This window comes from Curtobacterium sp. MCBA15_004, from assembly GCF_001865055.2.
Lineage (GTDB): Bacteria > Actinomycetota > Actinomycetes > Actinomycetales > Microbacteriaceae > Curtobacterium.
Genome location: NZ_CP126266.1, coordinates 454129 through 567405, shown reverse-complemented (window position 1 = coordinate 567405; position 113277 = coordinate 454129). Strand labels below are relative to the sequence as shown.

111 protein-coding genes, 1 tRNA gene and 1 pseudogene (1 of these 113 only partly in view) are annotated in these 113277 nt (G+C 72.5%); 50 read left to right on the top strand and 63 right to left on the bottom strand.

What is annotated here, in order from left to right:
• On the top strand, positions 1-115 hold the 3' end of the coding sequence (locus tag QOL16_RS02760) for an ankyrin repeat domain-containing protein (protein ID WP_139197564.1). 791 nt of this gene lie to the left of the window's left edge; the window shows 115 of its 906 coding nt (coding positions 792-906); its start codon lies off the left edge, out of view; its stop codon occupies positions 113-115.
• A 362-nt stretch (positions 116-477) separates the two neighbouring features.
• Here the strand turns inward: QOL16_RS02760 and QOL16_RS02755 are convergent, their stop codons facing one another.
• From QOL16_RS02755 to QOL16_RS02725, 7 genes are all read right to left on the bottom strand, one after another.
• A complete protein-coding gene (locus QOL16_RS02755; RefSeq protein ID WP_139197565.1) occupies positions 478-1674 on the bottom strand; it encodes a family 1 glycosylhydrolase in 1197 nt (398 codons plus the stop codon).
• A gap of 22 nt (positions 1675-1696) precedes the next feature.
• Complete coding sequence (locus QOL16_RS02750; protein WP_071285274.1) at positions 1697-2569, bottom strand: alpha/beta fold hydrolase; 873 nt, start codon at positions 2567-2569, stop codon at positions 1697-1699.
• Positions 2566-4353 carry an ABC transporter ATP-binding protein gene (locus tag QOL16_RS02745; protein ID WP_083395158.1) on the bottom strand — a complete coding sequence of 596 codons (1788 nt, stop codon included), beginning with the start codon at positions 4351-4353 and terminating at the stop codon, positions 2566-2568. The genes QOL16_RS02750 and QOL16_RS02745 overlap by 4 nt, the downstream gene beginning before the upstream one ends.
• Positions 4350-5321, bottom strand: coding sequence for an ABC transporter permease (locus QOL16_RS02740; protein ID WP_071285272.1), 972 nt, complete (start codon positions 5319-5321; stop codon positions 4350-4352). The genes QOL16_RS02745 and QOL16_RS02740 overlap by 4 nt, the downstream gene beginning before the upstream one ends.
• 58 nt (positions 5322-5379) lie before the next feature.
• Positions 5380-6360 (bottom strand): ABC transporter permease, encoded by a 981-nt coding sequence (locus QOL16_RS02735; RefSeq protein WP_065962774.1) that lies wholly within the window; start codon positions 6358-6360, stop codon positions 5380-5382.
• The gene (locus tag QOL16_RS02730) at positions 6357-8081 is read right to left on the bottom strand and encodes an ABC transporter substrate-binding protein (protein WP_175473137.1); all 1725 of its coding nucleotides are present in this window, start codon (positions 8079-8081) and stop codon (positions 6357-6359) included. The genes QOL16_RS02735 and QOL16_RS02730 overlap by 4 nt, the downstream gene beginning before the upstream one ends.
• A gap of 117 nt (positions 8082-8198) precedes the next feature.
• On the bottom strand, positions 8199-9302 hold the full coding sequence (locus QOL16_RS02725; RefSeq protein ID WP_065962776.1) for a LacI family DNA-binding transcriptional regulator: 1104 nt from the start codon (positions 9300-9302) through the stop codon (positions 8199-8201).
• A gap of 247 nt (positions 9303-9549) precedes the next feature.
• Between QOL16_RS02725 and QOL16_RS02720 the strand changes: the two genes are divergently transcribed.
• Entirely contained in the window at positions 9550-9702 is a 153-nt protein-coding gene (locus QOL16_RS02720) for a hypothetical protein (protein ID WP_175473136.1), read from the top strand.
• Here the strand turns inward: QOL16_RS02720 and QOL16_RS02715 are convergent.
• Positions 9689-10477: a GntR family transcriptional regulator gene (locus tag QOL16_RS02715; protein ID WP_217637644.1), complete on the bottom strand. Its 789-nt coding sequence runs from the start codon at positions 10475-10477 to the stop codon at positions 9689-9691. The genes QOL16_RS02720 and QOL16_RS02715 overlap by 14 nt on opposite strands.
• Positions 10478-10564: 87 nt before the next feature.
• Here QOL16_RS02715 and QOL16_RS02710 point away from each other — a divergent pair, with 87 nt between their 5' ends.
• A complete protein-coding gene (locus QOL16_RS02710) occupies positions 10565-11794 on the top strand; it encodes an MFS transporter (protein WP_071285270.1) in 1230 nt (409 codons plus the stop codon).
• Positions 11795-12018: 224 nt separating this feature from the next.
• Here QOL16_RS02710 and QOL16_RS02705 read toward each other — a convergent pair whose 3' ends face one another.
• The gene (locus QOL16_RS02705; protein ID WP_065962780.1) at positions 12019-13176 is read right to left on the bottom strand and encodes a hypothetical protein; all 1158 of its coding nucleotides are present in this window, start codon (positions 13174-13176) and stop codon (positions 12019-12021) included.
• 379 nt (positions 13177-13555) lie between these two features.
• On the opposite strand from QOL16_RS02705, the gene QOL16_RS02700 reads away from it, so the two are divergent.
• The 4 genes and pseudogenes from QOL16_RS02700 to QOL16_RS02685 all read left to right on the top strand — a co-directional run bounded on the left by QOL16_RS02700 (position 13556) and on the right by QOL16_RS02685 (position 20083).
• The gene (locus QOL16_RS02700) at positions 13556-14920 is read left to right on the top strand and encodes a sugar ABC transporter substrate-binding protein (RefSeq protein ID WP_071285268.1); all 1365 of its coding nucleotides are present in this window, start codon (positions 13556-13558) and stop codon (positions 14918-14920) included.
• Positions 14917-15834, top strand: a pseudogene (locus QOL16_RS02695) (carbohydrate ABC transporter permease); the annotation flags it as partial. The gene QOL16_RS02700 and the pseudogene QOL16_RS02695, both read left to right, overlap by 4 nt.
• A 182-nt stretch (positions 15835-16016) precedes the next feature.
• A complete protein-coding gene (locus QOL16_RS02690; RefSeq protein WP_254780321.1) occupies positions 16017-16952 on the top strand; it encodes a carbohydrate ABC transporter permease in 936 nt (311 codons plus the stop codon).
• A gap of 2 nt (positions 16953-16954) precedes the next feature.
• The gene (locus QOL16_RS02685; RefSeq protein ID WP_083395159.1) at positions 16955-20083 is read left to right on the top strand and encodes a glycoside hydrolase family 2 TIM barrel-domain containing protein; all 3129 of its coding nucleotides are present in this window, start codon (positions 16955-16957) and stop codon (positions 20081-20083) included.
• A 268-nt stretch (positions 20084-20351) separates the two neighbouring features.
• Here QOL16_RS02685 and QOL16_RS02680 read toward each other — a convergent pair whose 3' ends face one another.
• On the bottom strand, positions 20352-20777 hold the full coding sequence (locus tag QOL16_RS02680; protein ID WP_065964751.1) for a DUF3151 domain-containing protein: 426 nt from the start codon (positions 20775-20777) through the stop codon (positions 20352-20354).
• Positions 20778-21065: 288 nt separating this feature from the next.
• Between QOL16_RS02680 and QOL16_RS02675 the strand changes: the two genes are divergently transcribed.
• On the top strand, positions 21066-22646 hold the full coding sequence (locus QOL16_RS02675; RefSeq protein ID WP_071283853.1) for an ABC-F family ATP-binding cassette domain-containing protein: 1581 nt from the start codon (positions 21066-21068) through the stop codon (positions 22644-22646).
• A gap of 13 nt (positions 22647-22659) precedes the next feature.
• On the opposite strand, the gene QOL16_RS02670 is transcribed toward QOL16_RS02675, so the two are convergent.
• The 3 genes from QOL16_RS02670 to QOL16_RS02660 form a co-directional block, all read right to left on the bottom strand.
• Positions 22660-23358, bottom strand: coding sequence for an SDR family oxidoreductase (locus QOL16_RS02670; protein ID WP_065964754.1), 699 nt, complete (start codon positions 23356-23358; stop codon positions 22660-22662).
• A gap of 212 nt (positions 23359-23570) precedes the next feature.
• Positions 23571-24629 (bottom strand): YihY/virulence factor BrkB family protein, encoded by a 1059-nt coding sequence (locus tag QOL16_RS02665; protein ID WP_065964758.1) that lies wholly within the window; start codon positions 24627-24629, stop codon positions 23571-23573.
• Positions 24630-24633: 4 nt separating this feature from the next.
• On the bottom strand, positions 24634-25155 hold the full coding sequence (locus QOL16_RS02660; RefSeq protein ID WP_071283850.1) for a hypothetical protein: 522 nt from the start codon (positions 25153-25155) through the stop codon (positions 24634-24636).
• A 63-nt stretch (positions 25156-25218) separates the two neighbouring features.
• Between QOL16_RS02660 and QOL16_RS02655 the strand changes: the two genes are divergently transcribed.
• On the top strand, positions 25219-25959 hold the full coding sequence (locus QOL16_RS02655; protein WP_071283878.1) for an MBL fold metallo-hydrolase: 741 nt from the start codon (positions 25219-25221) through the stop codon (positions 25957-25959).
• Between the two features lie 358 nt (positions 25960-26317).
• Here the strand turns inward: QOL16_RS02655 and QOL16_RS02650 are convergent, their stop codons facing one another.
• From QOL16_RS02650 to QOL16_RS02620, 7 genes are all read right to left on the bottom strand, one after another.
• Complete coding sequence (locus tag QOL16_RS02650; protein WP_071283846.1) at positions 26318-27361, bottom strand: Gfo/Idh/MocA family protein; 1044 nt, start codon at positions 27359-27361, stop codon at positions 26318-26320.
• Positions 27362-27582: 221 nt separating this feature from the next.
• Positions 27583-28509 (bottom strand): prenyltransferase, encoded by a 927-nt coding sequence (locus QOL16_RS02645; RefSeq protein ID WP_071249003.1) that lies wholly within the window; start codon positions 28507-28509, stop codon positions 27583-27585.
• Positions 28506-28964, bottom strand: a complete 459-nt coding sequence (locus QOL16_RS02640; protein ID WP_071283843.1) for a hypothetical protein — start codon at positions 28962-28964, stop codon at positions 28506-28508. The genes QOL16_RS02645 and QOL16_RS02640 overlap by 4 nt, the downstream gene beginning before the upstream one ends.
• Complete coding sequence (locus QOL16_RS02635; protein WP_071283839.1) at positions 28961-29347, bottom strand: lycopene cyclase domain-containing protein; 387 nt, start codon at positions 29345-29347, stop codon at positions 28961-28963. The genes QOL16_RS02640 and QOL16_RS02635 overlap by 4 nt, the downstream gene beginning before the upstream one ends.
• A complete protein-coding gene (gene crtI, locus QOL16_RS02630; protein WP_083394977.1) occupies positions 29347-30984 on the bottom strand; it encodes a phytoene desaturase family protein in 1638 nt (545 codons plus the stop codon). The genes QOL16_RS02635 and crtI overlap by 1 nt, the downstream gene beginning before the upstream one ends.
• Positions 30981-31898, bottom strand: coding sequence for a phytoene/squalene synthase family protein (locus tag QOL16_RS02625; protein WP_065964203.1), 918 nt, complete (start codon positions 31896-31898; stop codon positions 30981-30983). The genes crtI and QOL16_RS02625 overlap by 4 nt, the downstream gene beginning before the upstream one ends.
• Positions 31895-32953 (bottom strand): polyprenyl synthetase family protein, encoded by a 1059-nt coding sequence (locus QOL16_RS02620; protein ID WP_071249013.1) that lies wholly within the window; start codon positions 32951-32953, stop codon positions 31895-31897. The genes QOL16_RS02625 and QOL16_RS02620 overlap by 4 nt, the downstream gene beginning before the upstream one ends.
• Positions 32954-32974: 21 nt before the next feature.
• Between QOL16_RS02620 and idi the strand changes: the two genes are divergently transcribed.
• The 5 genes from idi (at position 32975) to QOL16_RS02595 (ending at position 39193) form a co-directional block, all read left to right on the top strand.
• Complete coding sequence (gene idi / locus QOL16_RS02615; RefSeq protein WP_065964218.1) at positions 32975-33517, top strand: isopentenyl-diphosphate Delta-isomerase; 543 nt, start codon at positions 32975-32977, stop codon at positions 33515-33517.
• 189 nt (positions 33518-33706) lie between these two features.
• On the top strand, positions 33707-34726 hold the full coding sequence (locus tag QOL16_RS02610; protein ID WP_065964205.1) for a LacI family DNA-binding transcriptional regulator: 1020 nt from the start codon (positions 33707-33709) through the stop codon (positions 34724-34726).
• 457 nt (positions 34727-35183) lie between these two features.
• The gene (gene mmsA / locus QOL16_RS02605; RefSeq protein WP_065964207.1) at positions 35184-36707 is read left to right on the top strand and encodes a multiple monosaccharide ABC transporter ATP-binding protein; all 1524 of its coding nucleotides are present in this window, start codon (positions 35184-35186) and stop codon (positions 36705-36707) included.
• Positions 36704-37996 carry a multiple monosaccharide ABC transporter permease gene (gene mmsB / locus QOL16_RS02600; protein WP_065964209.1) on the top strand — a complete coding sequence of 431 codons (1293 nt, stop codon included), beginning with the start codon at positions 36704-36706 and terminating at the stop codon, positions 37994-37996. The genes mmsA and mmsB overlap by 4 nt, the downstream gene beginning before the upstream one ends.
• Positions 37997-38080: 84 nt before the next feature.
• On the top strand, positions 38081-39193 hold the full coding sequence (locus tag QOL16_RS02595) for a sugar-binding protein (RefSeq protein ID WP_071283827.1): 1113 nt from the start codon (positions 38081-38083) through the stop codon (positions 39191-39193).
• 216 nt (positions 39194-39409) lie between these two features.
• On the opposite strand, the gene QOL16_RS02590 is transcribed toward QOL16_RS02595, so the two are convergent.
• From QOL16_RS02590 to dcd, 3 genes are all read right to left on the bottom strand, one after another.
• Positions 39410-39802 (bottom strand): DUF86 domain-containing protein, encoded by a 393-nt coding sequence (locus tag QOL16_RS02590; RefSeq protein ID WP_065964213.1) that lies wholly within the window; start codon positions 39800-39802, stop codon positions 39410-39412.
• Positions 39799-40308, bottom strand: coding sequence for a helix-turn-helix domain-containing protein (locus QOL16_RS02585; RefSeq protein ID WP_217637621.1), 510 nt, complete (start codon positions 40306-40308; stop codon positions 39799-39801). The genes QOL16_RS02590 and QOL16_RS02585 overlap by 4 nt, the downstream gene beginning before the upstream one ends.
• A gap of 107 nt (positions 40309-40415) precedes the next feature.
• Positions 40416-41006, bottom strand: coding sequence for a dCTP deaminase (gene dcd / locus QOL16_RS02580; RefSeq protein WP_065964215.1), 591 nt, complete (start codon positions 41004-41006; stop codon positions 40416-40418).
• A gap of 101 nt (positions 41007-41107) precedes the next feature.
• On the opposite strand from dcd, the gene QOL16_RS02575 reads away from it, so the two are divergent.
• On the top strand, positions 41108-42205 hold the full coding sequence (locus QOL16_RS02575) for a GNAT family N-acetyltransferase (RefSeq protein ID WP_071283824.1): 1098 nt from the start codon (positions 41108-41110) through the stop codon (positions 42203-42205).
• A gap of 112 nt (positions 42206-42317) precedes the next feature.
• The gene (locus QOL16_RS02570) at positions 42318-44363 is read left to right on the top strand and encodes a cytochrome c oxidase assembly protein (RefSeq protein ID WP_071283821.1); all 2046 of its coding nucleotides are present in this window, start codon (positions 42318-42320) and stop codon (positions 44361-44363) included.
• Positions 44364-44378: 15 nt separating this feature from the next.
• On the opposite strand, the gene QOL16_RS02565 is transcribed toward QOL16_RS02570, so the two are convergent.
• On the bottom strand, positions 44379-44714 hold the full coding sequence (locus QOL16_RS02565) for a hypothetical protein (protein ID WP_139197570.1): 336 nt from the start codon (positions 44712-44714) through the stop codon (positions 44379-44381).
• 1 nt (position 44715) lies between these two features.
• Positions 44716-45807: a DUF6177 family protein gene (locus tag QOL16_RS02560; RefSeq protein WP_065964468.1), complete on the bottom strand. Its 1092-nt coding sequence runs from the start codon at positions 45805-45807 to the stop codon at positions 44716-44718.
• 249 nt (positions 45808-46056) lie between these two features.
• Between QOL16_RS02560 and QOL16_RS02555 the strand changes: the two genes are divergently transcribed.
• Positions 46057-46127 (top strand) — tRNA-Gly (locus QOL16_RS02555).
• A 354-nt stretch (positions 46128-46481) separates the two neighbouring features.
• Here the strand turns inward: QOL16_RS02555 and QOL16_RS02550 are convergent.
• Positions 46482-46886, bottom strand: coding sequence for a hypothetical protein (locus QOL16_RS02550; RefSeq protein ID WP_071283818.1), 405 nt, complete (start codon positions 46884-46886; stop codon positions 46482-46484).
• 378 nt (positions 46887-47264) lie between these two features.
• On the opposite strand from QOL16_RS02550, the gene QOL16_RS17245 reads away from it, so the two are divergent.
• A complete protein-coding gene (locus QOL16_RS17245; RefSeq protein ID WP_083394976.1) occupies positions 47265-47648 on the top strand; it encodes a cold shock domain-containing protein in 384 nt (127 codons plus the stop codon).
• A gap of 43 nt (positions 47649-47691) precedes the next feature.
• Here the strand turns inward: QOL16_RS17245 and QOL16_RS02540 are convergent, their stop codons facing one another.
• Both QOL16_RS02540 and QOL16_RS02535 read right to left on the bottom strand, forming a co-directional pair.
• Positions 47692-48063, bottom strand: coding sequence for a hypothetical protein (locus QOL16_RS02540; protein ID WP_071283815.1), 372 nt, complete (start codon positions 48061-48063; stop codon positions 47692-47694).
• Between the two features lie 168 nt (positions 48064-48231).
• The gene (locus tag QOL16_RS02535; protein ID WP_071283811.1) at positions 48232-48690 is read right to left on the bottom strand and encodes a hypothetical protein; all 459 of its coding nucleotides are present in this window, start codon (positions 48688-48690) and stop codon (positions 48232-48234) included.
• 332 nt (positions 48691-49022) lie between these two features.
• Between QOL16_RS02535 and QOL16_RS02530 the strand changes: the two genes are divergently transcribed.
• From QOL16_RS02530 to QOL16_RS02490, 9 genes are all read left to right on the top strand, one after another.
• Entirely contained in the window at positions 49023-49700 is a 678-nt protein-coding gene (locus QOL16_RS02530) for a DUF2625 family protein (RefSeq protein WP_071283870.1), read from the top strand.
• Between the two features lie 98 nt (positions 49701-49798).
• On the top strand, positions 49799-50230 hold the full coding sequence (locus tag QOL16_RS02525) for a VOC family protein (RefSeq protein WP_071283808.1): 432 nt from the start codon (positions 49799-49801) through the stop codon (positions 50228-50230).
• Positions 50231-50344: 114 nt separating this feature from the next.
• Positions 50345-51013: an MFS transporter gene (locus QOL16_RS02520; protein ID WP_217637620.1), complete on the top strand. Its 669-nt coding sequence runs from the start codon at positions 50345-50347 to the stop codon at positions 51011-51013.
• The gene (locus QOL16_RS02515) at positions 50950-51525 is read left to right on the top strand and encodes an MFS transporter (RefSeq protein ID WP_083394973.1); all 576 of its coding nucleotides are present in this window, start codon (positions 50950-50952) and stop codon (positions 51523-51525) included. The genes QOL16_RS02520 and QOL16_RS02515 overlap by 64 nt, the downstream gene beginning before the upstream one ends.
• A gap of 302 nt (positions 51526-51827) precedes the next feature.
• Positions 51828-52466 (top strand): hypothetical protein, encoded by a 639-nt coding sequence (locus QOL16_RS02510; protein WP_139266361.1) that lies wholly within the window; start codon positions 51828-51830, stop codon positions 52464-52466.
• A 96-nt stretch (positions 52467-52562) separates the two neighbouring features.
• Positions 52563-53687, top strand: a complete 1125-nt coding sequence (locus QOL16_RS02505; RefSeq protein ID WP_071283805.1) for an FAD-dependent oxidoreductase — start codon at positions 52563-52565, stop codon at positions 53685-53687.
• Between the two features lie 9 nt (positions 53688-53696).
• Complete coding sequence (locus QOL16_RS02500) at positions 53697-54749, top strand: glycerate kinase (protein ID WP_071283802.1); 1053 nt, start codon at positions 53697-53699, stop codon at positions 54747-54749.
• 400 nt (positions 54750-55149) lie between these two features.
• Entirely contained in the window at positions 55150-56196 is a 1047-nt protein-coding gene (locus QOL16_RS02495) for an NAD(P)-dependent alcohol dehydrogenase (protein ID WP_065962516.1), read from the top strand.
• A gap of 298 nt (positions 56197-56494) precedes the next feature.
• Positions 56495-57466: an AraC family transcriptional regulator gene (locus QOL16_RS02490; protein ID WP_071283799.1), complete on the top strand. Its 972-nt coding sequence runs from the start codon at positions 56495-56497 to the stop codon at positions 57464-57466.
• A gap of 90 nt (positions 57467-57556) precedes the next feature.
• Here the strand turns inward: QOL16_RS02490 and QOL16_RS02485 are convergent, their stop codons facing one another.
• The 4 genes from QOL16_RS02485 to QOL16_RS02470 form a co-directional block, all read right to left on the bottom strand.
• Positions 57557-58972 carry a hypothetical protein gene (locus tag QOL16_RS02485; RefSeq protein ID WP_071283796.1) on the bottom strand — a complete coding sequence of 472 codons (1416 nt, stop codon included), beginning with the start codon at positions 58970-58972 and terminating at the stop codon, positions 57557-57559.
• Complete coding sequence (locus QOL16_RS02480) at positions 58962-59876, bottom strand: TIGR03943 family protein (RefSeq protein ID WP_083394970.1); 915 nt, start codon at positions 59874-59876, stop codon at positions 58962-58964. The genes QOL16_RS02485 and QOL16_RS02480 overlap by 11 nt, the downstream gene beginning before the upstream one ends.
• Positions 59863-60876, bottom strand: coding sequence for a permease (locus QOL16_RS02475; RefSeq protein WP_065962507.1), 1014 nt, complete (start codon positions 60874-60876; stop codon positions 59863-59865). Before QOL16_RS02475 ends, QOL16_RS02480 begins: the two co-directional genes overlap by 14 nt.
• Positions 60877-61032: 156 nt before the next feature.
• Entirely contained in the window at positions 61033-61611 is a 579-nt protein-coding gene (locus QOL16_RS02470) for a TetR/AcrR family transcriptional regulator (RefSeq protein WP_065962504.1), read from the bottom strand.
• Positions 61612-61722: 111 nt separating this feature from the next.
• Between QOL16_RS02470 and QOL16_RS02465 the strand changes: the two genes are divergently transcribed.
• Positions 61723-62037 carry a multidrug efflux SMR transporter gene (locus QOL16_RS02465; protein WP_071283792.1) on the top strand — a complete coding sequence of 105 codons (315 nt, stop codon included), beginning with the start codon at positions 61723-61725 and terminating at the stop codon, positions 62035-62037.
• A 1-nt stretch (position 62038) separates the two neighbouring features.
• On the top strand, positions 62039-62413 hold the full coding sequence (locus QOL16_RS02460; RefSeq protein WP_071283789.1) for a multidrug efflux SMR transporter: 375 nt from the start codon (positions 62039-62041) through the stop codon (positions 62411-62413).
• Between the two features lie 197 nt (positions 62414-62610).
• Here the strand turns inward: QOL16_RS02460 and QOL16_RS02455 are convergent, their stop codons facing one another.
• Both QOL16_RS02455 and QOL16_RS02450 read right to left on the bottom strand, forming a co-directional pair.
• The gene (locus QOL16_RS02455; protein ID WP_065962499.1) at positions 62611-63750 is read right to left on the bottom strand and encodes an LLM class flavin-dependent oxidoreductase; all 1140 of its coding nucleotides are present in this window, start codon (positions 63748-63750) and stop codon (positions 62611-62613) included.
• Positions 63751-64009: 259 nt separating this feature from the next.
• Positions 64010-64807 (bottom strand): phosphatase PAP2 family protein, encoded by a 798-nt coding sequence (locus QOL16_RS02450; protein ID WP_305411296.1) that lies wholly within the window; start codon positions 64805-64807, stop codon positions 64010-64012.
• Positions 64808-65144: 337 nt separating this feature from the next.
• On the opposite strand from QOL16_RS02450, the gene QOL16_RS02445 reads away from it, so the two are divergent.
• The gene (locus QOL16_RS02445) at positions 65145-65603 is read left to right on the top strand and encodes a DUF4383 domain-containing protein (protein WP_175473063.1); all 459 of its coding nucleotides are present in this window, start codon (positions 65145-65147) and stop codon (positions 65601-65603) included.
• Between the two features lie 83 nt (positions 65604-65686).
• On the opposite strand, the gene QOL16_RS02440 is transcribed toward QOL16_RS02445, so the two are convergent.
• The 12 genes from QOL16_RS02440 to QOL16_RS02385 form a co-directional block, all read right to left on the bottom strand.
• Entirely contained in the window at positions 65687-66994 is a 1308-nt protein-coding gene (locus QOL16_RS02440) for an ATP-dependent RecD-like DNA helicase (RefSeq protein WP_071249064.1), read from the bottom strand.
• The gene (locus QOL16_RS02435; RefSeq protein WP_065962492.1) at positions 66991-68940 is read right to left on the bottom strand and encodes a cytochrome c oxidase assembly protein; all 1950 of its coding nucleotides are present in this window, start codon (positions 68938-68940) and stop codon (positions 66991-66993) included. Before QOL16_RS02435 ends, QOL16_RS02440 begins: the two co-directional genes overlap by 4 nt.
• A gap of 210 nt (positions 68941-69150) precedes the next feature.
• Positions 69151-69438 carry an HU family DNA-binding protein gene (locus QOL16_RS02430; RefSeq protein WP_058727660.1) on the bottom strand — a complete coding sequence of 96 codons (288 nt, stop codon included), beginning with the start codon at positions 69436-69438 and terminating at the stop codon, positions 69151-69153.
• A 324-nt stretch (positions 69439-69762) separates the two neighbouring features.
• The gene (gene rpsN, locus QOL16_RS02425; protein WP_065962491.1) at positions 69763-70068 is read right to left on the bottom strand and encodes a 30S ribosomal protein S14; all 306 of its coding nucleotides are present in this window, start codon (positions 70066-70068) and stop codon (positions 69763-69765) included.
• 2 nt (positions 70069-70070) lie between these two features.
• Complete coding sequence (rpmG, locus tag QOL16_RS02420; RefSeq protein ID WP_022908193.1) at positions 70071-70241, bottom strand: 50S ribosomal protein L33; 171 nt, start codon at positions 70239-70241, stop codon at positions 70071-70073.
• Positions 70241-70477 (bottom strand): 50S ribosomal protein L28, encoded by a 237-nt coding sequence (gene rpmB / locus QOL16_RS02415; protein WP_022903747.1) that lies wholly within the window; start codon positions 70475-70477, stop codon positions 70241-70243. The genes rpmG and rpmB overlap by 1 nt, the downstream gene beginning before the upstream one ends.
• Before the next feature lie 587 nt (positions 70478-71064).
• Entirely contained in the window at positions 71065-71760 is a 696-nt protein-coding gene (locus QOL16_RS02410) for an alpha/beta fold hydrolase (RefSeq protein ID WP_065962489.1), read from the bottom strand.
• A 10-nt stretch (positions 71761-71770) separates the two neighbouring features.
• Positions 71771-72184, bottom strand: coding sequence for a Fur family transcriptional regulator (locus tag QOL16_RS02405; protein ID WP_083230239.1), 414 nt, complete (start codon positions 72182-72184; stop codon positions 71771-71773).
• Positions 72181-73101: a metal ABC transporter permease gene (locus tag QOL16_RS02400; RefSeq protein WP_071249070.1), complete on the bottom strand. Its 921-nt coding sequence runs from the start codon at positions 73099-73101 to the stop codon at positions 72181-72183. The genes QOL16_RS02405 and QOL16_RS02400 overlap by 4 nt, the downstream gene beginning before the upstream one ends.
• Complete coding sequence (locus QOL16_RS02395; RefSeq protein ID WP_171898775.1) at positions 73101-73988, bottom strand: metal ABC transporter ATP-binding protein; 888 nt, start codon at positions 73986-73988, stop codon at positions 73101-73103. Before QOL16_RS02395 ends, QOL16_RS02400 begins: the two co-directional genes overlap by 1 nt.
• Entirely contained in the window at positions 73985-74890 is a 906-nt protein-coding gene (locus tag QOL16_RS02390; RefSeq protein ID WP_071249072.1) for a metal ABC transporter solute-binding protein, Zn/Mn family, read from the bottom strand. Before QOL16_RS02390 ends, QOL16_RS02395 begins: the two co-directional genes overlap by 4 nt.
• A 179-nt stretch (positions 74891-75069) precedes the next feature.
• Positions 75070-76335 (bottom strand): PTS transporter subunit EIIC, encoded by a 1266-nt coding sequence (locus QOL16_RS02385; RefSeq protein ID WP_065962484.1) that lies wholly within the window; start codon positions 76333-76335, stop codon positions 75070-75072.
• Positions 76336-76509: 174 nt separating this feature from the next.
• Between QOL16_RS02385 and QOL16_RS02380 the strand changes: the two genes are divergently transcribed.
• Both QOL16_RS02380 and QOL16_RS02375 read left to right on the top strand, forming a co-directional pair.
• Positions 76510-76746 carry a PTS transporter subunit EIIB gene (locus QOL16_RS02380; RefSeq protein ID WP_065962481.1) on the top strand — a complete coding sequence of 79 codons (237 nt, stop codon included), beginning with the start codon at positions 76510-76512 and terminating at the stop codon, positions 76744-76746.
• Entirely contained in the window at positions 76743-77195 is a 453-nt protein-coding gene (locus tag QOL16_RS02375; RefSeq protein WP_071249074.1) for a PTS glucose transporter subunit IIA, read from the top strand. The genes QOL16_RS02380 and QOL16_RS02375 overlap by 4 nt, the downstream gene beginning before the upstream one ends.
• A gap of 25 nt (positions 77196-77220) precedes the next feature.
• On the opposite strand, the gene QOL16_RS02370 is transcribed toward QOL16_RS02375, so the two are convergent.
• A complete protein-coding gene (locus tag QOL16_RS02370) occupies positions 77221-77949 on the bottom strand; it encodes a GntR family transcriptional regulator (protein ID WP_305411293.1) in 729 nt (242 codons plus the stop codon).
• Positions 77950-78064: 115 nt separating this feature from the next.
• Between QOL16_RS02370 and QOL16_RS02365 the strand changes: the two genes are divergently transcribed.
• The 7 genes from QOL16_RS02365 (at position 78065) to QOL16_RS02335 (ending at position 86598) form a co-directional block, all read left to right on the top strand.
• Positions 78065-78700, top strand: coding sequence for a response regulator transcription factor (locus tag QOL16_RS02365; protein ID WP_071249078.1), 636 nt, complete (start codon positions 78065-78067; stop codon positions 78698-78700).
• Complete coding sequence (locus QOL16_RS02360) at positions 78693-79892, top strand: sensor histidine kinase (RefSeq protein ID WP_083230238.1); 1200 nt, start codon at positions 78693-78695, stop codon at positions 79890-79892. The genes QOL16_RS02365 and QOL16_RS02360 overlap by 8 nt, the downstream gene beginning before the upstream one ends.
• Before the next feature lie 123 nt (positions 79893-80015).
• Positions 80016-82058: a bifunctional lysylphosphatidylglycerol flippase/synthetase MprF gene (locus tag QOL16_RS02355; RefSeq protein ID WP_175473062.1), complete on the top strand. Its 2043-nt coding sequence runs from the start codon at positions 80016-80018 to the stop codon at positions 82056-82058.
• Positions 82055-83386, top strand: coding sequence for an esterase family protein (locus QOL16_RS02350; protein ID WP_071283774.1), 1332 nt, complete (start codon positions 82055-82057; stop codon positions 83384-83386). The genes QOL16_RS02355 and QOL16_RS02350 overlap by 4 nt, the downstream gene beginning before the upstream one ends.
• 93 nt (positions 83387-83479) lie before the next feature.
• The gene (locus tag QOL16_RS02345) at positions 83480-83869 is read left to right on the top strand and encodes a lactococcin 972 family bacteriocin (RefSeq protein WP_083230237.1); all 390 of its coding nucleotides are present in this window, start codon (positions 83480-83482) and stop codon (positions 83867-83869) included.
• A 57-nt stretch (positions 83870-83926) separates the two neighbouring features.
• Positions 83927-85948 carry a hypothetical protein gene (locus tag QOL16_RS02340; protein ID WP_065962468.1) on the top strand — a complete coding sequence of 674 codons (2022 nt, stop codon included), beginning with the start codon at positions 83927-83929 and terminating at the stop codon, positions 85946-85948.
• Positions 85945-86598 carry an ABC transporter ATP-binding protein gene (locus tag QOL16_RS02335; RefSeq protein WP_065962467.1) on the top strand — a complete coding sequence of 218 codons (654 nt, stop codon included), beginning with the start codon at positions 85945-85947 and terminating at the stop codon, positions 86596-86598. The genes QOL16_RS02340 and QOL16_RS02335 overlap by 4 nt, the downstream gene beginning before the upstream one ends.
• Positions 86599-86715: 117 nt before the next feature.
• On the opposite strand, the gene QOL16_RS02330 is transcribed toward QOL16_RS02335, so the two are convergent.
• From QOL16_RS02330 to QOL16_RS02310, 5 genes are all read right to left on the bottom strand, one after another.
• On the bottom strand, positions 86716-87288 hold the full coding sequence (locus QOL16_RS02330; protein WP_071283771.1) for a GNAT family N-acetyltransferase: 573 nt from the start codon (positions 87286-87288) through the stop codon (positions 86716-86718).
• A gap of 109 nt (positions 87289-87397) precedes the next feature.
• Complete coding sequence (locus QOL16_RS02325) at positions 87398-88984, bottom strand: dihydrolipoamide acetyltransferase family protein (RefSeq protein ID WP_071283768.1); 1587 nt, start codon at positions 88982-88984, stop codon at positions 87398-87400.
• Positions 88985-89016: 32 nt separating this feature from the next.
• On the bottom strand, positions 89017-89976 hold the full coding sequence (locus QOL16_RS02320; RefSeq protein ID WP_071283863.1) for an alpha-ketoacid dehydrogenase subunit beta: 960 nt from the start codon (positions 89974-89976) through the stop codon (positions 89017-89019).
• A gap of 89 nt (positions 89977-90065) precedes the next feature.
• Positions 90066-91199 carry a thiamine pyrophosphate-dependent enzyme gene (locus QOL16_RS02315; RefSeq protein ID WP_071249089.1) on the bottom strand — a complete coding sequence of 378 codons (1134 nt, stop codon included), beginning with the start codon at positions 91197-91199 and terminating at the stop codon, positions 90066-90068.
• Between the two features lie 23 nt (positions 91200-91222).
• Positions 91223-92302 carry a histidinol-phosphate transaminase gene (locus QOL16_RS02310; RefSeq protein ID WP_065964669.1) on the bottom strand — a complete coding sequence of 360 codons (1080 nt, stop codon included), beginning with the start codon at positions 92300-92302 and terminating at the stop codon, positions 91223-91225.
• A gap of 160 nt (positions 92303-92462) precedes the next feature.
• Between QOL16_RS02310 and QOL16_RS02305 the strand changes: the two genes are divergently transcribed.
• The 3 genes from QOL16_RS02305 (at position 92463) to purB (ending at position 94896) form a co-directional block, all read left to right on the top strand.
• The gene (locus QOL16_RS02305) at positions 92463-92861 is read left to right on the top strand and encodes a phage holin family protein (protein WP_065964667.1); all 399 of its coding nucleotides are present in this window, start codon (positions 92463-92465) and stop codon (positions 92859-92861) included.
• A 140-nt stretch (positions 92862-93001) separates the two neighbouring features.
• Positions 93002-93514 (top strand): low molecular weight protein-tyrosine-phosphatase, encoded by a 513-nt coding sequence (locus QOL16_RS02300; RefSeq protein ID WP_065964671.1) that lies wholly within the window; start codon positions 93002-93004, stop codon positions 93512-93514.
• On the top strand, positions 93511-94896 hold the full coding sequence (gene purB, locus QOL16_RS02295) for an adenylosuccinate lyase (RefSeq protein WP_071283765.1): 1386 nt from the start codon (positions 93511-93513) through the stop codon (positions 94894-94896). Before QOL16_RS02300 ends, purB begins: the two co-directional genes overlap by 4 nt.
• A 92-nt stretch (positions 94897-94988) precedes the next feature.
• Here purB and QOL16_RS02290 read toward each other — a convergent pair whose 3' ends face one another.
• Positions 94989-95903 carry a LysR family transcriptional regulator gene (locus QOL16_RS02290; protein ID WP_071283761.1) on the bottom strand — a complete coding sequence of 305 codons (915 nt, stop codon included), beginning with the start codon at positions 95901-95903 and terminating at the stop codon, positions 94989-94991.
• 71 nt (positions 95904-95974) lie between these two features.
• Here QOL16_RS02290 and QOL16_RS02285 point away from each other — a divergent pair, with 71 nt between their 5' ends.
• On the top strand, positions 95975-97000 hold the full coding sequence (locus tag QOL16_RS02285; protein ID WP_071283757.1) for an EamA family transporter: 1026 nt from the start codon (positions 95975-95977) through the stop codon (positions 96998-97000).
• Here QOL16_RS02285 and QOL16_RS02280 read toward each other — a convergent pair.
• Together QOL16_RS02280 and QOL16_RS02275 are read right to left on the bottom strand one after the other, a co-directional pair.
• Entirely contained in the window at positions 96969-97946 is a 978-nt protein-coding gene (locus tag QOL16_RS02280) for an epimerase (protein WP_071283754.1), read from the bottom strand. The genes QOL16_RS02285 and QOL16_RS02280 overlap by 32 nt on opposite strands.
• A complete protein-coding gene (locus tag QOL16_RS02275; protein ID WP_071283750.1) occupies positions 97919-98635 on the bottom strand; it encodes a DUF4166 domain-containing protein in 717 nt (238 codons plus the stop codon). The genes QOL16_RS02280 and QOL16_RS02275 overlap by 28 nt, the downstream gene beginning before the upstream one ends.
• A gap of 66 nt (positions 98636-98701) precedes the next feature.
• On the opposite strand from QOL16_RS02275, the gene QOL16_RS02270 reads away from it, so the two are divergent.
• The gene (locus QOL16_RS02270) at positions 98702-99616 is read left to right on the top strand and encodes a cation diffusion facilitator family transporter (RefSeq protein WP_065964656.1); all 915 of its coding nucleotides are present in this window, start codon (positions 98702-98704) and stop codon (positions 99614-99616) included.
• A gap of 59 nt (positions 99617-99675) precedes the next feature.
• Here QOL16_RS02270 and QOL16_RS02265 read toward each other — a convergent pair whose 3' ends face one another.
• The gene (locus tag QOL16_RS02265; RefSeq protein ID WP_065964655.1) at positions 99676-100356 is read right to left on the bottom strand and encodes a hypothetical protein; all 681 of its coding nucleotides are present in this window, start codon (positions 100354-100356) and stop codon (positions 99676-99678) included.
• Positions 100357-100533: 177 nt separating this feature from the next.
• Positions 100534-101820 (bottom strand): MFS transporter, encoded by a 1287-nt coding sequence (locus tag QOL16_RS02260; protein WP_083394967.1) that lies wholly within the window; start codon positions 101818-101820, stop codon positions 100534-100536.
• A gap of 48 nt (positions 101821-101868) precedes the next feature.
• Here QOL16_RS02260 and QOL16_RS02255 point away from each other — a divergent pair, with 48 nt between their 5' ends.
• Positions 101869-102780, top strand: coding sequence for a LysR family transcriptional regulator (locus tag QOL16_RS02255; RefSeq protein ID WP_171898808.1), 912 nt, complete (start codon positions 101869-101871; stop codon positions 102778-102780).
• 139 nt (positions 102781-102919) lie between these two features.
• Here QOL16_RS02255 and QOL16_RS02250 read toward each other — a convergent pair whose 3' ends face one another.
• From QOL16_RS02250 to QOL16_RS02225, 6 genes are all read right to left on the bottom strand, one after another.
• A complete protein-coding gene (locus tag QOL16_RS02250) occupies positions 102920-103684 on the bottom strand; it encodes a hypothetical protein (RefSeq protein WP_139197573.1) in 765 nt (254 codons plus the stop codon).
• A complete protein-coding gene (locus QOL16_RS02245; RefSeq protein ID WP_254780214.1) occupies positions 103674-104207 on the bottom strand; it encodes an RNA polymerase sigma factor in 534 nt (177 codons plus the stop codon). The genes QOL16_RS02250 and QOL16_RS02245 overlap by 11 nt, the downstream gene beginning before the upstream one ends.
• 186 nt (positions 104208-104393) lie before the next feature.
• Positions 104394-104660 carry a hypothetical protein gene (locus QOL16_RS02240; RefSeq protein WP_065963824.1) on the bottom strand — a complete coding sequence of 89 codons (267 nt, stop codon included), beginning with the start codon at positions 104658-104660 and terminating at the stop codon, positions 104394-104396.
• Positions 104657-105298, bottom strand: coding sequence for a DUF308 domain-containing protein (locus QOL16_RS02235; RefSeq protein WP_083394966.1), 642 nt, complete (start codon positions 105296-105298; stop codon positions 104657-104659). The genes QOL16_RS02240 and QOL16_RS02235 overlap by 4 nt, the downstream gene beginning before the upstream one ends.
• A gap of 174 nt (positions 105299-105472) precedes the next feature.
• Positions 105473-107473, bottom strand: coding sequence for a DUF11 domain-containing protein (locus QOL16_RS02230; protein WP_071283736.1), 2001 nt, complete (start codon positions 107471-107473; stop codon positions 105473-105475).
• Positions 107474-107586: 113 nt separating this feature from the next.
• On the bottom strand, positions 107587-109230 hold the full coding sequence (locus QOL16_RS02225) for a glycoside hydrolase family 13 protein (protein ID WP_071283729.1): 1644 nt from the start codon (positions 109228-109230) through the stop codon (positions 107587-107589).
• A gap of 137 nt (positions 109231-109367) precedes the next feature.
• Here QOL16_RS02225 and QOL16_RS02220 point away from each other — a divergent pair, with 137 nt between their 5' ends.
• The 5 genes from QOL16_RS02220 to QOL16_RS02200 all read left to right on the top strand — a co-directional run bounded on the left by QOL16_RS02220 (position 109368) and on the right by QOL16_RS02200 (position 113271).
• Positions 109368-109925 (top strand): NADPH-dependent FMN reductase, encoded by a 558-nt coding sequence (locus QOL16_RS02220; protein ID WP_071249115.1) that lies wholly within the window; start codon positions 109368-109370, stop codon positions 109923-109925.
• Positions 109926-110100: 175 nt separating this feature from the next.
• On the top strand, positions 110101-110613 hold the full coding sequence (locus tag QOL16_RS02215) for a MarR family transcriptional regulator (protein ID WP_083230340.1): 513 nt from the start codon (positions 110101-110103) through the stop codon (positions 110611-110613).
• 130 nt (positions 110614-110743) lie between these two features.
• The gene (locus QOL16_RS02210; RefSeq protein WP_065963833.1) at positions 110744-111250 is read left to right on the top strand and encodes a Dps family protein; all 507 of its coding nucleotides are present in this window, start codon (positions 110744-110746) and stop codon (positions 111248-111250) included.
• A 2-nt stretch (positions 111251-111252) separates the two neighbouring features.
• Positions 111253-112053 (top strand): SDR family NAD(P)-dependent oxidoreductase, encoded by an 801-nt coding sequence (locus QOL16_RS02205; protein ID WP_071283725.1) that lies wholly within the window; start codon positions 111253-111255, stop codon positions 112051-112053.
• Positions 112054-112077: 24 nt separating this feature from the next.
• On the top strand, positions 112078-113271 hold the full coding sequence (locus QOL16_RS02200; RefSeq protein WP_071283722.1) for an NAD(P)/FAD-dependent oxidoreductase: 1194 nt from the start codon (positions 112078-112080) through the stop codon (positions 113269-113271).
• Positions 113272-113277 lie beyond the last annotated feature (6 nt).

Below are 113277 nucleotides of genomic sequence, written 5' to 3'. Positions count from 1 at the left end.
GGACGCCGAGGGCCGCACGGCGCTCGACCTCGCGCGCGAGCGCGGTGCGCGCCGGGCCGAGGAGGCGCTGCTCGCCTGGTACGACCGGCCCGCCACCGACGACCCCGCCGTCTGACACCCGGCTCGCGACCCGCGGGGCCGACGGGCGGAACGCGACACGGCCCGCGATGGAGCAGTCGTCGTCGGGTCACGCCGGCGGACCCGACGACGACTGCTCCATCGGGGGCGGGGTCGGGTCCGGGACCGGACGACGGACGGGAGGCGCGGTGCCAGCTGACACCGTCCTCCCTCGCAGGCTCGGTCGGCGCGCCCCGCGCAACGCTCCGCGTCGCCGCAGAGCGGGGCGCGCCCGTCCGTCAGCGGGTCCGCTCGGCGGACCCCCGCGCCGCCGAGCGGGGCGCGCCCGTCCGTCAGCGGGTCCGCTCGGCGGACCCCCGCGCCGCCGAGCGGGGCGCGCCCGTCCGTCACCGGGTCGCGTCAGTCGCGACGCGTCTCGAGCGCGTTCGCCTGCGCGACCTTCCCGTACCAGCGCGCCGAGTCCTTCGGCGTGCGCGCGAAGGTCTCGCGGTCCCACGCCACGAGCCCGAAGGTCGGCCGGTAGCCGGAGGCCCACTCGTAGTTGTCGAGCAGGGACCAGTGCTGGTAGCCGAGGACCTCGATGCCGTCCTCGATGCAGCGGTGGATCCCCTCGAGGGCGCCCTGGGTGTAGGCGACCCGGCGGGAGTCGTCGGCGGTGGCGATGCCGTTCTCGGTGATCATCAGCGGCACGTGGCCGGAGAGCTCCCACGCGCTGCGGAGTCCGTCGGCCGAGGCCTCGGGGTAGAACTCCCACCCGGTCAGGGTCGTCTCGACGTCCTCCGCGACCGGGACCGGCCCGGAGGCGCCGATGAACGTGCGCGTGTAGGCCTGCACGCCGAGGAAGTCGTCGCCGGCGGCCTGCTCGAGGTACCAGTCGTCGCGCGGGTACCCGTACTCGCGGAGCATCTGCTCGGACCCGGGCTCGCCGTTCGCGCGGAACGCCTGCGTCGCGATGGTCCAGCCGGACTGCAGGCCGGAGACCTGCGACAGGACCTCGCGGGAGCGCTTGTGCGAGGCGAGCAGCTGGTCGGCCACGTGCAGGTCCGGGTTGGGGAGCCCGTACGCGACCAGGTTCGCGGCGTCCTCGCCCCCGGCGAGCATCGCGGCGATGTTCGGCTCGTTGATCGTGCAGACGTAGCGGACGCCGTCCTGCACGACGGGGAGCGCGGCCTCGGTGTAGCGGGCGAAGAGGTCGGCGGCGTCGTCGGCGCGCCAGAACCCGTCGCGCTCGAACCAGCGCGGGACGGTGAAGTGCATGAGCGTGACGATCGGTTCGATGCCGGCCTCGTGGCAGGCCTCGACCATGCGGCGGTAGTGGTCGATCTCGGCACGCGAGACGTGGCCGCGCTCGGGCTCGATGCGCGCCCACTCGATGCTGAACCGGTAGGAGTTCAGGCCGAGGTCGGCGGCGATCCGGATGTCCTCGCGGTAGCGGTGGTAGCTGTCCGCGGCGTCGCCGGAGGGTTCGACGATGGTGGTGTCGGGCTCGTGCTCGTGCACCCACCAGTTGCTGTTGACGTTGTTGCCCTCGATCTGGTGGGCGGCGGTGGCGGCGCCCCAGAGGAAGCCGTCGGGGAACTGCAGCGTGGTGATGATGGGTCCTCTCGGTGCGTCGGCGTCAGTGCGCCGACAGGAAGTCGTCGAACAGCGCGATGGTCGCGGTGGGGTTCTCGACGTGGGGTCCGTGGTAGCTCGTGGGGACGACCTCGTAGCGTGCGCCGGTGTCCTCGGCCATCTGCCGCTGCCACGGGATCGGCCAGGCGCCGTCCCACTCGCCGTGCGCCACGAGGACCGGGAGCCCGGTCGCGCGGAGCTCGGCGGAGCTGTCGGTGTGGTCCTCGAGGATGTGGCCGCCGGCGACGACGCTCAGCGGGCTGGTCGCGTCGAAGCGGTCGCGCACCATGCGGACGTCGTCGGGGAGTTCCTCGTCGGGACGGCCGGCCCACAGCGGGTTCGTGGCGTCGAACAGCGTGCGGAGGTCGCCGGCGGTGTCGTGCAGGATCGTCAGCTCGGTGACCTTGCGGTAGGGCCAGCCGTACGGGCCGGAGCAGAACTGCACGACGCTCCGGAACGACCCCGGCGACGCGATGGCGGCCGCGCGGGCGATCACGCCGCCGAGCGAGTGTCCGATCAGGTGGACGGGCGCGCCGTCGTCGAGCAGTGCGGCGACCCGGACGACGTCGGCGGCCTCCTGCTCGAGCGAGTAGTCGCGGGGCGAGGTGGGCGCGGCGGAGTCGGCCTGGCCGCGGCGGCTGATCGCGACCGCGGTCCAGCCGGCCTCGCGGAGGAGCGGCATGAAGGTGCGCCAGTCCTCCTTCGAGCCGGTGTACCCGGGGACGACCAGGACCGTGCCCTTCGACGGCCCGGACGGGACCACGCGGTAGGCGGTGAGCCGCCCGACCGGGAGGTCGACGCCGACGACGTCGACCCCCTCGGGCGTGGGCAGGTGGCCGAAGGGCGGGACGGACGGGAACTCGTGGAGCGTGCTCATGCGAGCAGTGTCCGCCGCGGGTTCGGCACCGCGTCCAGCAGCGCGACCGTGTAGTCGTCCTGCGGGTGCTGCAGCACCTCGGCCGTGCGGCCGCGCTCGACCACGGCGCCGTCGTGCAGCACCATGACGTCGTCGGTGATGAGGCGCGCGCTGAGCAGGTCGTGCGTGATGTAGAGGAGCGAGACGCCCCACTGCTCCCGCAGGTCCTCGAGCAGCGCGAGCACGCCGGCGCGCAGCGTGACGTCGAGCATCGAGACGGGCTCGTCGGCGATGATCACCTGCGGGTCGCTCGCGAGCGCCCGGGCGATGACGACGCGCTGCCGCTGCCCGCCGGAGAGCTGGTGCGGGAGCTTCTGCGCGAACTGCTCGACGGGCGTCAGACCCACGGTCTCGAGGATCTCGAGCATCCGGCGCCGGGCGTCCCGACCGCGGAGCCCGGTGTAGTTCGCGATCGGCCGGGACAGCGTGTACTCGACCGTGTGCAGCGGGTTGAGCGCCGCGTACGGGTCCTGGAACACCATCTGCACCTCGGAGCGCAGGTCCTTCAGGCCGCGCCTGCCGAGCTTCGCCACGTCGGTGTCGCCGAACCGGACCGTGCCGCTGGTGGGCTGCTCGACGCCGGTCAGCATCTTCGCGATCGTCGACTTGCCCGAGCCGGACTGGCCGACGAGGGCGAGCGACTGCCCGGGCTCGAGCGTGAACGACACGTCGCGCACGGCCTGCACGGGCTGCTCGCCCCGACGGGGTGCCGGGTAGGTCTTCACGAGGTGCTCGACCACGATCGGGTTCTTCGCCGCGGAGCGCTCGCGCGACCCGACCGTGCTGAACGACGACGTCGTCTCCTGCCGCGTGGCCGACGGGTCGCGCAGGGAGCGGTCGGGGAAGCCCGGCAGGCTCACGACCTCCGCACGCGGGTCGGCGTAGTGCGACAGGAGCATCTTCGTGTAGTCGTCCTGCGGGTCGCGGAGGACCTCGAGCGAGCGGCCGTCCTCGACGATCCGCCCCTCGTGCATGACGAGCACGCGCTCGGTCGCCTCGAGCACGATGCCGAGGTCGTGACTGATGAGGACCGCGGTGAACCCCTCGGACCGCTGCAGCTCGATGATGGTGTCCATCACGGCGTGCTGCACGAGGACGTCGAGGGCCGTGGTCGGCTCGTCGAACACCATGAGCTGCGGCTCGAGGGACAGCGCGAGGGCGATCGACACGCGCTGGCGCATGCCGCCGGAGAGCTCCCCCGGGTAGCGCGCGAGCATCGACTCCGGCAGCTTCACCTTGCCGACGAGTTCGCGCATCCGGGCGTCCCAGCGCTCCCGCGGCACGTGGCCGTGAGCCTTGAAGACGTCGACGAAGTGGTTCCGGACGGTCCGCACCGGGTTGAGCGCGTTCATGCCGGACTGCAGCACCATCGCGAAGCCGCCCTGGCGCTGCTGGCGCAGCGCCTCGGCGTCGAGGTCGCGGATGTCGCTCCCGGCGAAGACGATGCTGCCGCCGTTCGTGCGCGCCGGCGGCTTCTGCAGCCGGGTGAGCGCGTAGCCGAGGGTCGACTTGCCCGAGCCGGACTCACCGACCAGGCCGACGAACTCGCCCTTGCGCAGGCTGAACGAGACGTGGTCGACGGCCTGGACGGCCGTCTGGCCGGCCGACTCGTAGACGACCGACAGGTCGCGCACGTCGAGCAGGACGTCCTGCGTGGCGTTGGTGGCGTCGGACGGGAGGCGCGTGGCGGCGCCGCCACGGGCCTCCAGGCCGTCGCTGGTCACGTCGGGTGTCTGGCCGCTCATGCTGCTGCCTCCTTCTTGCGGCGCGCGCCCTCGCGCAGTCGCGGGTTGGACACGGCGTCGACGCCGAAGTTGATGAGGGTGAGGCTCATCGCCAGGAGGGCGATGCAGAGACCGGGGGCGAACAGCAGGACCCACTGGCCGGTGAGCAGCGCGTTCGAGTTCTGCGCCCAGTAGAGGATCGTGCCCCAGCTGACGATCGAGGAGTCGCCGAGTCCGAGGAACTCGAGGCCCGCCTCGGCGAGGATCGCGCTCGTCGCGGCGCCGAAGAAGCTGCCGACGATGAGGCTCGTCATGTTCGGCAGGATCTCGCGGAACACGATGCGGGTCGCGCCCTCGCCGGAGAACTGCGCGGCGGTCACGAAGTCACGGCTGCGGAGCGACTGCGTCTGGGAGCGGAGCACGCGTGCACCCCATGCCCAGCCGGTGACGACGATCACCGCGATGATGACCGCGATGCCGCCGTTCTGGAGGTACGCCGCGATCACGATCATCAGGGGCAGGCCCGGGATGACGAGGAACAGGTTCACGACGAACCCGATGACCTCGGCGACCCAGCCGCGGATGTAGCCCCAGCTCAGGCCGATCGCGACGGCGACGAACGTGGACAGGAAGCCCGCGACCGCACCGACGAGCACCGAGACCCGGGCGCCGTAGATGATCTGGGAGAGGACGTCCTCGCCGGCGGCGGTCGTGCCCATCCAGTGCGCCCAGCTGGCGTCGGCGTTGCGGGCGAAGCCGTTCTGGCTCGCGCCGTACGGGGCGAGGAGCGGAGCGGCGATCGCGACCAGGACGAAGAAGCCGAGGATGCAGATGCCGACGCGGGCCTTGGTGTTGCTCCAGACGACGCCGAACTGGCGGCCGACGGACTTCCACCTGGAGGGGGCGGCCTGGTCGTGCTGCTGGTCCGGGTCCTGCTGCTGCTGGGTGCGTACTGCGACGGTTGTGTCGGGTGTGCGCGTGTTGGTCATCGGCGCGTCCTCGGGTGGTTGTCGTCGGCGCAGCACGCCGCCTTCGTGAGGTTGTTGGTCATCGGCGCGTCCTCGGGTCCAGGACGCCGTACAGGACGTCCACGATGAAGTTGGCGATGAGCACCGACACGGTGATCATCAGGAAGAGGGCCTGCATGAGCGGGTAGTCCTGCCCGATCACGGCGTTGAACAGCAGGTAGCCGATGCCCGGGTAGCCGAACACCTGCTCGACCAGGACCGAGCCGCCGACGACACCGCCGAGGGCCAGGCCGAAGCCGGTCAGGTTCGGCAGGATCGCGTTCCGTGCGGCGTACCGGATCGCGACCGTGCGGCCGCGGAGCCCGTTCGCCTCGGCGAAGGTGACGTAGTCGTCGCCGAGGGTGTTGATCATGGCGTTGCGCATGCCGATGATCCAGCCGCCGAGGCTCGTGACCAGGATCGTCACCGCCGGGAGGATCGCGTGCCGGAGCACGTCGCCGACGTACTCGCCGTTCCAACCGGGGGTGCTCGTCGCCGAGGACGCCCCGGTGGTCGGGAACCAGTGCAGGACGTAGCCGAGGAAGAACAGCAGCAGGAGCGCCGTCCAGAAGTACGGGAACGTCGACATGAACGAGCCCGAGAGCGTCGGGAGCGAGTCGAGCCAGGTGCCGCGCTTCCAGGCCGCCGCGACGCCGATCAGCGTGCCGATCACGAACGCGAGGATCGTGACCGTGCCGACGAGGACGAGCGTGTACGGCAGGGCCCGGCCGACGAGGTCACCGACGGGCTGCGGGTAGAACGTGTAGCTCGTGCCGAAGTCGAGGGTGACGACCTGGTGCAGGTAGCTGACGTACTGGTCCCAGAGGTTGCCGCTGGGGACGCCGAGCTGGGCCTCGATGGCCTTCTTGGTCGCGTCGGTGACGGGACCGTTCTGGCTGAGCTTGGCGAGTGCGGCGTCCGAGGGGCTGCCCGGCATGAGGCGCGGGAGCACGAAGTTCAGCGTGACCGCGGCCCACAGGGTGAGGACGAAGAGGACGAGTTTCTGGAGGACGTACTTCACTTGCCTGCCTCCGTCTGCTGCGTCTTCTGGCGCTGTTCGTCGAGGATCGCCTTGCCGGCCGCGCTGTCACGGAGCCGGAGCTTCGTGAAGATGAGCAGCGGGGCGGAGTCGTAGTTCTGCGGCGCCATGTACGGGTCCTCGGCACTCGGCCAGCCGACGAACTTCGCGTCGCTGAACAGTCCCCAGAGCCCGCCGTAGTACATGCCGATCACGAGCAGTTCGTCGTACACGATCCGCTGCAGCTGGTCGAGGATCCGCTGTTGCTCGGCCCGGTCGGTCGTGCCCCGGTACTCGTCGAGGAGCTTCTGGGTGTCCGCGTCGCGGTAGCGCTCGAAGTTGTTCACCGTCGACTTGCCGACCGGTTGGTAGAAGTCGCTCGACAGCAGCGAGTTGTAGGCCTGGAACACGTCGCCGTTGCCCATGCCGCCCATCGCCATGTCGAACTTGCCGTTGTTGATGTTCTGCTGGTACCCGGCGGGCTGCGGCGCCTGCAGGTTGACCTTGATGCCGATCTTCCCGAGGTCGCGCTGGACCTGCTGGGCGGCGCGGAGCCAGTCCGAGTACCCGTTCGCGGTCATCAGGTTGATCTCGAGCTGCTTGCCGTCCTTGACGAGCTTGCCGCCCTGCTGGGTGTAGCCGGACTTCGCGAACTCGGCGAGGGACCGTTCGGTGTCCTGCGTGATCAGGCCCTTGTCCGGGATCGACGGGTCGAGGAACTGCTCCTGGTTCGGCAGGATCAGTCCGGTCTGCCCCGCGGCGCTGAGGTTGCCCTCGGACGCCGTCTCGGCGATGTCGTCGCGGTTCAGCGCGTACGAGATGCCCTTGCGGACGTTGACGTCGTCGTACGGCGCCTTCGTCAGGTTCGGGATGAGGCCGATGACGCCGCCGGCCGGGAACCACCACTTGTTGGTGTCGGCGGCCGCGCCCCAGGTGCCCTTGACGTCGGAGATGAACGAGTACGCCCAGTCGTAGCCGCGTGTGACGGTGTCGAGCTGCGTGTTCGTCGCCGGCAGGACGAGGTGCTCGATCGCGATCTTGTCGGCCTGCCAGTACCGCGGGTTCTTGTCCATCGAGTACTGCTGGTCGGAGTAGTTGCCGAGCACGAACGGGCCGGTGCCGACCGGGTTCGGGTCGCGCCACGTGACGGGGTCCTTCACCCCGCCGTAGTGCCGCTCGCCGAGGATGTACGTCGCGCCGATGATGTTCAGGCTCGGCACGTCCTCGCCCTTGAGGTGGAAGACGACGTGGTCACCGTCCCGCTCGATGCGGTCGATGTGCTGCCAGGCGCCCTTGACGTCCATCGCGGGGAACTTCTTGAGCAGGTCGAACGTGAAGACGACGTCCTTCGCACTGAAGGGCGTGCCGTCGGACCACTCGACACCCTTCCGGATCGTCATGTCGATCGTCCGCGCGTCCGGGAGGTCCCAGGAGCTCGCGAGCCACGGGGTGCCCTTGCCGTCGAGCGGGTTGATCTCGATGAGCGGCTCGTACATCCACTTGCTCGCGGTGCGGGCGTTCGAGATGTACGGGTTGAAGTTGCGGTCGAACAGCGGGTTGCCGCGGTCCGCGTTGATGAGCATCGTGTCCTTGCCGATGCTCGGGTCCGGTTGGGACCGGACCTGGATGCTGCAGCCGGTGGCGGCGAGGGCCACGACGGCGATGCCGGCGAGCGCGGCCGTCAGGCGTCCGCGACGGCGGCGGCGCTGTGGGGGAAGCGTCATTGCTCGGTCGACCTCCGTGTCGAGTGGGTACGTGGTCAATGTATGCGCTTACATCGCCCGATGCAAGCGAGCGCGTTGTTTCCCGGGGCGGCACGGCGCGTGCGGCGCGGACGGCCCTCAGACGGACGGCGGGCAGCTCTCGCGCAGCAGGACCTCGACCGGCAGTCGCACGGCGCGCGGTGGCCCGTCGCGGTGCTCCAGGCGGTCCACGATCGCGCGGACCGCAGCGCGACCGAGCTCGGCCATCGGCTGGTGCACGGTCGTCAGGCGGGGCGAGGAGAACCGTCCCGCGTCGATGCCGTCGAACCCCGTGACGACGAGTTCGTCGGGGACCCGCACGCCCCGCGCCGCCGCCGCGTCGAGCACACCGAGCGCCGACTGGTCGTTCGAGCAGACGATCGCGCGCGGCACCTCGGGTCCGTCGAGCAGACCGACCGCGAGTTCCCGCGCCCGCACCCGTCCGAAGTCACCGTGCACGACGCGCACCGAGGACGCGGGCAGGTCGTGGTCGGCCAGGGCCTGCCGGAAGCCCGCCGACCGCTCGATGTCGTCCGGGGAGTCGATCGGTCCGGCGAGGTAGGCGATCGACCGGATGCCGAGCCGGCCGATGACGTGCGACGCGACCGTGCGCATGCCGGCGGTGTTGTCGACGCTCACCGAGTCGAAGCCGTGCGAACGCCGGTCGTCGGCGAGCACCACGACCGGGATCCGGCGGGCGACGTGGTCGAGCAGCTCGTCCGGCACCGTCTGGGCCATGACCGCGAGCCCGTCGACCCGACCGGCGACGTCGTTCACGACGACGTCGCGGGACGGTCCGCGCCCGGCGGCGACCATGAGCGCCAGCCCGCGCTGCCACGCCTCGACCTCGGCGCCGCGGAGGACCTCGTCGAAGTACAGGGCGGACGCGGTCGGCTGCGTGACGTGCCGCCGGTCGTCGACCACGCGCACGCCGCCGTCGGTGACGAGGTCGGGCCGTTCGTCCGGCACCACGTCGAACCCGGGCAGCAGGAGACCGACCACGCCGGTCCGCTTGCCCGCCAGGGCTCGGGCGTTGCCGGACGGGACGTAGCCGAGCGTGCGGATCGCCGCCTGGACCCGGTCGCGGGTGCCCTCGCGGACCGCGTCGGGCGTGCGGAGCACGCGCGAGACCGTGGCGATCGAGACGCCGGCCTCGGACGCGACGTCGTAGACCGTGGGCGGCGCCGTGCGCTGCGGACCCATGCCGCGCCTCCCGTCCGTCCTCCGTGACCGAGCCGCGCCCCTGCGCGGACGGACCATCCTAGGCACGGCCGCGGCGGCGGCTCCTCCACAGGTGGGCGGGAGCGCCTGCGTCCACAGGTGGCCGGAAGTGCTTGCGCTCCGCGGACAGGGCGCGGCACACTGATGCGACCTCAGTACGTCCCGTGAGGAAGCGCATCAGCAGGCCGGGGGCCTGCACCACCCGATGCCCACGCACACAGGAGGAAACATGTCACAGTCGACGCGTTCCGGCAGCAAGCACGCCATCCGCCTCACCACGGACGAGGCCGAGGTGCGCGACGCGCTGCTCGACCGATCCGACCACGGTGCCGCGTGGGCCGTGGAGGACCTCGAGGGGACGGACTCGGTCAGCGGTCCCTGAGCGACGGCGGGGCCTCCGGGTCGGCTCCCGCCCCGGGAACCGTCTCGGTCTCCAGCGCGGAGCCGATGATCGCCATGCCCGCGCCCCGCAGACGGCGCCGCTCCTGGGCGATGAACGTCAGGAGCCGCTCGTTCGTCCCGGCGACGTGCGCCGCGAGCATCTCGGCGGCACGGTCGGCGTCGCCCGCGCGGACCGCGTCGAGGATCGCGCTGTGCTCCTCCCACGCGGCCTCGCGGGCCTCGGCGGTGCGGACCTCGATCCAGCGCGTGCGCTCGAGCCGCGTGAGCGCGTCGGCGATGGCGTCGGTGACGAACCGGTTGCCGCCCAGCGCGGCGAGGTCGAGGTGGAACGTCGAGCCCATGCGGATGCCGGCCTCGCGGTCCGGTGTGCTGCGGAGCTGGTCGAGGTGCGCGCGGACCTCGTCGAGCTGGTCTGCCGAGGCACGCTCGACCGCCAGACGCGCGGCCGCGGGCTCGAGCACGCCACGGAGTTCGGCGAGGGAGGCGATCTCGTCGAGGTCGATCGGCGTCACCGTCCACGAGCGACCCTCGTGCAGGATGAGTCCCTCGCGCTCGAGCCGCGACAGGGCCGCCCGCACCGGGGTCCGCGAGGCGTGGAAGCGCCCCTCGAGCCCACGCTCGGAGATGCGCTCGCCCGGGGCGATGTCGAGGGTGAGGATGGCCTCGCGCAGGTTGTCGTAGAGCTGGGTCGTCTGGGACACCGGGGCGGCGTCGGACGTCGCCGCGTCGGCCGTCGTTGCATCGGTGTCGGTCACGGCAGACGAGCCTAGTGCGTTCCGCCACGATTGGTATACCGTCGCGGTGTACCGACTGGTACCGCCCCGGAACGACAGGCTGCACCGATGACCACACCCCGCCGCGCGTGGACGATGCTCGCCCTCGGGGTCGCCGCACAGGCCGCGGGCACCCTCGTGGTCTCGGCGCCGGCGCTCCTCATCCCGCACCTGCTCGCGCAGGGCATGCCGCTCGCCTCCGCCGGACTGTTCGCGGCGGCGCCGACGGTCGGCCTCGTGCTCACGCTCATCGCCTGGGGCGCGGTGACCGACCGGGTCGGCGAACGGGTCGTGATCGCCGGCGGCCTCGCGCTGACCACGCTCACCGTCGTGGCCGCCTGGCTGTCCGCGGGCGACCCCGTGCTGCTCGGGGCGGCGTTCCTCGCGGCCGGGATGACGAGCGCGTCCACGAACGCCGCGAGCGGCCGGGTCGTGGTCGGGTGGTTCCCGAAGGAGCGGCGCGGCCTGGCGATGGGCATCCGGCAGATGTCGCAGCCGCTCGGGGTCACCCTCGCGGCGGTCACCGTCCCGCAGCTCGCGGAGGGGTCCGGCATCCGGGCCGCGCTCGTGCTGCCGTTCGTCCTGTGCGCCGTGCTCACCGTGCTGTGCGCCGTGGGGATCGTCGACCCGCCGCGTGCCGCACGAGCCGCGGCACCGGAGCGCCCGCTCGGTGCCGCACCGGTGCGCCCGCTCGGTGCGGGGCCCGGCCTGCGATCGGAGGCGCCGGCGAACCCGTACCGGTCGTCCGGGTTCCTGTGGCGGGTGCACGCGGTGTCGGTGCTGCTCGTGGTGCCCCAGTTCACGCTGTCGACCTACGGGCTGGTGTGGCTCGTCGGGCTCGGGTGGTCGACCCCCGCGGCGGGGCTCCTCGTCGGTGCGTCCCAGTTCGTCGGAGCGGTCGGGCGGATCCTCGTCGGGGCGTGGAGCGACCGTGCGGGCTCACGCGTCGGACCGCTCCGGGTGGTCGCCGTGTCGGCAGCGGTGGTGATGGGGGTGATGGCGCTCGTCGACGTGTCGCACTGGGCAGCGGCGGCCGTGTTCCTGCTCGTCGCCACGAGCGTGACCGTGGCGGACAACGGGTTGGCGTACACCTCCGTCGCCGAGGCGGCCGGTCCTGCGTGGTCGGGCCGGGCGCTCGGGACGCAGAACACCGGGCAGTTCCTCGCGGCGAGCGCTGTGGGCCCGTGCGTCGGCGCGCTCGTCGGAGCGCTCGGGTTCGCGGCGTCGTTCGGGCTCGTCGCCGTGCTGCCCCTGCTCGCGCTGCCGTTGGTGCCGCGCACGGACCGCTCGCACGACTGACGCGCCCGCACCGGCCACCGATCGGACGGGGACGGGCGACCGGGCGACCGGGCAACCGGGCAACCGGGCAACCGGGCAACCGACGAGGGCCGAGTGCGCAGGACATGCCGTCGGCGTCCCGCCGGGCGGGCACGGGCGGTCGCCCGGCGGCGCCGAGTGTGACGGAAACGGCACGCTCGGTGCCGCCGGGCCGGCAGGACAGCGGGGCGGCAGGACAGCGGGCGTCAGGCCGGGACGGCGGGGCCGACCGGCCAGCGCAGGAGCGCAGCGGCCGCGGCACCGCCGGGCAGCGACGCCGCGTTCACGAGCACGAGCTCGGCGTCCGTGAGCACCGCCGCCCGCACGAGCGCGCACACGGCGGGCACCGCACCGACCACGGGCGTCCCGGCGGCCTGCTCCGGTGCGGTCGCGACCCACGGGGCGCCGGCGAGCGCCAGGAGCGTGCGGTCCCCGACCGCGACGGCGTCGAGCGCCACGACCGACCCCTGCGCCTGCTGCAGTGCGGACACCACGGAGCCGAGTCCGGTCACCGCGAGGTTGTCGCCGCGGCCGACGTGCGTGCGGAGCAGGTCCTCGAGGTCGTGCCGGCGGGTGGCGATCACCCGGGCGAGGGCGATCTCGACGTGCTCGACGAACGCCTGCCGCGCCGCGTCGTCCGACCGCGGGTCGACGGGCACGGTGGTGACGAGCGCACGCGCCTCGGTGGAGAGCGCCTTGACGAGCAGCTCCCGCGCGGTGACGTCCCCCGCGACGACGACGAGCCCGGGGCGCAGGCGGCGGACGGCCTCGTCCACGGCCCCGGCGACCTCGGCCGAGGTCTGCTTCCAGATCTCCTCGGTGTGGGCCTGCCAGTGCGGCTGCTTCCACCCGGTCCCGGCCTTCGCGTAGTGCAGGGTGTCGGTGCGGCCCTGCACCTGCTGCTCGTCGACGACCGACGGGGCGTGGCCGAGGCGGTAGGCGCGGAGGGTGCCGCCCTCACGGGTGACGTGCACGACCAGGAACGGCAGGTCGATCGGGCGGTGCGCGACGAGCGGCACGAGGTCGGGCACGGCCCCGACACCGATCGCCTCGGCACCGTGCAGGTGCCCGGGGAGCACCTCGCTGAGGACGAGCTCGCCGTCGTGGACGAGCACGTACCGGGCCACCGGCGACGGGACGCCCGGTTCCTGCTCGAACTCGGCGGCGATCGTGTCCACCACGTCGGCGCTCGCGCCCTGGGCACGCAGGGACTCCTCGACCGCCCGGAGCTTCAGGGCCGCCTGCCGCCGCGGGTCCTCGACGTTGCCGGACACGTCGGCGTAGGCCCACGCCCACGTGCCACCGCCCTCCAGCCGCTCCCCCAGGATCCCGTGCAGTTCGCTCGTCGCGTTGGTGGACGTCATGACAGCTCCTCTCGGCGGTGCGCCGGGGCGTCACGAACCCCGACGTGTCGTGTGCGGTCCACCATCCCCCTGCCCGGCCGGGCGTGCCCACGGCTCGGAGCCGACACCCAGCCGAGGCGGCTCCGTGCGACCGCCGACCAGCGACCAGCGACCAGCGACCAGTAACCAGCGACCCGTAACCAGCAACCAGCAACCAGCAACCAGCAACCAGCAACAACCGACCACCGACCACCGACCGGCGCGCCTCCCGCCGCCCCTACCGGCCCAGGTAACGACCAGCCGTGAAAAGCCGTGAACGCCTTCGTGAAAACACAGCGGCGCTCGGTTCCGTGCTCTACTGGCGGAGAACCCGATCCGACGACGAACCGGAGCTCAGGCAATGACGCCAACACCATCTGGACGACAGCTGTCGAGAAGAAACCTGCTCAGCCTCGGGCTCGGCACGGCTGCGGCGGGCTTGCTCGCCGGCTGTGCCGTCCCGGGTTCGACCAACGTGAACAAGGCGGCGGTGATCCCGGCTGCGGCCGGTGGCGAGACCGTGCAGATCACGTACTGGGCGTGGCTCAAGGACCTGCAGAAGGTCTGCGACGTCTGGAACGCGAAGAACCCCCGCATCCAGGTCACCGCGAACTGGATCCCCGGCGGCAACAGCGGCGGGTACCAGAAGATGTACTCCGCGCTCGCGGCCGGCGGCGGTCCGGACATCGGGCAGGTCGAGCTCCGCCAGATCCCCGAGTTCATGCTCGCGAACGGCCTGGTGGACCTGGCCCGCTACGGCGCGAAGGACCTCCGGTCGAAGTACGACGACGCCGCCTGGGCCCAGGTCGAGTTCGTCGACGGCGTCTACGGCATCCCCCAGGACACCGGTCCGATGGGCTTCTACTACCAGACCGCGATCCTCGAGCAGGCCGGCGGCGAACCCCCGACGACGTGGGACGAGTGGAAGGTCCTGGCCGACAAGGTCCGGAAGACCGGCAAGCAGAACTACCTCGAGGTGTTCCCGGTCGCCGATGCGTCGCCGTTCGCCGCGTACGCCCAGCAGGCCGGCGCGCGGTGGTTCAAGGTCGACGGCGACGAGTGGGTGGTCGACATGACCGACGACGCCACGCTGCGAGTCGCCGCGTTCTTCGACGGCTGCATCGACGACGGGCTCGTCGACACCTCGGCCGGCGCCTACACCCCCGGTTGGTACGCCGCGTGCGCGAACGGTCGGATCGCCGCCGTCACGAGCGCGAGCTGGGGCGACGCCCTCATCCAGTCCATCCAGGGCGGCGAGGGCAAGTGGAAGGTCGCGCCGATGCAGAAGTGGGACGCGTCCGGGTTCGGCTCGAGCGCGATCGGCGGCTCGAGCGCCGCGGTCCTGGCGAACGCGAAGCACCCGGAGGAGGCGCTCGAGTTCATCACCTGGATGACCACGTCGAAGGAAGGCATCGACGCGATGATCAAGTACTGCGGCATCGGGTGGTCCCCCGCGAAGGACTACATCGGAGCAGCGCGCCAGCAACCGAGCGCGTGGTTCTCCGGGCAGGACTACAACGAGGAGGTCTTCGCCCCCGCGGCGAAGGAGCAGAACATCGACTGGTCGTGGTCCCCCGTGACCCAGTCGGCGTTCACGAGCCTGCAGAACCAGTTCCGGCGCAAGCTCACCGGCGGCCTGAAGCTGACCGACGCCGTCGAGCTCGCCCAGCGGGAGATCGTCCAGTCCTTCAAGGACAAGGGCCTCAGCGTGAGGACGGCACGATGACCGCCACCCAGCCGCGCTCGGGCTACCGCACGAGCACCAGGGCCACGAGCGCCCAGAAGCGCGCCCCGTGGATCCTCCTCGCCCCGTTCCTCGCGCTGTTCGTCCTGACGTTCATCATCCCGATCATCAGCGCGCTGTTCCAGAGCTTCACCACCGTCGACCGCGAAGGGCTCTTCGGCGAGGACGGCGTCACCGGCCGCTTCGCCGGCTTCGACAACTACGCGATCGCGCTGCAGGACTCCGGGTTCGTCGCGTCGATCGGCCGCATGCTCCTGTTCGGCATCGTGCAGGTGCCGGTCATGATCATCGCGTGCACGATCCTCGCGCTCCTGCTCGAGTCGGCGAGCGCCCGCTGGCCGGCGTTCTTCCGCGCGGTCTACTTCATGCCGTACGGGGTCCCGGGCGTCATCGCGACGATCCTGTGGTCGTTCCTGTACGTGCCCGGCCTGTCCCCGATCATCGACCTGCTCCAGGCGGTGGGGCTCCAGCCGGACTTCCTCGGCGCGAACAGCGTGCTGTGGTCGATCGCGAACATCGTCACGTGGACCTACACGGGCTACAACATGCTCATCATCGTGGCGCAGCTGAAGTCCATCCCCGGTGAGGTCTACGAGGCCGCCAAGATGGACGGCGCCGGCCCCTTCCAGGTCGCCTGGCGGATCCAGATCCCGCTCATCGCCCCGGCGCTCGTCCTCACGACGGTGTTCTCGATCATCGGCACGCTGCAGCTCTTCGCCGAGCCGCAGATCCTGTCCACGGTCGCCCCGGCGATCGACACCGAGTACACGCCGAACTACGCCGCCTACACGAACGCGTTCGCCTTCAACGAGTACGGCGTCGCGAGTGCGCAGGCCGTGATCATCGCGTTGGCCGCGTTCGTCCTGTCGTTCGCGTTCCTCGCCCTGACGAACCGTCCGCCGAAGCACGAACGCGACCAGAACCGTCGCGCGAAGCGTGACGGCCTGGAGGCGCGGCGCGCCCTCCAGACGCGCGGTACCACCGGCGGGCCCTCCCGCCCGGCGACCGGCGTCGCCCACCGCAGCACGACCACGGGAGCCGCCACGGGCCTCCCGGCTGACCGCAAGGGGGCGGAAGCATGACCAGCGAAGCGATCGAGGCACCTGCGACGAAGCAGAACGCCCTCCCCGTCGACACCACGTCGATCACCGCGCACCAGCGGCGCAAGCTCGACCGGACGCCGACCTCGCAGATCGTCGTCACCGCCATCCTGGTGATCGTCGCGGTGTACTTCCTGGTGCCGCTGTACTGGGTCGTGATCGCCGCCACGAAGACGACCGGCGCGCTGTTCGCGACGAACGGGTTCTGGTTCGGCGGCGAGTTCGCCCTGTTCAGCAACATCCAGCAGGTGTTCTCGTACGACGGCGGCATCTTCGTCCGGTGGATCGCGAACAGCGTCCTGTACTCCGGCGTCGGCGCGGTCCTGGCGACCTACTTCGCCGCCGCGGGTGGCTACGCCCTGGCGAAGTACGAGTTCCGCGGCCGACAGCTCGTGTTCGGCACGATCCTCGGCGGCGTGCTCGTGCCGGGCACCGCGACGGCGCTGCCGCTGTTCCTGCTGTTCTCGACCATGGGCCTGACCGACACGTACTGGAGCGTGCTCATCCCGAGCCTGGTGTCGCCGTTCGGCCTGTTCCTGTGCCGGGTGTACGCGGCGGCCTCGGTCGACACGGCGCTCCTCGAGCAGGCGCGCATCGACGGCGCCGGCGAGATGCGGATCTTCCACACGATCGTGCTCCGCCAGCTGACGCCGGCGCTCGTCACGGTGTTCCTGTTCCAGGTGGTCGGGATCTGGAACAACTTCTTCCTGCCGCTCATCATGCTGGCAGACCAGAAGCTGTACCCGATCACACTGGGGTTGAACAACTGGCGCGCACAGGTGGACCGGCTGCCCGAGTTCTACCAGCTCACCACCGGCGGGGTGCTCGTCTCGGTCATCCCGCTCGTCGTCGCCATCATCGTCCTGCAGCGCTTCTGGCGCGGGGGCCTCACGGAAGGATCGGTCAAGGGTTGACCATCGCTGCTCACTCGTCCTCCACCCACGCAGCCCGGGAGGCAGCCGCCTCCGACGCCGCCGCGACCGCGCTCGACGCGCTCGCCTCGACGGCGCCGGGGTCGGAGACCCGGCTCGCCCCGCGGGCGTGGCTCCACACCGACGCCCCGTCCCTGTCGCTCGACGGGGACTGGGACTTCCGGTGGTCGCCGGTCGCCGACGTGCCGGTCCCCGGGGTGGGCCCGGCAGCGTCGGGGGCGCCGTCCGGAGCGTCGTCGGAGGTGGCGGACGAGTGGGGCAGCATCCCCGTCCCGTCGCACTGGGTCCTGCACGGCCACGGTGCGCCGAGCTACACGAACCTGCAGTACCCGTTCCCGATCGACCCGCCGCACCCGCCGGAGGAGAACCCGACCGGCGACCACCGCCGCACGTTCTCGTTGCCGTCGTCCTTCGACGCGGCCGACCGGGTGCTGCTCCGGTTCGACGGGGTCGAGTCGCACGTCCGGGTGTGGCTGAACGGGTCCCTCGTGGGCTGGTCCACCGGATCGCGCCTGGCGACGGAGTTCGACGTGACCGCACTGCTGGTGCCGGGCGAGAACGAGCTGCTCGTCCGCGTGCACCAGTGGAGTGCGGCCTCGTACCTCGAGGACCAGGACCAGTGGTGGCTGCCCGGGATCTTCCGGTCGGTCACGCTGCTCGCCCGGCCGACCGCGGCCGTCGACGACGTCTTCGTGCGCGCCGGCTGGACCGCGACGCTCGGGGACGCCGCGACCGCCGGCACCGCCGCCTCGGGCCGCCCGTCGACGGGGACGGGCACCATCACGTTCCCGACGCTCGACGCGGCGTTCCCGGTGCGCTTCACCGTGCCGTCGCTCGACGTCGACGTCACGTGGGCCACCGCCGACGACGTCGCGCCGATCACGGTCGAGGGCGTCGAGCCGTGGAGCGCCGAGCTCCCGCGGCTGTACGACGCCCAGGTGTCCACCGGCACCGCGGCCGGCGGACGGACGGGCGGTGAGACCGTGTCGCTGCGCCTCGGCTTCCGCACGGTGCAGATCGTCGGCGACCGGTTCCTGGTGAACGGCGAGCGCGTGGTCTTCCACGGCGTCAACCGGCACGAGACCCACCCCGTCCGCGGCCGGGTCTTCGACGAGGAGCACGCCCGCGCCGACATGGCGCTCATGAAGCGGAACAACGTCAACGCGATCCGCACCTCGCACTACCCGCCGCACCCCCGGGTGCTCGACCTGGCCGACGAGCTCGGGTTCTGGGTCGTGCTCGAGTGCGACCTCGAGACGCACGGCTTCCTGTTCACCGACTGGGTCGGCAACCCCTCCGACGACCCCGCGTGGCGCGACGCCTACCTGGACCGGATCGCCCGTACGGTCGAGCGGGACAAGAACCACGCGTCCATCGTCATGTGGTCGCTCGGCAACGAGTCCGGCACCGGACGGAACCTCGCCGCGATGGCGCAGTGGGTGCACGACCGCGACGACGAGCGGCCCGTGCACTACGAGGGCGACTACACGGGCGCCTACACCGACGTGTACTCGCGGATGTACCCGACGCTGCAGGAGACCGAGTCGATCGGCGGCGGCCCCGCTACCCCGCTGCTCGGCTGCGGTCCCGCCGAGGCCGCCCGACAGCGGTCGAAGCCGTTCCTGCACTGCGAGTACGTGCACGCGATGGGCAACGGCCCGGGGCAGATCGCCGAGTACGAGGCGCTCGTCGACAAGTACCCGCGCCTGCACGGCGGCTTCGTGTGGGAGTGGCGCGACCACGGGCTGCTCGCCCGGACCGCGTCCGGCGAGGACTACTACGCGTACGGCGGCGACTTCGGCGAGGTCGTGCACGACGGCAACTTCGTGATGGACGGCCTCGTGCTGCCCGACGACACCCCGACCCCCGGCCTGGCCGAGTTCGCCGCGGTCGTCGCGCCGATCCGGTTCTCGGTGTCGGACACCACGCTGCTCGTCGAGAACCGCTTCCACTCGGCGTCGACCGCCGGACTGCGGTTCTGCTGGACGCTCAGCCGGAACGGCGTCGTGGAGTCGTCGGGCCGGTTCGCGCCCGGCGTGGTCGCCGCCCGGCAGTCGGCCACGGTGCCCGTCCCCGACGAGGTCCTCGCCGCAGCGGCCGACACCGCGGCACTCGCCCCCGGCGACGAACTGTGGTTCGACGTGACCGCGGAACTGGCGGGGCCGACCGCGTGGGCGGACACCGGCCACGTCGTCGCGCGCACCCAGCGGCTCGTCGCGAGCCGACCGGCGGACGTGCCACGGGCCTCCAGCACCGGGTGGCAGGGCGACCGTCTCGGTGACGGGACCTTCACCGCCCGGGGTGACCTGGTGTCCTGGAAGGGCCACGAGGTCGCCGGACCGCGGCTCGAGCTCTGGCGCGCACCGACCGACAACGACGGCCTCGCCTCGCAGGGCGGGTACGAGACGGCCGACCCGGTGCTCACCCACGGCGTCGGTGACCCGACCGCGCCGCCCTCCGCGACGCGCTGGCGGGAGCGGGGCCTCGACCGGCTGACGCACCGGCTCGTCGCGGTGACGCGGACCGAGCACGGGCTCGAGCAGCGCGTGCGGGTGGCCGCCGCGAACAGCGGGTGGGGCGTCGACGTCACCCACCGCTGGACCCTGACCGACGCCGGGCTGCTGCTGCAGACCGACGCGGTGCCGTTCGGCGTGTGGGACGTCACCTGGCCCCGGATCGGCGTGCGGTTCGACCTGCCCGCGGCGCTGCTCGACGGCGAGGCGACCTGGTTCGGCACCGGGCCGGCGGAGTCGTACGCCGACTCGTCGCACGCCGCGCGGGTCGGGCGCTTCTCGGCACCGGTGCGTGCGCTCGGGGTCGAGTACTCGATGCCCCAGGAGACCGGGCACCGGCCGTCCCTGCGTGCGCTGTCGGTGGGACCGTTCACCGTGACGACCGTCGGGGCGCACCGGGCGGGCTTCACGCTCTCGCCGTGGACCGCGCAGCAGCTGACCCGGGCGATGCACCCGTACGAGCTGCCGACGCCGGACCACGCGTACCTGTACCTCGACGCGGCGCAGCACGGGCTGGGGTCGCGGGCGTGCGGGCTCGACGTGCTGCCGGAGCACCAGCTGTGGCCGCAGGCGTTCTCGTGGAGCGTGGTGCTCGGGTAGCGGGGGCGGGCCGCGGGCGCGGGGCCGCGGGCGGTCGCGGGGCCGGGCCGCGCCCGCGGGCGGCGGCCGCGGGCGCGGGGCCGGGCCGCGCCCGCGGGCGGCGGCCGCGCCGTTCCGCGGTTCGGCTTGCTCGCGCACAACGGAAAGCACCTCGCGCCACGGTTCGCCGTGGTGCGAGGTGCTTTCCGTTGTGCGAAGTGCCGCGGCGGGCGCGGCGCGCGACGGCGCAGCCGCCGCGGGCGCGCCGCGCGCCGGGGGCGCGCCCGCGCTACTCCCCCGCGGTGAGCGCGCGCAGCGCCTCGGGGTCGCTCTGGTCGAGGAAGTCCGTCAGCCGCTCGGGCTCGCCCGGCTCGTCGATCGCCTCGGCTGCCCGGCGCAGGGCGAACAGCGCGCGGAGCACGCCGCGGTTCGGCTCGTGCGACCACGGCACCGGCCCGGCACCGCGCCAGCCGGCCCGCCGCAGTGCGTCGAGACCGCGGTGGTACCCGACACGGGCGTAGGCGTAGGACTCCAGGGTCGCGCCGCGCTCCCACGCCTCGTCGGCGAGCAGCGCCCACGCCAGGCTCGAGGACGGGTGCGACACGACGACGCTCGCCACGGGGGCGTCGGCGGCGAGCGCCGCGGTCACCTCCGGCTCCTCGGGCAGCAGGGTCGCGGGGTTCGCGGTCGGGTTCGGCAGCAGGTTCTCCGGCATGCCTCCAGCCTGTCACCTCTTGCCTGCGGCCGGGCCCGCCCGTACGGTGGACGTCACCTCGTCGTCACCGCGGGGCTGCCGGGGCGGGAGACCGACCGACGGCACGGGTGGCGGACACGGGGGTCCCCCGACGGAAGAGCAGCAGTGCAGTCGACCACCGGTACCGCGCAGTCCTCGCGCTGACACCGTGATCGTCGCGCCCCGTCGGGCGCATCCGCGTCGCCGACCCCTCCGGGTCGCCGCGGGTCCGGTGTCGTGCGCCCAGCTCACGATCCGGGAGGCACCTCCATGCCCGCAACGACCCCCTCCGTCGTCCTGCACGACGTCACCTTCACCTGGCCCGACGGTTCCGTCGCGCTCGACCACCTCACCACTGCCTTCGGCCGGGGCCGGACCGGCCTGGTCGGGAGGAACGGGGCCGGCAAGTCCACGCTGGTCCGGCTCGTCACGGGGCAGCTCCACCCCACGTCGGGCAGCATCCGGACGACCGGTCCGGTCGACCTGCTGCCGCAGCGGCTCGCCGCCCGCCCCGGCGACACCGTCGCCGACCTGCTCGGCATCCGTCCGACGCTCACCGCGTTGCGCGCCGTGCTCGCCGGGACGGCGTCAGCCGAGGAGTTCGAGGCGGTCGGCGACGACTGGGACCTCGAGGAGCGTGCGGAGGCCGCGCTCGCCGGCGCCGGCACCGGACTCGACGGCGACGACCTGGACCGGCCGGCGACGACGCTCTCCGGTGGCCAGGCCGTGCTCGCCGCCGTCGCGGGCATCCGGCTCCGCGGTCGTCCGATCGCGTTCCTCGACGAGCCGACGAACAACCTCGACCGTCGGGCACGGGCGGCGCTCCTCGACCTGGTCGACACCTGGGACGGGACCCTCGTGCTCGTCAGCCACGACCGGGAGCTGCTCGAGCACGTCGACGAGACGGTCGAGCTCCGCGGCGGGACGGCGACCGTCTTCGGCGGCACGTTCAGCGCGTTCGAGGAGCACCTCGCCGTGCAGCAGGCCGCGGTCGAGCGCGAGGTCCGCGTCGCCGAGCAGCGGCACCGGGCCGAGCAACGGCAGCGGATCGAGGCGGAGACGACGATCGCGCGCCGGGCGAGGGCGGGCGCGCGTGCCGGCCGGTCGATGCCGAAGATCCTGGCGAACGAGCTGCGGAAGCAGGCCGAGCAGACCGCCGGGCGGCTCCGGGTCGCTCACGCGTCGGCCGAGTCCGGGGCGCTCGCGTCCGTGCGGGAGGCCGAACTCCGCCTCCGCGACGACGAGGCGATCCACGTGGCGCTCCCCGACCCGGACGTGCCCGCCGCACGGCGCATCGCCGCCCTCACGGTGCACGGGCGCGAGACGGTCGTGCAGGGTCCGGAGCGGATCGCGGTCGTCGGGGACAACGGCGTCGGCAAGAGCACGCTCCTCGAGCAGCTCGTCGGGGTGCCCGGCGCTCGGGAGCACCCGCTGCCCGGGACTGCGGCGGTGTCGTTCGTGGACCGGGTGGCGTACCTGCCGCAGCGGAAGGACACGCTCGACGACGGCGCGACCGTGCTCGACAACGTGCGACGGGCGGCACCGCACGTCCCGGATGCCGAGGTCCGCAACCGCCTGGCACGGTTCCTGGTCCGCGGGGACACGGTCGACCGGGTCGCCGGGGCCCTGTCCGGCGGTGAGCGGTTCCGGGTCGCGCTGGCGACACTCGTCCTCGCGGACCCGCCGCCGCAGCTGCTCGTGCTGGACGAACCGACGAACGACCTCGACCTGACGAGCGTCGACCAGCTCGTCGCCGCGCTCCGGGCGTACCGGGGTGCACTCGTGGTCGTCAGCCACGACGAGGCGTTCCTCGACCGGCTCGACCTGACCGGTCGTGTCGCCCTGTCGTGACGCCCGGGCGGCGCTACCGCCGCCGGGTCGGCCGGATCGCGAGCGACTCGATCGTCCCCCGCTCCGGCAGGTCGACGACGGTGCGCACGGCGGCGGCGACGTCCTCGGGCGCCAGGTAGTAGTCGGTGTCGTACTCCTCGCCGAGCTTCTCGACGAGGGCGCGCTGCATGTCCGAGTCGACCCGACCCGGGTGCACGCTCGACACCCGCACGCCGTTCGCCCGTTCTTCCTCGCGCAGGGCGTCGGCGAAGGCCCGCAGCGCGAACTTCGACGCCGCGTACACACCGCCGCCGGGGCCCGCCGTGAAGCCCGACCCGCTGTTGATCGGGACGACGATGCCACGGGCTGCCCGGAGCGCCGGCAGCGCCAGTCGGGTGAGCTCGGCGACGGCGAACACGTTCGTGGCGAAGACCTGCTCCCAGACCGCGCGCGGGGTGTCGCCGACGCGCGTGCCCTGCTCCACACCGGCGGAGTGGACGAGCACGTCGAGCCGCTCAGGGAGCGGGGCGGTCTCCCCCGCGCCGAGGTCGGCCACGAACGGCGAGGCGTCGGGCAGCTCGGCGACCAGGGCGTCGACCGCGTCGGCGGTCCGGCCGCCGACGACGACGTGGTGCGTGCGGCCGAGCTCGATCGCGATGGCCCGGCCGATCCCCCGGGTGGCACCGGTGACGAGTGCGGTCGGACGGCTGGCGGCAGGTGCGGTGTCGGTCATGGCCACGAGCCTACGGACGGCGTGGGACGGACCGGCACCGCGCCTCCAGGCTGTGGACGGCACCACCCGACCTGCCGCCTGTGCAGGAACGACGGAGGGCGGCGCACCCGCGCCGCCCTCCCACCCGACCGGACGGTGGCGCTCCCGCGCCGCCCTCCGACCCGACCGGAAGGCGACGCTCCCGCGCCGCCCTCCGCTCCGACCGCTGCCGGTCAGTCCTTCTCGCGCCCCGCGCTCTCGCGGATCCGGATGCCCTCGAGGACGTCCTTCGCGTGCTGCTCGTCCTGCTTCTCGATCTGCCGGGTGTCGCGCTCGGGGAGCTGGATGTCCTCCTCGGCACGGATGCCGGCCTGCAGCTGGCGCCCACGCTCGAGCTCGGCGTCGAACTCGGCGCCGAACAGCAGCGCGTTGTTCGTGATCCAGATCCACAGCAGGAAGACGATCACGCCACCGAGCGAGCCGTACGTGGCGTTGTAGTTCGAGAAGTTGCCGACGTAGAAGCCGAAGCCGACGCTCGCGACGACCCAGATCGTGATCGCGACGAGCGCGCCACCGCTGACCCACTTGAACTTCGACTGGCGGATGTTCGGCGCCCAGTAGTACAGCACCGCGACGATCACGATCATGATCGCGAGCAGGATCGGCCACTGCACGATCGAGACCACGAGCGCGGCTGCGTCCCCGAGGCCGACGACGTCACCGAACGTGCGCGCCAGGGGCCCGGAGAGCAGCACGAGCAGGCCGACCACGAGCAGCACGACGGTGAACACCGTGACGCCGAGCATGGTCGGGCGGAGCTTCCAGATCGGACGGCCCTCGCGCACGTTGTAGATCCGGTTCATCGCCCGGCCGAAGGCGCCGACGAACCCGGAGGCAGACCACAGCGCACCGAGGAGACCGACGATGAACGTGACCGGGGCCGCGGGCGAACGGACGAGACCCTCGATGGGGTCCTGGAGCAGGTCGGCGACCTGTCCACCGCCGACGTTGCGGACGACGTCGAGGAGCGTCTCGATCGTCTTCTGCGGATCGGACACCAGCCCGAGGATCGAGACGATCGCCAGCAGGCCCGGGAACAGGGCGAGGACCGTGTAGTACGTCAGGCTCGCCGCGAGGTCGGTGCACTGGTCGCCGGTGAACTCGCGGAGCGTCTTCTTCAGCGTGTACGTGAACGACGGCTTCGTCAGGTCGGTCGGGCTGTCCGGCTTGCGCGGGTCGTCCGGCGCCGGCTTGCCCTGGTTGCGGTCCGTGTCGTGGTCCTTGCGCGCCATGGCCCTAGCCCTTCGCCTTCGCGAGGGCCTTCGCCGCCGCCTTCGACCGCTTCGCGGCCTGCTTCCGGTTCGCCGTCGCACGGCGTTGCACCGCCGAGATGCCGGCGCGCTGCTTGACGCGGTTCTTGTGCACCGGGTCGCGCTCGAGCGACTCCTCCGCCGCCTTGCGTCGGGCCTTCCGCCCCTTCCGGCCACCGCGGGCCTGGTCGGGGTCGGGCTCCCCGCGCGCGCCGAAGGGCAGGAGCGCGGTGAACGCCGTCTGCGCCGGCGGCTGGTCGAGGTGGCCGGCCTCGGTCCGACCGATGCGCGCACCGAGCACGATCGCCGCGACGCCCGTCGCCGCGGTCACGGCCATCGCGACGAGCGGGGTCGGGTCACGGTGCCAGCGCTGCCGGGCCTTCGCGACCGCGAGCCGGGTGCGTGCCGGCACGTTCGCGCGCCGCTTGATCTCGGTGACGCTGTCCGTCAACCGCTCGCGCGTGCGCACGTTCGCGAGTTCCAGCTCGGGGAGACTGTCCTTGGCCATGCAATCTGCCTACCAGGACGGGTCCGCGCCGGTGCTCAGCAGGAGCCGTCTAGCGTGCGCCGCATGCTGATCCGGGACGTCGCCGAGGGGATCCACCGCCTCGAGCTCGCACACACCAACACCTACCTCGTCGAGACCGGCGACCGGCTGCTCGTCGTCGACGCCGGGCTGCCCGCCGTCTGGCCGCACCTGCTGCTCGCGGTGCACGAGCTCGGCTACTCGCCCGCCCGCGTCGAGGCGCTCCTGCTCACCCACGGCCACTTCGACCACGTCGGCACGGCCGCCCGGATGCACCGGGAGTGGGGCACGCCCGTGTACGTGCACCCCGGCGACCGCGAGCTCGCCGCGCACCCGTACTCGTACCGCCCGCAGACGAACCGGTTCGGCTTCGTCGCGGTGCACCCGGGCGGGTTCGCCCCGCTCGGCCGGATGCTCGTCGCCGGTGCGCTGACGGTCGACGGGGTCGCGGACACGCTGCCGCTCGCCTCGCGCGCCGAGGTCCCGGGCACCCCGTGGATCATCGAGACGCCCGGGCACACCGACGGGCACGTCGCGCTGCACTTCGCCGACCGTGACGCCGTGGTCGTCGGGGACGCGCTCGTCACCTTCGACCCGTACACGGGCGGGATCGGTCCGCGCGTGGTCGCCCCGGCCGCGACGGTGGACGTCGACACCGCGGTCGCCTCGCTCACCCGCCTGGAGGACACCGAGGCACGCCACGTCCTGCCCGGCCACGGGCCCGCGTGGTCGCGCGGGGTGCGGGCCGCGGTCGCGCAGGCGCGACGGACGGCGGGGGTCGCGTAGCGCGGCAGGCACGCGGCAGGCACGCGGCTGGCGCGGTACGCGGCACGCGGCACGCGGCACGCGGCACGCGGCACGCGGCACGCGGCACGCGGCACGCGGCGGACACGAGCGCGTTCCGGGAGGCGAGCGCGGCCCTGGTGGTGGGCGGCGACGGACGGGAGGCGCGGTGCGGGCCCGCACCGCGCCTCCCGTCCGTCGCCACGCACCCTGGTGCGCGCTCCCACCCGGAGCGCCCGCGACGCCTGGTGGAACCGGGCATCCCTGCCGGAACCGGGCATCCCTGACCGGACGGAACGACCCGGTACGCCCGGTCCCGCCGAGGACGCCGAGCACGCCGGCGGGCCGGGTCGGGCGCGCGCTACTCGGGCAGGACGACGTCCTCCGGGACGCCCGACACCGCCGAGCGACCAGCGGCCTCCATCACGGCGAGGCTGCGCAGGTTGTCGCGCCCGCTCGTCTCCGGTGCCGGGCCGCCCTCGACCGAGCGCGCGAACGCCTGCAGCCCGCCCTGGCGGTCCGTGTGCTGCATGGTCGGCAGCTCGACCGCCTCGGCCTCGGCGTCCTGGTCGGTCCGGAGCGTCACCCGGTCCCCCGCGACCTCGCTCGGCGACCCGTCACGGCTCGTGAACCAGAGCTCGCCGTCCTCGCCCTGGATGCTCCACTCGCCGGCCCACGCGGTGCGCGGCGCCCGGGACAGCCAACTGCCGCGGTAGCTCACGACGAGGCCGCCCTCGAGCTCGATGACCATCGAGGTGATCGCCTCGTCCTGGTACTTGCTGTACGACGGGTAGGAGGAGCGGGCGTAGACGCGCACGGCCTCGCGTCCGGTGATCATCCGCATCAGGTCGAAGTGGTGGATCGCCATGTCGTTGATCATCGGGTGCGGGAACCGGTAGTGCGGGTAGGTCTCCGCGGGCTCGTCGTTGTCCCACTGCCGGAAGTCGACGTCGATCGAGGCGATCTCGCCCACGGCGTCGGCCTCGAGCAGCTCCTGCACCACGCGGGGTGCGGGGTACCAGCGGTAGTTCTGGCTGACCTGGAGCACGAGCCCGAGCTCCTCGGCGCGGCGGACGGCCCGGAGTGCCTCCTCGGTGGAGTTCGCGAAGGGCTTCTCGACGAGGACGTGCTTGCCGGCGTCGAGGGCCTCGAGGGCGAGCGGCACGTGCGTGACGGCCGGCGCGGTGATGAGCACGGCGTCCGCCTCGACCGCGGCGAGCGCCTCGGTGAGGGACGCGAACGCGCTGCCGGCCGGCATGCCGAGGTCGGCGCGGACGGCCTCGAGGGTCGCCGCGCTCGGGTCGACGAGCCCGACCACCTCCACCTCGCTGACCTGCGGGACGGCGGTGCGGGCCCAGTTGCCGCCCCAGCCTCCGAGACCGACGTGGATGATGCGGACCGTCATGCGGGCACTCCTTCGTGACTGCGGTGCGCCACGACTCCCGCGGCACGTCCGACCAGTCTGTCAGGGCCGCGGGTGCCGGGGCGCAGGCGGGACGGGCGCGCCGGGCGTCGGGCGGGTCCGCGGATGGAGCAGAAGACGTCGGGTGCGTGGGGTCGACCCGACGTTTCCTGCTCCATCCGCACCGGGGACGAGCGCGAGCGCCCGGCACGCGGGCGCCCGGCTCAGTGCGTGAAGGCGTAGACGATGAGCGCCATCGTGACGATGAAGCCCGCGAGGTAGTTGATCCAGAGGAAGCGCTTCCACCCCGCGTTCGCCGCCTCGGCCCCGGCGTCGGTGACGTTCCACCACGGCAGCACGTTGAGCGCGTACGGCACCACCACGACGGCGGCGATCGGCCCGGGGAACGCCGAGAACAGCAGCACCACCCCGGCCACCAGGTAGGCGGCGAACGCCAGGCGCACGGTCGCGCGCGCACCGATCACCGTCGCCACGGACCCGATGCCCCCGGCCCGGTCGGCCAGCACGTCCTGCACGGCACCGAACGCGTGCGAGGCCACGCCCCACAGGAAGAACGCGACGCACACGGCGACGAGCTGCCCGGTCCAGTGCGGTCCGGCGAGCGCGAGGCCGTACAGCGCCGGCGACACGAAGTGCGTCGACGAGGTGAGCGAGTCGAGGAAGGGCTTCTCCTTGAACCGCAGGCCCGGCGCCGAGTACGCGACCACCGCGAACACACTGATCGCCAGGACGAACCACGACCACGGACCGTTGCCGCTCAGCGCGCCGAGCACGACGAGCGCGACGAGGAACGGCACGTTCGTCACGACCACGGCCCACAGCGTCGCCCGGTGCACGCTCTTGTCGAGCAGGGCCCCCTCGACGCCGCCCTTGCGCGGGTTGCGCAGGTCGGACTCGTAGTCGAAGACGTCGTTGATCCCGTACATCGCCAGGTTGTAGGGCACGAGGAAGTACACGACGCCGACGAGGAACGCGACGAGTGAGAACCCGCCGCCGCCCGCGACGCCGACCCCGCTGCCGAGCAGGTAGGCGGCACCGAACGGGTAGGCGGTGTTCACCCAGCTGATCGGCCGGGAGGACACGAAGAGCGCGCGCAGCGTCGACGGACGGGAGGCGGTGGTGGCGTTCACTCGGGGTCCTCGGCTCGCGGGGTGGTCGGGTCGGGCGCGGGGCGCCGGTCGGTCCGGTCGTGCGCGCCCGTCCGGTCGCGTGCGGCGGTGCGGTCGTGCGCGCCGGTCCGGTCGAACAGCACCCACAGGCTCGGCAGCAGCACGACCGCGGCGACCGAGTAGGCCAGGTCCTCGACCGGGATCACCCCGATCTTCGCACCCCACACGAGCGACCAGTCGTAGGCCACGACCCGGAGCGCGACGATGACGTTGTCGAACACCATCGTCATCGCGACCAGCACGACGCCGACGACCACCGACGTCACCACGGCCACCCGCGGCCCGGCCGACGACCGTCGTCCCGCTGCCCGGGCGCGACGGGCTGCGACGACCCCGGCGACGACCGCGACGACCACCACGGCGGCGAAGAACGGCAGGGCGAGCAGGGCGTAGGTCGCGGTGCCGGCGCCGCTCACGAGCGACCCCGGGTGGAGGCACCGGGCGCTACCGGGGCCGGTGCGTCCACCGCTGCGCGCTTCCGGGCCGCACGGCGCTCGAGCACCGGCCGCACCGCCCCGACCAGGTCCATCGTCGTCCAGCAGAGCAGCACCAGGAAGAAGAGCTCCTCGAGCGGCACCTCCGGTGCGAGCAGGACGCCGGTCAGCAGGTCCTGCTGGCCGATGAAGAAGATCCCGAGCGCGACCCCGGCCGCGTCCCACACCAGGAAGAACGCGAGGCCGACGGCCATCACCGCGGCCGCGCGCCACGGCGCCCGCCAGAAGAACAGGCGGTGGCGCGCGTCGAGCACGGCCACGCCGACGATCGACACCACGAGCCCGGCGAGGTAGACCCCCGGCATCAGTCCGTGGTCCGCGCCGCACCCACGGGCGACGGCAGCGGGGTCGGCAACGGCTCCGTGCTCGTGTCGCCGTGGATCCGCTTGAGCAGCACCTCGGCGCTGATCAGGCACATCGGCAGCCCGATGCCCGGGGTCGTCGAGGCACCGGCGTAGTACAGGCCGTCGACCTTCTTCGACACGTTCTTCTCGCGGAAGAACGCGCTCTGCGCCAGGGTGTGCGCCGGCCCGAGCATCGAGCCGCTCCAGGCGTTGTAGTCGTCGGCGAAGTCCTGCGGCCCGATCGTGCGGCGGACCCGGATGCGGTCGCGGAGGTCGGGCACACCGGCGCGCTCGGCGATGACGTCGATCGCGCGGTCGGCGATCCGCTCGACCTCGGCGTCGCCAGCCCCGTCGATGCCGCCCTTGCCGATGGACAGGTCGGCGGGGAGCGGGACGAGCACGAACAGGTTGCTCGTGCCCTCGGGCGCGACGGTGTCGTCGGTCAGCGAGGGGGCGCAGACGTAGATCGACGCCGGGTCCGGCACGTGCCGGTCCTTGCCGAAGATCGCGCCGAAGTTCGCCTCCCAGTCCTCGGTGAAGACGAGGGTGTGGTGCAGCAGCCCGGGCACGGGACCGTCGACGCCGAGGTACGCGAGCACGGCGCTCGGCCCCGGGTCGCGCTTCTGCCAGTGCACCTCGGGGTAGCTGCGGTGTTCGGCGTCGAGCAGGTGCAGTTCGGTGTGGTGCAGGTCGGAGGCGCTCACCACGAGGTCGGCCGGCACGGTGTGGCGCTCCCCCGCGGCATCGCGGTGCACGACGCCGGTGACGTGGCCGTCCTCGACGAGGATCCGCTCGACCGGCGACTCCGTGGCGATCGTGACGCCCTCGCGCCGGGCGACGCGCTCGACCGCGGCGATCACCTCGGTGATGCCGCCCTTCGGGTAGAGCACCCCGTCGGCCAGGTCGAGGTGGCTCATCAGGTGGTACATGCTCGGCGCCGCGTACGGGCTCGTGCCGAGGAACACCGCCGGGTAGCCGAGGACCTGCCAGAGCCGCCGGTCCCGGACGGCCTTCGACGCGAAGGTCGACAGCGGCTGGAGCAGCAGTCGGGCGAGCTTCGGGAGCCGCCGCAGCACGTCGGGCGCGGCGAGCTTCGTGAGGTCCTGGAACGTCGTGTACAGGAACCGACGCACGGCCATCGCGTAGGTGTCCTCGGCGGAGTCGAGGTACGCCCGCATCCGCTCGCCGGCGCCGGGCTCGATCGACTCGAACAGCGCGATGTTCGCCTCGCGGTCGGCGAGCAGGTCGATCGGCTCGTCGTGTCCCTCGGAGTACACGCGGTACCCCGGGTCGAGCTTCACGAGGTCCATCTCGGCCGCGGCGGAGGTGCCGAGCAGCTGGAAGAAGTGGTCGAACACCTCGGGCATGAGGTACCAGGACGGCCCGGTGTCGAACCGGAAGCCGTCGCGCTCCCACGAGCCGGCGCGACCGCCGAGCTGGTCGCGCTGCTCGAGCACGGTGACGGCGTAGCCGTCCCGCGCGAGCAGCGCGGCGGACGCCAGTCCGCTGATCCCGCCGCCGATGACGACGACGCGTCGGGCCGGCACCGTGCGTCGACGGGTGGGTGCGGTCGGCCTGGAGGCACGTGGCGGGGTCATCGCGCGCCTCCCGTCCGGTGGTGGGCAGCCCGGGACGCGAGCGGCGCGCGTCCGGCGAGCACCTGCGCGGCCAGCCGCGCCTTGACCGGGTTCGGCACCCGGACCCGGCTGGTGACCAGACGGTCCGCCGGGGTCGCCGCGATGCGGTCGTTGAGCTCCTGGAACAGCGCGTGCGCGAGCCCGACGGCCTTGCGCGCGTCGGCCGGCAGCAGCGGCACGGTCAGGGCGGCGCGGTCGAGGTCGGCCTGCACGTCGGCGACCAGGCGGTGCTTCGTCGCCTCGTCGAACGAGCGGATGTCGACCCCCGGGAAGTACGAGCGACCGAGCACCTCGAAGTCGGCGTGCAGGTCGCGGAGGAAGTTGACCTTCTGGAATGCTGCGCCGAGGGCCCGCGCGCCGTCGACGAGCACGGTGTCGTCGAAGGTCGGTCGTCCGGCACGGTGCACGAACGCGCGGAGGCACATCAGGCCGACGACCTCGGCCGAGCCGTACACGTAGCGGTCGAACGAGGCCTGGTCGTGCTCGGTGCGCTCGAGGTCCATCCGCATCGACGCGAAGAACGGCTGCGTCAGTTCGGGACCGAAGCCCGTGGTGCGGGCGGTCCGGGCGAAGGCGTGCACGACGGGGTTCACCGAGAACCCGTGCGCCATCGCGCGCTCGGTGTCGGTCTCGAGCTCGTCGAGGACCGTGCGGGCGAGGTCGTGGTCGAGCCCGGCCTCGGTCGCGGGGCCGTCGACGACCTCGTCGGCGACGCGCACGAGGGCGTAGACGTTGCGGATGTGCTCCCGCGTGTCCTTGGTGAGCAGGCGGCTGGCCAGGCCGAACGAGGTCGAGTAGCGCTCGATGACGACCCCGGACGCAGCCTCGGCCGTCGCGTCGTAGAGGGGCAGACGCGGTGGTGCGGTCTGGGTCACCGCACGCGCTCCAGCAGTTCGGTCACGAGTGCCTCCAGGCGGTCGGCGAGGTCGTAGGGCAGGGCTGCGAGCTCGGCACGGGCGAGGGCCGCGTGCTCGGCGATCCGGGACTCGGCAGCCGATCGGGCGCCGCAGGTCTCCAGGGTGGCACGGAGTTCGGCGGCGCGCTCCTCGGTGAGGCCCGGGTCGCCGAGGTACGGCGCGATGTCGTCCCAGCAGTCGGTGGTCGCGGCGTACGCGATGAGCATGGTCCGCTTGCCCTCGCGCAGGTCGCCGAGGACGGACTTGCCGGTCGCGGTCTCGTCGCCGTAGACCCCGAGCAGGTCGTCGACGATCTGGTACGCGATGCCGATCTCGCGGCCGAACGCACCGAGGGCCTCGACCACCTCGTCGGAGGCCCCGGCGAGCACGGCGCCGGACTGCAGCGGTGCCTCGAACGAGTACACGCTCGTCTTCGCGCGCTCCATCGCGAGGACCTCGTCGACGGAGGGCATCACGCCGTGCGCGAGGTCGACGTCGGTCATCTCGCCCGCGGCGCTCGCGAACACCGCGTCGTCGAGGATCTCGAGCAGACGGGAGCGTCGCTCCCCGGTGACGCCGGACGCCTCGATGAACCGGGCGGCGGCGACGAGGGCGAGGTCACCGGCGATGACGGCCGCGCTCACCCCGCGGTGCTCGGCGGTCGGCAGGGCCAGGCCACCCGTGGTCCCGGTGTCGCGGAACGCCCCGGCGACGTTCGGCTGCCCACGACGGGACCAGTCGCGGTCGATGACGTCGTCGTGCACCACGAGGGCGGTGTGCAGGAGTTCGTACGCCGCGGCGACGTTGGCCGCGGCGTGGTCGTCGGTGCCGCCGAGGAAGCCGTAGGCGGTCAGCACCATGCGGGGGCGGAACCGCTTGCCGCCCATGCTCGCCTTGCGGAGGACTCGCCAGAGTTCCTCGGACGGTCGGCCGAACCGCTGCGCGCGGGCCGACGACACCGCGAAGAAGCGTTCGATGCAGTCGTCGACCAGCGCGAGGTCGATCTGGGCCACGGTGGCCGCTTCCTCGCTCATTGGCCTAATCTATCGGTGCAGATGAACACTTTCCCGGAAACCGTCGTCCTGTTGGCAGATGACCGTACCCCGGTCGGCACGGCGGACAAGTTCGCGGTGCACACGACCGACACGCCGCTCCACCTCGCGTTCTCGTGCCACGTGCGGAACACCGCGGGTGAGGTCCTCGTGACCCGCCGCGCCCTGAGCAAGAAGACCTGGCCCGGCGTGTGGACCAACACGTTCTGCGGGCACCCAGGCCCGGACGAGGCGTTCGAGGACGCCGTCGCCCGCCGTGCATCCCGTGAGCTCGGCATCACCGTCCGCGACGTCGAGCTCGTCCTGCCCGACTTCCGGTACCGCGCGGTGGACGCCTCCGGCATCGTCGAGAACGAGGTCTGCCCGGTGTTCCGCGCCGTGACCGACGACGTGCCGGCCCCCGCGGACGACGAGGTCGCCGAGTACGCGTGGGTCTCCGAGGAGGCGCTGCGCGAGTCCGTCGCGGGTGCGCCCTTCGCGTGGAGCCCGTGGCTCGGGTGGCAGCTCGCCGAGCTCGAGCGCCAGGGACTGCACGTCACGCGCTGACGACGTCGACGAACGGGAGGGTCGTGGCGGTCCCGCCTCGACCCTCCCGTGCGTGCGCCCCGGGCGCGTCCCGCTGACGGCGTCGGCCGGGGTCGGGTGGCGCGCAGCCGACTCCCGTGCATAATGATCTGGCTCGGAATGTGAACGTGCACATCGAGGTGCCACGGCCCCGAGCGGGAGAGAGCAACGATGGCGTCACCGCGGACACAGCAACCGCGATCGCCCAGCATCCGCGACGTCGCGCGGGTCGCCGGCGTCTCGCACCAGACCGTCTCGCGGGTGCTCAACAACTCCGACGCGATCCGTGCCGAGACCCGGGACAAGGTGCTCGCGGCGATGGAGCAGCTGCAGTACCGGCCGAACCGCGCCGCGCGGGCGCTGGTCACGAGCCGGACGCACACGATCGGCGTCCTCACGGCGCAGCGCTCGCACTACGGCCCGGCCGCGACCATGCAGGCCATCGAGGACGCGGCGGTGTCGCGCGGGTACTCGGTGACCACGTCGAACATCGCCGACGCGACGGACGCCGCGGTCCGGGACGGTCTCGGGCACCTGCTCGACCAGGACGTCGAGGGGATCATCGTCATCGCGCCCCAGCAGCGCGTGTTCGACCTCATCGAGGAACTCGGCATGCGCACGCCGTACGTGGCGCTGCGGACGAGCGTCGGGGACGGCCCGACGACCCTGTTCGTGGACCAGATGGAGGGCGCCCGGCTCGCGACCGCGCACCTGCTCGACCTCGGGCACGAGTACGTCAGGCACATCGCGGGCCCGCGCGACTGGATCGAGGCCGAGGCCCGCATGCAGGGCTTCCTGCGCGAGATGAGCGACCGCGACATGCCCGTCGTCCCACCGATCCTGGGCGACTGGACCGCGGACTTCGGCTACCACGCGGGGCGTGAGCTGCTGCGGTACCGGGACTGCACGGCGATCTTCTGCTCGAACGACGCGATGGCGCTCGGGGTCATGCACGCGGCCCGCTCCTACGGCCTCGACGTCCCGGGCGACCTGTCGGTGGTCGGGTACGACGACATCCCGGAGGCGAAGCACCTCTGGCCGCCGCTCACCACCGTGCAGGTCGACTTCCCCGAGCTCGGCCGTCGCTGCGTCGAGTTGCTGCTCCCCGCGGCGGAGCAGGCGCTCCGGCCCGTGGACCTCGTCCCGCAGCTCGTCGTGCGCGGGTCGACCGGCGCACCGCGCCGCCGCTGACGCGACCGCGCCGGGACGGGAGGCCCGTGGCGGGGCCGCACCGCGCCTCCCGTCCGCCCCGTGGCGGGTCGAGGGACGCGCGACCGGGCCGCGCCGCGCCTCCCGTGCCCCCACCTCGGGGGCCGGACCCGCGCGGCTTCCGCCGGATCGCGCGGGCCGTTACAGAAACGCGACCCAACCGAATTGACAGCCCCCTCGGCGCTGTGCGTAAATTACCTCCGTTCCGCCGATGTGAACGGTCACATGACCGTCACATCCCGGCCCACCGGGCCGGCCAGGGCGGGCACCGGACGCGACAACGGGGTCCACGCAGGTCTCCTGCGCCCCCACTGCCGCTTCCTCACCACCCGAAGGACTGCCGCACTGCAGCGGCAGAAGGAGATGCACCGTGGCGTCAACCCCACAGGGACCGGACCTGGCAACCAGGTCCGTCACCAGCGCCGAGACCCTGCTCGAGATGCGTTCGATCACCAAGGAGTTCCCTGGTGTGAAGGCGCTCTCGGACGTGTCGCTCAGCGTCCGCGCCGGCGAGATCCACGCGATCTGCGGCGAGAACGGCGCCGGCAAGTCGACCCTCATGAAGGTGCTGTCGGGCGTCTACCCGTACGGCACCTACAGCGGCGAGATCGTCTACGAGGGCGACGAGGTCCGCTTCAAGGACATCAAGCAGTCCGAGCAGGCCGGCATCGTCATCATCCACCAGGAGCTCGCGCTCATCCCCGAGCTGTCGATCACCGAGAACCTGTTCCTCGGCAACGAGCCGGGTCGCTTCGGCGTCATCGACTGGACTGCCGCCCAGCTGCGCGCCCAGGACCTGCTCGCCCGCGTCGGCCTCGACGAGGACCCGGACACGCAGATCAAGAACCTCGGTGTCGGCAAGCAGCAGCTCGTCGAGATCGCCAAGGCCCTGCACAAGGACGTCAAGCTCCTCATCCTCGACGAGCCGACCGCGGCCCTGAACGAGAACGACTCGCAGCACCTGCTCGACCTCATCGTCGGCCTGAAGTCCAAGGGCATCGCGAGCATCATCATCAGCCACAAGCTGAACGAGATCGAGCAGATCGCCGACGAGATCACGATCATCCGTGACGGCAAGGCGATCGAGACCCTCAACGTCAAGGGCGAGGGCGTCAACGAGGACCGCATCATCCGCGGGATGGTCGGCCGCTCGCTCGAGAGCCGCTTCCCGGACCGCACGCCGAAGATCGGCGAGGTCTTCTTCGAGGTCAGGAACTGGACCGTCCAGCACCCGCAGGACTCCTCCCGTCTCGTCGCCAAGGGCTCGAACTTCCACGTGCGCCGCGGCGAGATCGTCGGCTTCGCGGGCCTGATGGGCGCCGGCCGCACCGAGCTCGCGATGAGCATCTTCGGTCGCTCGTACGGCACCTTCCTCGACGGCCAGATCATCAAGGACGGCCGCGAGGTCAAGATCACGAACGTCCAGCAGGCGATCGCGAACGGTCTCGCGTACGTCTCCGAGGACCGCAAGGCGCTCGGCCTGAACCTGCTCGACACCGTGAAGCGCTCGACGGTCTCCGCCGACCTGCCGAAGATCTCGAAGGGCGGTGTCGTCGACTCCCTGCAGGAGTACGACGTCGCCGAGAAGTACCGCAAGATGCTCCGCACGAAGGTGCCCTCGGTCGAGGACAACGTCGGCAAGCTCTCCGGCGGGAACCAGCAGAAGGTCGTCCTGTCCAAGTGGATGTTCACGGACCCCGACCTGCTCATCCTCGACGAGCCCACCCGCGGCATCGACGTCGGTGCGAAGTTCGAGATCTACGGCATCATCCAGCAGCTCGCGGCACAGGGGAAGGGCATCATCCTCATCTCCTCCGAGCTCCCCGAACTCCTCGGCCTCTCCGACCGGATCTACACGATCTTCGAGGGCCAGATCACGGCTGACGTCCCCGCAGACCAGGCCGATCCAGAAACGCTCATGCGCAGCATGACCTCCGCGCGGAAGGGCGCCACCGTCTCATGAAGAACCTGAAACTGCTGTTCGGCAAGGGCAACAGCATCGGCCAGTACGGCATGATCATCGCGCTCGTCGCGATCCTGGTGATCTTCTCCGTGCTCACGAAGGGGCTCATCCTCGAGCCCACGAACATCATCAACGTGTTCCTGCAGTACTCCTACATCCTCATCCTCGCGCTGGGGATGGTCATGGTGATCATCGCGGGCCACATCGACCTGTCGGTCGGCTCGGTCGCCGCGTTCACGGGCATCATCGTGGCGCAGTCGATGGCGCAGTGGCACTTCCCGGCGTGGGCGGCGATCCTGCTCGGCCTCGCGGTCGGTGCGGCGGTCGGTGCGTGGCAGGGCTTCTGGGTGGCGTTCGTGAAGGTCCCGGCCTTCATCGTGACCCTGGCCGGCCAGCTCATCTTCCGCGGTGCGAACCAGATCATCGGCAACTCGACCTCGCAGCCGGTGCCGGACGACTACGCACAGATCGGCTCGGGCTACCTGCCCGACTTCGGCCCGGACTTCGGGTTCTCGAACGGCACGGTCATCCTCGGCATCATCACGTGCCTCGTGCTCGTCTTCCTCGAGTTCCGCGGCCGCCAGCGTCGCAAGAAGATGCAGGCCGAGGTCGTCCCGCTCTGGGTCTCGATCGTCCGCACGGGCATCCTCGTCGCCGTCACCCTCGTCGCCACGTACCTGTTCGGCCACGGCCCCGCGGGCACGTCGATCCCGATCGTCGCGATCATCCTCGGTGTCCTGACGATCCTGTACGGCTTCCTCACCAAGAACACGATCTTCGGTCGCCAGGTCTACGCCGTCGGTGGCAACGCCAACGCCGCGGTCCTGTCCGGCGTCAGCGCGAAGAAGGTCAACTTCTTCGTCATGATGAACATGTCGATCCTCGCCGCGATCGCCGGCATGGTCTTCGTCGGCTACTCGGGCGCCTCAGGCCCCGCCGACGGCACCGGCTGGGAGCTCGACGCGATCGCCGCCGTGTTCGTCGGTGGCGCCGCGGTCGCGGGTGGTATCGGCACGATCTCCGGGTCGATCATCGGTGGCCTCGTGATGGCGCTCCTGTCCAACGGTCTCTCCCTGGTGGGCCTCGAGTCCAACAAGGTGCAGATCATCCGCGGTCTCGTCCTCCTCGTCGCCGTCGCCTTCGACGTCTACTCGAAGTCGCAGGGCCGTCCGTCCCTGATCGGCGGGATGTTGAAGCAGTTCCAGCGGAAGGACACCGAGCAGAACACGGTGGCCGCCCAGCAGCCGCGGTCCATCGAGGACCAGCCGGAGAAGGTCAACATCCAGTAACGCGTGGCGGTCGGCCACCCCGGTGGCCGGCCGCACGATCCCTCACCACACAGCACCACTCCTCAACGAAGAGAAAGCAATCTCATGCGCAAGAAGCTCATCGCCGGCATCGGTCTGGCACTGGTCGCGGGCCTCGCCCTCAGCGGCTGCTCGGCTCGTGGCAACGACTCCGGTTCCGGCTCGTCCGACGGCGCGTCGAACGTGAAGATCGAGAAGGGCGCCCTCATCGGCGTCGCGCTCCCCGCCAAGACCTCGCAGAACTGGGTCCTCGCAGGTGCCGCGTTCGAGAAGTCGATCAAGGACGCCGGCTTCAAGTCGGACATCCAGTACGCGAACGCCGGCAACCCGGTCCCCGACCAGCAGGCGCAGATCCAGTCGATGGTCACCAAGGGTGCGAAGGCCATCATCATCGGTGCGGCCGACGGCTCGCAGCTCGGCACGCAGGTCGCCGCCGCCAAGAAGTCCGGCGCCGTCGTCATCGCCTGGGACCGCAACATCCTGAACACCGAGAACGTCGACTACTACGTCGCGTTCAACAACTTCAAGGTCGGTCAGCTCCAGGCCCAGGCCCTGCTCGACGGCATGAAGGCCAAGAAGCCGAGCGGCCCGTACAACATCGAGCTCTTCTCCGGCTCGCCCGACGACGCCAACGCGAAGGTCTTCTTCAACGGCGCCATGGACGTGCTCCAGCCGAAGATCGACGACGGCACCGTCAAGGTCGTCTCGGGTCGCACCAGCTTCTCGGAGACCAACACGCAGGGCTGGCTCGCGCAGAACGCCCAGTCGCGCATGACCGACATCCTGACGAAGTCGTACACGAACACCGAGCTCGACGGCGTCCTGTCGCCGAACGACACCCTCGCCCGTGCGATCCTGACCGCGACCGCCGCGGCCGGCAAGCCGAACCCGATCGTCACCGGTCAGGACTCCGAGACCGCCTCGATCCCGCTGATCATGCAGGGCAAGCAGTACTCGACCATCTACAAGAACACCACCGAAGAGGCCCAGGCGGCCATCGACCTGGTGTCCGACCTCGCCGACGGCAAGAAGCCGGAGACGAAGGAGGACAAGAACAACGACAACGGCAAGAAGATCGTGCCGGCCGTCGAGCTCACCCCGGTCCTGGTCACCAAGGAGAACGCTGTCGAGGCCTACAAGGGCAACAGCACCCTCGAGGACCTCGCGAAGCAGGGCTGACACCCGCTCCGCAGCACCGCACCACTGGACGGCCCCGTCTCGCCTCGGCGAGACGGGGCCGTCCCGCGTTCCGCGGGTGGTCCCGTCCGACGGGCGCGCGCGGTCGGTGCAGGGCGGGGCGGACGGGAGGCGCGGGGCCGGGCCGCCACGAGCCTCCTCTCCGTCGGTCCACCGGACGGGAGGCGCGGGGCGGGGCCGCCACGGGCCTCCCGTCCGTCAGCCGGTCGGGTCGGCCCCCGCAGCCGACGCGCAGTGCGCGGCGCGGAGACGTCGCACCGCGTCGCGGAGCGTCGGGACGTCGGTGCGGGCCGTCCCGGAGACGATCGCCGGGGTGGTGTCGAAGTACCGGCGGGTCAGGCGCTCCCCCAGCGAGGCGACGCGCGACCACGGGATCGAGGGCTCGCCGGCCGTGACCGACGGCGGCAGGCTGCGGACGGCCTCGCCGACCTCGACCAGGCGCATCCGCACGGCGTCGTGCACGAGTTCCTCGGGCAGCGTCGGGTCGGCGACGTGTCGCAGGACCGCGTCGCACGCCCGGACGACGTCGTCCAGCCGGTCTGCGAGTTCCCGCGGGACCGCACCGCCAACGTGACCGCGCCTGCTCCTCACAGCGGCACGGCCTCGCGGAGGGCCGAGCCACGCAGCCCGGCGGCGTCCGCGACGTCGACGCGCACGCCGAGCAGGCGCTCCGCGGCGTCCTGGATCCGGAGCAGGCAGAAGATGCCCGAGTCGGGCGGCAGGTCGACCATGAGGTCGACGTCGCTGCCGGGTCCGTCGTCACCGCGCGCGACGCTGCCGAACAGGCGGGGGTTCGACGCCCCGCACTCGGCCACGACGGCCAGCAGGTCGTCCCGGACGGCGGCGATGCGGTCGCGGAGCGAGGGCTCGGCCGGCGCCGGCCGGAGGTCGACCACCGCGTCGAAACCCGCGGCGTGGAGCAGGCGCTGCAGCGCCGCCAGGGAGGGCTCGCGACGCCCGTTCTCGTAGGTGCTGATGACGCTCTGGGTCACCCCGGCCCGCTCGGCGAGCTGCACCTGCGTCAGTCCCGCTCGCCGTCGTGCGTGGCGGAGCAGCTGTGACGCGTCGACCGGGACACGGGATGGAGCTGGGGCCATGCCGCCACCGTACACGGAATGTCACATACGGTGGAATGGTTCGTGCAGCGTCTCCAGATGACGAGGACGCGGGGGTCGCTCGAACCCCGTCCGTGCGGATCCCGCGGTCAGTGGTCGCGCTGCGAGACGTCCGCGCGGTGGAAGTTCATCGCCGACCGGGAGGGGGTCGGCCCGCGCTGCCCCTGGTAGCGCGACTGGTACTCGGCGGAGCCGTAGGGCTTGTCGGCCGGGCTCGACAGCTGGAAGAAGCAGAGCTGCCCGATCTTCATCCCGGGCCAGAGCTTGATCGGCAGCGTCGCGACGTTCGACAGCTCGAGCGTGACGTGGCCGGAGAAGCCCGGGTCGATGAAGCCCGCCGTCGAGTGCGTGAGCAGGCCCAGGCGCCCGAGCGAGCTCTTGCCCTCGAGCCGTGCGGCGATGTCGTCGGGCAGCGTCACGACCTCGAACGTCGAGCCGAGGACGAACTCCCCCGGGTGCAGGACGAACGCCTCGTCCGGGTCGGTCTCGACCAGGCGGGTCAGGTCGGGCTGGTCGACCGCGGGGTCGATGTGCGGGTACTTGTGGTTGTCGAACAGCCGGAAGAACTTGTCGAGCCGGACGTCGATGCTCGACGGCTGCACGAGCGAGCCGTCGTACGGGTCGAGGCCGATCCGGCCTGCAGCGAGCTGGGCGGTGATGTCGCGGTCGGAGAGCAGCACGGGTGGAAGCCTAGCGGCAGGCGGTGCGGCGTCGGTATGGTGGTCGGCTGCCCACCGGGCGGCGGAGGACGGCCGTCCGACCGGCCGACAGCGGGGGCACCATGACCGAGCAGGGAACAGTCGTCGAGGAACTCGTCGTCCCGACGACGATGGACGACGACCCGGAGCGCGTCCGCGCGTTCTGCGACTGGCTGGCCGTCTCCGACGCCGCCGAGGTCGCGGTGCACGGACTCACCGAGCTGTCCTGGAAGCCGGCCGAGTACCTGCCGATGTGCCACGAGCCCGGGTCGCCGAGCCGCCTGTTCGTCGTGCGCGACCCGGACGGCTCGGTCGTCGGGTCGGGCTCGTACGACACGAAGTCCGAGCCCGGCACGACGAACTGCTGGATCGCCGTCGGGGTCCGGCCGGACCGGCAGCGCCGCGGGATCGGGACGCTGCTCGCCGACCACATCGAGGGGATCGCCCGGGCCGAGGGCCGCACGCAGCGCAAGACGTACGCGGTCTCCCGCCAGGTCGGTCCCGCGACGGGCCCGGGGTTCGTCCCGGCGCCGACGGGCTTCGGCGCGGTCCCCGAGGACGAGGCCGGGGTGCGGTTCCTGACCGGCCGCGGCTGGCACTTCGGACAGGTGAACCGGATCAGTCGGCTCGGGCTCCCCGCCGACCGGTCCGTCGTGCGCGCCCTGCACGACCGCGCTGCGGCCGCCGCCGGGCCCGGGTACCGCGTGCACACGTGGACCGACCGCACACCGGACGCGTGGCTCGACGGGGTCGCGGTCCTGCACACCCGGATGAGCACCGACGCCCCCGCAGGCGACATGGCGGAGCCCGAGGACGTCTGGACCGCGGACCGCGTGCGGGAGTCCGAGGAGCAGCTCGCCGACGGGCCCCACGCGATGCTGACGATCGCCGTCGAGCACGTCGCGAGCACCACCCTGGCCGGTTTCAGCCAGCTCAAGGTGCCGCACGACCCGTCCCGAGCCGTCATGCAGTGGGACACGCTCGTGCTGCGCGAGCACCGCGGGCACCGGCTCGGGTGGCTGCTCAAGGTCGTGGGGATCGAGACCGTGGAGCGGGACCACCCCGGTCGGCCGTCGATCATCACGTTCAACGCCGAGGAGAACCGGCCGATGCTCGACGTCAACGAGGCCGTCGGGTTCGTCGGGGTGGGCAGCGAGGGGATCTGGGAGCACCGCGACTGACCACCGGGGCCCGGGTGTGCGACGGCACCCGGACCGGGGGCGGGGTGCCGGTCCAGGGCCGGTGTCGGACCGGGGGCGGGGTGTCAGGTGGGGCACCTACCATTGGACGGTCATGACCGTCACGTCAGCCGCCACGCAGCCCGGGGACACGGCACCGGACCCCGCCCCCGTCACCGCCCGGAACACCACCGTCGCGACGGTCCTCGTCATCGCGATCCCGCTCGCCGTCGCGTGCGCCGTGCTCGGCATGACGCTCACCGGTGCGTTCACCGCCGGCCAGCAGCTCGTCTCGGCGGGTGACCTCGTCGAGTACGGCCTGCCCGTCGCCCGCGTCGTGCACGACACCACGGCCGCGCTCACGATCGGCCTGCTCGTCGTCGCCGCGTTCGCGCTCCCCGCCAAGAAGCAGGACCACGGCGCGATGTCGAGCGTGCAGCACCGCGCCGCCCGCTGGGGTGCCGCCGCCGGTGCGGTCTGGTTCCTCGCCGCGGTCGTCGGCATCGTGCTCACCGGCGCGAACACCCTCGGCGTCCCGCTGACGGACCCGGTGTTCGCCCGGAACTTCCTGCTCTTCGCCTTCCAGGTCGAGATCGGACAGGCACTCGTCGTGTCGGCGGTCGCGATCCTGCTCGCCACGCTCGTCGCCGCGTTCGCCACCCGGGTCACCACCCTGGCGGTCGCGACCGTGCTCGGGCTCTTCGCGCTGCTCCCCCTCGCCCTGTCCGGGCACGCGGCCGGCTCCCTCGAGCACGCGAACGCGGTGAACTCGCTCGCCGTGCACCTCGTCGCGGTCTGCGTGTGGGCCGGCGGACTCGTCGCCGTCGTCGTGCTCCGCACCCGCACCAAGGGCGCCACCGGCCGGGTCGTCGCCCGGTACTCGACGCTCGCCGGGTGGGCGTTCGCCGCGGTCGCGTTCTCGGGCATCGTCAATGCCTCGCTGCGGCTGACCGGGCCGCTCGACCTCGTCACGACGAGCTACGGCTGGCTCATCACCGTCAAGGCCGTCGTGCTCGTCGCGCTCGGCCTGGCGGGTGTCGTGCAGCGCCGCAAGCTCGTGCCCGGGCTCCTGCGCGCCCCGCTCGACCGACGCCTGTTCGTGCGGTTCGCCCTCGCCGAGATCGTGTTCATGGCGGTGGCGATCGGTGTCTCCGTCGCGGTGTCGCGCTCGCAGCCGCCGATCCCCCAGACGCCCGAGACCGGTCAGGACACCCGCTCCGGGCTGCTCGGCTTCCCGTACCCGCCGGCGCAGACCGTGCAGACCTACCTGACGCAGTGGCACATCGACTGGGTCTGGCTCGCGCTGGCCGTGGTCGGCGCCGTCTGGTACCTGCTCGCGGTCCGCACGCTCCGGAAGCGCGGCGACTCCTGGCCGGTCGGCCGCACCATCGCATGGCTGCTCGGGTGCGCCCTGTTCGCCTGGACCACCTCGGCCGGACCGGCCGTCTACGGCATGGTGCACTTCTCGTCGCACATGCTCCAGCACATGCTGCTCATGATGTTCGTGCCGCTGCCGCTCGTGCTCGGCGGCCCGGTGCTGCTCGCCCTCCGCACGCTGCCGGTCCGGAACGACGGGTCCCGCGGCGCCCGCGAGTGGCTGATGCTCTTCACGCACTCCCGCTACATGCAGTTCCTCGCGAAGCCCGCCGTCGCCGGCGTGATCTTCGCGGGCTCGCTCGTGGTGTTCTACTTCACCCCGGCCTACCAGTACGCGATGCAGTCGCACGAGTGGCACGTCGCGATGGTCGTGCACTTCGTGTTCAGCGGCTACCTGTTCTTCTGGGTGTTCGTCGGCGTCGACCCGGGCCCGAAGCGCCCGGCGTACCCGATCCTCATCATCGCCCTGCTCGCGACCCTGGCCTTCCACGCGTTCTTCGGCGTCGCGGTCATGACCTCGCAGTCGGTGTTCGCGATCGACTGGTTCCACGCGCTCGGCCAGACGAACGACGCCGCACTGCTCGACGACCAGCACACCGGCGGCGGCATCGCCTGGGGCGCCTCGGAGCTGCCGATGGTGTTCGTCGCGCTGCTCGTGGTGCGCAACTGGGTGCGGTCGGACAAGCGCGACGCGAAGCGCCTCGACCGCAAGGCCGAGCGCGACGGCGACGCCGACCTCAAGGCGTACAACGACCGCCTCGCCGCGATGCACGACCGCGACTGACCTGCCGGCCGGACCTCAGTCGCCGTGCACGATGCACACGGCGTCGAGGTCCAACGAGGCCTCGAGTGCCGCGTCGATGCCCGGCTCCCCCGCGTCGCCGATCGGCGCGACCGCGTCGACCCACCACAGCGGCGTCGCCATCTCCGGGGCGTCGGGCAGGATCCGCCGGACCTCGTCGAGCGAGTCCACACGACGGACGCCGAGCACCGTGATCACCGGGTGCGTCGCGTCGCGGCACACCTGCAGCACCGGACCGTCGTCGAGGGCCCGGACACCCCAGGCGTCGTCGTGCAACAGCAGCGCCTCCGCCACGTCGCGCGTCTCGACCGGCCCGCGGCACAGCAGCGTCACGTCACGCGGCACCCTGACCGCCCCGCTGCGCCGAGTCCCGGACGCCGGAGCCCGCGTGCGTGCCGCGGTCGTGCCCGTCGAGCGCGCCCTCGTCGTGCGCGGGGTCGAGCGGGGCACCGCCGACGAGCTGCAGGAAGCGGTCCTCGTCGATGCGGTCGAGGAAGGCCTCGAGCGCTTCCCACCCGTCGTCGAAGCGGACCACGAGCCCGCCGGCGCCGAACACCGAGGTGCTCGTCCGGGGCGGGGGCCACTCACCGTCGCGGTCGAGGAACGTGGTCGCCTCGGCACCGACGACGACCGCGAGGGGCGACGGCTCGCCGTGCGCGACGGCCCGGACGAGGTGGTCGGCGTCCCCGCGTCGCTGCATCACGACACCGAACACCGGGTCGACCTCGTCGGCCACACGATGCACCGCGTCGAGCAGCCGGGACGCGAGTGCCGGGTCGGCGCCGTCCTCGGGGATCGTGAGCACGGCGGACATCGTCTCGACGACGACCCCGTCGGTCAGGTGCGCCGTCATCGTCGCCGAGAACCCGTCGCCGACTGCGTACGAGGTCGAGACGTCCGGCGCCTCGTGCTTGGCGTACTGCGTGACGACCCAGCGGTCCCACGGCACGGAGAGCGGTTCGCTGGTGCCCCACCACGCCGGGCAGGACCCGGTGGTGTCGCACAGCGCCTCGATCGCGGCCCCGATGTCGACCGCGCGGTCCGCGTGGTGCCGCAGGGTCAGGTCGATGCTGATCTGCCGGACCGACCCGGTCGAGACCGGGTGCTCCGGCGACGGCGGTCCGAGGAGCTCCGGTCCGTGGTGCACGACGTCCTCGACGCCGGAGGCGGCGACGCCGGTCCTGCCGTCCCGCAGCGATCCGCCGGGGCCGTCCACGAGCCATGCGGCGTTGTGTGCGCCCAGCGCGTGCCGCAGGGCGGGGGTGAGCGCCGCCTCCTGGCCGGTGCGGAGCACGACCGTGCGGCCGGACTCCGACGCCCGTCGCAGCAGTGCGGCGAGGGACTCGGTCAACCAGACGACCGGCGACGCGGACCGCACCACGATGGCGGGGCCGACCACGTCGTCGATGAGGGGATGCCTGACCATCCGGTCCTCCTCGGGTAGGGCGCTCGATCCCCCTGGACGGTACACACGGGCCCCCGGACTGTCCGTGGAGGTGCGCACCTCACAGGGGAGACACGGGGAGGCGCAGAGCGGCGACACGTGTCGCGCACGGTGCCCGCATGGGCCGGCCGGGAGGCGCGGCTCGCGTCCGCCGCGCGACGCGCGGGGTGCACACGGCTGGCGTCCAGCCCGGGATCCGCTAGGCTTGTGGCGTCCCGTTCGGCGGGATGCGCGAGTGTAGTTCAATGGTAGAACTCCAGCTTCCCAAGCTGGTAGCGCGGGTTCGATTCCCGTCACTCGCTCTCTTCTCTCGTTCCGCGCGGTTGTCGTTTCTCGACCTAGATGAGACTGTTCTCGCGCTAGCTGTCGCCTCGCACGTGACTCGGCTCCCTCGCACACGACTCTTCGCTCGACGCGACCAGGGTGGGGCGCGGGTCCGTCTCGCTCCCCGAGCGTGAGGAGTCCGAGTGGCGCGTCCGCCTGACGCACCTTCACTGAGGAGGATTGCGGACCACCCATCTGGGACGAGGGCCTCGGTGGGGCAAGGCGAGCGGAGGCCGCAGCGACGCCGCGATCTCGCCCGCAGCACGAGACTCCGCGTTGTCGACGTCGCCGAGCGCGATGGGCGGCCGGCTATCGGACGCGGGTGCAGACCTCTACTGGAACAGCGCGGCGCGTAGGTGCGGCTCGATGCTGTCGGCAAGAGCCGCGTGCCCGGCGTCGTCAGGGTGCACTCCGTCGGAGCAGAGGAGTGCATCGTTGCGGTTGATCGCTGTTGCGAGTCCCGGAACCAGTCGCAGGCCCACCCGATGCGTCTCTTCTTGCAGGATCTGCCGGACGGCTTTCCATCCGGGCGGGTAGTCGGGAAGGAGCCCAAGCGCCTCGCCGTCGTCAGTTCGGTCCGCGCCCCGGCGTCGCACGAAGCCAACGCCGTTGATCGCGAGATTCAACTCACGCCAGCCGAGACGCTCCGACACGATCGTCGTCCACCTTTTGTTCGGCGAGCTGATCCCTCGCCAACCCGTAACGATGGAGTCCCCGTAAAACACGACCGTCGGCATGCTCAGATCGTAGAACGCTCAGCGTGACGCCTATCGCGCGCACGGGGATGGCCGTTCGGTAGTCGATCGGCTATCGGGCGTTCTGTTTATCGACCCCACGTGGACGTCGCGACGCTATGAGAGTGATCGCGCCGGCGAGGAGCACGGAGCCTCCGGCTGCGATCCAGGTTGCTCGCCAGTCGGTTTCCGGAGACAGGACCGACCGACCAGACTGAGACTCGAACCCGCACGGGGTGCCGAGCGGGACGAGGGTCCGGTGGGCTGTCCGAATGCCCTCCGGAGGGAAGCCGTCTGGCACTTGTCGCGATTGGCAAGCGGCGACACCGACGCCTTGGTGCAGGTCGCTTCCGCAGGCGCAGATGAGTGCGAGGATGAGCAGTGTGGCACCGGTCGCGCCGAGCGCGAGAGTGCGGCCCCGCCGTGAGGGGCGCCGCCTCGGTGCTGCTCGCTCATCCACAGCGGCACTCTAGGGCGCTGACAACACCCCGTACTGATGATCGATCGGCGGCCGGACGCCTCTTCGGGTACGTTGCGGTCGTGCAAATCGTCGAGGGTGTTTGTGTTTGGTGGAGCGATGACGAGGGCTGGGGCGCCCTTCGGTCGACGGCGCTCGAGTCTGACGTCTTTGCGCACTTTTCGGTGCTCGATGGGCCTGGCTTCCTCTCGCTGCAGCCAGGCCAGACCGTGCGGTTCGAGGTCGAGCCCTACCCAAGCGGACAGGACGGGTACTTCTTCCGAGCGCACAGCGTTTCGAGGAGTTGATCGGTAGTCGATCGAGGATCGGTCCGAGGAACGCGTCTTCGAGTCAGGCTCGGCGGATCCTCGACCAGACGTCGCCGAGCGTTCGACGCGATCTGTCGCCGAGCGTGTTGTGGAAATGGTCGAGCTCGGCTCGCTCTTCAGGTGAGGCACGGACTGCTGCGTAGAACTTCTCGATGCTCCGGCGCGTGTGTTTCCACGGCAGAAGGTCGAGCTTCCGCGCCACGGGCGCGTTCCAGTTGCCGGCGATCGCTTCGAAGTCGGCGTCGGCGTGCTGCGCCAGGAGTTCCAGTACGTAGGTTGACGTCCCGTTCTCGAACGACAGTGCGCGACAGACCTCTGCGCTCCCCTTCGTCGCCATCAGAGCAGCGGCGTCCTGGGGAAACGCGGCATGACCAGTCAGGTAGAGCTGCTGCACGAGCGTGCCGTGTGCTGCCTACCAGTACGCAGCAGCACCAGGAAGGCCAGGATCTCCGAGACGATCCGCCCAGTCTGCATACCGTTCGTCCTTCCGGGCTCGAAGCTACCTCCCGTCCGCAAACCGATGGCTCACCGGACGGAAGTTCTCGCGGCGACACGGACCCGGTCACAGCATCAGACGGGCGAGCCACAACAAGGGTGCGGCAGCGCTGCAGGCTGTTCCGAGAATGATGAAAGTAGCTACCATGCGCCGCGCCACGGACAAACGCCGATCACCCGGCGGGATGACCTGGCCGCGCCGGTCGCGCACCTCGAAGTGCGTCAGCGTGGACCGATCGGTGGTGTAGCCCTGCGCGATCTCGCGCAGGAGCGTTCGGCCCATCGCCCAGTAAGCGCCGAAACCGATGACGAGGATCGGGAAGAACGTCGAGACGAACACGACTCCCCAAACCTTCACCTCAGCAGTGCTCTCGCTCGGCTGGAACGCAGGCGCGGTGAACGGAACGGATGCCAGCGCGGTGAGGAACGCGCCGAAGGACACGATCATCACGCGTTGCCAAAACCACACCGTCGGACCCGGCACGAGCTGCCCCACCGGAAGCTGCGCCGCCCGCACGACCGTCATAGTCGCCTCATCTCGTACACACCCAGCCCACCAGCCGGTCAGAACCCCACAGCACCGGTGACGAACTCGGGTACCCCCTCACCACAACCGTGATCCTCCGCCGATCAGGTTCTGACCGCCATGAGGGAGCCCTCCCGATCAGGTGCGGACCTAACGCTCCAGCGAACGTTCCGCTAGCGGCCCGGTGCCGCTCTCTGTACACACGAGTTGCGTGAGGTGCCTCCACGAGTGCCTTGCTGTCGAGTTCATCGCGTCTCGGCAACCGATCGTTCACCGGGCACTCGGCACGCGCCATCGTGCAGGGCGGCTCGTGCGTGCCGCGGGACGTCGTCATGCATCATGAACGGATGTCGGAACCAGGAGCAGAAGCGTGGGCGGAGCTCGCGGGGTTGATTCGGTCCTCCCCTGTGCACAATCAGGTGAGGCCGCCGAGGTCCGAGTCGCTGACCGCGGAAAAGCTGTCGCTCACCGATCGTTCCTACCTCGGAGCCCTCGCCCTGAACACTTCAGGTGTCCTGGTCGACAGTGGATGGCTCCGTCTCCTCGGCGGAAGCTCTGGGGACCAACTCCCCGGGCTGGACGAAGCCAACGCCGACGCTCGTGGCCTGCTCGTCGTCGGGTTCGACATCCTGGGCGGCGTGTTCGCTTTGGATGGAGGTGCGTTGGGAAGCGGGGACGGAACGGTCCACCACTTCTCGGTGGACACGCTCCGGTGGGAGGGCCTAGAGCTGAGCCACTCCGCCTTCGTGTCAGCGATGCTCCGCGGAGCCACCACCGATTTCTACGGTTCGCTGAGGTGGCCAGGGTGGGAGGCCGAAGTTCGGTCGTTGCGGCCGCGGGAGGGGATCTCCGCGTACCCCTTCCCGTTCACCGCCGAAGGCAAGGACGTGGCTGAAGCAAATCGACGCGCGGTGCCGTTCGTGGAATTGATCAGACTCCACAACAACATCGTGCGACAGTTTGACGGGCAGCCTGAGTCTTTGGTCCCCCTGCCGGTCTGGTCCGCGTGACGAGATCCGGGTCCGAACAGACGCGGTGTCGGTTCGCTGTCCGTTAGCCGATCGGCTACTGGGACTACCAGCAGTGCGAGGACTGCGACGATGAGCCGGTGACTGGATCCCTCGAACCCTCGCTCGTCCCCGAACTGCTCGTGGTCGACCTGGAGCAAAGCCTCGAGTTCTGGTGCAACTTGTGTGGCTTTGACGTCGCCTACTCGCGCCCTGAGGAACGCTTCGCGTACATCACGCTCGGTTCCGCGCATCTGATGCTCGAACAAGCGGGCGTGGGTCGTGATTGGGTTACGGGACCTCTTGAGCGCCCGCTCGGCCGCGGGGTGAATTTCCAGATCACGGTGCCGGACTCTGAGACGTTGGCGCAGGTCCTCGGACGGGCTGGCGTCGAACTGTTCATGCAGCCCGAGACGAAGTGGTACGTCGTCGGCGAGGAAGAAGCCGGCGTGCATCAATTCCTTGTCCAGGACCCTGACGGAAACCTCGTGCGGTTCCAGTCCTCACTCGGGCGACGATCAACCGCCCGGTAGCCGATCCCATGGGCAAGGCACTGTCCCTCTGGTGGTCGCTACCGTGACGTTGTGGGGTTGAAGTGGGTACGGGTAGCGCCAGCACGGTGGCGGGTACTGCCAGCCGAGGTCTGGGTGCTCGTCGTCGCCCCTACTGTGAACCGACTCGGAGCGTTCACGCTGCCGTTCCTGACCGTGGTCCTCGTCTCCGACTTCGAAACCCCAGTCGCCACCGCCGGCCTGATCGTCGCGCTGTTCGGCGCCGCGACCATCCCCTCGCGCATCATCGGCGGATACCTCACCGACAAGCTCGGCCTCCGCAACACCATCGTCCTCGGTCTGAGCCTCACCGCCGCATTCCAACTCGCCCTCGCTGCAGCAGCGAACCCTGCCACCGCGGCGGCGGCCGCTGTGCTGATCGGCCTGGCGTTCGAAATCTACAAACCACCCTCGCATGCACTCGTCGCGGACGTCGTGGAGGGCGACCGCGACCGCGCGACCGCCTACGCGCTGTACTCAGCCGCCCTCGCCGGCGCTGGCGTCCTCGCCGGGGTCCTCGCTGCGACTGTCGGCGGGATCGACCTCCGGCTCCTGTTCGTCGTTGACGCCGTGACCGGGCTCGCATGCGCCGTGCTCGTCCTGACCGGGCTACGCGCCCGCGCGTCCGTCGCGCCCAACGCGTTGCCGGTTGACGAGGGACGGGCCGAGCGCAGTCCCTGGCGGGACCCCTGCTGCACGGAATGCTGCTCACCGGGACCGGCTTCGCGGTCCTGTACCTCCAACTCAACGTCGCCCTGCCCCTGACCCTGGCCGCTGACGGTCTGCGCCCCTCCCTCGTCGGGGCGCTGTTCGCGGTGTCCGGAATCACCATCGTCGTCGGGCAACCGCTGGTCATGCGAGGACCGATCAGCCGGATCAGTCACTTCTCTGCTCTCGCAGTCGGGTTCGTCGTACTCGGTGCCGGGTTCGTTCTCACCGGGCTGACGACCACGCTGCCCGGACTGATTGGTGCAACCGTGGTGTGGAGCATCGGTGACCTGCTCCTCCTCGGACACGCCTACGCGCTCGTCGCCGCGATCGCACCCGCCAGCGCTCGGGGCCGGTACATGTCGGTCTACGGCGTGAGCTGGGGCATCGCCGCAACGGTCGGGCCGATCCTCGGCACGCAGCTCATCAGCCACCTACACGTCGCCGGCACCTGGTGGACCCTGGGACCGCTCACCGTCCCCCTGGCCGCAGCACAACCCCTCCTCAAGGCCGCGGCCCGCCGAACCGGACGGCTCCCAACGCCGTCTCGACAGCCGATCGGCCGTTGAGACGGCGTCGCGGTACACCTGGCCCGAGCCCGGACGCGCGAGGGATGCAGATCGCGAAGGCGAAGGGGGCGCGCCGCGGACGCCAGCCCGAGGTCCCACCCAACGTCATCAGCCCCCGCCCGCGATGGGGTAGCGTCGACGCGCCTCGGTCACCACGAGCGCGGCCGGCCTGCGGGGCGGCGCCGGGGCGCACGCGGGGGCGTGCGGCCGCGCGACCACTCCGCCACGGCTGCCCGATCAGAGGCCGTGGCACCGCTGGGGGGCGGACCGTGTCCCTCGGCGTCCACGACCGAGAGGACACCATGCGTCACCACGCATCCCTGGCCGTCGCCGGCATCGCCGTCGTCGCCTTCGCCCTGACCGGCTGCTCGACCGGCGCCGCCGACCGCGCCGACGACGACCGCCCGACCACGACGCGGAGCGCTGCCGCGTCGACGCCCTCCCCGACGCCCGCGGCCACCGGGGACGCGGTCGCCTCCGGCGCCGTCACCGTGACCTCGGACAAGATCGTCGACGACCAGATGGGCCACGAGGTGCAGGCCGACCAGGTCGTGCGGAAGTTCCCGTGGACCTCGGCGCAGTCGGGCCTTGCGGACCGGGACGACGACGAACAGGTGCTCGTGCACGTCGCCGTGACCGCCGGCACGAAGTACTACTCGACGGTCGACTGCGGCACGCTCCGCGTGAAGGCCCACGGGCGCACCGAGTCGTACGCCTCGCAGGGCACGACGACCGTGATCGAGGACGCCATGCGCGACGCCGGGTACCCGCCGCTCGAGAAGGTCGACCAGGGCCAGTCGGGATCGGGCTGGTGCGCATTCTCGGTGACCGACCCCACGCCGACCCTCGACCTGGAGTACGTGCGGGTCGCCGCCTCGGGGAACGACGGCACGCAGGTCACCGCGAAGGACTTCTACGCCGAGATGGTCCCGACGAGCTGAGCCCGTCGAGCTGAGCCCGTCGGCGCTCGGGCACGGCACGGACGGACCCGGGAGGGCCAGGTCGTCCGTGCCGGGGGTCCGCACTACGATCGCGCCATGCCCACGACCGACCCCGCTGCCGTCCACGTCGTCGTCGGCGGCGGGGTGGTCGGTGCGGCGACCGCCGACGCCCTGACCCACCGCGGCGAGCGCGTCCTGCTCGTCGACCAGCACCCGCGCGGACACCACGAGGGCTCGTCGCACGGCGCGACCCGCATCTTCCGGCAGGGCTACACCGACCCGGAGTACGTCGCGCTGACGACCCGCGCGCTCGCGCTGTGGGAGGCGCTCGAGCACGAGACGGGTACGACGCTGCTCGACCGCACCGGCGCCGTCGACCACGGTCGTCCCGAGGTCGTCGACGCGATCGCGCGGGAGCTCGACGACGCCGGCATCCCGAACGAGCGCCTCTCCCCCGCCGAGGCCGCCACGCGCTGGCCGGGCATCGCCTTCGAGGGGCACGTGCTCGCCCACGCGACCGCCGGGCGCATCCGGTCGGCGGTGGCGATCGAGACGTTCCTCGACCGGGCGTCCGCGACCGGCCTCGCCGAACTGCGCTACGGGACGCGGGTCGAGCGGCTCGTCGACTGCGGCGACACCGTCGAGGTGTCGCTCGTCGGCGCAGCCGGCGAGCGCGAGACGGTCCGGACCCGGTCCGTGGTCGCCGCCGTGGGGTCGTGGGCGCCCACGCTGGTGGGCGACGTGCTCGCGGCACGCGGGGCGCGCCTCCCGGCCGTCCGCGTCACCCAGGAGCAGCCCGCCCACTTCCCCAGCCACCTGCCGGACGCGGAGTGGCCGTCGTTCGTGCACTGGGCGGACGGCGACGACGTGTACGGGTTGCTCACCCCCGGCGAGGGCGTGAAGGTCGGGTTCCACGGCACCGGACCGGTCGTCGACCCCGACGACCGGGACCACACGCCTCGGGCGGACGAGGCCGCACGGCTGCAGGAGTACGTCGCCCGGTACGTCCCCGGCGTCGACGCGAGCCGTCCGACCTTCATCAGCTGCCTGTACGACACCACGCCCGACGAGGACTTCGTGCTCGATCGCCGCGGGCCGGTCACGGTCGCGACCGGGTTCTCCGGTCACGGGTTCAAGTTCGCGCCGCTGCTCGGCGAACTCGTCGCCGACCTGGCCACCGGCGGGGCACCGCACCCCCGGTTCGCGCTCCGGTCCCGGTAGCGTGGCGCGGTGCGCATCGTCATCGCTCCCGACTCCTTCAAGGGCACCGCGACCGCGGCCGAGGTCGCCACGGCTGTCCGTGCCGGCTGGCTGACCGAGCGTCCGGGCGACGACGTCCTCGCCGCACCGACGGCCGACGGTGGCGAGGGCACGATCGACGCGTTCGCCGCGGCGTTCCCCGACGCCGAGCGGGTCCCCGTCCGGGTGACCGGTCCCGCCGGCGACCCCGTGGACGCCCACTGGCTGCGCCTGCCGGACGGCCGCGCGGTCGTCGAGCTCGCGGCGACGAGCGGGCTGCCGCTCCTCGGCGGAGACCTGCGGCCGGAGACGGCGACGAGCCGCGGGTTCGGCGAGGCGATCGCCGCGGCGCTCGACGCCGGGGCGACCGGACTCGTGCTCGGGATCGGCGGGAGCGCCTCGACCGACGGGGGACGACCGGTGCTCGAGGCGCTGGGTCTGGACGTCGCCGGATCCGACACTGCCGGGCTCCGTCCGCTCCCGGCCGGTGGCGTCGTCGTGCTCACCGACGTGGTGTCGCCGCTGCTCGGGCCGACGGGTGCCGCGGCCGTGTTCGGTCCGCAGAAGGGCCTGGCGGCCGACCGCGTCGCCGACGCCGAGGCCCGGTTGACCGAGTGGGCCGGCCGGTTCCCGTCGGTCGACCCGGCGACCCCCGGAGCCGGGGCGGCGGGCGGCGTCGGGTTCGGGCTGCTCGTGTGGGGCGCGACGCTCGTGCCCGGGGCGCGTGCGGTCGCGGAGCTGCTCGGGTTGCCCGGGCTGCTCGACGGGGCCGACGTGGTGGTCACCGGCGAGGGACGCTTCGACGCGCAGAGCGCCGCGGGCAAGGTGCCGTCGGTCGTGCTGGCGCTCCGGGCCGAGCGGGCTCCGGCGGCCCGGGCGCTGCTCGTGGCCGGCGAGGTCGACGCCCCGCTCGACGCCTTCGACGCGGCGGCCTCGCTCGTGGTGCTCGCGACGCAGACGACCGGGGAGCCGGACGACGCCCTGCGGGATCCGTTGCGGTTCGCGACGATCGCGGGGGAGCGGCTGGCGCGGCTGGTCAGCTGAGCGGGCGCGGCCGGGGCGGTTCCGGCGGACGCGGCGGACGCGGCGAGCGCGGCGGACGCGGCGGACGCGGCGGACGCGGCGGCTCGCGAAAGCGACAGTTCCCGTCGAACCATCCGCCGGGATCTGTCGCTTCGGCGAGGAAGACCGGCGCGGCCACCCGGGATCTGTCGCTTCGGCGGGCGCAACGCGGACCACGCCGGGCACGCCGCGCCGACGCGACCGACCGCACCTCCCGGCGCGACCGGGCCGCACCACCCGGCGCGACCGACCGCACCGCCCGTGACACGCCCGCCCCGGCACGACAGGGGGACCCCATCGCAACCTCCCTGTCCCCAGGGCGCGCGTCCACACTGGAGCGCGGGCCGCACCCGGCCCGCGAAGCACCACCACGAGGAGACCAATGCGCACCGTCAACGCGTACGCGGCACCGTCGGCCACCGAGCCGCTCGTCAAGACCACCATCACCCGCCGTGACCTCGGCCCGCACGACGTCGAGATCGACATCGCCTACGCCGGCATCTGCCACTCGGACATCCACACCGTCCGTGGCGAGTGGGGGCCCATCCAGTACCCGCAGGTCGTCGGCCACGAGATCGTCGGCCACGTGGTCGCCGTCGGCAGCGAGGTCACGAAGCACCAGGTCGGCGACCGCGTCGGCGTCGGCTGCATGGTCGACTCGTGCGGCGAGTGCGAGCAGTGCCGCGCCGGCCAGGAGCAGTACTGCCTCGAGGGCAACACCGGCACCTACGCGAGCGTCGACCGCGCCGACGGCACGATCACGCAGGGCGGCTACTCGCAGGCCGTCGTCGTCAAGGAGGACTTCGTCCTCCGCGTCCCGGAGTCGCTCGACATCGAGAAGGTCGCGCCGCTGCTCTGCGCCGGCATCACGACCTACTCGCCGCTGCACCACTGGAAGGTCGGCCCCGGCTCGAAGGTCGCCGTCGTCGGCATGGGCGGCCTCGGCCACATGGCCGTGAAGATCGCGGTCGCGCTCGGCGCCGAGGTCACCGTGCTGTCGCAGACGACCTCGAAGCAGGAGGACTCGCTCCGCTACGGCGCGAAGGCCCACTTCGCCACGAAGGACCCCGCCACGTTCGAGCAGCTCGCCGGCTCGTTCGAGCTCATCATCAACACCGTCTCGGCCAAGCTCGACATGCAGGCCTACCTCGGCCTGCTCCAGGTCGACGGCACGCTGGTCAACGTCGGCGCACCGTCCGAGCCGCTCGAGGTCCCGGCCTTCGCGCTCATCCCGCGCCGGCTCAGCTGGGCCGGCTCGGCGATCGGCGGCATCGCGGAGACCCAGGAGATGCTCGACTTCTGCGCCGAGCACGGCATCCTGCCCGAGACCGAGCTCATCAGCGCCGACAAGATCAACGAGGCGTACGAGCGCGTGCTGTCCTCGGACGTCCGGTACCGCTTCGTCATCGACGCGGCCACCCTGGCCTGACCGGCCCGCCGCCGGGTCGCGCCCGGCGGTCCGGTCACGTCCGCGACGTGACCGGGAGACGGACGGGAGGCGCGGTGCGGGCCCGCACCGCGCCTCCCGTCCGTCGGTCCGACCGCTGTCCGCTGTCCGCTGTCCGCGCAACGCGGGCCACCGGCTCCGTCCGTCGCGCCGGGCACTGTCCGCGGACGCGGGCCGGCGGCCCCGTCCGTCGGTCCCGCCGCTGTCCGCGGAACGCGGGTGGCCAGGCCGCCGTACGCGACGCCGTGCGCTCTGCGGCCAGGAGCGGGAGGCTGGACGCATGGAATCAGGACCGAACGGCACGACGAACGAGGGGCCGCGCTCCCTCGTCTCGGTGTCCGGCACGGACACCGACGCCGCCATCGCCGACCTCGCCGGGATGTACGCCGGCAAGACGTGGCACTCCGCACACGTCGACGACGACTTCTGGTACCGCTACGTCGCGATCGGCGACGAGCGCATGAGCATCCGACGCTCGCAGATGCACGGCACCCTGCGCGGCGACGTCGTCGTCGAGGGCCAGGTCGTCGTCCAGTGGATCGACTCCGGCACCGCGACCGTCGACGTCGGCCGGAACGCCGTCCGCATGCAGCCCGGCGTGCCGACCCTGTTCCCGGTCGAGCAGCGGTTCGACATGGACTACCGGGACTGGGACCAGCGGCTCGTGCACCTGGACCGTGCCCTCGTGCTCGACGTGGCCGCCGAGCGGTACCTCGTCGACGGCACGCTCGCCTTCGACCGGTTGACCCCGCCGGAGCCCGCCGCGATCGACCGGTGGCGCGCCGCGGTGTCGGGCTCGGTGCGCGCACTCCGCGAGGAGGGCCAGGACTCCCTCGCCTGGCACGAGTCGCAGCGCGAGGTCGTGCGGTCCCTGCTCGACCTCTACCGCTTCCACGGCGAACCGGCACCGGTCGGCTGGGGCGAGCACCGGCACCACCGGGTGCGGGCGGCCGTCGAGCTCATCCACGCGCGTGCCCACGAGCCGCTCACCGTCTCGGACATCGCCCGTGCGGCAGACCTCAGCGTGCGCGGGCTGCAGGAGTCGTTCCAGCGCGTGCTCGACCGGACGCCGATGCAGTACCTGCGCGAGGTCCGGCTCCGACGCGCGTACGACGACCTGCTGCGCGCCGAGCCCGGACAGGTGTCCGTCGCCGACGTCGCCGCACGGTGGGGGTTCACGCACATGGGACGGTTCTCGGGCGAGTACCTGCGGCGGTTCGGGGAGTACCCGAAGCAGACGTTGCGGCGGTAGCGAGCGGGCCCGCCGGGCCGCGTCGAGTCGCCGCTGCCCGGCCCGCGTTGCGTCGGCGCTGCTCGGCCCGCGTTGCGTCGCCCGTCGCGGTCAGCCGATCTCGTCGCCCGACGGGAGCGCGCCGCACCAGTCGACCGACCCGGCGTCGATGCTCGCCTCGAGCGCCCCGGACGTCGCGTCGACGATGCTGACCAGGTCGCCGGACGCGGAACGCGTCGTGACCGCCAGGAACTGACCGTTCGGCGACGGGCAGACCGCCGTCACGCTCGCGTCCGACGGCACCACCACGGGCAGCCGGGAGGCGCGGCTCCCCTCCACGCGCACGATCCGTTGCGCGAGGGTCCCGTCCGCCCGCACGTCGCCCACCACCCGCACGTAGGTGCGGTCGTCGAGCTGGGCGATCCGGCCGAGGTACGCCGCGTCGGTGCTCGCCGCCGGCGCGACGAGGGGCGTCCGCCTGCCGTCGGTCAGGTCGAGGCGGACGATGCCGGTCCCGGTCTCCACCACCGCCGAGGTGCCGGAGCCGACGAAGCCGTGCAGGTACGTCGCGCTCCCCAGGCGCACCGGCTCCACGCGGCCGCTCACGTCGATCAGCACGAGGTCGTCGGAGCCGGTCCGGACGAGGGCGCTCTCGGTGCGCGGCACGTACGCCCACTGGGCGACCGTGATCGGGGTCGCACCCGCGCGGGCCTTCCCGTCCTCGCCGACCGGGAGCGGCAGGTGCGTGCCCGTCATGTCCACGACGTACAGCCCGACCTCGCGGGACTGCCCGGTCGTGGTGTCGGCGTACTCGAACCCGAACGAGGCGCCGTCGTCGGCCACGTGCAGCGCGGTCACCCGGCCGTCGCGGCTCGGCAGCGTCAGGTGCTCCACGGGGACCGAGTCGTCCTGCACCCCGCCCGCGAGCGGCACGATGTCGACCGCCGAGCTGCCGTCCGTGCCGCTCACCACGACGAGGGAGCGGCCGAGGCGCGCGTACTCGGTGATCCCGGTCGCCTGGTACACGGTCGTGGCGCCGCCGGCGTCGAGCGACCGGCGGACGATCCGGTCCTTCCCGCCGCCCGTCGCGGGGACGAGGGCGAGGACGTCGGTGCTGCCCGTGCGGATCGTGGTCCGGAGCTCCGAGGTCGCGGGCTGGCCCGGTGCCCGGACCCCGTCGACCGCGATCTCGTACGAACGGTCGTACGCCAACGGTCCGGCGAACTCGACGGCGATGGTGTTGCCGCTCGAGGTCACGGTGTGCGGGGCCGACGGCGTCACCGTGACCGCGTCCGCCGCGACCCGCTGCAGTGCCTGGTTCGCGGTGAGGATGACCCGCTGCGCCGGACGGGACACCAGGCCGGACGGATCGTACGACACGTCACGCAGCCGCGGTCCCTGCTGCGAGCCGACGACCGCCGCGACCGCGCCGACGAGTACGAAGACCGTGAGCGAGGCGACGAGCCGCCGGCGGAACCGGTCGCGGGGCCGACGGCGGAGCGGCCCCGCGGCGACGTCAGTACTCATACGGGTCCGCGGGCTGCTCGATGTCCTGCACCTTCGCGGCGCGGACGACGATCCGGGCGTCGGCCGAGGGGTCGGGGTTCGCGGCGAGCTTGCCGGTCACGCGCACCCACTGACCGGAGTCCGGCACGTCACTGCCGGACCCGCCCGCGCCGGACCCGTCGCCGGTGACGACCCCGAGTCCGACCGGCTGGGCGTCGACGGCGCAGCAGCTGATCACGAAGCGGGTCAGGGTGAAGGCGTCACCGCGGCCGGGGACCACGAAGCCGGTGAGCTCGACGGATTTGCCGACGAGCGCCGAGGTGTCCGTGGTCTGGCGGACGAGCGCGGCCCAGTCCTTCACGCCGTACTGCGAGGTGTCCACGCCGGCGCTGCCGAGCAGGGCGACGTCCTGCATCCCGGAGGCGTTCGACAGGGTCGGGCTGTCGACGCTGCGCTGCTGTGCCGTGCGTGCGGACAGGGTCGTCGGGGGCAGGACGAGCATCGCGACCGTGATGCCGACCGTGACGAGGGCCGCGGCGGCGCCGAGCACGGTGCGGGTCGCACGGCGGGCGCTCGCTCGGCTGCGCGCCGGCGCGCGGTGGCCGCGGGCCTGCGCGCTGTCGCCGTGCTCGTGGTCGGACTCGTGGGGATGACCGCCGTCGCCGTGCTCGTGGTCGGGCTCGTGGGTGCGGCCGTGCCCGTCCTCGTCGTCGCCGTGGCTGTGCCCGTGCCCCCGCGCCACGACGACCAGCCCGGCGACCGACGCGGGGACGGCCACGATCGCGAGCACGACCGTGAACAGGTCGTAGCGGGGGTTGATGTACAGGTCGAGGTGCCCGACCGCCGCGAGCCAGAGCGTGCACACCGAGACCGCGAGCACGGACCCGAGCCCCAGGTACGCCGGGGCCTTGTCAGACGAGGACATTCATCACCAACCCGACGGCAGCCGTGAACAGGACGCAGACGACGGCGAGCAGCACCAGGAAGCGTGCGCGGAACGTCGTCCGGAGCAGGGCGATCATCTTGACGTCGATGATCGGCCCGATGAGCAGGAAGGCCGTGATCGACCCCGGCAGGAACGTCGAGGCGAAGGACAGCGCGAAGAAGGCGTCCACGTTCGAGCACAGCGACACGGTCATCGCGAGCAGCATCATCGCGGCGACGGACAGCACCGGGTTCGCGCCGATCGACACGAGCGTGGACCGGGGCACCGCGACCTGGATCGCCGCGGCGAGCCCGGCGCCGACGAACAGCGCGGGCATCATCGTCGCGGTCTCGCCACCGAACTGGGCCGCGCTCTCGCGCCAGCGGTTCCGGGAGCGCGGAGCCCCGACGGCGGCACGGCACCGGGCCTCGAACGCGGGCAGCAGCAGGTCCGCGGGGCGGCGGTGCGCGGCGACGATCCAGCCGACCAGGTTCGCGAGGACGAAGCCGCCGACGATGCGCACGACCAGGATCCAGCCGGACCACCCGAAGGCCTGCGCCGTGCTGATGATGACGAGCGGGTTGAGGATCGGCGCGGCGACCAGGAACGTGACCGCCTCGGCCGGGGTGAAGCCGCGCAGCATCAGTCCGCGGGCGAGCGGGACGTTCCCGCACTCGCAGACCGGGAAGAGCATGCCGATGAGCGAGATCACCGCACGCCGTGGCATCGGTCGCTCGGGCAGCAGCCGTTCGAGGACGCCGACCGGCACCCACACCTCGACGACGATCGACAGCACGATGCCGAGCACCACGAACGGGAGCGACTCGACGACGACGCTGATCGCCAGGGTCAGGAAGTCCTGCACGACGTCCGGCAGTCCGGTGCTCCCGACGCTCGGCGAGAACGCGCGCACGCCGAGCAGCACCACGACGGCGAGCAGCACCAGGCCGGGGCCGGTGAGCGTGCGGGTCGGGGTGGGGCGAGTGGGGGCGCTCGTCACCCGGACAGGATAGGCGAGCGCGGGGGCACGGTCCCGTGAGCCGCGCGGACGACGGGCACCCGCCGCGGCGGACGGGCACCGGCCGCGGCAGACCACGGGCACCGGCCGCGCGGCCGGCGTCGGCGGGTGCGGTGCTCGCGGCGACCGGATCCGGCGTCAGCCCGTCGGCAGCCCCGCCAGGTGCCGGTCGAGCAGCTCGATCGCCCACTCGCCCGACTCCCCCGGGGCGAGCCGCGTGACGTGCACCGCGAGACCGTCGACCAGGGCGTGCAGTCGGCAGGCCTCGTCGAGGCGCTGCTCGTCGGGCACACCGACCAGCGCGACGATGCGGTCGCACCACCCGCGCATCTCGGCGACCACGCGGTCGAGGGCCGGCCGGAGCTCGGCGTCGGTCAGCGCGGCGTTCCCGAGCGCCAGGTAGACGTCGAGCTCGACCACGCGCTCGACGTCGAGCGGCAGCAGCTCGACGAGGATCCGCCGCGCGGTCTCGTCGTCGGGCAGCCCGGCCGGGATCGCGTCGACACGCTCCCGGGTGCGGTCGAACACCAGGGTGATCGCGTGCTCGCGCATCGCCGCCTGGGTCGGGAACACGTAGCGGACGGTGCTCGGCGGCAGGCCGGCCTCGGCGGCGACGCCCCGGACGCTGAGGGCCCCGAGGCCGTCCCGCGCGAGCACACGGCAGGCGGCGTCCGACACGTCGAGTCGGCGTTGCTCGAGGTCCTCGCGGGTGGTCACCGGACCATACTCGCACGGTCGTACGAGTCGTGCTACCGTCGCCGAGCAGGAGTCGCACACTCGTGCGACTCACCGGCGGGAACGAACCGGTCGGAACGAAGGGAGTGCACGATGGCATGGGTCGTCCTGGTGCTGTCCGGCGTGCTCGAGGCGGTGTGGGCCACCGCTCTGGGCGCGTCGAACGGCTTCAAGAAGGTTGTCCCGACGATCGTCTTCGTCGCGGGCATGGCACTGAGCATGGTCGGACTGGCGTTCGCGATGAAGGCCATCCCGGTCGGCACCGCGTACGCCGTATGGGTCGGGATCGGGGCGTCGCTCACGGTGGTCGTGGCGATCCTGCGCCGGCAGGAGGCCGCGTCGTTCGCACGCGTCGCGCTCGTGCTCGGCCTGGTCGCGTGCGTCGTCGGCCTCAAGGTGGTGAGCTGACGTGGCGTGGATCGTGTTGTTCGTCAGCGCCGCCCTCGAGACCGTGTGGGCGACCGCGCTCGGACGCAGCGACGGCTTCACGGAGCCTGGTCCGACGGCGGTGTTCGCGGTCACGATCGTCGTCAGCCTGGTGGCGTTCGGCTCCGTCGTGAAGCACATCCCGATCAGCACCGCCTACGCCGTGTGGACCGGCACCGGCGCGGCCCTCACCGTGCTCTGGGGCATGGCGACGGGCGCCGAACCCGTCACGGTCCTGCGACTGCTCTTCATCGCCGGGATCGTCGGCTGCGTGGTCGGCCTGAAGCTCGTGCCGGCCCGCCCCGCGCAACGGGGATCCTCGCGAGCGCGACGGATCCACGCCGACGATCCGCGCTGATCTGTCGCTTCCGCGCTGAACAGTCGCTTCCGCGCCGACCTGTCGTTTCCGCGCCGACTTGTCGCCTCCACGATCTGTCGCTTCCGCGCTGATCGGTCGCTTCCGCGAGTGGGCGCGACCCGTGACGGACGGGAGGCACGGTGCCAGCTAGCACCGTGCCTCCCGTCCGTCACGCGGTCACGCGGTCACGCGAGCGGTCAGACGGACGCGCCCGTGAACTCGTCGACGGCGGCGACGTGGTCGCTGCCGGCCGTGCCCGCTTCGCGGGCCGCGGCGACGCGCTGGGCGTGGCTCGGCGGGTCGGACGGCACGTGGGCCGGGCGGCCCTCCTCGTTGATCCGCCGGAGCTCCGGGACGATGTCCTCGGCCAGGATGTCGATCTGCTCGAGCACCGTCTTGAGCGGCAGCCCCGCGTGGTCGACCAGGAACAGCTGGCGCTGGTAGTGGCCGACGTGGTCCTTCATCGCGGCGTACCGGTCGATGACCTGCTGCGGCGAGCCGACGGTGAGCGGGGTCTGGGCGGTGAAGTCCTCCATCGAGGGGCCGTGGCCGTAGACCGGGGCGTTGTCGAAGTACGGGCGGAACTCGTCCCACGCGTCCTGCGAGTTCTTCCGCGCGAAGAACTGCCCGCCGAGCCCGACGATCGCCTGGTCGGCGGTGCCGTGCCCGTAGTGCTCGAAGCGCTGCCGGTACAGCCCCACCATCTGTTCGGTGTGCTGGATGGGCCAGAAGATGTTGTTGTGCAGGAAGCCGTCTCCGTAGTAGGCGGCCTGCTCGGCGATCTCGGGCGTGCGGATCGAGCCGTGCCAGACGAAGGGCGGGACGCCGTCGAGCGGACGCGGGGTCGACGTGAAGCCCTGCAGCGGGGTGCGGAACTTCCCCTGCCAGTCGACGACGTCGTTCTCCCAGAGCTGGCGGACCAGCGCGTAGTTCTCGATCGCCAGGTTGACGCCCTGGCGGATGTCCTGACCGAACCACGGGTAGACCGGGCCGGTGTTGCCGCGGCCCATCATGAGGTCCATGCGGCCGTCCGAGATGACCTGGAGCATCGCGTACTCCTCGGCGATGCGCACCGGGTCGTTCGTGGTGATGAGCGTCGTGCTCGTCGACAGGGTGATGTGCTTCGTCCGGCCGGCGAGGTACCCGAGCATCGTCGTCGGGCTCGAGGCCACGAACGGCGGGTTGTGGTGCTCACCCGTGGCGAAGACGTCGAGGCCGGCCTGGTCGGCGTGCTCGGCGATCGTCAGGATGTCGCGGACGCGCTGGGTGTCGTCCGGCGTCCGGCCGGTCGTGGGGTCCGTCGTGACGTCGCTGACGGTGAAGATCCCGAACTGCATGGTGCTCGCCTCCTGGCTTGCTGGGTGCGCCGGGCTCGTCCTCGCGAGCGGCGCCGGTCGATACGTTTGCATCGACTTGGTGGGTACAACGTAGCGCAGGGCGGGGCATTCCCGCCAGCCTGGTGCGGGGTCCGAGCGGGCGGGCGGTGGGCTCGGGCGCACGTCGGGCCCGTTCGGGCGGTGGGCTCGACTGCGTCAGGCCCGTGCGAGCGGTGGGCTCGAGCGCGTCAGGCCCGTGCGAGCGGTGCGCTCGGGCGCGTCAGGCCCGTGCGGGCGGTGCGCTCACGTCCGAGCGCGTCACGTGGTGCTGGCCGTCGGCGAGCCACACCACCGCCACGACGGCGAGGACGCTCGCGCTCGAGGCCATCCGGCCCGCGACCAGGATCGCGTCGTGGCCGTCGGAGCCGCCGGTCAGCCCGACGACGAGCGCCACGACACCGACCAGGAACGTCACCGCGGTCGCGCCGAGCAGCAGCACGGTGACGATGCGGCGCGGTCCGCGGTCGCCGTCGCGGTCGCCCCGCTCACCGCGGTCGACCCGCGGCCCGACGAGCCGGACCACGCCGAGCCAGAACAGGGCGATGCCGCACGCCCCCACGATGTCGCTCACCCGGTGCCACCCGTAGACGACGGTCTGGTTCGCGACGAACACGGCGTAGGCCGCACCGACGAGCGTGACGACGGCCCGGAAGCGCCGCGGGGTGACGAGCAGGACGGCGAACAGCGCGGCCAGGGCGATCGTCGCGTGCCCCGACGGGAAGGAGTTCGGCGTCGTCGACTGGGCGATCTCAGGGCGCTCGGCGATACGCTTCACGAGCGTCGACGTCGCCGCCGATGCGAGCACCACGACACCGGCTCCCAGCCCCACCGCGAGCCGTCGTCGTGCGAACGCGACGGCGGCGATCACGACCACCAGCAACAGGATGACCGGCACCGAGATGACGTTGAGCGCAGTGTCCGACCCGAAGAGGTCGGACTCCCGGACACCGCCCAGTGCGGCGTCCTCGACCCGCTGCCCCGTCGACGTCAGGACCGCGGCCGCGTAGACGAGAGGCACGATGACGAACCCGAGACCCGCCAACAGCCCCCACCGCAGCCGTCGCGAGACACTCGGTCCACGCGACTCGGGCGCGTTGCGTTCGGGCGTGCGGGTCACCGGTCTGGTCCTCGTCGGGTTGGCGGTCGTCGGCCTCATCGTGCGCCTGGTTCCTCGGGTGCGATTCGGACGGTCGGGGTCGGACACGATACCGTTGGTCCGCCGGTCCGCGCCTGTGAGCCAGGGAGCAGTTCGCTCGGAGCACGACGGCCGCACCGCACGCGCACCGCGATCGGACGCACCGGCTCCCTCCGCCGGCTGGTCCGGCGCGACCACCCTGTACGACGAGGAGACCGAAGTGGCCATCAAGGAACCGAGCATCGTCGCGTCGCCGAACCGCGGCCTCGCCCTGACCGCGGGCGGCCTGCTCGCGCTCTGGGGCTTCCTCGGCTTCTTCCTGGCAGCCGACGGCGACCCGGGCTTCTTCAGCCGCCACGGCGGGATGCTCTGGAACGCATTCGGCGTGAACCCGGCGATGAGCCTCCTCTGGGTGATGCTCGCCGTCGTCCTGCTCATCACGGGTCTCGGCACCACGATCGGTGCCCGCAACGGCAACCTGCTCGTCGGCATCGTGCTCGTCGTGATGGCCGTGTACGGGTTCGTGCTCGGTGAGACCTCCGCCAACGTCTTCGCCCTGACCTTCGCGGACAACCTGTTCCACGCGATCGTCGGCGTCGTGCTCCTGCTCACCGCGCTCGGTGCCGACAAGGAGAACATCCGCGCGATCCGCGGCGCCGCCCGGACCGTCGAGGCCTGACGCACCGCCCGAACGCCACGACGCCCCGTCCACTCCGGTGGGCGGGGCGTCGTCGTGTCGGGACCGGTGCGACCGCTCGGCGGTCAGACGTCGGTGTCGGGCTTCGCGGCCTCGAGCTGCGTGGCCACGATCCGGGGTGCCTCGGACATGAAGCGCCGCACGTCGAGGTCCACGATGATGTCCTGCGGGCGGAGCGGCCGCGTCAGGTACAGCCCCTCGAGCGACGTCAACCGGGACAGCGCCACGTAGGTCTGCCCCGCGCTGAACACCCGGTTCCCCAGGTCGACCACGGCACGGTCGTACGTCGACCCCTGCGACTTGTGGATCGTCACCGCCCAGGCCAGGCGGAGCGGGAACTGCTGGAACTCCCCGACGGTGTCCTTCTTGAGTTCCTTCTTGTCGGGGTCGTACGAGTACTTGAACTTCTCCCACACCGACGGCTGCACCTCGAAGGACTCCCCGTCGACGTCGACCCAGACCGTGTCGCGGATGGTCGTGACGACGCCGAGGGTGCCGTTCACCCACCGCTGGTCGGGGTCGTTGCGCAGGAACATCACGTGCGCGCCGGGCTTGAGCTCGAGCGCGGCGTCGGCCGGGTAGTTCCGGCCGCCGAAGTCACCGTTCACGTCGGCCTTCGCCGTCCGGAGCTTGCCCGGGAGCCGGTCGAGCGCGGCCTTGTTGATCCGCGCGACGGTGTCGTTGCGCGTGGCGAGGGTGATGGCGTCGTCGGGTGCCGGTCGGGCGCCGGCGGTGTTGAGCTGCCCGGCGATCTCCGCGGTGACCCGCCCGTGCCGGACGGCGGTCAGCATGGCGGCGAAGGCGTCGTCGCGCTGGCGGTGCACGGTCGCGAGCTCGATGATGTTGAGCTCCGCCTCGAGCCAGACCTTCGCGTCGAAGAACCACATCGACCGGTAGTGGTCGGTGAAGTAGGCCCGCTCGTCACCGTCCCCCGGCACCGGCGGCAGCTGGTACGGGTCGCCGAACATCACGACCTGCACGCCGCCGAAGGCCTCGAACTGCCGACCGCGGGCCTTGCGCAGCGAACGGTCCATCGCGTCCAGCAGGTCGGCGTTCACCATCGAGACCTCGTCGATGACGAGCGTGTCGATGGTGTTGAGGAGCTTGCGCGTCTCGGGCCCCTGGCGGAGCTCGGCGTCGGCGATCAGGCCGATCGGCAGCCGGAAGAGCGAGTGGATGGTCTGTCCGCCGACGTTGAGGGCCGCGACCCCCGTCGGCGCGCAGATGACGACCTGCTTCTCGGTGTTCCATGACAGGTGGTTGAGCAGGGTGGACTTGCCGGTGCCCGCCCGGCCGGTGATGAACACGTGGTCGCGGGTGGTCTCGACGTACTCGAAGACCGCGCGCTGTTCGTCGCTCAGTTCGACGCTCACCGGGGGTCTCCCTCGTGCTGCACGACGGCGCGGTGGTGCGCGCCGTCGTCGTCGACCGTGCCCGACCGGTCGTGGCGCAGCCGGAGGACGTCGACGACGACCACCGCGACGAGCAGCAAGACCCCGGCCACGACGAAGACGACGCCGCCGCGCGCCTGGTCGACGAGCGGCTCCGGCCCCCAGGTCCGTCCCATCGCGCCGAACCACGACGCCTGCAGCAGGCCGAGGGCGCCCTGCATCGCGATGCCGAGCGACACCGTGCCCGCCGCGACGACCGCCGCGCCGACCACCCGGACCAGGACCGCGGGGACCGATGCCGTGCGCGCTCCCGCGGCGACCGGCGTCAGGAGGGTCGGCAGCGCGAGCAGCCCGACGAGCAGCAGCGCGACGTCCACCAGGGTGCGCCCGGACGGGTCGCTGACCGACCAGCGGAGCACCTGCGTGCCGTACAGGGCCCACCAGACCCCGGCGAGCAGGACGAATGCCGGGAAGGGCTGCACCAGGTAGCGCACGGTCGCGTTGTCGACGAGGATCCCCGTCCACTCCCGCACGCCCGTGCTGCCGTCCGTGCGGGGGTGCACCGCGCGTCGGACCAGCACGACCGGTGCGGCCGCCCAGAGCAGCGCCGGGACGACGATGCCGAGCAGGACGTGCGCGCCGACGTTCGCCGAGACGAGGAAGCGGTCGTAGGTGTGCAGGGGGCCCGAGGTCGCGACGACCAGGGTGACGAGGGCGATCCCGGCGGCCACCGAGCGGCGGACGGGCCAGGACTCCCCGCGGCGACGCAGCCGGACGACTCCGGCCGTGTACGCCGCCGCGATCAGCAGGGCCGCCATGAGCCAGAACAGGTCGACGTTCCAGGCGGTCAGCCAGCCCCACGCCCCGGGTGCCGCGGGGAGCGGGTCGTCGGTCAGGAGCTCGGCGGGCGACGGATTCGTGGTCTTGCTCGGGGCGACCTGGTCGATCGGGGTCGCCGTCCGTCCGAGCGCCACCGCGAAACCGCTCGCGACGCCCATCACCGCGAGCTCGACGAGCACGAGCGTCCAGAACGGACCGCGACGACCGGGCGCGCGGTCGAGTGCCCGGATCGCGCGTCGACGCTGGACGGCGCCGAGCACGCCGACCACCACGAGCGCAGCGGTCTTCACCAGCACCAGTGCGCCGTAGGGCGTCGCGAGGTTCGAGAAGGCCCCGACGCGGATCTGCGCCGAGGCGACGCCGGAGACCGCGACCAGGACGAAGCACCCGAGCGCGATGCTCGAGTACCGGGCCACGACCAGCGGCAGGCGGTCGCCGGACAGGACGCCGCGCAGCAGCACGAGCAGCACGAGACCGCCGACCCAGAGCGCGGCCCCGACGAGGTGCAGCCCGAGTGCGGTGACCGCGGCGTCGTGGCTCGCCGTGCCCGCCGCGTGCCCCTGCTGTGCGAGCGGGACGAGGCCGATCAGCGCCACGCCCGCCGTGAGCGAGACCATGCCGCGGCCGCGCACGGCGAAGCACAGGACGGTGACCGCGGCGGCGACGAGGACCGTCACGAGCCAGGCGGTCCCGAGGTCGGTCCCGGTGAGGAACACCCCCATCGACTGGCCGAACTGGTCGTCGAGGCTCACCCGGGAGCCGGCGACGCTGAGGAACGTGAAGAAGGTGGTGACCGCGGCGGCGACCGTCCAGACGCCGGCCGCTCCGGCGGTCACGTCGATGGCGCGGTCCCACTCCGGATGCGTGCGGGAGAGCCCGACCGTCGTGAGTGCCAGGCCCCCGATGGTCGCGGCGGCGGACAGGTCCACGACGAGGCGCGCGACGGGGAGTCCGAAGCGTACGAGGGCGCCGGGGTCCGCGATCAGCGCGCGGTCCGCTCCCCCGCCGGCCACGAGGGCGACGAGGAGCGACACGAACCCGACGAGCAACAGCACGGCGGGGCCGGCGATGCGTGCGATCCGATCCACCCGGCAAGCCTAGGCGCTGCCCGGAGCGACCACCCAACCGCGGGCCGGACCTGTGGACGGCGACCCGCGCCTCCCGTCCGGTGCGGGGGCGACCCCGTGCCGGGCGCGGGCGCGGGTGCGACACGAGGATGCGCAGACGGACCCGCAGGGCCGCACCCGGGAACGACGGAAGGGACGGCCGAGGCCGTCCCTTCCGGTGGTGCAGCGGTCTTACTTGACGGCGGCCTTGAGCTTCGAGCCGGCGCTGACCTTGACCGAGTCGCTCGCGGCGATCTCGATGGCGTCACCCGTCTGCGGGTTGCGGCCGGTGCGCGCGGCGCGGTGGGTCTTCTCGAAGGCGATCCAGCCCGGGATCGTCACCTTGGTGCCGTCGGCGACCGACGACGAGACGACGCTGAACAGCGCGTCGACGACGCCGTTGACGGTGGCCTGGCTCTGGCCGGACTCCTGCGCGACGGCAGCGACGAGCTCGGTGCGGTTCAGTGACTTGTCAGCCATGGGTGTCCTCCTCGGACTTCTTGCAGTGTCGGTGGGACGTCCGGGACGCCCGCCCGTCCCGGGCGGGTGCCCTGGACGTGGGGCTCCGGCGGGCGCGGACGTCCGGCGGAACCGTCAGTGAACCTACCAGCCGGACTGCCCGTGGAGGACCGACTCGCCCGGATTTCCGGGGTTGTCGCGGGTCTGGAGGGGCCTGAGTGACCGATGTGACGGCCGTGACGGCCCTCCGGCGCCCTCAGCGACCACGACGGGACCGTCCGGGCCCGGGAACGACGGACGCCCCGCCACCCGGGAGGGGTGACGGGGCGTCGCGCGGAGTGCTGCTTACCAGGAGCTCTTCGTGATGCCGGGGAGCTCGCCACGGTGGGCCATGTCGCGGAAGCGGACACGGCTGATGCCGTACTCACCGAGGTGGCCACGGGGGCGACCGTCGATGGCGTCACGGTTGCGGTAGCGGACCGGCGACGCGTCGCGGGGCAGCTTCTGCAGGCCGACGCGGGCTGCCTCACGGGACTCGTCGGAGCCGTTCGGGTCCACGAGGGCCTTCTTCAGCTCGAGACGACGCTCGGCGTAGCGCGCGATGACCTCGGCGCGCTGGTTGTTCTTCGCGATCTTGCTCTTCTTCGCCATGCTTAGCGCTCCTCACGGAAGTCGACGTGCTTGCGGATCACCGGGTCGTACTTCTTGAGCACGAGACGGTCCGGGTTGTTGCGACGGTTCTTCTTGGTCACGTAGGTGAACCCGGTCCCCGCCGTCGAGCGGAGCTTGATGATCGGACGAACGTCCTGACCCTTCTTGGCCATCAGATCTTCTCCCCACGGGCGAGGAGGTCCTTGACGACGGACTCGATGCCGCGTGCGTCGATGACCTTGATGCCCTTTGCGCTGAGCGTGAGCGTGACGTTACGACGAAGCGAGGGCACGTAGTACGTCTTCTTCTGCACGTTCGGGTCGAAGCGGCGCTTCGTCCGGCGGTGCGAGTGCGAGATGTTGTGTCCGAAGCCGGGGGTGGCTCCGGTCACCTGGCACACTGCTGCCATGGTTTCCTCCTGAGTACCGAGCGACCGGACGGCCGCTCCCAAGGTCACTTGCCTGGTACGCACGCGCTGTCGACCGGTCCGTGACCGGGCTGCCAGCGAGGGGGTTGTGCGCACCGCCCAGGCCCGCGGACCCTGTCGAAGGGCCGAGAGCGCCGCGCGACCGCGGCGTAGGCGACGGTCGGAGGGCTTGGAACAACTGGGTCTGCCACGCGGACGCGGCGGACCAGGGGACAACGTTACGGGACGGCCGCGCGTGTCGCAAGCCCGGGCCGTGCGTCGGTCCGGCCTGGAGGCGCGGTGCGCGTCCGCCGCGCAGGCCCCGGTCCGCCGGGTGCGCCGGCTCCGGCCCGCTCGACGGCCCGCCGAGTGGGCCGGTTCCGGCCCGCTCGACGGCTCGCCGAGTGCGCCGGTTCCGGCCCGCTCGACGGCTCGCGACGACGGCTTCCGCCCGCACGGCGAACGGCCGCGGCATGTCCTGCCCACTCGCGCGGACGCGGCCAGCACCGCCGAGCGCCCGCGCCGCGCCACCCGCTCACTCGCTCGCGCGGACGCGGTCCGCGCCCCGGCCCGCTCCGCGCCGCTGCGCCCTACGGCGCCGCGGTCGGCTCCGGCGCCAACGCCTGCACCACGAGCGCACCGAGCTGCTCCGGCGCGGTGAACATCGGCCAGTGCCCGGTCTCGAGCCCGAGGATCGTCAGGTCCTCGACCGCGACGAGCTCGGTCGTCCAGGCGTGGTGCTCGGCCACCATCGCGGCGAGGTCGGCGGCCGGCACCTCGCACGACACCACGGTCGCGGGGATCCGGTGCCGTGCGGGGTCGGCGTAGTGGAACGGGTCGGTCGTGACCGCGGGCGGCTCCGGGACCGCCCGACGTTCGAACGCCTGCCGGAGCTCCGGCGTCATCCCGCGCACGGTCGCCGGCTCCCACACGTCCCAGGACGGCAGCGGGACGACCCCGTCCACCACGGGCAGTTCGTCGTTGATGCTCGCCCCGTCCGGTCCCGGGAAGGTGTCGACGTACAGCAGGCGCGCCACGAGCGCGGGCCGCTGGTCGGCGGCCATGAGCACCATCGGGCCGGCGCCGGAGTGCCCGGCGAGCACGACCGGCTCGTCCGGCGTGGCGACGTCGTCGAGCACCGCGACGATCCCGGCGACCTGCTCGTCGAGCGTGTCCCCGACGCGGGTGACCGCCTGGACGGAGTGCCCGGCCGCACGGAGCACCGGGACCACCTCGTCCCACGCGCTCGCGTCGAGCCAGAACCCGGGCACCAGGATGACGTGCATGGCGGGGAGGTTACTCGGCGGTCCGTGCCGCCGTGCACACCGCGCACTCGCCGAAGATGTCGACGACGTGGCTGGCGTTCGTGAACCCGTTCGCCGCGGCGACGTCCTGCGCCCACCGCTCGACGGGGTCGGCCTCGATCTCGACCGTCCGGCCGCAGTTCCGGCAGATCAGGTGGTGGTGGTGCGCGTCGGTCGTGCACGCGCGGTACAGCGACTCGCCGTCCTGCTGCAGGGAGTCGGCGTCGCCCTCGGTCGCCAGGTCCGACAGCGCCCGGTACACGGTCGCCAGTCCGATCGTCGACCCGTCGTCCCGCAGGTGCTGGTGGAGCGCCTGCGCGCTGACGAACCCCTCGGTGCTCGAGAGCGCGGTGCGCACCGCCTCACGCTGCCAGGTGTTCCGCTTCGGCTTCTGCACGGCGTTCACGCTGCCACCCCTTCCCTGTCGTCAGCCTGGAGGCGCGGCTCGCCCCCGCCGTCCTGCTCGCGGCCCGCCACGCGGTCGCGTCCACGCCGGTCCCGTCGCGTCCCGACGATCCGGCAGACCACCCAGATGAGGAACGAGATCGTCGTCACGTACGGGCTGATCGGCAGCCCGCCGCCGATCGCGAGCAGGATGCCACCGACGACCGACACCACGGCGAAGACCGTCGACAGCACCGGCACGACGACCGGGTGTGACGTCAGCCGGAGTGCGGCGGCCGCCGGGGTCACGAGCAGCGAGAGCACGAGGAGCGCGCCGACGATCTGCACCGACACCGCGGTCGCGAGCCCGAGGACGAGCATGAACACGAGCGCGAGCGTGCGCACCGGCACCCCGGCCGCCGCGGCGACGTCCGGGTCCACCGACGAGAACATCAGCGGGCGCCAGATCACCAGCAGCGTCACGACGACGATCGCCGAGACCACGACGAGCGAGGTCAGCTGCGGGTTGTCCACCGAGACGATCTGCCCGGTGAGCAGCCCGAACTTGTTCGCCGCGCGTCCCCGGTAGAGCGCGAGGCACAGGATCCCGAGGCCCAGGCCGAACGGCATGAGCACGGCGATGATCGAGTTCCGGTCGCGGGCGCGGGAACCGAGCAGTCCGATGAGCAGCGCCGCCACGACCGAGCCGACCAGCGACCCGGTGACGACGTTCGCGCCGAACAGCAGCGCGGCGCTGGCCCCGGCGAACGACAGCTCGGAGATGCCGTGCACCGCGAACGGCATGTTCCGCGCGACGACGAACGGCCCGATGAGCCCGCCGACGATGCCGAGCACGGCGCCGGCCCAGATCGAGTTCTGCACGAGCACGAGGAGCTCGCCGTAGTCCTGGAACGAGAAGACGGTCGACAGCACGTCCATCAGATCCGCCCTTCGTCCGGTGTCGGTGCGTGCGGGTCGGGGTCGCAGTGGTGGCCGCCGACCTGGTCGTGGGCCTCGTTGCCGCCGACGATGACGATGCGGCCCATCGTGCGGACGACGTCGACGGGGGTGCCGTAGAGGTCGCTGAGGACCTCGGCGCGCAGGACCTCGTCGGGGGTGCCGATGCGGAACCGGCCGCCCGCGATGTAGAGCACCCGGTCGACGACGTCGAGGATCGGGTTCACGTCGTGCGTGACGAAGAGCACCGAGGCGCCCTGCTGCCGCCGCTGCCGGTCGATGAGCTCGGTGACGCCGCGCTGGTGCCGCAGGTCGAGCGAGATGAGGGGCTCGTCGCACAGGAGCAGTGCGGGGTCGGCGGCGATGGCTTGTCCCACGCGGGTGCGCTGCTGCTCGCCGCCGGACAGCTCGGCGACGGGGGCGTCCGCGAACGCCGTCGCGCCGACCTCGTCGAGGATCCGGTCGATCCGGGCGCGCTCCGCCCGGGAGGCGGGGAGCACGCCCCACCGCGAACCGGTGACGCCCTGCGCGATCATGTCCCGCGCCCGGAGCGGCGTGCCGGACTCCATCAGCCGCTGCTGCGGGATGTAGCCGATGCGCCGGTGCCCGCGACGGACGGGCTGGCCGAGGAACGACATCGTGCCGCTGGTCAGCCGCTGCTGGCCGAGCACGGTGCGCAGGAGCGAGGTCTTGCCGGCGCCGTTCGGCCCGAGCACGGCGACGAACTCCCCCGGCGCGACGTCGAGGTCGAGGTGCGACCAGAGCGCGCGCGATCCGTACGACAGCGCGGCGTCGCGGAGCGCGAGCACGGCGGGACCGCCGCGGCCGTCGGCCGCAGCGGTCCGCGAGGGAGCCTGGACGGTGGTCACTTCGTGAGCGCCGCCTGGATCGCGTCGATGTTCGCCTGCTGCCACGAGACGTAATCCTCCCCCTTCGGGAGCGTCTCCGTGACACCGACCACCGGGATGCCGGCCTGGTCGGCGGCCTGCTTCACCTGCTCGGTCTCCGGGCTGGAGGTCTGCTCGTTGTACGCGAGCATCCGCACGGTCTTGTCGCGGAACAGCTGCAGGGTCTCGTTGAGCGCGGCCGGCGGCACGTCGTCGCCCTCCTCGATCGCCTCGGAGAACTTCTCGGGCGTCACGTTGTCGAGGCCCATGGCGTCGAACAGGTAGCCGGGCACGGGCTCGGTGTACGCCACCTTCTCGCCGTCGACCTTGGCCTTCGCGGCGGCGGTCTGCGACTCGAGGTCGTCGAGCTTCGCCGTGAGCGCCTTCGCGTTCGTCTCGAAGGTGTCGGCCTGCGCGGAGTCGAGCTTCGTCAGGCGCTGCTGCACCTCGGCCACGAGCTTCACCATGGTCGGGTAGTCGTAGAAGACGTGCTCGTTGAACTCGCCGCCGTGGTCGAGGCCGGACAGCTCGGCGACGTCGATGGTCGCAGCCTTCGTGCCCGAGGCCTTCGCGAGCGTCGTCATGAAGTCGTCGTAGCCGCCGCCGTTCTCGACGAGCAGGTCGGCCTTCGACACCGCGAGCTGGGTCTTCGCGCTCGACTCGAACGAGTGCGGGTCCTGGGACGGGTCGCTGAGGATGCTCGTCACCTCGACGTCCTTCCCGCCGACGGACTGCACGATCGAGCCGTACACGTTGGTCGATGCCACGACGCGGACGGTCCCGTCGTCGCTCGCGTTCCCGGACGCTGAGGACGTCGCGCATCCCGTCAACGCGAGGGCGGCGGCGCCGGCGATGAGCGGCAGGGCGAGGAGGCGACTGGTCATGACGTCGACGCTACGGCTTCCTGATAACGATTGTCAAAACCGCTCTCATGCAGGTGCACTCAGGGAGGCGGGTGGAGCCGATGCGGGTCGGCCTGCGTCGGTCGGTCCCCACGGACGGACGGGAGGCGCGGTGCCAGCCGGCACCGCGCCTCCCGTCCGCCCTGCGGTCGCGTGGGCGATCAGGCCTTGGTGGCCGCGTCGATCGTGTTCTCGGCGATCGTGTCCTCCTCGCGCCCGGGGGTGCGGAGGTTCCACTTCTTGATCACGAACGAGAACAGGAAGTAGTAGACGACCGCGTACGCCAGGCCGATCGGGATGAGCCAGATCGCCCCCTCGGCCTTGCCGAAGTTCAGGACGTAGTCGATCGCGCCGGCCGAGAACGAGAACCCGTCGCGGATGCCGAGCGCGTTCACGAGGGCGAGCGACGTCCCCGTGAGGAACGCGTGGATGACGTAGAGCGGGAACGCGACGAACATGAACGAGTACTCGAGCGGCTCGGTGATGCCGGTCACGAACGAGGTGAGCGCGGCCGAGATCATGATGCCGCCGACGAGCTTGCGGTTCTGGATCTTCGCGTTCCGCCAGATCGCGAGCGCACCGGCGGGCAGCGCGAACATCATGATCGGGAAGAACCCGGTCTGGAAGATGCCCGCGGTCGGGTCGCCGGCGAGGAAGCGCGCGATGTCGCCGTGGTAGGTCACCCCGCCGCTCGTGAAGCTGCCGAGCTGGAACCACGGGAAGAAGTTGAGCAGCTGGTGCAGCCCGATCGGGATGAGCATGCGGTTGACGAACCCGAACACCCCGCCACCGAGCACGGCGTTGTCGGCGACGGCCTGACCGGCTGCGGTCAGCGCGATGTCGAAGTAGCGGTAGACGAAGGACATCAGCACGGCGATGACGAGGCCGGCGACGGCCGCGAGGATCGGCACGAGGCGGCGGCCCGAGAAGAAGCCGAGGAAGTCGGGCATCTTCGTGCGGTGGAACCGCGTCCAGAGCCCGGCCGAGACGAGGCCCATCACGATGCCGCCGAGGACACCGAAGTTGATCGTCGCCTGGGCGCCGTTGGCGTCCTTGACACCAGCGAGGACGATCGGCGACATGGCCGCGAACACCTGGTACATGACCATGTAGCCGACGACCGCGGCGAGCGCCGTCGTGCCGTCGGACTTCTTCGCCCAGCCGATCGCGATGCCGACCGCGAACAGCAGCGGCAGCCAGGTGAAGACGCCGTTGCCGGCGGCCGCGATGATCGAGGCGCCCTGGGCGAACCCGGGGATCGCGCCGAGCATGTCGCTCTGCCCGAGGCGGAGCAGGATGCCGGCGGCCGGCATCACCGCGATCGGGAGGAGCAGGCTGCGGCCGAGCCGCTGTGCGTTGGCGAAGAGCTTGGACTGCTTCTTCGGGGTCTTCTTCTCCGGCACGTCCGTGGCAGCAGCAGTGCTCATCGGCGTTCCTCTCGTCGTCGGGTGGAGCTGTCGGGGAGTTGAGCGGGTCAGACCACACCGGTACGCTCGGCGTGACGCCGCTCCGGTCCTGTCCGGTCATGACCAGTTCCGTAGTCTGATCCCGAACCGAGTGGGTGTCAACCCGTTCCACGAAGCCGTAACGAGGAGGAAACGATGGCCGAGATCAAGGCAGCCGACATCATCGCCGCACTGGGTGGCGCCGACAACATCGACGAGGTCGAGGGCTGCATCACGCGCCTCCGCGTCGAGGTCGAGGACGGCGACCTCGTCGACAAGGCCGCCCTGCAGGCAGCGGGCGCGCAGGCCGTCGTCGGCGGCGGCACCGGCTGGCAGGTCATCGTCGGCCCGGTCGCGGACAACCTCGCGCAGGACATCCAGGACGAGCTGTGACGGCGGTCCGGACCCCGTTCGCGGGTCCGGTCGTCGCGCTGGCCGACGTGCCGGACCCGGTCTTCGCCGGACAGCTCGTCGGGGCCGGCGTCGCCGTGGACCCGACCGGCGTCGACGGACCGGTCACCGCGGTGGCCCCGGTGGACGGCACGATCGTCAAGCTCCACCCGCACGCGTTCGCGCTGCAGGGCTCGGCCGGGACCGACGTCCTGGTGCACGTCGGCATCGACACCGTGAAGCTCCGGGGCGAGGGCTTCGAGCTGCTCGCGGCCGAGGGCGACACCGTCCGCGCCGGCGACCCGGTCGTGCGCTTCACCCCGACGGCGATCACGGCCGCCGGGTACTCGCCGGTGTGCCCCGTCGTGGTGCTCGGCAGCGCGCCGGACTCGGTCGACCAGGGCACGGTCGGCACCACGGTCGACGAGGGCGCCACGCTCTACACGGTCTGAACCGGGCGGCGCACCACGCGGGAGGTCACGGCGACGTCGCCGTGACCTCCATCTGCACGCGGTAGCGGTCCGAGCGGTACCAGGAGCGGCTGTGCTCGACGGGCCGGTCCCCCGAGTACGACACCCGGTCGAACTCGAGCAGGGGCGCACCCGTCCGCGTGCCGAGCAGCGTCGCGACGTCGTCGGACGCGGGCGTCGCCGCCACGGTCTGCTGCGCGCGGTCGATCGGCCTGCCGTACTCGACCGCCGCGAGCGAGTACACCGACCCGGACAGGTCCTGGTCGAGCAGCCCGGGGAACGCGTCCGCCGAGAACCAGGCGTCGTCGACCGAGACCGGCGCCCCGTCGGCCATCCGGAGGCGCTTCAGGTGGTGGGCCGCGACGTCGCCGTCGAGCCGCAGGGCCGCCGCGGTGTCGGCCGGCGGGACCTTCTCCTCGCGCACGAGCACGACCGTGGTCGGGACGTGGCCGAGCGCGCGCATCTCCTCGGTGAACGAGGCGAGGTGCAGCGTCGACTGCACGGGCCGGTGCGTCACGAAGGTGCCCTTGCCGCGGACCCGCTCCAGGTAGCCCTCGTTGACGAGCTGACCGAGGGCCTCGCGCACGGTGATGCGGGAGACGCCGTACTCGGCGATGAGCTGCCGTTCCGAGGGGATCGCCGCGCCCGGTGCGAGCCGCTTCGTCGCGAGGTCGAGCAGGATGCGCCGCAGCTGCTGGTGCTTCGGTTCGGCACCCTCGGTGATGCGGCTCGTCATCCGGTCCCTCGTGCTCGGTCGCGCGGCATGGTGGTCGTGGAGGTGGTCATGCGCGGACATGACCAGTTGCCCTCACAGTATCGATTCGTCCGGAGAACGCCAACGCCGTGACAAGATGACGCGCGTGACCTCGGTGGTGATCGTCGACGACGAGACGCTCGTCCGCTACGGCTTCGAACTCATCCTCGGTGCCGCGGCGGACATCGACGTGCTCGCCACGAGCGGGGACGTCGACGCCGTCGAGACCGTGCGGCGGCACCGGCCCGACGTCGTCCTGCTCGACGTCCGGATGCCGCGCGTGAACGGCCTCGAGGTGCTCGCCCAGCTGCGCGAGCTCCCGGAACCGCCCGCGGTCGCGATGCTCACCACGTTCGACACCGACACGCAGGTCGTCGCCCGCGCGATGGACTCCGGGGCGTCCGGCTTCCTGCTCAAGGACACCGACCCCGAGTCGCTCGCCGAGTACGTCCGCGCGCTCGCCCGCGGCGGGATCGTCCTGGCGCCCGGTGTGGACCGCACCCGCCTGTTCGCCCAGCACCCCGCGGTCGAGGCGCCGGACCTGTCGCCCCGCGAGCACACCGTCGTCCGGCTCGTCGCCGAGGGCGCGAGCAACCCGGAGATCGGCCAGCGCATCGGCGTCAGCACCGGCACCGTGAAGGAGGACGTCCGCGCCCTCCTCGCCGCGTTCGGCGTCACGACCCGCGTCCAGCTCGCGCTGCGCGCGGCCGAGGCCGGGCTGCTCGATGGCTAGTCCCGTCAGCCGCGTCACCCGGGCACTGTGGCGGGCGGACGGGAGGCTCGAGGGACTCGTCGACGCCGGCCTGCGCTGGGTGCGCACCCGGCGGACACCCTGGTGGCTGGTCGACGCCCTGTTCGTCGCGGCCGCGGTCGTGGACGCCGCGCTCGACATCGCCGGGACGACGACGACCGAGCGCACCCTGTCGCTCGTCGCCGCCGGTGCGCTCGTGCTCCGGCGCCGCCTGCCCGTGCTGACGTTCGCGCTCACGATGCCCGGGCTCTTCATCGGCTCGGGCGTCGTCGCCGCGAGCATCGCGCTCTTCACCCTCGGCGAGCGCACCGACCGGCGGTGGCTCATGCTCCTCGCCGCGGTCGTGCAGTTCGTCGGGTTCAGCGGCTTCGTCGTGGGGCCGCCGCAGCAGCTCGACGAGATCGTCGTCTCGACCGTCTACGCGCTCATCTTCGCGCTCGGCCCGCTCGCCATCGGGATGCTCGTCCGCACCCGTGCGGTGCTCGTGGACCGCATCGCCGAGCTCGGGGCCTCCCGGGTCGAGGAGCGGCGCCGCGGGGCCGAGGTCGCACTGTCCCGCGAGCGTGCCCTGCTCGCCCGCGAGATGCACGACGTCGTGTCGCACCAGGTGACGCTCATCGCGGTGCAGGCCGGGGGTGTGCAGATGGCCGGCCGTGACGCCCGCGAGCGCGACTTCGCCCGGACGATCCGGCAGCTGTGCGTCGTCACGCTGCAGGAGCTCCGCGAGATGGTGCAGGTGCTCCGCGCCTCGGGCGGCACCGACCGCGAGATCGCGCCGCAGCCGGTGCTCGCCGACCTCGACCGGCTCGTCGCCGCGAGCGGCCTGCCGACCGAGGTCGCCGTGGACCTGCCGGACACGCTCCCCCTGCCCGTCCAGCGCGCCGTCTACCGGTTCGTGCAGGAGGGCCTGACGAACGTCCGCAAGCACGCCCCCGGCGCCGCCGTCCGGGTCACCGGTCGGATCGAGGCGGACGAGGTCGTCGTCGACCTCGTCAACGGACCGGCCTGCGCGGACCGCCTCGAGCTGCCCGGATCCGGCCTCGGACTGATCGGGCTCGGCGAGCGGGCGTCGCTGCTCGGCGGCAGCCTGACGTCCGGCCGCGGCGCGGACGGCGGCTTCGCGATCCACCTGCGCCTGCCGGTCGAGCACCTGCCGCTCGCGACGGCCGGCTGACCCGCCGTGCCGCACCTCGTCCTCGAGGCGTGCCCCGAGGGGGACGCCGGGTGGCCGATCGGCCACCCGGGTTCACGCCCCGGTCCGATGCGGGACGACCGCGCCGTCCGGTGTGATGACACCGTGGCACCCGAAACCCTCATCGCACACCTGCGTCGCTCCCCCGTGACCGTCGCCGTCGCCGTCGCAGCGCCGGTGCTCCTCGTCACCGCCCGGATGGCGCACGCCGAGCCGGACTTCCCGCACCACCCGCCGGTCGCGGTCGTCGCACTCGTCGCCGTGGTGTTCGCCGCGGGCCTCGCGGAACGCAGCTTCGGGTCGCTCCGGACCCTGCTGATCGGGGTCGCCGCACCGGTCGCCGCGGTCCTCGTCACGCTGCTCACCGTGACCCTCGGTGCCGCGATGGGCGAGGCGCACGCCGAGTTCGCCGCCGGACAGCCGCTGTTCGCCCCCTCGATGGTCGCGACCGCGCTCCTCGGGGCCGCGTCGGCCGCGATGCCGGTGCAGCGCCGACGCCGGACCCGCACGGTGCTCTGGACCGTGGTGCTCACCCTCGTGCTCTTCGCCGGACACGGCTCCGACCTGGCCCGTGCCCTGGCGACCCTGTTCGGGACCGCGGCCGGCGCGCTCGTCGTGCACCGCGCCTCCCGGTCCGACCGGACCACCCGACCGGCCGCCGACGCCCCCTGGAACCCGCGCACCCTGGTGGTCGCGACGCTCGTCGCCCTCGGTGCCGGCACGCTCGTCACCCTGGTCGTGCCGGAGCCCGACGGCGTGCTGTCGCCGTTCGCCGACGCCATGAGCGACCGCGCCGTGCTCGTCGTCGGTCTGCTGCTGCTCGGCTCGGCGTGGCTCGTGCAGCGCGGCCGTCGTGCCGGCGTCGTCCTGGCCGCCGGGGTCCTCCTCACCCTGACCGCGGTGCTCTCCGACGTGTTCCTCATCGAGCCGATGACCGACGACGCGGTGCAGTGGCAGGGGCTCGGGGTCGACGCCGTCGAGTGGCAGGTCACGCTGCTCGGGGCGTGGATCGTCCCCGCCGTCGTGCTGCTCGCCGTGGTGGCGCTGCGCGGACGGCTCGTGCGGGCCCGCTTCCGGGCGTCGAGCGCGTGCGCCGAGGACTTCCGCGGCATGCTCCGCAGCGGTGACGCCGGATCGCTCGGGCACATGGGCACCTGGCAGGGCAACGCGACCTGGGCCGACCCGGCCGGACGCGGCGCCGTGGCCTACCGGGTCTGCGGCGACGTCGCGCTGACGGTCTCCGACCCCGCCTGCGCCGCCGAGGACCGCGCGGCCGTCATCGACGCGTTCACCGCCTTCTGCGCACGCCAGGGCTGGGTCCCCGCGTTCACCACGGTGCACGAGCCCGTGCGTGAGCTCCTCGCGGCCCAGGGCTGGACCGCGCTGCCCGTCGGCGTCGAGTCGGTGCTCGACGTCACGACGTTCGACCTCCGCGGCAAGAAGCGCCAGGACCTCCGCACGGCCTCGAACCGGGCCGACCGCGAGGGCCTCCGCGACGAGTGGACGACCTTCGGCGCCCTCGACGACGCACAGCGCGCCGAGGTCGAGACGATCTGCGCGCGGTGGGCCGCCGACCGCCGCCTGCCCGAGATGGGCTTCACGCTCGGCGGGCTCCGCGAGCTCGACGACCCGGCCGTCCGGCTGCTCCTCGCGGTCACCGCCGAGGGCCACGTCACGGCCGTCACGAGCTGGCTGCCGGTCTACGAGCACGGTTCGCTCGTGGGCTACACGCTCGACGTCATGCGCCGCGGCGACGACGGGATGCCCGGTGTGATGGAGTTCCTCATCGCCCGGACCGCCCTCCGCGCCCGCGAGGCCGGCCTCACCACGATCAGCCTGTCCGGCACGCCGCTCGCCGTGCACGACGACGCCGGTCCCCTGGTCGCCCGCGGCTCGAAGCTGCTCGCACGCCTGCTCGAGCCCGCGTACGGGTTCCGGTCGCTGCAGCGCTTCAAGGAGAAGTTCGGCGCCCGGCACGAACCGCTCTGGCTCGTCGTCCCGTCCGCGGTCCAGGTCCCCCGCGTCGCCCGCGCCCTGACGAGCGCGTACGTCCCCGGGCTCCGGCCGAAGCACCTCTGGGCGCTCCGCCAGGCCCACACCGCCACCACGACGCAGGCCACGCCGGTGCCCGCCGCACCGCGCCCGTGAGCCCCACCGAGTGGCTGCTCGCGACCCAGCTGCAGGCGCCGTCGAAGCTCGTCCCGATCGACACGGCCTTCGTCGTCCTCGCCCTGGCGGTGCTCCTGCCGGCCGTGCGCCGGTGGCGTGACCGCTCCGCGTGGAAGTCGGTCGGGCTCCGCGCGGCGGTCGCCGCCGGCGGCGCCCTCCTGCTGCTCGTCGCGTGCTTCGTCACCACGCACGTGGTCGACCTGTTCGGCGTCGCGCTGAGCCCGGTCACGCAGATGTGGAGCGCGTTCGCCGGGGCCGGGCTGGCCCTCGCCGTCACCGGCATCGTGCAGGGCGGCGGGTGGCGACGGGCCCTGGCGATCGTGCTCGTCCCGGCCGCGCTGGTCGTGCCCGCCCTCGGCATCAACGTCGAGTTCGCCAAGTACCCGACGCTCGGCACCGTCGTGGAGACGAACCCGTACCCGACCCTCGGAGCCGGTGCCCGTCCCTCGTCCGGCGCGACCCCGAGCCAGGCGTCCGCCCCCGCGACCGCGACCGTGCCCGCGGCGGGCCAGGTCTACACCACGGAGATCCCGGGCACACGGTCCGGGTTCCACGCACGGCCCGCGGTCGTGTACCTGCCGCCGGCAGCCCTCGTCCCGGACCCGGCCCCGCTCCCCGTCGTCCTGGCGTTCTCGGGCCAGCCCGGCTCCCCGAGCGACCTGTTCACGGCCGGCCAGCTCGCCACCCCGCTCGACGAGTACGCGCGCACCCACGGCGGCCGCGCACCGATCGTGGTCTCGGTCGACCAGCTCTCGACGCCCGGCCTGAACACGATGTGCGTCGACTCCCGACTCGGGAACGTCGACACCTACGTCACGCAGGACGTCCCGGCGTGGATCACGACGCACCTGCCCGCGACCACCGACCGGCGGGCGTGGGGCCTGACCGGGTTCTCGCAGGGGGCGACCTGCTCGATGCAGTTCCTCACCGGACACCCCGACCAGTTCGGTGCCGCCCTGGCGGTGTCGAGCGAGCTCCAGCCGATCGACATCTCCGCCCGGCACAGCGCCGACCAGGCCTTCGGCGGGTCCCTCGCGCGGTGGCGGGCGGCCGCCCCGATCGCGCAGATGCAGACGAAGGGGCTCACCGGGCACGCGCTCTGGCTCGCGGCCGGGTCGTCCGACGCCGAGTTCACGAAGAACGCGCAGCAGCTCGGGGACGCCGCGACCGCGGCCGGTGCCCGGGTGACCGTCTCGACGGCACCGGGCAGCGGACACGACTGGAACACGGTGCAGTGGGCGTTCCGGACGGACGTCGCGCCGTTCGCGGACGCGCTGCTGGCGGCGCTGCCGGCACCCACCGGGTGATGACACCTACCGATACATCACACTCTTGCCGATCGGCTCCTCCGCTGCCAGGGTTGTCCTGCTCGCCACCGAGCACACGACACGAGGGGGAACATGCACCACACGATCGCGAAGAGCATCATCGGCCTCGGCCTGACCGCGGCACTCGTCGCCGCCACGGCGACCGCGGCATCGGCCGGTCCGCTGGAGGTCCTGGGGAACGGGACCGAAGCCGGGGGCACCGTCATCACCGATCCGTCGGGAGGTTCCCGCACGATCACCGGGACCGGCGCGCGCAGCGACGGTGGGGGCGGCAGCTTCTGGCAGTGGGGTGTCAGCGGCGGCAGCGCCTGGTCGAACTACTTCCGTGAATCGCGGTGCCACGGAGCCACCGCGATCGGCAAGAAGAGCAAGCGGGTGACCGGCATCCCGGGCGGGCGGTACGCCTACGCGGCGACCCCCAAGGCATCCAGCGGCAACCAGGCCTACTACCACAACTGCTGAGCGGCGGGGCGGGTCCTGCACAGCGGGACCCGTCCTCGTCCGGAACGAGGAGCTCCGATGACCCTCCGCCCAGTCGGGATCGCCTACGCGATCCCCCCGGTCCTGGCGTTCTTGCTCGCCTGCGTCGGTCTCGCCGTCGTGAGCGAGTCGGGCCTCGTCGGGGCGTCGTCGACCGTGACGGCCGTCGCCGGCAGCGCTCCGGCATCGAACGGCCGAGTGGCCGACGCCCTGCGCGAGGCCGCAGATGCGACCGGTTCGACCGTCGTACGGACGATCGCGGACCGGGAACACCCCGAGTCGCGGCGGACCGCGCTCGTCACCGCCGCCCCGGGCTCAGCCGGCCGTGCCTGGCTGCGCGACGGCTACACCGACTTCTGGCCCGGCGTCGCGACCCGCGTCCGGCCCATGACCGCGCTGGTCGACCACGATCCCGTCGGGACCTACGAGGTGTTCGGCGCCCCCGCAGGCCGCACGGCGGTGGCCGCGGCCCTCGCCGACGTCGGGTACGAGACGACCTCCGCGACCACGTCCTTCGCCGACCGCATCGGCCTCGGCGCTGGCCCGGCCGGTACCGCTGGTCTCGTCGCGGCGATGTGCTCCGGCTGCGTCGCCCTGTGCCTGGTGGACACGATCGGTTCGCCACGGCGAGCCGCCGTCAGGCGAACCCACGGTCGGAGCACGATCGCAGTCCTCCGGAGTGAGTTGGTCGAAGCGCGGATCGTCGCGTTCGTGGTGCTCGTCGGCACGCCGGCCGTCCTGCTCGGGCTCTGGCTCACGGGCCGGGCCTCCTGGGCGCCGACCCTGGCGGCGTCCACCGGCCTGCTCGGCGCAGCACTCCTCGCGCCGGTGGTGCTCGCGCACATCGTGGGGACGGTCCTCGCCTGTCGACTCCCGCTGACGACGGCCCTCCGCGGAGCGCGGCCGAGCAGCACGATCGTGGTGCTCGCACACCTCGCTCGCGTTCCCGTCCTGCTCCTGCTCGTCTCCGCGGTCTTCGACCTCTCCGGGTCGGTCGCCGCCCTGCGATCGGGAACCGCCGCACGCGACCTCCGGGCGGCCGGAGCCGCAGTCCAGCTCTGGGTCACGCCCGATCCCCGACCGGTGGAGACGCAGCAGTACTGGGACCGGATCGGCGGGTTCGCCGCGGACGCGCTCCGAGGACACGGCGCCCTGCTGGCCGCGCCCGCGGAGGTCTCGTCGGGGCGTGACGGGACGACGGTCCCCGCGCTCTTCGTCGACCCGGAGTACCTCCGCCTCCAGGACGTGCGCGCGGCCGACGGTTCGCGTCTCACCGACGACGCCGAGGTCGCCGTGTGGCTGCCGCCGCGGAGCGACCTCGATGCAGAGGCACTGGTGGCCGCGCTCGGAGCCTGGGAGCTCCGGGGTGCAGGCGGTGCGGCCGCCCGGACAGCGATCGGGACCCTCCGCTCCGACGAGCTGTACACCTACCCCGGCGACACCTCGTCCCGGGCGTGGCTCCCGAACGCGGTGCTCGTGGTCGTCCGGGACCCAGCCTCGGCCTTCACCGCGGACCAACTCGGCTCGTGGACGTCCACGGGCGACGTCCTGTTCCGGTCCCGGGCGGTCGCCGAACGCGCGATCCGCGACTCGGCCCTCGGGGACGAGTTCAGCGCCGTCGTCGACGTCGGACAGGCGGCTGCCGAGGAGGCCCGCTCCGCCCTGCTCGACACCGGTGTCGGTGCCGCCGCGGTCGCGAGCGACGTCCTCGTCGCCGGCGCGCTCGCCGGGGCAGCCATCGTCGTCACGCGCCGTCGCCACGGTCGCGCCCGGTTCCTGGCCTCGGCCTCCGGCCTGCACCCGCTCCGCGCCGATCGTGCGCTGTTCCTCGCAGAGGCAGGACTCGCCTCCGTCGCCCTCCTCTGCGCCTTCGGGCAGTGGGGCGACCGAGCTCCGGACGGTACCGGCCGCGCCTCCGTGCTCGACCCGGTCGCCGCCGGGACACCGACGGCTGCGGCGCTCGCGGCCGCAGCCGTCCTGGTCGTCGCGTGCGCGAGCTCGACGCTCGTCGTGGTGACGGCCCGCAGGAACGATCGGACTCGAGGGGCGGGAACACGGTGATCCAGGTCCGGAACGTCGAGAAACGGCGCGGGTCCACGATCCTCTGGGGCGGGTTGTCCTTCTCGGTGCGTCCCGGCGAGGTCGTGGCCGTCACCGGTCCGAGCGGCGCCGGCAAGTCGACGCTGCTCGACTGCGTCGGGCACATCGACACGGTCGACTCCGGCTCCGTCGTCATCGACGGGAGGGACGCCGGTCGCAGTGCACGGCGGGCGCGTCTCGTCCGACGTGACGTGCTGGGGTACCTCTTCCAGGACTTCGGCCTCGTTCCCGACCTGACCGTGGCTGCGAACGTGGACCTCGCACGGAATCGTCACGGTGCCGTCGCGTCGGATGGGCCGACGACGGCGGCGGCACTCGCCGCCGTGGGCCTGGACGGGCGTGGAACGGAACGGACCCACCGGCTCAGCGGCGGTGAGCAACAGCGGGCCGCGGTCGCGCGACTCCTCGTCAGACGCCCGAAGGTCGTGCTCGCCGACGAGCCGACGAGTGCGTTGGACGACGAGAACGCAGCGCTCGTCCTCGACCACCTCGAGCGGTTGGCCAGGGGCGGCACGGCGGTCCTGATCGCCACCCACGCGTCCGCCGTCGTCGCGCGGGCGACACGGACCGTCGAGTTGGCGGCACCGACCACTGCGCAGACTCGGCGCTGACCGGGCCGTGCTGACCGATCCGTGCTGACCGGCCTTTGCCGACCCGATCGGTGCTGAGCGGCCGACGCTGCTCGATCGGCGCTGGGCCGCCAGCGAAGAGCGGCCCTCGCCGGCGGGTCAGGCGTTCGCGACGAGCCAGGACCGCTGCGCGGGCGCGAGCGGACGGTCGGCCCAGACCTGCCCCTCGACCCCGGCGGGCACGGTCACCGACGCGGGGCCCTGCCACACGAGGTCGAGCCCGGAGCGCCGGAGCACCGCGGCCGAGGCCGGGTTGTTCGTGAGCACCCGACCGGTCACCGGGACGTCGGGTGCCGTGCGGGCGGCTTCGTCCACCGCGGCACGGGCGAGCTCCACGGCGTACCCGTTGCCCCAGGCCTCCGGGACGAGCCGGTAGCCGAGGTTCCAGACGTGCCCGGCGGTCATGTCGACCCCGCCGACCCCGACGAACGCGCCGTCGGTCGTGCGGACCGCCCACGAGCCGAGCCCGTGGCGCGCGCGGCCACCGATCTTCCGCTGCACCATGTCGACCGTCGACGACCGGTGCGCGTGCCGGCCCGAGGGCAGGTGCGTCCACGTGCGGGCGTCCGAGAAGAGCGCGTGCACCACGTCGATGTCGGCCGGCGTGAGCGGCGTGAGCACCAGGCGACCCGTTCGGATCTCCTGCTGAGGGGTCAGGAGCTGGTGGACCATGCCCCGATCATCGTCCGCGCCACCGACAACCGGGCGGACACCACGCGACGTCCGCGCGATCCGGCCCGAGCGCGCGGCTTCCCGCAACACCCGGGCCGGACCCCGGGGCTCAGTCGAGGAGGAGCGCCGGCTCCTCGAGGACCGAGGCGATGTCGTGCACGAAGCGCGAGGCCACGTCGCCGTCGACCACGCGGTGGTCGAACGAGGCACCGATCGTGGTCACCATGCGCGAGCGGACCTCGCCGTCGACGACCCACGGCTTCGGCTTGATCGTGCCCATCGCGACGATGGCGACCTCGCCCGGGTTGAGGATCGGCGTCCCGGTGTCCATGCCGAACACCCCGATGTTCGTGATCGTCACGGTGCCGTCCGCCATCTGCTTCGGCGTGGTCTTGCCGTCGCGCGCGGTGATGGTGAGCTCCTCGAGCGCCTTCGCGAGCTCGAACAGGGACATGTCCTGCGCGTCCTTGATGTTCGGCACGATGAGCCCGCGGGGGGTCGCCGCGGCGATGCCGAGGTTCACGAAGTGGTGGACGATGATCTCCTGGTCGGTCCAGGTCGAGTTCACCGCACGGTTGCGGCGGACGGCCCAGATCACGGCCTTCGCGAAGACGAGGAGCGGCGAGACCTTGACGCCCGCGAACGTCGGCGACGACTTCAGGCGCTTGACGAACTCCATCGTGCGGGTCGCGTCGACGTCGACGAACAGCGAGACGTGCGGCGCGGTGAACTTCGAGGTCGTCATCGCGGTCGCGATCGCCTTGCGGACGCCCTTCACCGGGATCGTCTCGCGGCGGACGTCGCCCCACTCGGGCGTCTCGATGTTGCGGAACACGCCGGCCTGCTTCGCGTGCCGGATGACGTCGTCGCGCGTGACCTCGCCCGCGAGGCCGGTCGGCACGACCTCGCCGAGGTCGACGTCGAGGTCCTTCGCGAGCTTGCGGATCGGCGGCTTCGCCAGGACCTGCCCGGAGACGACGGCCTTGCGCGGACGGCTGCCCTGCGCGGCGACCGCCTCGGCCGTGGTGTCCTCGCCCGGGTCGGACGCGGCCTCGGCAGCCGCCTGCGCGTCCGCACTGGAGGCGCGGCTCGCCTCGGCCGCGAGCGCTGCGGCCCGGCGTGCGCCCGGCTTGCGACGGGACGGGGACGTGGTCGCGGAGCCGTAGCCGACGAGGACGGCGCCCGACGACTCGTCGGACCCGACGACGGTCGCGTGGTCGGCGACCTCGGGGTCCGCGGCGACGTGGCGCGCCTGCGGCGCGGCCGCTGCGGGCGACGCGGCGGGGGCCGCGGCGGGTGCCGGCGGGGTCTGCGCGACCGGGGCCTGGGCGACCGGGGCCGGTGCGGGAGCCGGGGCGGCGGCGGCGGCGACCACGGGCGATGCCGGAGCGGCGTCGGCGACGGGGGCCGCGCCTCCCGTCGGGGTGCCGGTGGGCGCGCCCGAGGCGACCGACGCGTCGGACTCGACCCGGATGATCGGCTTGCCGACCTCGACCGTGTCGCCCTCGGAGACGAGCAGCCCCGTGACGGTGCCGGCGAACGGCGACGGCAGCTCGACGAGGGACTTCGCGGTCTCGATCTCGACGAGGACCTGGTCCACGGCGATCTCGTCCCCGATCGCGACGCGCCACTGCACGATCTCGGCCTCGGTCAGGCCTTCGCCCACGTCGGGCAGGGGGAATTCGGCGACGGCCACTTCGGCTCCTTCAGCGTCCAGTGTCGGATCGGTCAGTACGCGAGTGCGCGGTCGACGGCCTCGAGGACCCGGTCGGCGTCCGGCAGGTGCAGGTGCTCCAGCTTCGACACCGGGAACGGCACGTCGAACCCGGAGACCCGGAGCGGCGGTGCCTGCAGCGTGTAGTAGCACTGCTCGGCGACCGTCGCGGCGATCTCGCTGCCGACGCTCACGAAGCCCGAGGCCTCCTGCGCGATGACGAGCCGACCGGTCTTGCGCACCGAGGCGAACAGCGGCTCCCAGTCGATCGGCGAGATCGAGCGGAGGTCGATGACCTCGCAGCTGGTGCCCTCGGTCTCGGCGAGCTCGGCCGCCTGCATGAGGGTCGCGACCATCGCACCGTGGCCGACGAGCGTGACCTCGGTGCCGGTGCGGGCGACGCGCGTGGTGTGCATCGGGACGTGGCCGCCGACGAGGTCGACCTCGCCCTTGGGCCAGTAGCGCGACTTCGGCTCGAGGAAGATGACCGGGTCCTTCGACGCGATCGCCTCCTGGATCATCCAGTACGCGTCGTTCGGCGTGCTCGGGCTGACCACGCGGAGGCCCGGGGTGTGCGCGAAGTACGCCTCCGGGGACTCCTGGTGGTGCTCGACGGCACCGATGTGGCCGCCGTAGGGGATGCGGACGACGACCGGCAGCGACATGTGCGCCGGCAGACGGTTCTGCATCTTGGCGAGCTGCGAGGTGATCTGGTCGAAGCCGGGCCACACGAAGCCGTCGAACTGGATCTCGACGACGGGGCGGTAGCCGCGCAGCGCGAGGCCGATCGCGGTGCCGATGATGCCGGCCTCGGCGAGCGGGGTGTCCCGGACGCGCTCGGCGCCGAAGCGCTCCTGCAGTCCCTCGGTGATGCGGAAGACGCCGCCCAGCTGGCCGATGTCCTCGCCCATGAGCAGGACCTTGTCGTCCGCCTCGAGCGCGGCGGCGAGCCCGGCGTTGAGCGCCTTCGCCATCGGCAGGGTGGGGGTGGGGTCGCTCGGGACCTCGCCCGCGCCGGGGTGGGCGCGCAGCGTGTAGTCGAAGAGCTGCTCGGTGGTGCTCATCAGTGGGAGCCCCCTTCGTAGGCGGCCTCGTACCGTTCGAGCCAGGCCTGCTGCTCGGCGACCAGCGGGTGCGGCTCGCGGTACACGTTCCGGAACATGACGTCGACGGGCGGCGGCGTGAGTGCCACCGTGCGACGGCGGACGTCGGCGGCGATGTCCTCGCCCTCCTCGTCGAACGCGGCGAGCTGCTCGTCGGTGACGCCCTTGCTGCGCAGGTACGCGGCCGAGCGGGCGATCGGGTCGCGGCGGACCCACTCCTCGAGCTCGTCGTCACCGCGGTACCGGCTCGGGTCGTCCGAGCTCGTGTGCGCGCCGATGCGGTAGGTGTCGGCCTCGACGAACGCGGGGCCCTGACCGCTGCGGGCGTGCTCGGTCGCGACGACCGAGGCCGTGTAGGACGCGAGGACGTCGTTGCCGTCGACGAGGACGCTCGGGATGCCGAAGCCGCGCGGGCGGTCGACGAGCGGCGTCGGGGACTGCGTGGACACCGGGACCGAGATCGCCCAGTGGTTGTTCTGCAGGAAGAACACGACCGGGGCCTGCGTCGAGGCCGCGAAGACGAACGCCTCGTTGACGTCGCCCTGGCTCGTCGCGCCGTCGCCGAAGTACACGATCGAGCACGCGTCGACGTCGGGGTCGCCCGTGCCGACGACGCCGTCGAGCTTCTGCCCGAGGGCGTAGCCGGTGGCGTGCAGCGTCTGGGAGCCGATCACGAGGGTGGAGACGTGCGTGTTGCCGCGCTCGTCCGGGTCCCACCCGCCGTGGGTCTGCCCGCGGTACATCGCGATGATCTCCATCGGCTCGACACCGCGGTGCGTGGTGACGGCGTGCTCGCGGTACGAGGGGAAGACGTGGTCCTGCGCCCGGAGCGCGAACACGGAGCCGACCTGGGCGGCCTCCTGCCCGTGGCTCGGGACCCACAGGCCGAGCTGGCCCGTGCGCTGCAGGTTGTGGCCGGCGTGGTCGAACCGACGGGTCAGGACCATCCGGCGGTGCATCGCCAGCAGGGTCTCGTCCGGGATCGCCCGCGCTGCGGCGGCGTACTCGGCGTTCTCGTCGGTCTCCACGAACCGGCCCTCGGGGTCGAGGATCCGGACGGTGGTCGTCGCGGGTGCCGCGGCGCGGAATGACATGCGAGCCAGGTTAGTGCCAGCCACTAGTGGGCTGCTTGGAGGTCCGCCACAAGCGACCGTGCCGTTTCGAGGAGCGTTTCCACAGCCTCGTGCTCGCCGATCGAGATGCGGATGCCCTCCCCCGCGAAGGCGCGGACGATGATGCCGGCACGGTCGAACCGCTCGGCGGCGTCGGCGGTGTGCGCTCCGGTCGGGAGCCACACGAAGTTGCCCTGCGCGTCGGGCACCGGCCACCCCTGCTCGCGGAGGGCGGCGACGATGCGGTCGCGGGAACGTGCCAGTTCCGACACGCGTCCGAGCAGCTCGTCCTCGCGTTCGAGGCTCGCGAGCGCCGCGGCCTGCCCCTGCGCGGTGACCGAGAGCGGGATCGCGCAGGCCCGGACGGCGTCGAGCACGTAGACCGGACCGACCGCGTACCCGACCCGCAGCCCGGCCAGGCCGTACGCCTTCGAGAAGGTCCGGAGCACGACGAGGTTCGGGTACCGCCCGAGCAGCGGCGTCCCGCTGACGGCCGTCGGCTCGGTGACGAACTCGGCGTACGCCTCGTCGAGGACGACCAGGACCGACGCCGGCACGCGCGCCATGAACGCCGCGAACTCGGCGTCGGTGACGACCGGGCCGGTCGGGTTGTTCGGCGTGCAGACGATCACCATGCGCGTGCGCTCGGTCACCGCGTCGGCCATCGCGTCGAGGTCGTGGCCGCCGTCCGGCCGGTTCGGCACCTGCACGCTCGTGGCGCCCGCGACGGTCACGACGCCGGGGTAGGCCTCGAAGGAGCGCCACGCGTAGACGACCTCGTCACCGGGGCCGCTCACCGCGCGGGCGAGCTCGTGCAGGATCGCGACGCTGCCGGGTGCGACGTGGACCTCGTCCGGGCCGACGCCGAACCGGTCGGCGAGGACCGTGCGCACGGCGAGCGCGGTCGCGTCCGGGTAGCGGTTGAACGCGGTCTGCGCGTGCACCGCCTCGACGACACCGGGGAGCGGCGGGAACGGGTTCTCGTTGCTCGAGAGCTTGTAGGCGTCGGCAGCGGCCTGGCGGCCCTGCTTGTAGGCGGGGAGGACCGCGATCTCGGGTCTGATGTGCACGCGCGCGTCAGTCACGCAGCCAGCGTAACGGCGGGGAGGACCGCGATGCAGTGCCCGTGGACGCGGGTCTGATGTGCACGCGCGCGTCAGTCACCGACTCAGCGTAACCGCGGGGAGGTGGCGCCACATCGATGCCACGGAGCCTCCCCGAGGGAACCCCGGGCATCATGGCGGCATGCGATTCCTCGTCCGCCTCGTCGTCAACGCCGTCGCGCTCTGGCTCACCACCCTGCTCGTGAGCGGCGTCACCGTGGACCCGTTCGGCACCGGCGACACCACCGCCGTCGTGCTGACGTTCCTGCTCGTCGCGTTCGTGTTCGGCCTGGTGAACGCCGTCGTCGGGACCGTCATCCGGGTCGTGGCCTTCCCCCTCTACGTCCTCACCCTCGGGCTGATCTCGCTCGTCGTGAACGCGGTGCTCCTGCTCATCGTCGCGGGCATCTCGGACGTGATCGGCTTCGGCCTGCAGGTCGAGTCGTTCGGCTGGGGCATCGTGGGCGCGTTCGTGCTCGCCGTGTTCTCGTGGCTGATCGGGCTGTTCGTCCGGCCGGTGCTCGACCGCCGCCGTCGGTGACGGACCCGGCCGAGCCGACCCCGCGTGCGCCCCGCGCCGACGCGACCACCCACGCGGCGACGGCGGTCCCGACGGCCCACGCCGCGCCTCCCGACCGGACCACCGTCGCGGACGGCACCGCCGTCCGCCATGATGAGCACATGACCACGGACGCCGACGCCCCGTTCCGCGTCTCGTTCGTCTGCAGCGGCAACATCTGCCGGTCTCCCATGGCGGGGATCGTGTTCGCGCAGATCGCCGCCGACGCCGGCCTGGCCGACCGCTTCCAGGTGGAGTCCGCCGGGACCGGCGACTGGCACGTCGGCGAACCCGCCGACGAGCGCACGATCGCGGCCCTCGCAGCGCGCGGATACGATGGCAGCAGGCATCGCGCCCGCCAGTTCGACCCGGACCGGTTCCCGGACCTCGACCTGGTGGTCGCACTCGACCGCTCCCACGAACGCGTCCTGCGCTCGTGGGCACCGACCATGGACGACGCCGCCAAGGTGACGCTCCTGTTGCGGTACGACGACGCCTGGCCCCAGCAGGCCGACGTGCCGGACCCGTACTACGCGGACCGGCACGAGTTCGACCGAGTGCTCTCGACCGTCGAACGGGCCTGCCGGGCGCTCTTCCGCCAACTCGAGCCGGCCGTCCGTCAGGGAGCCCCATGACCCCCCTTCCCCCGCAGCCGATCAGCCCGCTCGACGGGCGGTACTACCCGGTCGTGCACACGGTGGGTGAGCACCTCTCCGAGGCCGGCCTCAACCGGGCGCGCATCGTGGTCGAGGTCGAGTGGCTGGTCTTCCTGACCGACCACGCGATGTTCACCACCTCGCCGCTCAGCGTCGACGACAAGGCCGCACTGCGCCGCGTCGTCGAGACCTTCGGCAGCGAGCAGATCGCCGAGCTGGCCGAGATCGAGGCCACCACGCGCCACGACGTCAAGGCCGTCGAGTACTTCGTCCGCCGTCGCCTGTCCGAGCTCGGGCTCGACGCGATCGCCGAGCTCACCCACTTCGCGTGCACGAGCGAGGACGTCAACAACCTGTCCTACGCGCTCACCGTGCGCGACACCGTCGAGAAGGTCTGGCTCCCCGCGTACCGCGGCGTCGTCGCCCGGCTCCGGGAGCTCGCCACGTCGCTGCGCGAGGTGCCGATGCTGTCGCACACGCACGGGCAGCCGGCCACGCCGACGACGCTCGGCAAGGAGCTCGCGGTGGTCGTCTACCGCCTCGAGCGCGTGCTCGCACAGGTCGAGGCGAGCGAGTACCTCGGCAAGTTCTCCGGCGCGACCGGCACCTTCTCGGCACACCTCGCGGCGGACCCCGAGGCCGACTGGCCCGCGCTGTCGAAGGAGTTCGTCGAGGGCCTGGGCCTGACGTGGAACCCGCTGACGACGCAGATCGAGTCGCACGACTGGCAGGCCGAGCTGTACGACCGGGTCCGGCACGCCAACCGCATCCTGCACAACCTCGCGACCGACGTGTGGACCTACATCTCGATGGGGTACTTCACGCAGATCCCGGTGGCCGGCGCCACGGGCTCGTCGACGATGCCGCACAAGATCAACCCGATCCGGTTCGAGAACGCCGAGGCGAACCTCGAGATCTCGTCCGCGCTGTTCTCGACGCTGTCCGAGACCCTCGTCACCTCCCGCCTGCAGCGCGACCTGACCGACTCGACGACGCAGCGGAACATCGGGGTCGCGTTCGCGCACTCGCTGCTCGCGCTCGACAACCTGCGCCGCGGGCTCGGCGAGATCGCCGTGAACGAGACCCGGCTGGCCGACGACCTCGACCGCAACTGGGAGGTCCTGGGCGAGGCGGTCCAGACCGTGATCCGCGCCGAGGTCACCGCCGGGCAGTCGAACATCGAGGACCCGTACGCGATGCTCAAGGAGCTCACGCGCGGCAAGCGCATCGGGCAGGAGGAGCTCGTGGCGTTCGTGAACGGGCTCGACATCTCGTCCGGGGCGAAGGCGCGCCTGACGGCGCTCACCCCGGCGACGTACACGGGGCTGGCGGACGAGCTGGTCGACCACCTGGACGTCTGAGCCGGGTCCCGTCGGGTCCGGACCGTCGCGTTCCGTTCCGGATCGGGTCGGAACGGGAGGCGCGGTGCCGGTCCGGCGCGGACCGCACCGTCTCAGGCGGTGACCGCGCGCGCCTCGGCGACCAGCGCCTCCAGGACGGTCCGGACCGCGGGCCGGACCGCACGGTCCGGCCGCACGAGCGCCTCGATGCGCCGGCCGGCACGCACCTCGGCGAGCTCCGCCAGGTGGAAGCGTCCGGCGGCCCGGGTGCGCGAGGTGTACCGCGGCACGAGGGCGACGCCGTGACCGGCCGCGACGAGGTTCTCGATCACGGGCAGGTGGATCGTGCGGAAGCCGACGTCCGGCGGGGTGTCGGTCGCGCCCGCCGTCGCCGTGAGCACCCGGTCGATCGGGTAGCCCTCGGGCACGCCGATCCAGCTCTCGCCGACGACCTCCTCGATCCGCACGCGCTCCCGTCCGGCGAGCGGGTGGTCGAGCGGCAGGGCGACGTCGAGCGGCTCGCGGAGCAGCGCGATCGTCTCGACCGCACTGCCGTCCGGGCGTCGGGCGCCGTCCGGCCGGTGCCCGATCACGACGTCGTGGTCGGCGGTGAGCGGGGCGAACTCGCCCTCGCTGACGTCGACGTCGGACAGCGCGAGCACGATGCCCGGGTGCTCCCGGACGCGCGTCAGGAGCCCGGGGAGCAGCAGCTCCGCGGCCGAGGGGAACACGGCGAGGTCGACCGTGCCGGTGACGCCCGCGAGGTGCTCCGCCCACGATGCCTCGACGGTCGCGAGGGCCGTCGCGACGCCCGTCGCCATGCCCGCGAGCGCCCGGCCGTGCTCGGTCAGGCGGACCCCGCGGCCGACCCGTTCGACGAGCGGCACGCCCGCCTGCCGCTGCAGCGTCCGGAGCTGCTGCGAGACCGCGCTCGGCGTGCGGTGGGTGGCCGCGGCGACGGCGGTGACGCTGCCCCGCTCGGCGAGTTCCCGGAGGACCGGCAGCAGGGCGATGTCGAAGTCGACCATGCAGGGACCCTACAACGACGCTGTCGATCCGTTCGCTGGTGCTACCGCTTCGAGTGCGCGACGATCGACGGGTGCTCATCCGTGACCGTGTCCTCGCCCTGGTCGTCGCCGTCGCGTGGGGCCTGAACTTCCCGGCCACCGCGATCGCGCTCGACCACTGGCCGCCGTTCCTGCTCGCGGCCGTGCGGTTCACGCTGCTCGCCGTCCCGACGGTGCTGTTCGTCCCGCGGCCGAAGGTGCGGTTCCGGTGGATCGTCCTCGTCGGGTCGACCCTCGGCGTGCTGCAGTTCGCGTTCCTGTACCTCGGCATGGCGGCCGGGATGCCCACGGGCCTCGCGTCGCTCGTCATCCAGGCGTCGGCGCCGTTCACGGTCGTGCTCGCCGGTGTCCTGCTCCGCGAGCGCCTGAGCGCCCGGCAGGTCGTCGGCGTCTCGGTCGCCGTCGTCGCCCTCGGGGTCATCGCGGTGCACCGGGCGCAGACCGCGGCGCTGCTGCCCGTGGTGCTCGTGCTGTGCGGCGCGCTGGGCTGGGCGCTCGGCAACGTCGCGACGCGGCGGACCGGTCCGGTCAACCCGCTGCACCTGACGCTGTGGTGGGCGGTCGTCCCGCCGGTGCCGATGCTCGCGCTGTCGCTGCTGGTCGAGGGCCCCGAGCGCGTCGGTCGGGCGTTCGGCACGGCCCTGACGCCCGCGGCACTGCCCGCCGACCTCGGGCTGCTCTACATCGTCGTCGCGGGGAGCCTGGTCGGGTACGGCATCTGGTCGCGGCTGATGGGGAAGTACCCCTCGAGCACGGTCGCGCCGTTCTCGATGCTCGTGCCGGTGATCGGCGTGCTCGCATCGTGGGCGGCGTTCGGCGAGGTCCCCGACGTGGTCGAGGTGGTCGCCGGTGCGGTCGTCGTCGTCGCCGTGCTGTGGTCGTCGCGGACCGCGGGGGTGGTGGGCGCGCCCGAGGTCGGGGCCCCGCTGGTGCACGGCGCACCGACGGTGGACCGCCCGGCCGCTCCCCCGGCGGACGGCCCTGCCGCTCCCCCGGCGGACGACCCGGCGGGCGGCCCGGCACCGGTCAGCCCCGGTGCTCCCGCCGCTCGGCGATGATCCCGGCGAGCGCCCCGCGCAGGTCGGGGTGGCGGAACGCGTAGCCCGCCTCGAGCAGGCGGGTCGGCACCACCCACCGGCTCTTCAGCACGAGCTCGGACTCGGTCCGGATCGCGAACGCCCCGAGCTCGAGCATCCACCGCCACGTCGGCAGGCCGAAACGCCGGCCGACCGACTCGCGGATCGTCGCCATCACGGTGCGGTTGTCGGAGGGCTCCGGGCTCGACACGTTCACCGGGCCGGTGACCTCCTCGTGGTCGCGGACGAACCGGACCACACCGACGACGTCGTCGACGTGCACCCAGCTGAACCGCTGCCGCCCGTGCGTGTGCCGGTCGTGGTGGTACGTCCCGGCTCGCAGCCGCCCGGGCGTCGGGAACCACGGACCGTCGAGCTGCGGGCCCCCGAGCCCGGCCTGCGCCAGGCGGAGCAGGGGGACGAGCGCGCTGCCGTCGCCGAAGACGATCGCCATCCGGAGCGCCACCCGACGCGTGCGCGGCAGGTCGGCCCCGAAGAACGCGGCCTCCCACGCCCGGGCGACCGAGACCGAGAAGCCCTCGCCGAGCTCGCCCGTCGCCTCGTCCTGGGGGCGGTCGTCGGCGTGCCGGTAGATCGTCGCCGTGGAGGCGTTCAGCCACAGGGGCGGCGGGTGCTCGGCCGTGCGGATCGCCTCGGCCAGCTCGAGGGTCGTGTCGACGCGCGACCGCAGGATCTCGGCGCGGTTGCGGCGCCCGTACCGGCAGCCGACGCTCTTGCCGGCCATGTTCACGACGACGGCAGCCCCGTCGACGAGCGCACGGATGCGCAGCGTGTTGCCCCACACCGCGTCGCCGGTCCGGCCGACGGTCACGACCTCGTAGCCGTCGTCGACGAACGCCTGGCGCAGGTGCCGTCCCACGAAGCCGCTCGCCCCCGCGATCACGACCCTCGGTTGCTGCTCGACCACGTGGTACCCCCTCCTGGCGCGGCACCGGCCGCGTCGTCGGGCACGACCGCGTACCGGAACGCGCCCTCGTACCGGTACAGCGTGCCGACCAGCGGTGCCGCCAGCACCAGGGACACGCGCTGCACGTCGGCATCGTCATCGAATCGTTCCACGAGCGTCACACGCGGGGCGACGACGACCGGGAGGCCCCACCCGCGTCCCAGCGCACGGAACGTCACGCGCGTGGAGACGAGGCGCAGGGCGCCCGCGTCCGGCCCGTCCGCGTCGACCTCCGTCCGGAGCAGGGCGCTGACGCGCCCACGGCGACCGAGGTGGTCGACCAGGCCCTCGGGCTCGGCGGTGATGGCGTCGACCATCGTGCGGTCGCCGGAGCGGAAGCGGAAGGTGCGGTGCGCGCGGACCGCGGGGCGGGCCTCCCGGCCGTCGGCCGCACCGCGCCGGACGCGGGCCGGACGGTTCTCGACCGTGAAGGGGACGTCCCGCTCCCACACCGGGAACACGACGCCGTCACGCGCGAACAGTGCGAGCAGGGGCCACAGCCATCGGCGGGGCGTGCCGACGACGGCGAAGACGCCCTCGCCTCGGCCGACGTGGCCCGGCGGGACGGCGCCGAAGTAGGTGCACAGGCGCGGGTGCAGACGGGCCAGCACCTCGGCGGGCGCGCTCAGCTCGTACGGCGACCGGGTCACGTGGCGATCCTGGCACGGCGCCGGGCGTCCACGCGGGCGTCTGCCGTCCTGCCTACGATGGGGCGCATGGGCCACGACCACTCGCACGGGCACGGACACGCGTCGGAACGCGCCCTGCTCGTCGCGTTCTGCATCTCGGCCGGCATCCTGCTCGCCGAGGTCGTGGGGGCGGTCCTGACCGGCTCGCTCGCACTGCTCGTCGACGCCGGGCACATGGTCGTCGACACCGGTGGGCTCGCGATCGGTCTCGTCGCCACACGGCTGGCCCGCCGGTCCCCGACCGCGCAGCGCACGTGGGGCTTCCAGCGTGCCGAGGTGCTCGGGGCGACGGCGCAGGCGGCGGTCCTGCTCGCGGTCGGCGTCTTCGTCCTGGTGTCGGCCGTGCAGCGGTTGTTCGTCCCGGCCGAGGTGCACGCCGGTCCCCTCCTGGTGTTCGGTGTCGTCGGGCTCGTCGGGAACCTCGTCGCCTACGCGGTGCTGCTCCGGGCCTCCGGCGAGACCTTCACGTCGCGTGCGGCACGGCTCGAGGTGCTCAACGACACGCTCGGCTCGGTCGCGGTCATCGCCGCCGCCGTCGTGCTCGCGGTCACCGGTTGGGAGCGCGCCGACTCGATCGCTGCGATCCTGATCGGGCTGCTCATCCTGCCGCGGGCGATCCGCCTGCTGCGGGAGACGGCGAACGTGCTGCTCGAGTCGACGCCGCCCGGGCTCGACCTCGAGGCGGTGCGGGGCCACATCCTCGAGCTCGACCACGTGATCGAGGTGCACGACCTGCACGCGACGCTCGTGGCGACCGGGGTGCCGAACCTCACGGCGCACGTCGTGGTGGACGACCACTGCTTCTCGACGGCGCACGCCCCGCGGATCCTCGACGACCTGCAGCGGTGCGTGGCGGAGCACTTCGACGTGCCGGTCGAGCACTCGACGTTCCAGCTCGAGCCGGTGTCGCACCGGCGACACGAGCACGAGGTGCACGCGTAGGTCGCACCTGCGGGTGCCGGGCGGTCGCCGCCCGTGTCGTGGCGCGGGTGCCGGGTGGGTCAGCAGCCGTCGGTGCGCGTGGGGTAGGCGGTGATCACGCGGTCCGTGGTGGCCGAGACGATGACCTTGACGAACGGGTCGGCGTCAGGACGCGAACCGTCGTCGAACCGGACGGGTGCCGCGTAGCAGACCTTGCCGTCGCCGGCGTCGACCGGGTACCCGGACCGCGGGGACCCGAGGACCGTGCCGACCGCGGTGAGCATGGCGTCGTCCCAGTCACGGCTGCCGTGGCCCGTGACGACGTCCTGCCAGTCCTCGGTGTGCCGGACGCGGATGTGCTCGTAGCCCTGCCCGGAGTCGCCGCACTGGAGCACGACCTCGCCGAGTGCGGCGGTGTCGTAGCGGGCGACGACCCGGCGGGAGTCGGTGTCGCAGCGGGCGAGGACGGAACCGCCCGGCAGGTCCGGGCCCTCGCGGGTGATCGTGACGGTGCCGTCGGGCGAGCCCTGGCCGGTGCCGGAGCCGGTGCCGCCGCCGCCGGTCCCGCTGGTGGCATCGGGGCCGCTGGTGGCGTCGGGGCCCTCGGCGGTCACCGTGGTCGTGACGGCGGGCTCCCCGCCGCCGAGCACGGGGTCGTCACCGCTGCGCTGGGTGGTGAGTGCGATGCCCGCCGCGACGAGTCCGGCCGCGACGACCGCTGCGACGCCGGTGAGGACGGAGCGCTGTCGGGTGCGGGGCATGCGCCCAGTATGGCGGCGGGGCGGAGGCCGGCGTGCCGCGGGGCCTGCGGCCGGGTCGGGTCGGGTCGGGTTCGCCCGGGGCGGACCGGCGGCGGGGTCACCCGGCGCTGACGGCGGTCGGGTCCGCCCGGCGCGGGCCGCCAGCCGGGTTCACTCGGCGCGGGCCGCCAGCCGGGTTCACTCGGCGTGTGCCGCCAGTCGGGTGCCGGCGACGAGAGCGAGCGCGACCACGAACACCACGTAGGCGAGGAGCACCGGCAGCGTCGGGACGACGAGCAGGGCAGCACCCACGGCGACGACCGGCACGGTGAGCCCGGCGTAGGCGATGAGGAACGTCGCGGCGAGGACACCACCGCGCTGCTCGGGCCCGACGAGCGAACCGGCGCGGGCGATCGACGCGCGGAAGAGCAGGCCCACCCCGGCACCGGCGACGACCCCGCCGCCGATGAAGCCGGCGACCTGGAGCACCACCGCGGCGACCGCGAGGACGACCAGCCCGACGACGAGCAGCACCAGCCCGAGCCGGACCTGACGGCGCTGCGACAGCTTCGCGAAGACGATCTGCGAGAGCGCGCTCGCGGCGAAGACCCCGAACGTCGTCGCACCCGCGGCGAGCCGGTCCGTGACGTGGAACGTCGTGCCGAGGAACGTCGGCGCCACCGAGGTGAACAGCCCCTGCACGGCCAGTGCGGCGAAGGCGGCGGCACCCGCGGCCCAGAACGTGCCGGCCTGCCCCTCGGGGGCCTGCACGCGCTGCGGGCGGTAGGGCACCGGCTGCTCGGGACGGTCGACGGTCTCGGGCGCGGCCAGGACGAGCACGAACGCGACGGCCAGGGCGACGACGAACACCACGTACGGCACGACGAGCGGCTGCCCGACGAACTCGGCGAGGGCGCCGCCGACGAGGGCGCCGAGCGACAGACCGCCGAGGTTCACCGCGCCGGCCGCGACGCTCGCGCCCCCGGCGGATGCCGACGAGCCGGTCGCCCGGACGCGGAGCTCCGCGAGGTGCGCCGTCGCGGTGGCGGTGAGGAGTCCGACGCCGAGGCCCGTGACGAGTCGTGCGACGACGAGACCGGCGACGTCGTCCCAGACCAGGAAGAGCACCGCCGCGAGCAGTTCGACGGCCACCGACAGGAGCACGAGCGGCCGTCGACCGTGCACGTCGCTGAGGTGTCCGGCGAGGAACAGCGACGCGACCACGCCGACGCCGTACGCGGCGAAGACGACCGTGGTCGTGAAGGTCGGGAAGCCGTCCCGCGCCTGGTAGATCACGTACAGCGGAGCCGGCACGGTCGCGAAGGCCATCACCGACAGGAACGCGAACGCGACCGCCCAGAAGCCGAAGCCGTGCCGACGGCGGGTGTGCGCACGGTGACCGCGCGGGGCGGTGACGTGCCGGGCCGCACGCACGACGGGTGCGGTCGGGGCGGACGTGGTGACGGGGCCGGTGGTCGAGGACATGCTCCGATGGTGCCGCCCGCGCGGCATCGAGTCCAACGGATGCTCTTGTTGCCCGCCATCGAACTGGTCGATGATGGGGCGATGGAGACCCGGTTGCTCGAACAGTTCGTCGCCGTCGCCGCCGAGGGCAACGTCACGCGTGCGGCCGAGCGGCTGTGGGCGGCGCAGTCGACGGTGTCCGCCGGCATCGCCTCGCTCGAACGGACGCTCGGTGCCCGGTTGTTCGACCGGACCGGGCGCGGGCTCGTGCTCACCGCGACGGGCGAGGACGTGCTCCCCCACGCCCGCGCCGTCCTCGACGGGCTGGACCGGATGCGCGACCTCGCGGTCGTCGACGACGCCGACCTGCGCGGTCGGGTCCGCCTGGGCATCTTCACGAGCATGGACGTCGTCGACCTGACCGGGGTCCTGCGGCGGTTCCGGCAGCGGCACCCGCTCGTGACGGTCGAGCTGATGACGTCACAGTCCGGCACGACCGGGCTCGTGCAGGACCTCGTTGCCGGGCGGCTCGACCTGGCCTACTGCGGCCTGCCGGCGGTCCCGTCCGGGATCCACGTCGAGCCCCTGCGCGAGATGCCGTTCCGGGTCTTCGTCGCACCGGACCACCCGCTCGCCGGGCGCCGCTCGGTGTCGCTCGCGGAGCTGGCGGACGAGCCCTTCGTCGACACCGCGCACGGGTTCGGGAACCGGCTCATCCTCGACGCGGCCCTGGACCGGGCGGGCATCCGGCGCCGGGTCGTCGCCGAGATGAACGACATGCCCGCCGTGGTGCGGTTCGCCTCGGCCGGGCTCGGGGTCGGAGTGGTGCCGGACTCGGGCGTCCGGTACGACGGCGCGGTGCTCGAGCTGGAGGACGACGTCGAACCGCTGCGGATCGGGCTCGCGATGCGGTCGGACACCGAGCCGAACCGGGCGACGCGCACGCTCGCGCGCGACGTCGTCGCGGCCCGGCGCGGCTGACGCGCCACCCAGGGACGTCGGACGGTCCGGGCGCGTCGGAGTGCCGGGGCGTCCGGTCCGGGTCGGGAGGGGCGCGGTCGTCGCGTCCCACCGGCGGACCGGAGGCGCGGGTCGTCGCCGCCACGCGCCTCCCGGGCCGTCAGTCCCCCCAGACCTCCCCGACGACCGCGGGCAGGAGCCCGTTCGTCGGGAAGTTCGACTGGTCCACGGCCAGCCAGGTGTCGCCACGCACGTAGGTCGTCCGTGCCCAGTCCGTTCCGTACGTCGGGTCGGTCCTGGAAGCACGGCAGACGCGGGCTCCGTCGGCGTCGTCCTCGCACGTCGGCGACCACCCGTCGAACGTGCCGCGCTCCAGTTCCGCGATCTGCTCCGGTGTACCCGTGCCCATCGTGAGTTCGAGACCGGTGATGTCCGCGCCCGGGTCCCGCCACTGGCAGGAGAGCGTGGGGGGCGCGCCGACCGGGTCGCGGTGCGGGAGGGCGGACACCTTCCCGTCAGCGACGATCGTCGCCAGCGGCACGTCGCCGAAGAATCGGTCGTAGTCCGACGCCGGCACGACCGACCGGCAGTCCGTCGGGATCGTCGCGGTCGTGCTGGCGGCCGTCCGACTCGGTCGCGGGCTCGGTCGGTCCGTGACGGGTGCCGACGTCGGGGTCGTCGCGGACGGGGCCGGCGCGGGGTCCTCGGTCCGGACCGGTGCGGCGACGGGACGGTCCTGCTGGGACAGGGTCAGGGCGACCGCACCGGTCGCGGTGCCGAGCGCCAGCAGCGCCACGACCCCGACCACGATGCCCGGGCGTCCTCGTCGTCGTCTCGGTCTTGGGGCGGCGCCGTCGAGGACGTTCCGCTTCATCGAGACGAGCATGCGCTGCAGGTCGTCGCCCTGGGGAGGTTCAGTGTCCATCGTGCATCACCTCCTTCTTCAGTCGACGTCGGTTGCGGGAGACCCGCTGCGTGATCGCACCGACGGTGAGGCCGAGCAGGTCCGCCGCCTCGGCGTAGGAGTGGCCCTCGAGCAGGCACAGCTCGCAGATGCGGCGGTCGAGGTCGGGGAGCGCGGCGATCTCGGCACGGACCCAGCGGAGCTGTTCCGCCGCCTCGGTGTGGTCGTCGGGCGCCGCGAGGGTCTCGGGCAGCTCGTCCGCCCGGTGTCGGGAGCGCTTGCGGCCCGCGTTGAAGGCGTGGTTGCGGCACACGACGAGCAGCCACGGGAGCACCGTCTCGGCGGGCAGCTCGAGGGTCGACGAGCGCTGCCAGAGCGTCAGGAACGAGTCCTGCACGACCTCCTCGACGTCCTGCCGGTCGTCGACGAGCGCCCACGCGTAGCGGGTGAGCGTCGGGGCGTAGCGGTCGAAGGCCCGTGCGAGCGCCGTCCGGTCGCCCTCGGCCATCGCCCGGACGATCGCGCCGTCCGTCTCCGTGGTCACGTCCACATCACACCCCCTCCACTGCAGAGGTGTCGGCGCGACCCGCGATCATGACAGGTCCGAGCCGAGATCGTGACCTCGGGCGTGGCGCGGTGGACGGACCGGCGGGTCAGCGGGCCGGCAGTGCAGCGGGTGAGCGGGCCGGCCGTTCAGCGGGCCGTGCCCGGCAGGTGCGGCCGCCGCGGGTCAGTGGTGGTCGTCGCCCTCGGTGCGTTCGGTGGGCGTCTTGTGTCCGCCGAGCATGTCGTTGTCGTCCTGGTCGCTCGACGACGCGAGCTGCAGCATCGCGAGGACGACCACGACGACGATGAAGGCGACACCGAGGAAGACGAGGCTGAGCTCGAACTCACGGGTCGAGAACAGCACGACCAACCCGACGAACACCGCGACGACGGCGGAGATCACGAGCAGTTCGGCGGGGCGCAGACGATCGCGGCGGCTGGGGGTGGTCATGCGTGTGGTGCTCCGTCCGGGGCAGCGGCGGGCGAGGCCGTGCCCCACTTGTGCGAGAGGCCGGCGATCACGTGGAAGACCGCCGCGATGGCGAAGTAGGCGCCGAGCAGGCCGACGAGGACGACGGGCGCGTCGAGGGTGCCGGACACCTTCTCGATGCCGCCGAGCTGCTGCGAGTAGTCGGGCGGGGTCAGCAGGAACGCGACCGCGAGCAGCAGTGTCAGGCCACCGATCGTCGTCCAGTCCCGCGAGAAGGGCGACCGACCCCGGGCACGCAGCCCCTGGGTGAGTTCGAGTGCCCCGGTCAGCACGGCCCACGCCACGATCACCGCGATGAAGGCCGGCAGTCCGAGGCCGCTCGTCGCGAACGCCGCGACGCCGGCGACGACCGACACGGCCGCCTGGACCAGGGTCGTCCGGCGCGACCGGGTGTCGTCCGCCATCCGCTGGAGCCCGGCGAAGCCGAGGACCAGCCCGTCGACCAGCGCGACCACCCCGAACAGCACGAGGCCGTAGCCGGCTGCGTGGTTGGACGAGAAGGTGATGACGAGGGCCATGACCGCGGCTGGGACGGCCCGGAGGACGGGGATCGGCCAGTACCGCGCGCGCTGGCCGGCGTCGTCCAGGGAGTCGGACACGAGACCTCTTTCGGGCATGCGGGTGGTGGGTCGATCCTACCGCCGGCCCCGCTCCGAGCCGACCGGGCGGGGAGCCCCGAGCCTGAGCGGGCTCGAGGTCGCCGTTGCACGGGGCCGCCGGGGGGCTCGGGGCGCGTCCGCTCCGAGCCTCCCGCGGCACGACGACTCCGCCGGTCAGGGAGCGCCGGTCTCCGACACCGCGTCCGCCGTACTCGGACGTCGCCGACGCGCCGCCCACCACACCCCGCCGCCGGTCAGGACACCGACCCCCGCGAGGACGCCCAGGGCGCCGAGGCCGTCCGCGCCCGTGTACGCCAGTGCGCCGCCACGTCCCGTCGACGGGGAGCCGGCCGCCGCTGGTCCCGGGGTGTGCCCGGCTCCGCCCGGTGCCGCCGGGGTGGGCGACGCCGTCTGCCCGGGTCCGCCGCCGTCACCGTCGCCGTCACCGCCCTGTTCGACCCCGATCGGGACCGCCGGCGAGGGGTCCCCGCCGTCGGGGTCGGTCGCCGAGGACGCGGTCGCCACGTTCACGACGTCGGAGCCGTCGCCGCGGTAGTCCGCGTCGAGGACCGCCCGGACGACGAAGTCCCGCCGTCCGCCCGGGGCGAGGTCGTCCGTCGACCGACAGGTCACGAGCTGCCCCGATGCCGTGCAGTCGTCGTCCGAGCCGCTGAACCGCATCGCGGTGGGCAGCTCGTCCGTGGCGCCCACGTCCTCCGCGGTCCCGGGGCCGTCGTTGCGCACCGTGATCCGGTAGGCCACCTCGTCACCCGGGTGGACCCCCGTGGCCGGGCTGACCGACTTCTCGGTCGCGACCTGGGCCTCCGCGACCGGCTCGGGCCCGCCCGTGTCGTCCCGGTCGACCTCGGTGGACACGGTCGAGACGTCGTCGTCCTCGTAGGTGTCCTGGAGACCGCTCGCCGGGGCGATCGTCGCCGTGCTGGTGAGTCGTCCCTGCGCCTCCGCGGGCACGGTGCCGGTGACCGTCACCGTCGCCCCGGCGGCGTGCGGCAGGTCCAGGTCGACGGCCACGTCACCGGTGCCGCTCGCCGCACCGCACGCACCGCCGTCCTCGCCCCGGCAGGTCCACGACACGTCGGTGAGCTCGTCGGGGACGTCGACCGTGAGCGGGCTCGGGTCGGAGTGGCTCAGGGCGGCGTTGTGCGCGGTCACGTCGTACGACACGCGCTCGCCCGGTGTGACGGTCGGCTGGAGCGCCTGGTCGACCGACAGGTCCACGGGGACCCGCACGCGCAGCTCGTCGACCTCGTGCACGTCGACGAACGTGCCGGTGGACGCGGCGAACCCGAGTCGGAGCGTCGACGGCAGCGGGGCCTGGCCGTCACCGTGCAGCGGTACCCGGTCGAGCACGGTGCGGAGCGCGCCGCCCGGGATCTCGACACGGACCGTCAGCGCGAGGTGTCCCGCACCGTCGGGCAGGAGCGTCACGCGGACCGTCCGGGGCGTGGCTCCCTCGGTGGCGGTGCCGAACGGCGCGGCGGCACCGGCGACGTAGCGGTAGCCGGTGGTCCCGTTCCCCGAACCGCGGACCACGACCGCGTCCGGGGCGGCACCGGGCCCGGAGCCGTTCAGCGGCAGCGAGAAGTTGCCGTAGCGGTCGATCGCCACGGCGGCGAACCCGCCCGGCAGGCCCGGCTCGGTGCAGGGGGACTCCGCGCCCTCCGCCGAGGAGTCCTTGCAGGCGTAGCCGAGCGCGGCCCCGGTCGCCCCGACACCCTGCGGTGCCGCGCCGTCGGCGAGGAACAGCAGCAGGCCGTCCGCGCCGACGGTCGGGCCGTCGTGGTGCATGGCGTAGTCGAACTCGATGTCGAGCCCCAGGTCGGACGCGAAGGTGTCGTCGGTCGACCAGGCGCCCGCCTGGCTGGGCACGGCGTCGGTCAGCCGGAGCCGCCCGCCGACGACCTGGGCGTCCCCGGACAGCGTGCCGCCGGCCGCCGTGGAGAAGTCGTCGGTGTACGGGAACGCGAGCGAACCGGCCGAGGACGACGACGCGAGGAACGCGGGGGCGAGCAGGAGTCCGAGCGCGGTCGCGAGACCGACACCGGACAGGACCGGGCGACGACGTGTCAGCCGAGCGGCGGTCGGGGGACGGCGTCCGGGGCGGGACGGGGACGAGGTCGATGGGACGCCGGGGCTGGAGATGAGTGGCTTCATGCCCCGATCGTCGCGACCGGCGCGGCCCCGTCACGGGCCCGGTGGCGCACCTGTGGAGGACCCGACCCGCCACCGCCCGTGTGGAGGAAGGAGCGAGGAACGAGCGCCGAGGATCAGCCCAGCCAGACCGTCGTCTCGCCCGGCAGCATCCCGTCCCCGGCGTCGAGCGGCCCCGACGCCAGCACCACGGTCCCCTCGGGCAGGCGCACCGGCTCCGTCCCGAAGTTCGTCACCGAGCGCCAGCCGTCGTGCCGCGCGAACGCCACGACGTCGGCGCCGGCCTCGACCCACGTGAGGTCCTCGCCCTCCTGCAGACGCCGACGGGCCGCGGTCGCCGCGCGGTACATCGACAGCGTCGAGTCCGGGTCGCCGTCCTCCGCCTCGACCGAGGACGCACCGAAGTCCGCCGGCTGCGGCAGCTGGGGTGCGACGTCGCCGAAGCCGAACGACGGTCCGGAGCGGGTCCACGGGATCGGGACACGGCAGCCGTCCCGCCCCTTGACCGTGTGCCCGGTGCGGAGCCACTTCGGGTCCTGCAGCAGGTCGTGCGGGATGGCCGGCGCCTCGTGCAGGCCGAGCTCCTCGCCCTGGTACACGTACGACGAGCCGGGGAGCGCGAGGACGAGGAGCGTGGCCGCCCGGGCCCGCCGCAGCCCCCGGTCGCGGTCGAGCGGCGGCTCGGTGCCGTCCGTCATCAGCCAGGCATCGGTGTCGGTGCCGTCGGGCAGGCCGTACCGGGTGGCGTGCCGGACGACGTCGTGGTTCGACAGCACCCACGTGCTCGACGCCCCCGACTCGGCCGACGCCGACAGGTTCTGCTCGATGAGCGACCGGAACGACGCGGCGTCGAACGGCGACTCGAGCAGGTCGAAGTTGAAGGCCTGGCCGAGCTCGGTCGGCCGGGCGTACAGGACCCTTCGGGGTGCCGGTGCCCACGCCTCGGCCACGGCGGCACGCGGCGGGTCGTACTCGTCGAGCACCGTGCGCCACCCGGCGAAGATCTCGTGCACCTCGTCGCGGTCGTACAGCGGGTCGGAGCCGTCGAGCGGCAGGTGGTCCTCGTCGGACGGCCGGTACGGCGTGGACAGGTCCTTCGCGAGCCCGTGCGCCACGTCGACCCGGAAGCCGTCGACACCGCGGTCCGACCAGAAGCGCAGCGTCGTCTCGAAGTCGGCCCGCACCTCGGGGTTCGACCAGTCCAGGTCGGGCTGCTCGGGCGCGAACAGGTGCAGGTACCACTGGCCGTCCGGCACGCGGGTCCAGGCGCTGCCGCCGAAGTTCGACACCCAGTCGCTCGGCGGGAGCTCCCCCGACTCGCCCGCACCCTCGCGGAAGACGTAGCGCGCCCGCTCCGGCGACCCGGGCGCGGCGGCGAGCGCGGCCCGGAACCACTCGTGCTGGTCGGACGTGTGGTTCGGCACGATGTCGACGATCACACGGACGTCGTGCTCGTGCGCGGCCCGGACGAGCGCGTCGGCGTCGGCGAGCGTCCCGAGGCGGGGGTCGACGTCGCGGTAGTCGGCGACGTCGTAGCCGCCGTCGGCGAGCGGCGACGGGAAGAACGGGGACAGCCAGATCGCGTCGACCCCGAGCGCCGCCAGGTACGGCACGCGGCTCGTGACCCCGGCGAGGTCGCCCAGGCCGTCGGCGTCGGAGTCCGCGAAGCTGCGCGGGTACACCTGGTAGACGACGGCCTGCCGCCACCAGTCCGGGTCGGTGGTGCGGGGGCTGCTGGCGGGCGTCCGAAGCGTGCTCACCCGGTCAACCTACCGACGCGTCCACCGACGGGGAACAGGGTCCGCGGACGCGGGTCGGGAACACGGACGCCGCCGCGTGCGTTGTCGCGCGGGACACCACAGACGTGACCACCCGGTCACCGAGCGAAGGGATTCCCATGACGAAGGTCCTGGTCCTCGTCGGCAGCCTCCGCGCCGGCTCCATCAACCGCAAGCTCGCCGAGGCGGCCGACCAGCACGCCCCGGACGGCATCGAGCTCACCACGTTCGACGGCATCGTCGACCTGCCGTTCTACAACGAGGACATCGACGGCGACACCCCGCCCGCGGCCGCCGTCGCGTTCCGGGACGCGGTCGCCGCGTCCGACGCCGTGCTGCTCGTGACGCCCGAGTACAACGGCACGATCCCGGCCGTGCTGAAGAACGCCCTCGACTGGGGCTCGCGTCCGTTCGGCGCCTCGCCGCTGTCCGGCAAGCCCCTCGCCGTCATCGGCTCGGCCTTCGGCCAGTACGGCGGCGTCTGGGCGCACGACGACGCCCGCAAGGTCGCCGGGATCGCCGGCGCCCGCGTCCTCGAGGACGTCGCGGTCGCGATCCCGCAGTCGGTCGTCCGGTTCGCAGAGACCCACCCGCGTGAGGACGCCGAGGTCGTCGAGCAGGTCCAGGGCGCGCTGCGCGCGCTCGCCGACGCGGCCGCGGAGCCGGCGGCGGCCTGACCCGCGGGTCGCGCCACCGGTCGCGACGCGACCACGGGACGGACGGGAGGCGCGGTGCCGGCGGGTGCCGCGCCTCCCGTCCGTCGTCCGCGCGCGCGGAGCCGCGGACCGCGGATCACTCCGCGGACCGCGGATCACTAGACGGACGAGATACCAGGCGGGTTACCCTGTGCAGGTGTCGACGCAGGAGATCACCGAGGCGTCGGGGTACTGGTTCCCCGACGACGACGCCACCCGACGCGGCGTCGCCGTGCTGAACGCCCTGCGGCGGTACCGCGCGGCCGAGACCGCGATGCGGCGGCGCACGCGCGACTCGATGGGCATGGGCGAGACCGACCTGCTCGCGGTGCGCTACCTGCTGCAGGCCCAGCGCGCGGACCGCATCGTGAAGCCGAAGGACCTGTCCGCCTACCTGAAGATCTCGTCGGCCTCGACGACGATCCTCATCGACCGCCTCGTGCGGTCCGGGCACGTCCGCCGTGACCCGCACCCCACCGACCGCCGGGCCCTCGTGATCACGCCGACCACCGAGACCGACGACGAGGTCCGCGCCACCCTGGGGGTCATGCACCGCCGGATGATGTCGATCGCCGAGGGCATGTCGGCCGACGAGGCACGGGCCGTCGCGACCTTCCTCGAGCGGATGCGCGGCGCCGTCGACCAGGTCGACCCCGCACCCGCGCACTGACACCGGCCCGCGCCCGCCCGGCGAGTGGTGCACGGCGGCGGCACGGGGGACGCCGACTCCACGTGCTCTGGGAACGTCGACGACCGGACCGCGTAGACCGGAAGGGTCACCGATCCGGAAGGAGCCGATCATGCACGCATCGGACAAGCTCGCTGCAAACCTCCAGAAGGTCCTCGTCGACCTGATCGACCTGCACCTGCAGGGCAAGCAGGCCCACTGGAACATCCTCGGGACCAACTTCCGCGACCTCCACCTGCAGCTCGACGAGATCGTCGACGCCGCCCGTGAGTTCGCCGACGACACCGCCGAGCGCATGCGTGCGCTCTACGCCGTGCCGGACGGCCGCGCCGCGACCGTCGCGCAGTCGACCCACCTCGACGCGTTCCCCGAGGGCGAGGTCGCCACGCACGACGCCATCGACCTCGTGACGCTCCGCCTGTACCAGGCCACCGGCACCATGCGCGACGTGCACGACGAGGTCGACGAGGAGGACCCGACGACCGCGGACCTGCTCCACGGCTTCATCGAGCGCCTCGAGCAGCTCGCCTGGATGGTCTCCGCCGAGAACCGCTCCCCGCGCACGCCGCTCGCCGCCGCGACGAGCCCGGCGACCGCCGAAGCCTCCACCGCCTCCTGACCGTGGACCTCGGGATCCAGGGCAGGACCGCCCTGGTCTTCGGGGGCGACTCCGGCATCGGCTGGAACACGGCTCGCATCCTCCTCGCGGAGGGTGCGACCGTGGTCGTCTCCGACCTCGACCAGAGCCGTCTCGACACCAGCGCCGACCAGCTCGAGGCCCCGCCCGGCAAGCTCTTCGCCTTCGCGGCCGACGTCACCGACGCCGCGAGCCTCGCGACCCTGCACGACCGGGTCCGCGATTCCGTCGGCGAGATCGACATCCTCGTGCAGTCGTCCGGCATCACCGGCGCGCAGGGCATGTTCCACGAGATCGACGAGCAGGGCTGGCTCGACACCATCGACGTCGACCTGATGGGCCCGGTGCGGATCACGCGCGAGTTCATCGGGGAGCTGCGGAACGGCGGCTGGGGACGCATCGTGTACCTCGTGTCCGAGGACGCCTCGCAGCCCTACGACGACGAACTGCCCTACTGCGCCGCCAAGGCCGGTGTGCTGTCGTTCGCCAAGGGCCTCTCGCGCTCGTACGCGTCCGAGGGCTTGCTCGTGAACACCGTCAGCCCCGCCTTCATCCACACGCCGATGACCGACGCGATGATGAAGAAGCGCGCGGAGCAGCAGGGGACCACCGTCGACGAGGCCATCACGAGCTTCCTCGACGAGGAGCGCCCGTACATGGAGCTGGGCCGTCGCGGCGAGCCCGAGGAGGTCGCGAACGTCGTCGCCTTCCTGTGCTCCGACCTCGCGAGCTTCGTCAACGGGTCGAACTACCGGGTCGACTCCGGCTCGGTCGCCACCATCTAGTCCACCCTCACGCCTGGGAGCACCATGACCGACTTCCGCTACCTGATCGTCGGCGGCGGGATGGTCGCCGACGCCGCCGCCCGCGGCATCCGCGAACTCGACACCGACGGCTCGATCGGGGTCCTCAGCGAGGACGTCGACCCGCCCTACGCCCGCCCCGCCCTGTCCAAGAAGCTGTGGACCGACCCGGACTTCAGCTGGGACGAGAAGGTCGACCTGCACACCGAGGAGACCGGCGCGACGCTCCTGCTCGGCTCGCGGGTGACCGGGATCGACCGCGCCGCGAAGACCGTGACGACCGCCGACGGCGCGACGCACGGCTACGAGCGGCTCCTCATCGCCACGGGCGGCAAGCCGCGCAGCCTGCCCGGCCTCGCCCCGTCCGACCGCGTGCTCGACTACCGGAGCGCCGCCGACTACCGGAAGCTCCGGGAGTACGCGGACGCCGGCGCGCACGTCGCGGTCGTCGGCGGCGGGTACATCGGCACCGAGGTCGCGGCCGGCATCGTGCAGAACGGTGCCCGCGTCACGCTCGTCGACCCGGACGAGGTCGTCGGTGCCCGCATGTTCCCCGAGGGGCTCGCACGCGCGTTCCAGCAGCGCTTCGTCGACCACGGCGTCGAGCTCCGGCTCGGTCGTCGCGTCGACGAGGGCACCGAGACGGCGAACGGGGTGACGCTCACGCTCGACGACGGCTCGACCCTCGAGGCCGACGCGGTCGTGGTCGGGCTCGGCATCGAGCCGCAGACGCAGCTCGCCGCCGACGCCGGCCTGACGGTGCACGACGGCATCGTCGTGTCCTCGACCCTGGTCACGGACGACGAGTCGGTGTTCGCCGCGGGCGACGTCGCGGAGTACCCGGACCGCATCCTCGGCACGCGCCGCGTCGAGCACGTCGACAACGCGCAGCAGCAGGGTCGGCAGGCCGGCCGGAACCTCGCGGACGCCGACGAGACCTACGACCACACGCCGATGTTCTACTCGGACGTCTTCGACGCCGGGTACGAGGCGGTGGGGCAGGTCTCGACCTCGCTGCACACAGTCGCGGACTGGCAGGAGCCGAACGTCACGGGCGTCGTCTACTACCTGGACGACGACGACACCGTCCGCGGCGTGCTGCTCTGGAACGTCTGGGACAAGACGGACGAGGCCCGCAAGGTCCTCGCCGAGGCGAGCGCGCTCACGCGCGACGCGCTGCCGGGACGCATCACCCCGTAGCGGCGC

Excerpts from the sequence above, each read along its gene's own strand:
- QOL16_RS02655 (WP_071283878.1), top strand. The coding sequence starts at position 25,219 with ATGCTGATCCGGGACGTCGCCGAGGGGATCCACCGCCTCGAGCTCGCA.
- QOL16_RS02510 (WP_139266361.1), top strand. The coding sequence starts at position 51,828 with ATGCGTCACCACGCATCCCTGGCCGTCGCCGGCATCGCCGTCGTCGCC.
- QOL16_RS02595 (WP_071283827.1), top strand. The coding sequence starts at position 38,081 with ATGCGCAAGAAGCTCATCGCCGGCATCGGTCTGGCACTGGTCGCGGGC.
- QOL16_RS02705 (WP_065962780.1), bottom strand. The coding sequence starts at position 13,176 with ATGACGTCCACCAACGCGACGAGCGAACTGCACGGGATCCTGGGGGAG.
- QOL16_RS02610 (WP_065964205.1), top strand. The coding sequence starts at position 33,707 with ATGGCGTCACCGCGGACACAGCAACCGCGATCGCCCAGCATCCGCGAC.
- QOL16_RS02670 (WP_065964754.1), bottom strand. The coding sequence starts at position 23,358 with ATGACCGACACCGCACCTGCCGCCAGCCGTCCGACCGCACTCGTCACC.
- QOL16_RS02410 (WP_065962489.1), bottom strand. The coding sequence starts at position 71,760 with ATGCACGTCATCCTGGTGCCCGGGTTCTGGCTCGACGCGAGCGCGTGG.
- rpsN (WP_065962491.1), bottom strand. The coding sequence starts at position 70,068 with ATGGCGAAGAAGAGCAAGATCGCGAAGAACAACCAGCGCGCCGAGGTC.
- QOL16_RS02260 (WP_083394967.1), bottom strand. The coding sequence starts at position 101,820 with ATGTCCTCGACCACCGGCCCCGTCACCACGTCCGCCCCGACCGCACCC.
- QOL16_RS02560 (WP_065964468.1), bottom strand. The coding sequence starts at position 45,807 with ATGGTCAGGCATCCCCTCATCGACGACGTGGTCGGCCCCGCCATCGTG.
- QOL16_RS02585 (WP_217637621.1), bottom strand. The coding sequence starts at position 40,308 with ATGGCCCCAGCTCCATCCCGTGTCCCGGTCGACGCGTCACAGCTGCTC.
- QOL16_RS02305 (WP_065964667.1), top strand. The coding sequence starts at position 92,463 with ATGCGATTCCTCGTCCGCCTCGTCGTCAACGCCGTCGCGCTCTGGCTC.
- QOL16_RS02535 (WP_071283811.1), bottom strand. The coding sequence starts at position 48,690 with ATGACGGTCGTGCGGGCGGCGCAGCTTCCGGTGGGGCAGCTCGTGCCG.
- idi (WP_065964218.1), top strand. The coding sequence starts at position 32,975 with ATGAACACTTTCCCGGAAACCGTCGTCCTGTTGGCAGATGACCGTACC.
- QOL16_RS02515 (WP_083394973.1), top strand. The coding sequence starts at position 50,950 with ATGCTGCTCACCGGGACCGGCTTCGCGGTCCTGTACCTCCAACTCAAC.
- QOL16_RS02345 (WP_083230237.1), top strand. The coding sequence starts at position 83,480 with ATGCACCACACGATCGCGAAGAGCATCATCGGCCTCGGCCTGACCGCG.
- mmsA (WP_065964207.1), top strand. The coding sequence starts at position 35,184 with ATGCGTTCGATCACCAAGGAGTTCCCTGGTGTGAAGGCGCTCTCGGAC.
- QOL16_RS02220 (WP_071249115.1), top strand. The coding sequence starts at position 109,368 with ATGACGAAGGTCCTGGTCCTCGTCGGCAGCCTCCGCGCCGGCTCCATC.
- QOL16_RS02315 (WP_071249089.1), bottom strand. The coding sequence starts at position 91,199 with ATGTCATTCCGCGCCGCGGCACCCGCGACGACCACCGTCCGGATCCTC.
- QOL16_RS02200 (WP_071283722.1), top strand. The coding sequence starts at position 112,078 with ATGACCGACTTCCGCTACCTGATCGTCGGCGGCGGGATGGTCGCCGAC.
- QOL16_RS02385 (WP_065962484.1), bottom strand. The coding sequence starts at position 76,335 with ATGAGCACTGCTGCTGCCACGGACGTGCCGGAGAAGAAGACCCCGAAG.
- QOL16_RS02365 (WP_071249078.1), top strand. The coding sequence starts at position 78,065 with ATGACGCGCGTGACCTCGGTGGTGATCGTCGACGACGAGACGCTCGTC.
- QOL16_RS02725 (WP_065962776.1), bottom strand. The coding sequence starts at position 9,302 with ATGGGTCCGCAGCGCACGGCGCCGCCCACGGTCTACGACGTCGCGTCC.
- QOL16_RS02480 (WP_083394970.1), bottom strand. The coding sequence starts at position 59,876 with ATGTCCTCGTCTGACAAGGCCCCGGCGTACCTGGGGCTCGGGTCCGTG.
- QOL16_RS02380 (WP_065962481.1), top strand. The coding sequence starts at position 76,510 with ATGGCCGAGATCAAGGCAGCCGACATCATCGCCGCACTGGGTGGCGCC.
- QOL16_RS02660 (WP_071283850.1), bottom strand. The coding sequence starts at position 25,155 with ATGGCCAAGGACAGTCTCCCCGAGCTGGAACTCGCGAACGTGCGCACG.
- QOL16_RS02290 (WP_071283761.1), bottom strand. The coding sequence starts at position 95,903 with ATGGTCGACTTCGACATCGCCCTGCTGCCGGTCCTCCGGGAACTCGCC.
- QOL16_RS02750 (WP_071285274.1), bottom strand. The coding sequence starts at position 2,569 with ATGAGCACGCTCCACGAGTTCCCGTCCGTCCCGCCCTTCGGCCACCTG.
- QOL16_RS02390 (WP_071249072.1), bottom strand. The coding sequence starts at position 74,890 with ATGACCAGTCGCCTCCTCGCCCTGCCGCTCATCGCCGGCGCCGCCGCC.
- QOL16_RS02300 (WP_065964671.1), top strand. The coding sequence starts at position 93,002 with ATGACCACGGACGCCGACGCCCCGTTCCGCGTCTCGTTCGTCTGCAGC.
- crtI (WP_083394977.1), bottom strand. The coding sequence starts at position 30,984 with ATGACCCCGCCACGTGCCTCCAGGCCGACCGCACCCACCCGTCGACGC.
- QOL16_RS02570 (WP_071283821.1), top strand. The coding sequence starts at position 42,318 with ATGACCGTCACGTCAGCCGCCACGCAGCCCGGGGACACGGCACCGGAC.
- QOL16_RS02620 (WP_071249013.1), bottom strand. The coding sequence starts at position 32,953 with ATGAGCGAGGAAGCGGCCACCGTGGCCCAGATCGACCTCGCGCTGGTC.
- rpmG (WP_022908193.1), bottom strand. The coding sequence starts at position 70,241 with ATGGCCAAGAAGGGTCAGGACGTTCGTCCGATCATCAAGCTCCGCTCG.
- QOL16_RS02665 (WP_065964758.1), bottom strand. The coding sequence starts at position 24,629 with ATGGCGCGCAAGGACCACGACACGGACCGCAACCAGGGCAAGCCGGCG.
- QOL16_RS02210 (WP_065963833.1), top strand. The coding sequence starts at position 110,744 with ATGCACGCATCGGACAAGCTCGCTGCAAACCTCCAGAAGGTCCTCGTC.
- QOL16_RS02710 (WP_071285270.1), top strand. The coding sequence starts at position 10,565 with ATGACCACACCCCGCCGCGCGTGGACGATGCTCGCCCTCGGGGTCGCC.
- QOL16_RS02465 (WP_071283792.1), top strand. The coding sequence starts at position 61,723 with ATGGCATGGGTCGTCCTGGTGCTGTCCGGCGTGCTCGAGGCGGTGTGG.
- QOL16_RS02700 (WP_071285268.1), top strand. The coding sequence starts at position 13,556 with ATGACGCCAACACCATCTGGACGACAGCTGTCGAGAAGAAACCTGCTC.
- QOL16_RS02675 (WP_071283853.1), top strand. The coding sequence starts at position 21,066 with ATGCCCGCAACGACCCCCTCCGTCGTCCTGCACGACGTCACCTTCACC.
- QOL16_RS02650 (WP_071283846.1), bottom strand. The coding sequence starts at position 27,361 with ATGACGGTCCGCATCATCCACGTCGGTCTCGGAGGCTGGGGCGGCAAC.
- QOL16_RS02265 (WP_065964655.1), bottom strand. The coding sequence starts at position 100,356 with ATGCCCCGCACCCGACAGCGCTCCGTCCTCACCGGCGTCGCAGCGGTC.
- QOL16_RS02635 (WP_071283839.1), bottom strand. The coding sequence starts at position 29,347 with ATGCCGGGGGTCTACCTCGCCGGGCTCGTGGTGTCGATCGTCGGCGTG.
- QOL16_RS02340 (WP_065962468.1), top strand. The coding sequence starts at position 83,927 with ATGACCCTCCGCCCAGTCGGGATCGCCTACGCGATCCCCCCGGTCCTG.
- QOL16_RS02575 (WP_071283824.1), top strand. The coding sequence starts at position 41,108 with ATGACCGAGCAGGGAACAGTCGTCGAGGAACTCGTCGTCCCGACGACG.
- QOL16_RS02430 (WP_058727660.1), bottom strand. The coding sequence starts at position 69,438 with ATGGCTGACAAGTCACTGAACCGCACCGAGCTCGTCGCTGCCGTCGCG.
- QOL16_RS02250 (WP_139197573.1), bottom strand. The coding sequence starts at position 103,684 with ATGGACACTGAACCTCCCCAGGGCGACGACCTGCAGCGCATGCTCGTC.
- QOL16_RS02505 (WP_071283805.1), top strand. The coding sequence starts at position 52,563 with ATGCCCACGACCGACCCCGCTGCCGTCCACGTCGTCGTCGGCGGCGGG.
- QOL16_RS02360 (WP_083230238.1), top strand. The coding sequence starts at position 78,693 with ATGGCTAGTCCCGTCAGCCGCGTCACCCGGGCACTGTGGCGGGCGGAC.
- QOL16_RS02320 (WP_071283863.1), bottom strand. The coding sequence starts at position 89,976 with ATGGCGAAGGCGCTCAACGCCGGGCTCGCCGCCGCGCTCGAGGCGGAC.
- rpmB (WP_022903747.1), bottom strand. The coding sequence starts at position 70,477 with ATGGCAGCAGTGTGCCAGGTGACCGGAGCCACCCCCGGCTTCGGACAC.
- QOL16_RS02330 (WP_071283771.1), bottom strand. The coding sequence starts at position 87,288 with ATGGTCCACCAGCTCCTGACCCCTCAGCAGGAGATCCGAACGGGTCGC.
- QOL16_RS02455 (WP_065962499.1), bottom strand. The coding sequence starts at position 63,750 with ATGCAGTTCGGGATCTTCACCGTCAGCGACGTCACGACGGACCCCACG.
- QOL16_RS02490 (WP_071283799.1), top strand. The coding sequence starts at position 56,495 with ATGGAATCAGGACCGAACGGCACGACGAACGAGGGGCCGCGCTCCCTC.
- QOL16_RS02485 (WP_071283796.1), bottom strand. The coding sequence starts at position 58,972 with ATGAGTACTGACGTCGCCGCGGGGCCGCTCCGCCGTCGGCCCCGCGAC.
- QOL16_RS02720 (WP_175473136.1), top strand. The coding sequence starts at position 9,550 with ATGTCACAGTCGACGCGTTCCGGCAGCAAGCACGCCATCCGCCTCACC.
- QOL16_RS02495 (WP_065962516.1), top strand. The coding sequence starts at position 55,150 with ATGCGCACCGTCAACGCGTACGCGGCACCGTCGGCCACCGAGCCGCTC.
- QOL16_RS02730 (WP_175473137.1), bottom strand. The coding sequence starts at position 8,081 with ATGACGCTTCCCCCACAGCGCCGCCGCCGTCGCGGACGCCTGACGGCC.
- QOL16_RS02270 (WP_065964656.1), top strand. The coding sequence starts at position 98,702 with ATGGGCCACGACCACTCGCACGGGCACGGACACGCGTCGGAACGCGCC.
- QOL16_RS02370 (WP_305411293.1), bottom strand. The coding sequence starts at position 77,949 with ATGACGAGCCGCATCACCGAGGGTGCCGAACCGAAGCACCAGCAGCTG.
- QOL16_RS02690 (WP_254780321.1), top strand. The coding sequence starts at position 16,017 with ATGACCAGCGAAGCGATCGAGGCACCTGCGACGAAGCAGAACGCCCTC.
- QOL16_RS02400 (WP_071249070.1), bottom strand. The coding sequence starts at position 73,101 with ATGGACGTGCTGTCGACCGTCTTCTCGTTCCAGGACTACGGCGAGCTC.
- QOL16_RS02240 (WP_065963824.1), bottom strand. The coding sequence starts at position 104,660 with ATGACCACCCCCAGCCGCCGCGATCGTCTGCGCCCCGCCGAACTGCTC.
- QOL16_RS02530 (WP_071283870.1), top strand. The coding sequence starts at position 49,023 with ATGCATCATGAACGGATGTCGGAACCAGGAGCAGAAGCGTGGGCGGAG.
- mmsB (WP_065964209.1), top strand. The coding sequence starts at position 36,704 with ATGAAGAACCTGAAACTGCTGTTCGGCAAGGGCAACAGCATCGGCCAG.
- QOL16_RS02230 (WP_071283736.1), bottom strand. The coding sequence starts at position 107,473 with ATGAAGCCACTCATCTCCAGCCCCGGCGTCCCATCGACCTCGTCCCCG.
- QOL16_RS02550 (WP_071283818.1), bottom strand. The coding sequence starts at position 46,886 with ATGCCGACGGTCGTGTTTTACGGGGACTCCATCGTTACGGGTTGGCGA.
- QOL16_RS02745 (WP_083395158.1), bottom strand. The coding sequence starts at position 4,353 with ATGAGCGGCCAGACACCCGACGTGACCAGCGACGGCCTGGAGGCCCGT.
- purB (WP_071283765.1), top strand. The coding sequence starts at position 93,511 with ATGACCCCCCTTCCCCCGCAGCCGATCAGCCCGCTCGACGGGCGGTAC.
- QOL16_RS02680 (WP_065964751.1), bottom strand. The coding sequence starts at position 20,777 with ATGCCGGAGAACCTGCTGCCGAACCCGACCGCGAACCCCGCGACCCTG.
- QOL16_RS02740 (WP_071285272.1), bottom strand. The coding sequence starts at position 5,321 with ATGACCAACACGCGCACACCCGACACAACCGTCGCAGTACGCACCCAG.